Origin of the sequence: Microbacterium sp. PM5 (assembly GCF_003293595.1) — a bacterium.
GTDB lineage: Bacteria > Actinomycetota > Actinomycetes > Actinomycetales > Microbacteriaceae > Microbacterium.
Map to the genome: position 1 here is coordinate 563,670 of NZ_CP022162.1, position 87,967 is coordinate 651,636.

Consider the following 87,967-nt stretch of genomic DNA (forward strand, 5'->3'; position numbering starts at 1 on the left):
GCGGCGCGCGGCGGGTGCTGGAGGTCGGCACGCTGGGGGGATACTCGACGATCTGGCTGGCCCGCGGCATCCCCGACGACGGTCGGGTGGTGACGATCGAGGCCGAAGCCCGCCACGCGGAGGTGGCCCGTGCCAGCGTCGACCGCGCCGGCGTGGGGGAGCGCGTCGACATCCGCATCGGACGGGGCGCAGACGTGCTGCCGACCCTCGCCTCCGAGGCGCCCTTCGATCTCGTCTTCATCGACGCCGACAAGGAGTCCAACACGCTCTACCTCGATTGGGCGGCGCGGCTGGGACGACCCGGCACGGTGATCGTCGTCGACAACGTCGTCCGCAGCGGTCGGGTCGCGGATGCCGAGGATTCCAATCCGCAGGTGCGCGGCGTGCGCGCGGGGTTGGAGATGCTGCGGGACGACCCCCGGTTCACGGCGACCGCGTTGCAGACCCTGGACGCGAAGGGGTGGGACGGCATCGCGATCGCGCTGGTCGTTTGATCCGGTTCGGGGCATGTGGGTCCATCGCCCAGGTCACTAGACTCGAACACGGAGCAGGAGCACACCCGTGACGCTCCGAGATTCACCCTTCACAAGCAAGGAGTCCCCTGTGGCACTGATCGAGGCTGTAGGCGCACGCGAGATCCTGGATTCGCGTGGCAACCCGACCGTCGAGGTGGAGGTGCTGCTCGACGACGGGATCGTCCAGCGCGCGGCCGTCCCCTCCGGCGCGTCCACCGGCGCTTTCGAGGCGTACGAGCTGCGTGACGGCGACAAGAGCCGTTACGGCGGCAAGGGCGTCCTGAAGGCCGTCGCCGCCGTCATCGACGAGCTCGGTCCGGCCATCGAGGGCGTCGAGGCGAGCGAGCAGCGCGTCATCGACGAGATCCTCATCGCCACCGACGGCACGGAGAACAAGTCGCGCACGGGCGCCAACGCCATCCTCGGCGTCTCGCTCGCGGTGGCCAAGGCGGCGGCCGACAGCGCCGACCTGCCGCTGTTCCGCTACCTCGGCGGACCGAACGCGCACGTGCTGCCCGTCCCGCTGTTCAACGTCATCAACGGCGGCGAGCACGCCGACAACGGCATCGACTTCCAGGAGTACTTCCTCGCGCCGATCGGCGCCGAGACCTACGGCGAGTCGCTGCGTTGGGGCACCGAGGTCTACCACGTCCTCAAGGGCGAGCTGAAGGCGGCGGGCTACAACACCGGCCTCGGCGACGAGGGTGGCTTCGCCCCCGACCTTCCCAGCAACCGCGAGGGTCTCGACTTCCTCATCAAGGCGATCGAGAAGGCCGGGTTCACCCCCGGTACGGACGTCGCCGTCGGCCTGGATGTCGCCGCCACCGAGTTCTACAAGGACGGCGTCTACACGGTCGAGGGCAAGGCCTGGTCGGCCGAGAAGCTCACCGACTACTTCGCCGACCTCGTCGCCAACTACCCGGTCGTCACGATCGAGGATGCGCTCGCCGAGGACGACTGGGAGGCCTGGAAGCACCTTACCGATGCCATCGGCTCGAAGGTCCAGCTCGTCGGTGACGACCTGTTCGTGACGAACCCGGTTCGTCTGCAGAAGGGCATCGACCTGGGCGTCGCGAACGCTCTGCTCGTGAAGGTCAACCAGATCGGCACGCTGTCCGAGACCCTCGACGCGATCTCGCTGGCGACCCAGAACGGCTACCGCTCGATGCTGTCGCACCGTTCCGGCGAGACCGAGGACACGACCATCGCCGACCTCGCCGTCGCCGTCAACGCGGGCCAGATCAAGACGGGCGCCCCCGCCCGCAGCGAGCGCGTCGCGAAGTACAACCAGCTGCTGCGCATCGAAGAGGAGCTCGGCGACGCCGCGGTCTTCGCCGGTCGCGGCGCCTTCCCGCGCTTCAAGGGCTGACGCCGCTGGAGATTCGCTGAGCGATTCGGGGCGCCTCCCGTCGCACGTCCGCGTGCCACGTAGGCTGGTCCCATGACGAGAGAGGGAGCCGAGCGCACTGCGCCGGCTCCCTCTTCCGCGTCCCGCCCGTCGCGCGCGAGCCGGGGCGCCGGCCGCGTCGACGTGAGGGCGTGGGCCGGCGGCATCCGCTTTTCCGCGTTCACCGTGATCATGCTGGGGCTCGTGGTACTCGCCGTCTTCACATTGGTGCCCACGGTCGGCACCTACCTCGGCCAGCGCCAGCAGATCGCGGCTTTGGCGCACTCCGTCCAGGTGAGCGAAGCAGATGTCGCGACACTGCAGCAGCAGAAGGATCGGTGGAACGACCCTGCCTACGTGAGCTCCCAGGCGCGGGAACGGCTGTATTACGTGCGCCCCGGCGAGGTCGTCTATCTCGTCGACAACGACCTTCCGGCAACGGCGATGCCCCCGTCGCAGGCGGCCGTCAGCGCGCAGGTACAGGAGACCCGCACCGATTGGATGGCGCAGCTCGTGCGCTCGGTGGCCGGCGCCGGGCTCGCCCAGACGGCGGCGGTGCCGCCGGTCGCGCCCACTCGCTGATCAGCAGTCGGTCAGCCCGCCCCGGTACCCTTGACGGGTGCCGCATCCCGCTCTCAGCCCCGCCTCCGCCGCCGACCTCGAGGTCATGCGGGTCCAGTTGGGACGTCCGATGCGTGGCGTCGTCGGCATCGCCGCGCGTTGCGTGTGCGGCAACCCGACGGTGGTCGCCACAGAACCGCGGCTCCCCGACGGCACGCCGTTTCCGACGTTCTACTACCTGACCCACCCCGGCGCGACGGCCGCGATGTCGGCGCTGGAAGCGAACCAGGTGATGCCCGAGTTGGCCGCCCTGCTCGCCGACGACGAGGACATCGCCGCCGCCTATCTCGCGGCGCACGAGGCGTACCTATCCGACCGGGCGGTGTACGGCGACGTGCCGGAGATCGCGGGCATCTCCGCGGGCGGGATGCCGACACGCGTCAAGTGTCTGCATGCCCTCGCGGGGCACGCGCTGGCCGCCGGAACCGGGGTGAACCCCATCGGCGACCTCGCGCTCGCGCGCGCCGACTGGTCGCCCGAGCGCTGCACCTGCGCCGATCCGCGGAGCGCGGTGTGAGCGCTCGCCGTCGGCGTCTCGTCGCCGTCGTCACCGCCGTCATGATCGGCCTGGGCGGGCAGGCGGCGGCGGGTGCGGCGAGCATTCCCGCGGTCGCCGTCGCCGCGGGCGACCCTGCCTCGGCGGCCGTCGCCGCTGGCGGCCCTGCCCCGGCGGCTCTCGCCGGGCCGTCGGCCCTCGCCGCGACGGCACCTCCTCCGGGAACGGGCGATCCCGCCCGCGCGGCGGAGTACTGGCTCGACGAGTACGGCATCCGGCAGGCGTGGCAGACCACCCGCGGCAAGGGGGTGACGATCGCTGTCATCGACACCGGCATCGGCCGATCCCCGGTCGAGTTCTCCGGTGCGGTCGTCGGGGGAGCGGACTTCTCCGGAGCCGGGTCGTCGGACGGGCGCACCCCGGTCGGGGCTGTCGATGCCAACCACGGCAGCTGGGTGGCCTCGTTGGCGGCCGCCCGCGGAACCGGTGCCGACACTGGGATGATCGGCGTCGCCCCCGAGGCGAATCTGCTCTCGCTGTCGATCGGATTCGGCGCGGCATCCTCGGTGCCGTTCGTGCAGCAGGTCGCCGATGCGATGAAGTGGGCCGTCGATCACGGCGCCGACATCATCAACCTCTCGTTCACGACGAATACCCTGACCTGGGACCCGTCGTGGGACGATGCCTTCCAATACGCGTTCGACCACGACGTCGTGGTCGTGGTGGCCGCCGGAAACAAGGGCAGCGGTACCGAAGAGGTGGGCGCGCCGGCGACCATCCCCGGGGTGCTGACCGTCGGCGGTGTCAACCGTGCCGGCACTGCCAGCGAACAGGCCTCGACGCAGGGCATCACCATCGGCATTTCCGCGCCGAGCGAGCAGCTGCTCGGCGTCTCCGCCGACGGGCAGCTCGTCGTCTGGGACGGGACCAGCGGGGCCGCGCCCATCGTGGCCGGCATCGCGGCGCTCGTGCGTTCGGCTCACCCCGACCTGGATGCCGACAACGTCATCAACCGCATCATCAAGACGGCGCGGCCCGCCGCCGCGGCGACCAAGGTGCCCGACGAGAAGTACGGCTACGGGCTCATCGATGCGAACGCGGCGGTGAGCGTGTCGGTCGCAAGCGTCAACAGCAACCCGATGGGAAGTCTGTCCGACTGGATCCGGCTATACCGGCGCGCCGACGCCGGTCCCCAGCCCACCCCGACCTCCTCGCCCGTCACCATCGAACAGCTGCCGGCGGCCGAGACGCTGGATCGACGTTCCCCGCTGCTGCCGAGCGTCGACACCCTCCTCTACGGCACCGTGCCGCTCGTGGGGGTCACCCTGACGGCTATACTGGTCGCGCTCGGTGTCACTGCTGCTGCCCGGCGCATCAGATCGGAGCGCGCACCTCGTACTCCGAGCCGTTGATTCAAGGAGTGCTTCCACCTGTGACTCACACAGAGACCAGCACGGCCACGCGTGCCGTGCCCAAGATCCTCATCGTCGGTGGCGGTTACGCCGGCTTCTACACGGCGTGGAAGCTCGAGAAGCACCTGCGCAAGGGTGAGGCCGAGGTCACGATCGTCGACCCGCTGCCGTACATGACGTACCAGCCCTTCCTGCCCGAGGTTGCGGCCGGTGAGATCGAAGCTCGTCACGTCATCGTGGGCCTGCGTCGGCACCTGAAGAAGACGCGTGTCGTCACCGCCAAGGTCACCGGCATCGACCACGCCACCCGCACGGCCACCATCACGCCGGCCGAGGGCGACGCGTGGCAGGAGAGCTACGACCAGATCGTGGTCACCGCCGGTGCTGTCTCGCGCACCTTCCCGATCCCCGGCATCGCCGAGAACGCGATCGGCCTGAAGACCATCGAAGAGGCCGTCGCCGTCCGCGACCGCATCCTCACCAACTTCGACCGTGCGGCGAACCTTCCCGCCGGTCCCGAGCGCGACCGCCTTCTGACCGTGGTCGTCGTCGGCGGTGGCTTCGCGGGCATCGAGGTGTTCGCGGAGACCCGCGCTCTCGCCTCTTCGCTGCTGAAGGACTACCCGCAGCTCCGCTTCGAGGACACGCACTTCCACCTCGTCGAGGCCATGGGACGCATCATGCCCGAGGTGTCGCTGAAGACGAGCGAGTGGGTGCTCAAGGACCTCGCCAAGCGGGGCGCCAACGTGCACCTCGACACGCAGGTCACCGGCGCCGTGGACGGCAACGTCGAGCTCTCGACCGGCGAGGTCATCCCGACCGATCTCATCATCTGGACCGCCGGCGTCATGGCCAACCCCACCGTCGTGCGCGGCAGCGACCTGCCCGTGGAAGAGCGTGGACGCATCCGCACCCGTGCAGACCTGCGCGTCGGCACGGCGGACGAGGTCGTCGAGGGCGCGTGGGCGGCCGGTGACGTATCCGCCGTCCCGGACCTCACGGGCAAGGGCGTCGGCGGCTATTGCGTCCCCAACGCGCAGCACGCCGTCCGTCAGGCCAAGCTGCTCGCGAAGAACCTGGTGGCCGTCCTCCGCGACGAGCTGCCCCGCGAGTACATCCATCACAACCTCGGTGCCGTCGCCGGCCTGGGACTGTACAACGGTGTCTTCCAGTCGCGAAACATTGCGCTCAAGGGCTTCATCGCGTGGTGCGCGCACCGCGGCTACCACGGCCTGGCGATGCCCTCGTGGGAGCGCAAGTGGCGCGTGATCGGCGACTGGTGGCACAACTTCTGGCTCCGCCGCGACAACGTGTCGCTGCAGACCGTCCAGAACCCGCGCTACGTGTTCGAGGAGTTCGCCTCCCGCCCGCGTCCGGCGGCCCCGGCCGCCGCGGCGCCCGCGCCGGCGATCGACCCGAAGTCCGTCGTCGCTGAGAAGACCGATTCGACCGAGGCCAAGGTCGAGGAGAAGGCCACGGCCGCGAGCTGAACAGGGCTGCAAGTCTGACGACACGAGACCCCCACACCGCCGCGGCGGTGTGGGGGTCTCGTGTCTCCGGCGTCGCTACCCTGGTAGCGGGCCCCCGTAGCCCAATGGCAGAGGCAGGCGACTTAAAATCGCTTCAGTGTGGGTTCGAGTCCCACCGGGGGTACGCAGAGCCCTTGCAATCACTGGCATCAGGCCCCCATCGACTTCGGTCGGTGGGGGCCTTCTCGCTATTTACTCGCTGTTTTGCCGAACGCATCGAGCGCTGAAGTCGCATCGGGACCGGCGTGCGCGGGCTGGATGTAGTGCTTCCGCGTGACCATCTCGGACGCGTGGCCCAGCTGGTCGCGTGCGGCTTCGACGCCGAGCTCGTCGCGCAGCAGCGTGGCCACGGCCTTGCGCAACGCTCGAGGGGTGACCTCGGCGTAGGCGGTGCCGGCGAGGGCGTCGCGCCAGTTGCGGCGGAGGTTGTGCGGCCAGCGCAGGGTGCCGGTCGCCGAGGGGAACACCCACTCGCAGTACGACTCAATGCGCCGACGCAGCAGCACGTCGAGCGCGTACTGGGGGAGCTTGAGCTCACGGCGCGACGTCTCCGTCTTCGGATGCTCTTGGCGGAAGATCTTCCCGTCGGCGGCGATCGCGACCGTGCCGGTGATGGTGACGGTGGCGGGGGTGCTGTCGAGGTCGACGTCGTCCCAGCGCAGCGCGAGAACCTCCGCCGTGCGGGCGCCGGTGGACGTGTAGAGCGAGAAGATGTCTCCGAGGTCCGCTGCCCTCTTCGCGCCGCGCTTGTCGGGTGTGGCGTCGTACGCGCGCATGAGCGCCTGCATCTCGAGCACGGCTGTGACGTCGGGAGCGACGATCGGCTTCTTCGCCTGCACGATACGTCCCGCGTCACGCACGGGGTTCGATCGGATGGCTCCGTGGCGGACGGCGATCGCGAACGTGTGCTGCAGGACGGTGCGCGCGGTCTTCGCGGTGCCTGGTCCGTGGTTCGCGGTGACAGCCTTGAGGAACCGGTCGACGCGCGGAACGGTTGCCTCGCTCAAGCGGACGCCGCCGAAGCCGTCGGCGACGATGGTGTCGATCACGGCCTTGTATCGCCGGAGCGATCCGATGGCGAGAGTCTGCGTCTCGGGTTCGTCGAGCCACTTCTGCGCTGCCTGCTTGATCGTGGAGTCTCCGGTGAGGTCTTCCCCGGCGGGAGCCAGGCGATCGCGGATCGCGCGCTTCAGGTTGCGCTCCGCCTCGGCAGGCGTCACGCCCTGCCGCTGCATCTTCCTGGTGACGCCATCGGAGTCGCGGAAGTAGGCGACGGCCGTGGGCTTCCCCCCGACGCTCGTGCGGCGGATCTTGCCCCATGTTTCGAGGTCGAGTGGTGGACGCGCCATCATGCGACCTGTTCTCTGTGGGCCCACTGCCCTGCGCCTTCGCGAGGCTTCACGTAGACGGTGTCACCGATGCGGAGGAGAACCCTTTGGTAGGCCTCCACAATGCTGCGGACGACTCCGAGCTCATGCGCTACCGCCCCCGGGTGACCGTTGTAGATGAACTCAGCTCGCCTGTACGCGTCAAGATCGATGAGGCGTAGCGCCGCCCATTCGTCCGCGCGGCGCTCCTGTTTGGCATTGACGGGTCCAAACATACTCGGCTCATCACCAAAGACTGCGTGCGCGCACTCGTGCGCGAGGACAGATAGGTGCAGCCGTTCGGTCATCCCCGGGCGCAGGCGGATGAGTCGGCGTTGATGGATGTACTCGCCGTCCCGATCGCGTTTCAGGGCCGTGCACTCGACGCTGACGCCGATCTCTTCCAGCATCTCGAGCAGCGTTGCTTCAGGGTGCATCGGAGTCCTCTCCGCTGTCGGCATCTCGTGGACGTGCGGCAGCGGGAACATCCTTGCGGGCACGTCTGACACGGCGGCGTGGTTCCAGCGGAGTCACTGGCGCGACGTCCTGCTCGATGAGTGTGCCAACGGACGCCTCACGAAGGATGAGCTCAGCGTCGCACCGGAGGGCGCGCGCGATGTTCTCAATGTCGTTGAGGTCGAATGGACGATCACCACGCATGCGCGTGTGGAACGTGTTCGCGGGGATTCCGCTGCCCTCAATCAGCGCTGCTTTCGTCATGCCGAGTTCTTGGCGACGCGCATCGATGATCTCGTTGACACGCCGTGCAAAAGAGAGCGCCGGCCCCGTCGGTTTCTGTCCCATGCAGGAGAGAGTACCGATTTGGGGTAGGAAATAACAACTTTCTCCCGAAATGGGTTGCTGAACGCTACCCAAATAGGTAGTGTCTCCGCCATGACAGGAGCAACTACCGGATTGAGTAGCAGGGTCAGCCGCGCTGTTCGCGCTGAACTCGCTCGCCGCGGCAAGAGCGGGATGGACCTGATTCCCATCCTTGAGCTCGGGCGCAATGCCATCTACGACCGGCTGAACGGCAAGACAGCGCTGGACGCCAGGGAGCTCGAGAAGATCCTCGTCTTTCTCGGGATCAGCATCGACACGCTCCTCGCTTCCGCGGCGCTCGATACGCCCGAGGCGGTGGCGTCATGACCGCTCAGGTGGCCGTCGAGCGTCGTGGTCCGGTGCTGACGACGGATCGGGCAGCGGAGTACATCGGTGTCTCCACGTCGACGCTGTACACGTTCGTGTCGCTCGACGCTCGCCGGCCAGAAGGGGCGCCCCGGCGGGGTCCGAAGGCGTTCAAGCAGGGCAAGAAGAACGTGTTCTACCCGGTCGATCTGGATGCGTGGCTCGCTGAGCACGTCACTGATCCGGAGGCGCAGTCGTGATCGCCGTGGTGCTGGTTATGGCCGGTCTGGTGCTGCTCGGGGTGGATGCGGTGGATCTGTCGTTCTGCGGACTGTCGATCGTCGCGGTGCTGCTGATGGGTCTGGGCCTGTGGGTGGGTGGCGCGTTCGACCGTGCGACGTGGGTCGGTGATGAGGCGACGAACGCGTATTGCGCGCGGGTGGATCAGGAACTTGACCGTGCTGAACGGGTGCGGGTGGAAGCGATGAGGGAAGGACAGGACTGATGACAGTGACGGCGGCGGAGGCACGCCCTGTGATCACGCTCGAGGTGGCGCGGCATGTGCTCGCGTTCCTCGGGGACAAGAACTACGGCCTGGATGGTGGGTTCTTTTTCAACCAGCTGATGCGGCTGATCGATGCCGGTGATGCGGTGAATCGGGAGAAGCTGCGGAACGAGTTCCCGGTGGAGGTTCATGCGCTGTTGTCGGCGCGTCGGCTGGGTGTGGAGTTCCTGCGGGCGATCGTGAAGGCCGATCTGGATGCGCGTGAGCGTGGCCTGGACTTCGGTGCGGCGGTGGCGTCATGAGCGCGGCCAGCTGCCGTCACTGGATCGGTACTGACGCGAACGGTCACGTCTGTGGTGCGCCGGTGGAGGCGCTGAACCTGTGCGTGAAGCACTACGAGCTTGCCAAGGCGAAGATGCGGCGGGAGATCGATTCCCGGCAGGAGCGTCATGACCGGGTTGAGGCGGCGTGGCGTGAGCGGAACGCTCGGAAGGCGCCAGCGTGGCGTGCTCAGTTGGAGCAGGCGGAGCGGGAGTACGCGCGCCGTACACAGTCGGTCGTCGCGGATCGTGCGGCGGTGGGCGGGGCGATGCATCCGTCGATCGTGCGTGCGCAGCGCTCGGTGTTGGCGGATTCGAACGTGGCTCGTGTGGTCGAGCTGGAACGGATCATCGGTCGGTTGAAGGGTGACTTGGCGCGCCTGAAGGGCGGTGCGTCATGAGCGAGTTCATCGCATCCAATGGCGTCCCCGTCATCCCGGATCGTCACGGCGGCTACCAGTTCGTTCGTGAGCCATTCCAGTTTGGCAATCTCACCGGCATCACCGCTGATGCGGCGGAAGCACTTCGTCAGTTCTTCCAGAAGGAGGAGGACGACCGCCTCGGACGGTGGCGCTGGCCAGCAAATCCCGACTACGTCGTCTACGCGCTCGGTGCCGAGCGGGACGGGTGGCGCGTCGTCAACGAAGCCACCGGTAACCACCACTTCTACGCGTTCCGCACTCACGCGATGGTTGGCAGCAGCCAGTATGCGGCTGCCGCCCGCGCGTTCTTCGGTGCTCACCCGGAGCCGAAGCCGTGGCATTCCGCTAAGCCCGGTGAGGGCTGGCTCCTGACGATCGATGGTGAAGAGCGGGTCGCTGTGCGTGGTGCCGTCGAGGATTTCGTTCACGAGAAGGGCGTCACGCCGTGGAGTAGCCCGACGATCACTTCTGGTCGTCGCATCTGGCCGGAGGTGGCGTCGTGAGCGCCCGTACGGAGGCCGTGGCGCAAGTTGAGGCGCCGTTCCCGCCCTTCCCCGCTCGTCGGGCTGTGAGCGGTCCTGTGGTGGCTGTGGTGCGTGTGCCGGCTGCTGACCGTGTCGTGCGTGCTGTGGCGTCGGTGACGGGTGTGAGCACGCTCGCGCTGGCTGTCCTCGGATGGGTGGTGGTGTCGTGGCCGCTCTGATCGTGTGCTCGCGTCGTGGTGAGGCTGTGGTTCGTGTTGAGACGCAGGAGGAAGCGGAACGGTATCAGCGGATCTTGAAGGGTGAGATCCGTCCCGCTGATGGCGGTGAGCAGTCATGACCCGGTTCATCGGCATCGACTATTCGACGACCTCGTGCGGTATCGCGATCGTCGAAGCGGGGCACTGGCAGACGTTCACGGTGAAGTCGAAGCCCACCAGCGGGGGACTGTCCGCGTACTACGCGCGGATTCAGGACCTCGGGTACGACATCGTCGCGACCCTCGACCTGCGCCTCGGCGACGTGATCGGGATTGAGGGTCTCGCGTTCGCCGGCCGCGGCTCGTCGGTCGACCGTCTGCATTACGCGTGGCATCGGACCGTCGAGTTCCTGACGAAGGTGAACCACGCGGAGCCGCTGGTCGTCACGACGAACCAGGTGAAGCAGCTCGCGACGGGGAAGGGCAACGCGGACAAGGATGCCGTGCTGCTCGCGACGGAGCGTCGTCTGCCGCAGGCGGACGTGAACGGAAATGACGAGGCCGATGCGGTGTGGATCGCGGTCGGCGCATCGATTCTCGCCGGCACGCCGGTGATTGACCTGCCCGCGGCGCACATGCCGAAGGCGTTCACGAAAGGACTCTCATGACTTCCACGATTCATGGTGCACGCGCTGACCTCGAGGCCCGTGCCGGCGCCTCCGATCAGGACCGTGCCCGGTGGCTCGCCGAACGGCGTACGGGTGTCACCGCGACGGAGGTTAGGGACCTCGCTCTGGGGAAGCTGCGCGCGCAGGATCTCATCGATCTGAAGCTCGGGCGGAAGGTCGACGACTTCACCGGCAACGCGTACACGAAGTGGGGCAAAGAGCGTGAGGTGATCATCGCCGCGGACCTGCGTGGTGTGGGGATCGAGCCGGAGACTCGCGTGTTCCACCACGCGGAGAACTCGCGTCACCTCGCGTCCCCGGACGGGGTGGGTGTCGGGTTCGACGATGAGCTGCTCGTCTCCGAGATCAAGACGTGCGGACACGCGCTGCCGATCGGGTCTGTGGAGCTGGACGAGAAGGGGTACCTGCTGCAGGTGCAGTGGGTGATGCACGTCACCGGTGCGGTGCGGTGCCTCCTAGTCGTCGAGGAACGCATCAGCGTTGCTGGCGGGTTCGTGCCGGGGCCGCGTGCGGCGGACTGGGTTGACCGTGACGAGCAGGTCATTGCGGGGCTGGTGGAGCTCGCTGACGGGTTCCTCGCGGAGCTGGATGCGCAGCGTGAGAACGGTGCTCCGGTGATCGATGAGGTGGTCGACACGCACGCCGTGAACTACCTGCGGGGGCTCGCGGCGGAGAAGGAGGGGCGTGCGTTGAAGGAGTCGGCGTACGCGGCTCTGATCGCTGCAGGGGTGTCGCAGGAGTCCCCGCTGGCGCGGGTGACGTTCACGCCGGGAACGCCCGGCGGTGAGTTCGACGACGTGGTGATCGATCTGGATGCAGCGGCTGCGGCTCACCCGAAGGAGACGGCGGCGCTCGAGCGTGCGAAGGCGCGAGTCGTGAAGTTGCAGGCGGAGTGGGATGCCCTCGCTTCGGAGCACAAGAAGACGGTGAAGGCGGTCGCGAGTGGTTCGAAGCCGAGGGTGACGGTCACGGCCGGGAAGGGGATGAAGAAGTGAGCACTGCGTTGGCGCTCCCGACCACGGGGGATCAGAACCAGTGGACGCCGCAGGAGGCTGCTCTCGTCGAGGCAGCTGGGCTGGTCTCGGGGCCGGCGAACAACAAGCGGCTTGCGCCGCGGCCGGTGGTGGAGGCGTTCCTCGCTCACTGCCATCGGACCGGTCTGGATCCCATCGCACGTCAGATCTACGCGATCGAGCGTGGCGGCAAGTGGGGCATTCAGATGTCGATCGACGGGGCCCGGTTGGTCGCGGAACGGTCGGGGGAGTACGAGGGTCAGACGCCTGTTCAGTGGACCGCGGACGGTGTGACGTGGGTGGACGTGTGGCTCGATGAGACGAAGCCTCCTGCGGCTGCTCGGGTCGGTGTGTATCGGCGGTCGTTCCGTGAACCGTTGATCGCGGTCGCGACGTTCAAGGCGTACAGCGCGGGTGGGCAGATGTGGTCGAAGATGCCTGCGTTGATGTTGGGGAAGTGTGCGGAGGCGCTCGCGCTTCGGAAGGCGTTCCCGCAAGACCTGTCGGGCTTGTACACGTCCGAGGAGATGGATCAGGCATCCGCGCCCGCCCAGGCGGGGAACGCGCCGCAGGCAGACGCACACGGTCGCTCAGAGCAGGTTGCGGAGGTGCGGGCGCCACGGAAGGACTGGTTGGCGCTCGCGAACGCTGCGCGGTCTCGTGCGGAGTTGCGGCCCGTGTTCCAGGAGGCGTCCGCGGCGGGTGATCTTGACGTGCAGATCGCTGATGGTCGCACGTTCAAGCAGTACCTGTGGGATCTGCGGGCGACGCTGCCGGAGGAGACGCCCGTTGAGGATGTCGTCGATGCGGTGATCGTCGACGAGCCGGTCACGGAGTGGCCGACAGCGACGATCCCGAACGGTGACCCGTCATGAACGTGCACGTGCCGCTGGTTCGGGATGAGCACGGCGCGATTCTCGGGATCGATTACCGCCGGTCGGACCTGTCGCCGATCACCGCGCCGGGGACGCTCGCGGTGGAGTCGGTGATGCCTGGCGACACGATCCGCGTGGGGCGTGCTGAGGAGGTTGTCCTGTCGAAGGCGGGGCATGTCGGGTCGATGGGTGTCCGGTGCCGCACTGGGGCGGGTGTGGTCGTGGAGCACGAGTACGTGTCGGGCACGTACCTCGAGGTGACCGCGGTCGGTGCGTTCGACCCGGAGGAGCCGACACCATGAGCCCGCTCGAGCGTTTCCTCGCCCGCCTCGGCATCGCCCCGTTCAACCCGAGCAACGAGCTCCATGCCCTCCTGTGGGATGCGCTCAAGGACGCCGGCCATGAACCGCAGATGGAGAAGCTCATCATCACTCGCGGTGTCCTGGCGAGGGCTCACCAGGATGCGGCGGCCGCGGTCGGGGTGGCTCGGTCGAAGTACGAGACGACGCTCAAGGAGCGGAAGCGTGCCGAGATCGAGGCTGGCCGTTCCGTGTCGGCGGCGACGGTGATCGCGGATGCGGATGCGCAACCTCACCGGAACCAGATGCATGAGGCGGAAGCACTGTGGCGGGGGTTGAAGGAGCACCTGCGGACGGTGGACAAGGACATCGATAAGACCCGGTCGGATGTGGTGGATGCGCGTCAGATGCGATCGGTCGAGACATACGGGGGAGGAGCGTGATGAACGCCAAGCAGAATACCGGTCGCCTGCTCACGCTGAACACGGGCAACGACGGCACCCTCACCTACGAACAGTTCCTGGCGGAGAAGGTGGCGTTCGACCGATCGTTCGGCTTCGACGTCCGCGACGAGTGGCTGTCGCCGATCATGCGGCCCGGTCACGAGCTGTTCAAGCCGCACCAGGCCGACATCGTGAAGTGGGCCGTGAATGGCGGGCGCCGTGCGATCTTCGCCCGCTATGGGCTCGGCAAGTCGGTCATGCAGCTGGAAGCACTCCGCCTGATCGTGGAGCACGGTCCGGCGCTCGGCGGCCCGCGCGACGCGTTCGGCCGCGAGGTGCGCCGCGCGCTGATCGTCGCGCCTCTCGGTGTCCGCTTCGACATCATCCGCGACGCCCGCAACCTCATCGACCGGGAGGTCCGGTTCGTGCGCCGCACCGAGGAGATCGACCCAACGTGGTCGGGCACCTACGTGACCAACTACGAGTCGATCCGTGACCGGAAGCTCGACGTCGACCTGTTCATCGCGACCTCGCTCGACGAGGCGGCCGTGCTGCGCTCGTTCGGCTCCGACACCTACCAGACCTTCCTTCCCCTGTTCGCCGACGTGCCGTACCGGTTCGTCGCGACCGCCACGCCCGCCCCGAACCGTCACAAGGAGCTGATCCACTACGCCGGGTTCCTCGGCATCATGGACACCGGCCAGGCCCTGACCCGGTTCTTCAAGCGGGACCCCTCGAAGGCCGGCAACCTCCGCATCCATCCGCATAAGGTCCGCGAGTTCATGCTGTGGCTGAACACGTGGGCGTGCTTCATCCAACGACCCTCCGACCTCGGCCACGACGACGCCGGCTACGATCTGCCGCCGCTTGAGGTGCTGTGGGAGGAGGTCGAGGTCGGGCTGCTGTCCGATCAGGTCGAGAAGGACGGGCAGGGCGTCCTCGTCCGGTCGGGCGCGAAGTCCGCGGTCGAGTCGTCACGGGAGAAGCGGCACACGCAGGATGCGCGCATCGACCGCGCCATGACCATCGTCGCCAAGCACCACGACTGGAACTGGGAGCCCGCGGTGTACGGTCCCGTCCCGCAGATCATTCTCTGGTGCGACCTGAACGACGAGCAGGACGCGCTCGAGCGTGAGCTCGCCGACCGCGGCCTGTCGTTCTCGTCCATCCGTGGCGCGCAGTCCGACGCCGAGGTCGAGGAGCAGCTGCGCCGCTGGCTCGACGGCGAGACGTACGCGCTCATCGGGAAGCCCATGATGCTCGGCCGCGGCCTGAACCTGCAGCAGTGCTCCACGGCCGTGTTCGTCGGCGTCACCCACAAGTACGAGCAGACCGTCCAGGCCATCCACCGCATTCACCGGTTCGGACAGCTCAACGCCTGCCGCGTGCACCTGATCTACGGGGAGACCGAGAGCGACGTCCGAGACAACCTGCTCACGAAGTGGCAAGAGGACGACGCCCTCACCGACACGATGTCGCACATCCTCCGCGAGTTCGGGCTCGACGCTACGGCGATCTCCGCCGCCCTCACCCGTGCGATGGGCGTGGACCGCGAGGAACACTTCGGCCGGGACTGGAGCATCGTCCTCAACGACGCCGTCGCCGAATGGCGCGACCACGTCGACGCGGAGTCGATGGGCCTGATCGTCACGTCGATCCCGTTCTCGGGCAAGTACGAGTACTCCGCCAACTACGCCGACTTCGGCCACGTCGACGACAACGCCCAGTTTTGGTGGCAGATGGACTACCTCACGCCCAGCCTGTACCGGGCGCTCATGCCGGGCCGGATCCTCGCCGTGCACGTGAAGGACTTCCCCGTTCCCGGGTCGCGCACTGGCGCCGGCGTCTACACGTTCGACACCCTCCACGCTGAGGCGATCGCGCACTACATCGGCCACGGGTTCGACTACTTCGGGATGATCACGGTCACCACCGACGTCGTCCGCGAGAACAACCAGACCTACCGGCTGTCGTTCTCGGAGATGCTGAAGGACCACTCGAAGATGGGCGTCGGCGCACCGGAGTACGTGCTGATCTTCCACAAGCCGCAGACCGACCGCTCCCGCGGCTACGCCGACCTCCCGGTGCAGAAGCAGAAGACGGCCTACTCGGTCGGGCAGTGGCAGATCGACGCGGCCGGCGAGTGGCGCACGGGCGGCGACCGCCTCCTGTCCGGCGACGAGCTCGCCGCGCTCGACGTCGGCACCCGCTCGAAGCTGTTCACCGCACAGTCCGAGCGCACCGTGTACGACTACGACGCGCACGTCGCCCTCGCCGACCGTCTCGCCGCCCGCAACGCCCTCCCCGGCACGTTCGCCTCCCTCGTGCCCGGCTCGTGGCGGGACGACGTGTGGACCGACGTGCTCCGCATCGACACCCTCAACAGCGAGCAGCGCCGCCGCGAGGTGGAGGCGCACATCTGCCCGTTCCCTCTCGACATCCCCCGCCGCCTGATCGGCATGTACTCCAACCCTGGCGAGCTGGTCGGTGACCCGTTCTCAGGGCTCGGCTCCACGGTCCTCGAAGCGGTCCGTCAGGGCCGGAAGGGGTTCGGGACGGAGCTGAACCCGGTTAGCGTGGCCGACTCGGTCGTCTACCTCACCCGCCACGATCACGAGGCGAACGCTCCCACCTTGTTCGATCTGCTCGATCTGGAGGCGGATGCAGCATGAGCGCCGAGTTCACGCCGAAGCAAGTCCGGCACCTGTTCTTCGACCGGGAGGAGCAGCGGTGCTTCTTCTGCCGGCGGTTGTTGTCGTTCGCCCTCCGAGGATCCGTTCTCGCGGGCGGATGGTCGCTGCATCACCGGAAGGGCCGCGGCATGGGTGGTACGCGGGAGCGGATGACCTGCGCGCACGGTCTGATTCTCTGCGGCACTGGGACAACCGGATGCCATGGGTGGGTCACCGAGCATCCGAAGGAAGCGTTCGAGTACGGCCTCTGCGTGCCGAAGAACGCGACGACGGCTGAGTACCAGCCCCAAAACGTCAGGGTCCGTGATCGTGCGGGCTCTTGGTTCCTGCTGACCGAGAACGGTCGAGCAGTCGAAGTGGAAGGACCGAACCGATGAGCAGGGCCGAGGGATTCGCGGCGGTTCCGAACTGGATGATTCGGGATCGTTCTGTGCCGCGGAACGCGATCCTCGTCTACGCGTCGCTGTCGTCGCGAGCGGGGATGGGAGCGATCTTCCCTTCGCAGGCGACGATCGCTGAAGAGGCTGGGCTGAGCGAGCGCACAGTGCGGACCATGCTCGGGAAGCTTGAGCAGATCGGTGTGATCGAACGCCGATCCCGTCGTGGTTCGGAGGGACGTTCGAACAGCAAGACGGACGGGTACACGCTGCACCCGAACGGCATCGTCGAGGAACCGGCAAATATTGCCGGTCGGTCTGAGCGACCGGCAAATGGAGGCCGAGCGACCGGCAACCAGCAGCAACTCACACTCCTTATAGAGGTAGATAGAGAAGAGGTAGATAAAGACTCTGTCGCCTTCGACGATTTCTGGTCGATCTGGCCTCGGAAGGATGCGAAGAAAGCAGCATCAGCCGCCTGGGACCGAGCCGTGAAGCGCGCCGACGCGCAGACAATCCTCGATGCTGCCAACGCGTACGTAGCTTCCCCGAACAGACCGGAGAAGCAGTACGTCCCGCACGCGGCGACGTGGCTGAACGGTGACCGGTGGGATGACCCGCTGCCCGAACGCACCGGAAAGCTCTCGACACTCGACCTCGGTCGTGCCGCTGACGCGTTGCTGACTGATCGCTCCGGGATGCGAGCGCTGTCATGATTGCCCGTGAAGCGAACATCCTGCTGTTGAAGATCAACGCGCGGGACAAGTTCCCCCGGTGGACAACACCCGAGGATCTCGCGTTCGCTGCACGCGAGTGGGCCGAAGACCTCACCGATGTGACGCTGGACGATGCGCTCGTCGCGATGCGTGAGCACTACGCCACCTCGAGCGAACGGATGACGATCGCCGATGTGATCGCCGGCTGCCCGATCCGTGACTCCTCATGGGCGGGGAACGTCACCGAGCTGCGTCTCGCCCGCGACACCCACACGCTCCCGCCTGGGGGTGATGACGTTGCCTGACGCTGAACGGTACGTGCTCGGCGCGATCATGCTGTCCCGGACCGCTCTGGATGAGGTGTCGGAGATCCTCACACCGGGTGACATGTCGGTGCCGGCGCACGAGACGATCTACACCGCGATCCGTGCCCTGCACGATGCGGACCACCCGACCGATGTTGTCGCGGTGACGGATGAGCTGCTGCGGCAGGGGGCGCTCGTCGGGAACCTGGACGCCGCGTTCCTCCACACCCTCACAAGCGATGTCCCGACCGCGGCGAACGCGGCGTACTACGCGCACATGGTGAAGTCCGCGTCGAAGCGGCGGAAGGTCCGTGAGGCGATCAGCCGCGCTGCGGCCGCCGCGGATGATGACACGGTCACTGCGGATGATGCGCTCGAGATCGCCCGCGCCGCGTTCGATGAGGTCGATGCGGACACGTCCCGCGGTGTGGAAGCGATCGGCGACTGGTACCTGGACTTCCTCGGCAGCCTGGGGGAGAAGCCGTCGTACACGCCGACGCCCTGGTATGACCTGAATCAGCTGATCTACGGGTTCCGCGACGGTGGCATGTACGTCGTCGCCGCGGACACCGGCAACGGGAAGACGATCGTCGCGTTGCAGATCGCCCGCGCGCTCGCCGCGGAACGGCCGGTGCTGTACGTGTCGCTCGAGATGGGGCGGGATGAGATCGCGGCCCGGTTGGCGGCGCAGACGGGGCAGGTGTTCCTCGGGTCGATCAACCGTCACCAGCTCGCGGATTCGGATTGGCGGGCGTTGAACGCGCACCGGCAGGAGATTGAGCGTCTCCCGTTGTCGATCGTCACGTCGGATGAGGTTTCGACGATCCCGCAGATCAAAGCGAAGGTCCGTGCGACCGCCAGAAGGTATCGGCGGAACCCGGTGGTCGTCGTCGACTACCTGCAGCTGCTGACGTCGCACACGCAGGTGGAGAACCGGCAGCAGGAGGTCGCGGGGTTCTCCCGATCGTTGAAGCTCGCCGCTCAGCAGTGGTCGGTGCCCGTGATCGCTCTGTCGCAGTTGCGGCGTGGTCAGGCGGGGCAGAAGAAGCAGGAACCGACCTTGCATGACCTTCGCGAGTCGGGGCAGATCGCGAACGATGCGGACGTGGTGCTGCTGCTGCATCGGAAGCCGGTGAAGGCGGCGGCGGATGAGTTGAAGGTCATCGTCGGGAAGAACCGTCAGGGGCAGACGGGGGAAGCGTCCCTCGTCTTCCAGGGGCAGTTCGCGCGGGTGCTGTCGAAGTACCAGGCGAACGAGCAGATCAACTTCGAACAGAGGAGCAAGGGATGAGCATCAAGACCATCGTGGGACGTCTCGGGAACGCACCGGAGGTTCGTGCGACGCAGTCGGGGAAGACCGTCGTGTCGTTCTCGGTCGCGGAGACGAAGCGGAAGTTCGACCGGAACACGAACGAGTGGGCCGACGACTTCACGATCTGGCATGACATCGAGTCGTGGCAGAACACCGACGCGATCGCCGCCCTCACCAAGGGGGATCAGGTCATCGTCGTCGGTGAGGAGCGGGACGCATCGTACGAGCACCGTGAGACCGGGAAGACGGTCCGCCGCATCGTCGTCCGCGCGCAGTCGGTCGGTGTCGTCGTGCGGGACGGGAAGCCGCAGGGCGGACAGCAGTCGGCGGGTGCGTGGGCGCCGGCGACGCAGCAGACGGACGCATGGGCCGCTCAGGACGGGGAGCAGTTCTGATGGCCGGGGGGAGGCGTCGTACGCAGGTGGATGCGATCGACGATCTGACGGCAGTGATCCGGCTGCACACGGAGCTGCAGGCGCTCGCACTGCCGGCGGCCGTCCTCAGGCACGACGCGAAGGCGTACACGAACCCCGCCACGCAGGCGGCGGTGGATGAGAAGAACGAGCGGCGTGCTGTGGTGCGCGCCGCCCTCGGATGGGAGCACTGATGAGCAAGAAACCGCTGATGACCCACCTCGAGGCACATAACTGGTGGGCGACCCTCGCCTCCATGTGGGGATGCCTCTGGTTCGGGGTTCTCATGGCCATAGCCGTGCCCGGCCCGAAGGCTCCGGGGTTCCTCGCTTCAGCTCCGGTGGTGGTCAGTTCTGTCACGGGAGCGTTCTTCCTGGTGTGGCTTCTCCGCATCAGCTACCTGGCCGGTCGACGTCAGGGAGGGGACGAATCGTGATCCTGCAGGAGCAGAAGACGGTCGATATCGCTGAGGCGGATTGGACTGATGACGGGATGGTGGAACTGCTCACGTTCCCGACCCCGGAGGGGCACCGGACGCACATGACTCCTGGGACGGCGCGTGCGCTCGCACAACAGCTTGAAAAGGCTGCGACGGATGCTGAGATGGCCGCGGGGGATGCGGGCGTCCAGCGACGCGACAGGGCCGTACAGCACGGGTTCGACCAGGAGCCCCGATCATGAGCGGCATCGTCAAGGGTGAGATCGTCATCGCGACCGCCACGGACTACGGCACTGGGGTGCGAGCGGACTACCGCGGCCGGACAGTGCACGAGTGGGTGAGGGAGGGCGAGGAGCTCGAGGTCACCGCGACGGGGCACAAGTTGTTTCTCAACGTCCGGCGCGCGGGTGGCTCCGGTCCAGTGTTCCGGTGGCGCCGTGAGCACGTGAAGCAAGTCCGTCAGGTCGGAGTCGCACCGGAAGGAGCGATCCTGCCCGACGATCCGCGGCTCATGTGGCTGTGGGAAGACGCCTCGCGTCTCGCTGACCGGTTCGGGTTCTGCAAGGAGTTCGACCGTCTCGCCGAAGCGCTCGGCGCTCCCGGCCGCGAGCGTGAGTTCCGGATCCCCATGATCGATGAGGACGGCATCCGCATCACCGCGACGGTCACCGCGCGTAGCCGGCGCCTTGCAACGCAGAAGATCCGTGACCGGATCACGTCGTCGACGCCACTCGCGATCGGGGGAGCAGACCGATGAGCGCGCTTCTGGCTCCGGCTGAGCAGCAGGAGGTCACCCGTTTCGGCCTGTTCGACGAGGAGATCATCGCCTGGCTCGACGAGAACACTGACGCGCAGGGGTGCCTTCCGAGCGGCAACCACGACGGGCGTCTGAAGCCGTGCTCGGGCTGGGCTGAGCCTGGCGCGCATCACCTCATCCTCGCGAAGCCCCGTGCGCTCGACGAGCCGATCCCGTATCGGGGTGCTCTCGGGTTGCGTCGTCTCGATGAGGCGACCATCGCACGCATCCAGGAGGCGATCGCATGAGCATCCCTCTGAACGCGATCGACCCGGAAGCCACGTCGCTGCGTGAACGGCGCCTGTACGAGCATCACCTGGATCTGCTGGCTCCGGTGATGGATGCGATTGTCACCTCCACGGTCCCGAGCATCGCCGCATCCCGTACCGACAAGGTGTACGTCACTGGCGGTGGGTACGCGGACAACATGCGAGCCCTCGACGCGCTCATGGTGTTCGAGGGTCGCATCGTCGGCGGTGAAGTCTCGACGAACGCGACCCACCTGTGGGGGATGGTCGTCGAGTACGTCACCGCCGTCGCCGAATGGATCAACCATCCCCACCCCGACCTGAACCCGAAACCGAACCCGGACCCTCTCACCGCCCGCAGCATCGCCCTCATGACCGCAGGGTGGCTCAGCGACCGGTACGAGCAGATCAGCCGGGTTCACGAGCTCGACGAGTACCGCGATCTGCTGTTCACCGAGATCCGGCACATGCAAGGCCGGTACGGGGTCCACGCGAACCCGCGACGCCCCCGCGCCCGCTGTGCCACCTGCGGAGCCCTCGCTGTGGTCGTCACATGGGTGGATAACCCGAACGGTGGTCCGAAGCCCGTCAAAGCCGGGAGATGCAGGTCATGTGGTGAGACCTACACCGAGACAGTCCAGGCCGTCCAGCAACCCCACACGGCCGCTCACACGGTCCTATCCCACGAGTGCGACCTACTCAACCACACCGAGTGCACGTCGATGCATTGCGAATGCCCCTGCGGGCACCCACCGAAGGAGGAACCCGAAATGACCCAGACACCCGACCACATGAACGGCAGGAGCGAACGATGAGCGAGTACGTCTGCCCGGGATGCCGGGCCAACGACATGGCCGACGAGTGCTGGCACACGCCCCGCATGTGGTCGCTTGCTGAGGCACTGGCGGACGGTCTGCCCGGTGGCCCCGCGACGTGGGGAACGCCCGTCTATCGGGCGTGGGCGTTCATCGACGACGCCGAGGGGCTCGACGGCGACGTAGGCGAGCCGCCCTACCAGGTCGTCAGCTTCCATCCCGAGAAGCCGGAGCCGTACATGACCATCGGTCTGATCAATGGCCGCTACCTCTGGGCGATGCCCAACGACGAGGGAGACGTGACCGCCGAGCTGATCGGCGACTGCGGCGATCGCGTGACGATCCGATCGGGAGGACGGGAGTCATGACGCTCGAGTACGTCCGCCGCTACTACGGCGTCCCCGCGATTCGTGGCCGACGGGTGACCTACATGGGTCGCCCCGGACGCATCACGAGCGCGGACCACCGCATCCGCGTGCGCTTCGACGGCGATGAGTTCTCCTCGATCATCCACCCGACCGAAGAAGGGCTGGTCTACCTCGGAGCGTTCGGTCAGGCGCTTTGGCCCGAGACGGCCGAATGGGTGACAGCACCCGACGGTGAGGAGTTCCGCGTCGGTCAGTGCCAGGGGCACGCAGCCTGCCCGGTCGAGCGGAATGAGCACGGATGCTACGCGGATGACGGGACCAACTGCGACCATCCCGACGAGCATCCACGACCGGGTGATCCGTCATGAGCGACCACGAGCACGAGGAAGTCGGCGACGGCTCGATGCACCCGTTCGAGGATCAGAGCCGAACCTGTCGTATCTGCTGGCAGGTCTACTTCCCGAAGCCACAACCGGCCGGACGGGGGTCTGACGATGCCTGAGGCGATGCCGCGTCAACTTATCCGCCCGGTGAAGGTGCAGCCGTGTGCTATGACAACTCCGCACCTCGAGCACAGGACATGGAACTGGCCGGAGGAGTGGTGCCTCGGTATCGAGCCACTCACGGTCCACAACGAACAGGAGCAGCGATGAGCAACATCGATCTCATCTCCGCGCCCATCGGAGGGCAGTACACCTATACATCTGCGATCGAGGATGCGCTGCGGGCAGAGCTGGTTGCGGTCCGCAATGAGCGTTCCCGATGCGAGCAGGAAGCGATCAACCTGCGCCGACTACTGAACGCCGTGCTTGCGACCAAGGGAACCGATGGTGTCATCACGTTGAGTGACGAGCAGTGGGTCGGTGCGGACCTTAGCGCTGTCATTCGCACCGAGTACGACGCCCGGTACGGGGGCCGTACATCCATCTGGGCAGAGTCGGGTGATCCGTCATGAGCGGCTTTGTCATGAGCACCTGTCGAGGGTGTGCCGGCACAGGCCATGTGAGCCCGCGCTATGCGTTCGCTGGCATCTGCACGCGTTGCGGGGGCTCCGGCAACGAGCCCGCACCGAAGACCGAGAACCACACGAACGGGAGCAGATGATGCCCGAAACACCTGACATCAAGATCACAATCGATCAAGACGCACTGCGCGAGCAGGTCGCGGAACCGATCCGAACCGTGATGCGCGAGGCCGCGATGCAGCTCCGATTGGCGGCGGACGATCTGGATGGTGGCGCTTGGTGGCGCGAGCATCAGGCACTCGTGGACGCCGAGATCGCGAAGGCGCGCGCCGAGGGCCGCGCTGAGTCGGGTGATCCGTCGTGACCGGGCTTCAAGCGGCCCTGCTTACCGAGTTCTGCCACTGCTGCGCATCCGGCTGTGACTGCGGCTGCGTGCTGGACTGCCGCCTCGTTAGCCACCGTCGCGCCGCAGGCATCTCCGACGACCAGAAACCGGAAGGGCGGGAGTCATGACGCCGCACACGCAGACGATCTTACCGAATGGCAGGAGTGAACGATGACGCACGACGACGCGACCCTGACCAAGCTGCTCCGCCAAGGGTGGCGCGGCGGCACGGCGACTGACCTCATGCGCGAGGCAGCCGATCGAATCGAGCGCCTGTCGGGCCAACGTGGGTCAAGCGGTGCCGAGCAGCCGTTCTATAGCGTGCGAGCGTTCCTGCTCCAACAGGGACTCTTTGCCGGTCGTGACCATCACGACCGTGTGCAGCGGTGCGGAGAGTTCGCGAGGGAACTACTTGCGGCGATGATTCCGCCGCAACCAACCGAACCGTGGGAGTGAAGCATGAGCGACGAGGAATTGGCGGAGAAGGTGGGCCGAGCGCTCTATGCCGAGCGCCCGCTCGAACTCGATCAGGAAGGCGGCGACGACTGGGACATCCTGCCCGACGAGTGGCGTTTCGAGTGGGTCGACGCGGGCCGGGTGGCCGTTGCCGCCGTGAAGAAAGCGGGTCGCCTCACGCGCCCTCGCGTGCGCGCCCAGCAACCGGGAGGTTCGGAGTGAGCACGCGCGTCAAGACCGATGAGGAGCGCGACGAGGAAGTGGTCGAGCGTGTTGCCGCAGCGATGTGGTGGCAGGAGTTCGGCTACGACCGGGGTATCACGTGGGAGCAGCGTGTGCGGCTGGAGCTTGACCATCGCCGCGACCCGTCGTGGTCGGGGCCGGTAGCTCGGTACCGCCGCCTCGCCCACGCAGCGCTGTCGGCTATCGGTTCGGGCGAACGGGAGTCGTCGTGACTCGTCGAGCTCTCTCATCCCTGACCCGCACGGACATCGGCGCCCACCTGACCGTCACCATCCACGGCACCCCTGTCGAGGGCACTCTCCGAGCGGTCACGCACGGGATCTTCAACGACCCTCACCAGGCCCGGTACAACGTGCCCCTCGTCGGTATCACCCTGTACCAGCCGGGTGCGCATGCGACGTATTGGGCGTCACCCGACACCACCGCAGAACTCACCCACGACTGAGGACCCATGATCGACCCATTCTTCGAGGACGAGACCGAGTGGCTCACCTACCGTGAAGCGGCCAAGAAGATCGGCCGCACGAAACGGTGCATCGAGTACTGGCGCGCCCGAGGAATGGTGATGGATTGGGCGATACGCGACGGTCAACGGGTCCGCGTAGTACAACTCGGGGTGCTCCGCGCATGGTGGCGTGAGCGAATGAAGAACGACCCGACACAGCCCTACCGCATCCGCAGGGAGATCGCGCGGCAGGAAGCCGCACAGCACCGCTCAGAACAATTTCTGGAATCAGGTTGACACCCGACCGTTTTCGGACCCTACATTCAATCTCGGAACAGTCCGTCAAGGACACAGAAGCCCCGCCCACGCGCAGCGGGGCTTCTCCCGTTCCTGGCCGGTCGGCAACATCACGCTCCTCATCCCGTGGTGATCGTGCGGACCGGCCCCACCTTCTCCCGGCACGCCGCCTGACACGCGACGCACTGTCGGTGAACGCGGCAGCACTGCCGCACCTGACCCTCGGAACAGAACTCGAGGGAGCGAGCCGGGGCGGCCCTGAGCGGGCCTCCACGCCGGGACCGCCCCCGCTCGCACAGGGAGCACCACGATGAGCACACCACCCGTCGACGTCGTCGACCGTGACCGAACCCGAGTTGTCGAGGTCGCAGCGGACCGGTGCGATGCGAAAGGGTGCGGCGCGCAAGCGTTCGTGTACGCCACCTACCCGACCGGCTCACTCGCCTACTGCGGGCACCACGGGACCGCGTACCTTCCCCGCCTGTACGAGACCGCTGTGACGGTCATCGATCAACGGTTCCTGATCGGCTCATGATCCCCCACGGGTGGCGTCTGATCGCCTGCCTGATCGGCATACACGCGTGGACACGCGTCCTCGGTGTGACGACGTACGCGCAGGCTTGCAGGCATTGCGGCTGGCCCCGCACACGATAGGAGCACACCGATGCGACACCTCACCGCGGCGAAGATCGACGGCGGCTATCACTACGCCAGCCTCAGCAAGCGCGGCGGCTACCCGCTCGGGTACTGCGCCACTCACGCACCTCATGCGACTGCGGAGGAAGCGCGTGAGTGCTACGGCCGTTGGCTCCGCGACCACGTCCGTGAAGCAGGCACGACGTCGTGGACGAACTGCATGCAGCCGGAGTGCACCGCTCCCGCTCGCCGACGCTTCGAGATCGAAGGCGAGGGATACAACCTCGCTGTCTTCTGCGACGACCACGCGACCATCGAGAACGCGATCACGTGTATGCACCTCGAAGGCCCCGCCGGAGACTCCTGGGAGTCGTGATGTCGACCGCAGCTCGCAAGGCGCGTAAGCGCGCCGGCATCCCGTTCACCAAACCCGCCAAGACCCCCACCTACACGTGGGCCGACCGCGTCGAGCATCGCGGCCTCGGGTTCACGTCTCGTGCGGAGATCCTCGCCGGCATCATCATCCGAGGCGCAGCATGACCTGCCCTGTCTGCGACGCCCGTCACCTGTCGGCATCTGCTGCGATCTGGCGATGAACGACACCCCCGACGACGATCCGAACGTCATCCTCTCCATCGACTGACGGAGGCACCCCGTGAGCAACCGCAGCATCCGTGACGGGAAAGGGAAAGCCGCGTACAAGCGGAAACGGAAAGCTCTCCTCCGCCGCGTGATCGAGGAAGGCCTCGTCTGCCACATCTGCGGCGGACCCATCGACACCACCCTCGACCGCCGAGACCCGATGTCGTTCACCGCCGACCACGTCACACCCCTCGCCCTCGGCGGCCACCTGGTCTGCAACGAACTCCGCCCCGCCCACATGCGCTGCAACGCCCGCCGCGGGGACAACACCGACACCGAGATCTGGGAGGCATCATGACCGCCACCATCGGCACACTCACCACCCGCGTGCTCATCGCCCACGGCGACGCCAAGCCCATCGAGGTCGGCACCGTCACGACCGAAGTGCACGCACTCAGCGACGGAACCGGCATCACGCTCAGCACCCGCCGCTACCGCCGAGACCTCGCCACCGCGTTCCTCCGCATGGCATGGCACACGTGGAAGACACGCGCATGAGCCTCACGACCACAACCCGCCACCGACGCACAGACCCCGCATGCCGCGAACACCGCGAACCCCGCACATGGTGGCAAAGACGCCTACACGACCGCGCACGCGGCCAGTCCTGCGACGCCTGCCACCCCACACGCCGACTCCCCGCCAAGCTCATCATCCACGATGAGTACCAGCACAACCCTCTGCTCTGCCAGTGGCTGCACCCCAAGACCAACGTGCGGATCAACTGCGAAGACATGCCCACAGAACTCCGCCCACCCAAAAATCCATGAAGCCCCAGACCATGGCCACCTCCCGCGCGGCGTGTCCCCTTTTCTCCCTGTCGCGTTTCGTTTCGCGTCGCGTTTCCCGTTAGGGGGTGTCGGATGCCGCGTGCTGCCGCTGCTCATGGGACGTACCGGGCGTATCTGCGATGCCGGAAGAGTCCGGGTGGTGCGTGTGCGGTGTGTGTGGCGGCGAAGGTGCAGCGGAGCGCGAGGGTGTCGACGTCGGCTGATGCTCGTATGGCGAAGCAGGCGCCGGCGGAGGTGGTGGTTCCTGAGGAGCCGGTGGCGGATGCTCCGGTGACGGCTGAGGGGCACGTGTCGCGTGTCGAGGTGCTGAAGGAGATGCTGCAGGAGTCGCGGGAGTTGGTGAAGGCGCTGAAGCGGACGGATCCACAACGCGCGTACCTGCAGATGCGTGAGCAGCGGGAGATCCTGCGGGAACTCGCCGAGTTGCAGGGTAACGGTCAGGTGAAGGGGGTCACTCTTGCCGACCAACTCGCCGACGCTCGAGCTCGTAGGCTCGCAGCGTCCCAGGCTTCATAGGCTGCCGGATCGGGCGGGTTCTCTGGGTGATGAGGCTCTCGACCTCTGGTACCTGGCGGGGAAGCAGAGCGACCCGTGGCAGGCGTTGTCTCTCGACTCGATCTTCTCGGTCGATGCGTTCGGACGGTGGGTGTGCACGGAGCATGGTGAGCTCGTCGCTCGGCAGAACGGAAAGGGCGACATTCTGTCGCCGGTCGATCTCGCGCATCTGTACTTGTGGCCGAAGCCGGATGGTGAACCGAAGACGATCGTCCACACGGCTCACCAGTTCAAGACGGCGCGTGAGGCTTTCCTGAAGCTGCGACGCGTGATCACCGGATCCGCGGCGCTGATGGGGGAGATCACCCGGATCTCCACGGCGCACGGCGAGGAAGGTTTCGAACTCGCGAACGGGAACCGGCTTCTGTACCTCGCAAGGTCCGCGAACTCGGGCGTCGGGTTCACAGTTGACGTGCTGGTGTGTGACGAGGCGCAGCAGATGTCGCAGGCCGCTCTCGACGCACTGCTGCCGACGATGTCGGCGGTAGAGAACACGCAGATCATCTTCACTGGGACCGTCCCCGACGAGCTCAACGATGCCGAGGTGTGGGAGGGCGTGCGCGATCGCGGCCGGACTGGAAACGACCCGCGCACGGGGTGGATCGAGTTCAGCCCGGAAGGGTCCGATGACCCGGACAAGGCGGAGCGGATCGATATCCGTGATGAGCGGAATTGGATCGCTTCGAATCCCGGCCTTGGGTACCGACCGGGGCTGACGAGGGAGACCATCGAGGACGAGATCTCGCGTCTGTCCGCCGACTCCGTCAGGCGGCTTCGCCTATCGGTGTGGCCGAACCGACGCCCCGTAGAGGCGGCCAAACTGTCCGAACTCGACCTCGAGGTGTGGAAGCGACATGCTCGCGACGACGCCGGCGTGACCGGTGATGGCGTGGTGCTGTCGCTCGCGCTGGGTCGGGGCGGCGGGTACGCGACGATCGGCGCCGCGGTGCGGGTCGACTCGGAGAACATCGCGGTCGAGCACATTCACACCGAGCGCGGCACGTTGTGGGTCGCGCCGATGCTGAAGGAGTTGAAGGCGCAGCACGGGAACGCGCTCGTTGTCCTCGACTCGAAGAACGCGGCCGCGGTGATCGCTTCGCTGGATCAGGCGAAGGTGAAGTACCTCGCGATGAACCTCGACGAGATCGCCGCCGCGCACACCCTGTTCATCGAGCACGTGAACGCCGGCCTGGTGCCGCACCGTGATCAGCCTGAGGTGACGAAGTCGTTGGAGCTCGCGACGACCCGCAACATCGGCCGTGCCGGGTTGACGTGGGAGCAGTCGGACCCGACGAAGCCTGTGTCTATGGCGCAGGCGGTCACGTGGGCTCTGTGGGGCGTCTTGAAGTCCGAGGCCAGCCCGAAACGTCAACCGGCTCCATTGCCGCCCTCACCGTCCGTTGTGCGGCACTCCGACACGGGGCGGCGTGAGGCAGATTTGCGCACCGTGCGCTTCTAGACCGAGGAGGTCCGCCGTTGCCCGAGATCGGATATCAGGCGGACCCCGGCCTTGTTGGGTGGGCGTCGCTGCTGTCGTGGATGACGGAGCGGAACCCTGATCTGCAGTGGCCGCAGTCGGTTGAGGTGTTCGACCGGATGCGTCGTGAGGATCCGCAGGTGAAGTCGGTGCTCCGTGCCGTGACCCTCCCGATCCTCCGCACCGACTGGGTGATCGACGGGTCTGGGTGTCGTGAAGAGGTCACGAACCACATCGCCGATGATCTCGGGTTGCCGGTGAAGGGTCAGCCGTTCGTCGCCCCGTTGCGGACGAAGGGCCGGTTCTCGTTCAAGGAGTTCCTGCGGCTCGCGTCGCTTGAGCTGGTGTACGGGCACTCGTTCTTCGAGCAGGTGTATGAGATCGACGCGAATGGGCTCGCGCACATCGGGAAGCTCGCGTGGCGGCCGCCACGGACGATCTCTGAGATCGATGTGGCATCCGATGGTGGGCTCGTCGCGATCAAGCAGCAGGCGTTGAAGGACGGCAAGGCTGTCGTGATCCCGGTGGATCGTCTCGTCGCGTTCGTGAACGAGCGTGAGGGCGCGAACTGGTTCGGGGAGTCGCTGCTTCGCGCGGCGTACAAGATGTTCATCCTCAAGGATCGGGTGCTGCGCATCCAGGCGCTGACCGCGGAACGCAACGGTCTGGGTCTGCCGGTGTACAAGGCGCCGCCGCTGCCGGAGAACGCGGTCGACTGGACATTCGATCAGGCGACCAAGTGGCTCGACGATCAGATCGAGGCGGGCAAGAAGCTCGCCACCGAAGCGCGCGCTGGTGATGCAGCCGGCGTCGGACTACCGAACGGTGCCGACTTCTCCTTCATGGGCGTCACCGGGAAACTCCCCGACACGGATGCGCTGATCCGGTACTACGACGAGCAGATCGCCGCAGGCGCGCTCCTGCACTTCCTCAGCCTCGGCGGCGATAACGCGACCGGTTCGTACGCGCTGGGGGAGACGTTCGCGACGTTCTTCACCGACTCGCTCAACGCCGTCGCACAGCACCTCGCCGAGGTGATCCAGCAGCACGTCATCGAAGACCTCGTCGACGCGAACTGGGGACCGTCCGAGCCGGCGCCGCGGATCATCCCCGCGGTGATCGGTGAGACGCAGCCGATCACCGCTGACGCGCTGAAGGCGCTCGTCGACGCGAAGGTCATCTTCCCCGATGCGGCGCTCGAGGCGTGGACGCGCGCGAAGTACGGCATGCCGGTGAAGGATCCGGCGACATCCACCGCTCAACCGACACAGGGAGCTGCAGCATGACCACCGTTCGACCGATGCACCCCTCGGTGCAGGCCCGGCAGGAGCCGGAGAAGGACCGTGCTGCGCGCCGGTACTGGGGCGACATGGAACCTCCGACCTCGAAGGCGGAGTTCTTCTCCGCCGTGACCACGCCCATGGCAGCAGCGGGTGATGCGACCGTCGCGACGATCCGCATGTACGGTCCGATCGACTCGTGCGGCGGATGGTGGGGGATCTCCACCGAGGACGTCGCGCACGTGATCGATTCGCTGCCGGCGACGGTGGAGCAGATCGTCCTCCGCATCAACTCACCCGGCGGCGAGGTGTGGGAGGCGATGGCGATCCTCAACATGCTCGCCGCCCACCGCGCCCGCGTCATCGCTGTCGTCGACGGTCTCGCCGCGTCGGCCGCATCGTTCATCGCCGCGGGCTGTGAGGAGACGGTCATGTCTCCCGGCAGTCAGATGATGATCCACTCGCCGTCTGCGATCGAGTGGGGCAACGCCGACGACATGCGGAAGATGGCCGACTTCCTCGACACCCTGCAGGCGTCGATGATCGAGGTCTACACCGACAAGGCTGGCGAGAAGGACTGGGCGTCGCTGCTCGCCGAAGAGACGTGGATGACCGCCGCGGACACCGTCGCGATGGGTCTCGCTGATCGTGTCGAGGTGGTTCCCGATGCGGGACCTGCGATGACGGTCGGTGACGACACCGAACCGGATCTGCTGCTCGTCGAACCGTCCGACGCTGCCGCCGCCGAACTGGCGCGCACTCACGCTGCCGCTGCGCGTGCGACGGCACCCAAGCCCCCGAGCTCGTCCGAGCCGGGTATCCCCATCCGAAAGGAGAACGTCGTGACGAACGACGCACCCCAGGCTGGTGTTCAGGAGCGGCTCGGCACGACCGAGACCGACACCCCGGAGGTCGCCGCGGCGGCTCCCGAGGTGACTCCGACCGCCACCGCACCCACCGCTGGCCTCCCGGAGGGCATCGTCGCGATCGACGCGAACGTGCTCGCCGAGCTGCGCAGCAACGCTGCCCGCGGCGCCGAGGCTCGCGCGGAGCAGGACCGGTCGCGCCGCGACGGCATCATCGCGACCGCGCTGCAGGAGGGCCGCATCAGCGCGTCCTCGCGTGAGCACTTCCGGGCGCTGCTCGAGAAGGACGAGGAGGGCACCACCGCGGTGCTCGCCACGCTCGCGAAGAACACCGTCCCCGTCGAGGAGCTCGGCCACCAGGCCGTCGCGTCCGACGACGCCTACCCCGCGCACTGGGCGCGCTGAGAGGAGCCACCATCATGGCAAACGAGTGCATCCCGGCGTACGAGCCGGGAACCCACCTGACCGCGATCGTCGGCTCCGGCGGCGTCACGGGCAAGACCTTCGTCGACATCTCCGCGGCCCTGTCGGTGACGGCGGGTACGCCGGCGACGGTGGTCACGGCGACCGCGGCGGGACTGTCCGTCGGTGTCGCGGCGCGTGACGCTGCTGTGGGTGCGAAGGTCCTCGTCGTCCGGGCCAAGGGTGCTGTGGTGCCCGTGACCGCCGGTGGGAACATCGCGGTCGGCGCGGAGGTCGAGATCGGTTCGAACGGGCGTGCCGTCACGCTCAACTCTGGCAAGGCCCGTGGCCGTGCCTGGTCGGCCGGAACGTCCGGTAACGACGTCTTCATCGAGCTCTACTGAGAGAGGAGAGCACAACCATGGCACAGAACGCTGCGGCGTACCCGCTCGCGGGCCCCACGGTCTCGGGCTCCACCATCACGGTGGAGACGATGCTGAACCAGCCGACTCGCATCACGCGGTACCTGTCGGACATCACGCTCCGCAACTACATCAGCCCCCTGTTCTTCTCGAGCCCGGGTGGCGTTTCGGGTGGTGCGGTCATCTACGACCAGCTCACCCTGAACGACCTGTTCCCGACTCGGGACGTGCAGGAGGTCGCACCGGGTGGCGAGTTCCCGCTCGTCACGTCGGACAACGCGAACCCCAACGTCGCGGCGGTCGAGAAGCACGGTGGCAAGTTCTTCGTCACCGACGAGGCTCGTGACCGCAACGACGGTGGTGTGATCCAGCGTGAGGGCCGCAAGCTCATCAACGCGATGATCCGTCGTCAGGATGCGCGTGCGATCGCGATCGTCGACGCGGCGATCGCGGGCATCGGTTCGCAGACTGTCGTCGGCCTGAACTGGAACAACACCGTCACCGGTGGTTCCAGTCAGTCGAACGCGTCGGCATGGCCGGCTGCGGACTTCGCGAAGGTGCAGCTGCTCGCCGATCAGCAGGAGCTGGGCGTCGAGATCAACACGTGGGTGCTGAACCCGGCGCAGTACGCGCAGCTGCGGCTCGTGTACGGCTCCGACTTCGAGGCTGTCGCCGCGTCGTATGGTCTCGCCTTCCAGGCGTCGAACCGTGTCGCGGCCGGCACGGCGTACGCCCTCGAGGCGGGTCAGCCCGGTGAGCAGCGGTTCGAGAAGCCGCTGTCGACCGAGACGTGGCGTGAGCCGGAGCACCAGCGCACGTGGGTGCAGACCGACGCGCGCTTCGTCCAGTACGTCACGAACCCGTACTCGGTGTTCAAGGTGACGGGTCTGGCCGGCTGATGGCCAAGCGGACGATCCGGGCGGGCATCGTGACCTACCGGGCGGCCGATGGCCGTGAGGGCGTGTTCGGGTTCCTCGGCGACGAGGTCGACGTCCACAAGGACGACCTCGAGCGGTTCGACCGTCTCAACCCGGCGGAGCCGGAGAAGAACGACGTGGAAGACGCTTCGGCGTCGGCCTGACGAGAGGGGGCGGTGGGGTTGGCTATCACACCGGATGTCATCGGCGCGGACGAGGATCTCGCCCGTGAGGTGCTGGCGGAGGCTCGTTCCATCGCCCCCTGCATCTTTACTCTCGACGAAACGTCGGAGGAGCGGAAGACGGCTGTGTCGATCCTGAAACGGATCTACGCGGACGTCGAGGATCGCGGTTCACGGATGGTGAAGTCTGAACGCATCGGCTCCGCCGGTGTCGATTACGCCGATGTGGTGTCCGCGTTCGATGGGTCGCGTACGCGTGCTCTGCGGTCGCTGTGCGCGTCTACGGTAGCGTCTGGACTTCCGGTGGGGTCGTTCCCGTTGGAGCGGCCCATCAGTCGCCTGTGGCCGGACCGGGGCTGCTGATGCACCGGATGCGTTTCCCCCACGGGCGTACCGTGTGGCGACTGCGGGGCGGTCCGGTGTGGGACGAGTACAGCGAGACGTACAAGCCGGAGGACTGGGAGCACCCCATCCTGCGCGCGCTCCCGAAGTCGTTCATCGCGCAGACATCGACCGCCCTGTTGGCGACGGCGACGCGTGATCAAGCATCCGAAGCGAAGTCGCTGTTCTGCGACGGTGCCCTGGATGTGCAGAAGAGTGACCGGATCTTCGACGGCACCTTCACCCCACCCCTGCCCGAGACGGCGACGGTGATCCCTGCGGGGACGGTGTTCGTCGGGGCGACGTACCAGATCGATGGCATCCCGCCGGCCGCGGACACCAACCCGTTCACGGCGTTCACGCCGCCGCGGGAGATCCCGCTGACGCGTTACGTCGGCTGACGCTACGATCACGGTCATGACGATCGATCGACCGAGCGCGACGCCTCCGGGCTGGTACCCGAACAGGAACGGTGTCATGCAGTGGTGGGACGGCACAGCGTGGGGGCCACTCGCCCCAGCCGCCGCACCGATCATCATCCACACGCGCCCGATGAAGGATGCGGGCATCGGGTACCTGCTGCTCATTCTTCTCGGCGGCTTCGCCGCACATCGCTTCTACCTCGGCCGACCCGGAAGCGCAGTGGCCATGCTTCTACTCTGGTGGGGCGGTTGGGCGCTAACCGTCATCGGGGTCGGCATCTTCATGCTCCTCGCCGTCGTCGTTTGGTGGATCGTCGATCTCTTCCTCATCCCCACGATGGTCAACGAGCACAACGCGCACCCGTAGCGTCGGCGGCGGGCGCCCGACTAGGTCGGAGGTCCGCGATGCCCATTGATTTCAACGAGAGCTTCTTCGACCAGCTCGGACGCTCCCAGGGTGTGATCGACCTCGTCGATGCGTCCACAGCAGAGATCGCTGCCACCGCGCGGGAGACGGCACCCGAGGACAGCGGGGAGTACAAGAACGGCATCAGCACCGCGGGGAAGTTCCAAAAGCGGTACGTCGGCCTGGTCGTCGCCTCTGACCCAAAGTCGATGATCATCGAATCGAAGACGGGGAACCTTGCGCGCGCGCTCCGCAAGAACGCGAAGGGGCGCCGCCGTGCCTGACCCGATCCTCATCCACGATGACCTCGAGCTCTACCTCATTCGCCGTTTCCGCGAGCTGCTGTCCAGCCGACTCGAGCCGGTGTGCTCGGACGTGAAGGTGGACAGGGTCGAACCGTCCGGTGAGTCATCATCCTGGCCAGCGCGCGCCCTCATCGTCCGCGACGACGGGACGACGGATCTCGAGCTTCACACAGGCGAGGCTTCAGTCGGGTTCACCGTTCTTGCCGGGACGAAGAAGAGCCCGAAGGAAGCGAAGGATCTCGCCGCGATCGTCCGCGCGCTGATCGACGAACTGCCGTCGGCTGACCCTTCGAATCCGGTCGCGGCCGTGACCAGCCGGTTCGGGCCTGTGATGGTCGCGGAGAACCAAGACCGTGCACGCGTGTACATCACTGCGACCCTCCGCGTCGTCGCGCGCGCTCACTGAGCCACCCACAGGGCCTTCGCCCGACCACCCAACACTGCGCCCCGACCGGGGCGTTCTTCATTGAAAGGACAACCCATGACTGTCGACAGCTCTGGGAACGACATCGAAGCGGTCGGCGTCCCGGTCTCTGGCCGCATCGCGTTCGCTCCGTTCGGCACTCCGCTCCTGACGCCCTCGCAGGGCAACCAGGGCGACATCACGTCCCTGATGGGACTGTTCACCCCGATCGGTCTGCTGAAGACCGATGGGGGCCCTCAGTTCGCGTGGGCCGCTTCGGGCGACCCGATCGAGTTCTGGCAGGAGGGCTACTCGATCCCGAGTGGACTCGCGGACGTCACCCTGGGCATCACCGCCGCTGAGGCGCTCCGAGCGGCGGTGCGGGCGATCATCTCCGGCATGACTCCCGACGCCAACAACATGACCGTCATCGATGGAGGCGGCCACGCGACCCGCTGGGTCGTGTACTCCGAGGAGATCTTCAAGAACGGTGCCGTGCGCCGCCGCCAGGCACCCAACGTGCAGCTCGCATCCTCGACCGAGGATCGCAGCGAGCGCGGCGGGGTCATGGGCAACGCCCTCTCGTTCAAGATCAACCGCGACATCGGCATCGGGGGGCACTTCCGCGAGTGGGTCATCATGTCTCCCGCCTCCGGCGCGAAGACCGGATGGAACGTCACTCTCAACGGTTCGCCGACCGGGGGATCGTTCGCGCTCTCCGTCAACGGCGCGTGGACCGCTCCCATCGCGTACAACGCCAACGCCGCGGCGGTCGCTGCTGCGATCAACGCCCTCGCGGGCGTCACGGGTATCAGCGGAGTGACGGCTTCGGGTACCTCGCCGATCGCGCTGACGTTCCCGTCCGCGGTGCAGTTCGCCGCGAACGGCTCGGGCCTGACGGGCGGAACCTCGCCGTCGGTGACGGTCGCGTAACGACTGGCGGGTGGCGGCGATCGTGGGTGACGCCGCCACCCGCCTCTTTCACTTCACCCACACCACCCACGGAAGGACACCCACATGGCTGAGAAGCCGATGCCCGAGAAGGGCAAGTACGACGTCATCGATGACGTGTTCCGGTACACGTCCAAGAAGGGCGTGAAGTTCGTCATCGATCTCGACATGCCCGCTGAGGTCATGGAGGTCGCAACCGGCGGCGAGGAGAAGACCGAGGAGGAGCAGTTCGCGGCTGTCGCGGAGTGGCTCGGCGCCGATGTTCAGGAAGCGTACAAGGGTCTCGGCGGGCTGGAACGAGCACGCTTCATGCGCACCTTCTTCACCGAGTTCGCGAAGGCGGCGCAACTTCCGCTGGGGGAATCCCTGAGCTCCTCCGTTTCGTAGAGGAGCACCGCTCAGCACTCACATGGGACTTCAAGCGCTACCTCGGCGTCAGGTTGTCCCGTCTCGGCGTGGACTTCACCTACGGTGAGGCGCGCACATGGATCGAGGAGCTCGGACGAGAAACAGGGTCTCACCTGGTCGCCGAGATGTCCGGATTCGTGCGTGCGGCGACGCACGCAGAAATCGCGACCGTCCTGCAAGCGGAAGCCACGCTCAACCGCTACCGCAACACGAAGGCAGTTCCGGAGCCGATCGAACTCCCGCTGCCCTGGCGTCGTCACGACAACAACGAGGATCTGACTCCGCAGATGCGGGCGGACCTCGAGCTGCGACTGAATGCGGTGTCCGCGTTCCCTGACTGAGCGGAGGATCCGGATGGCCGGTGATGGTCCTCAGGTTGGTCAGGGAACGGTCGCGATCGTCCCCACGTTCGTCGGGTTCCGGTCGGCGACGAACAAGGAGATGGACGCCGCGGCCCAGACCGGCAGCGCCGGCTTCAAGCGCGCGTTCGCTCGGACCGGGCAGGATTCTGGGAAGCAGGTCGGCGCGGGCTTCAAGGCCGCGTTCGACCAGCAGTCGACCGGGTTCTCCGATAAGGCAGTGCGTGACCTTCAGGCCAGCGTCACGAAGGCCACCCGGACGCTCTCGGCGGCACGTCTGAAGGAGCAGGACCTCGCGGGCAACGTGCGTGTCGCCGAGGCGCAGCTCGCGGAGGCCCGAGCGAAGTACGCGGCTGATTCCTCTCAGGTCGTGCGAGCTCAGGAACGGCTCGAAGCTGCCGCGCGCAAGCTCGGCGTAGCGCAGGACACGACACAGGCCTCGACCGAGGACCTGCGCGCCGCGCAGAAGCGCCTCGCGGATGCGGCCGATAGTGCAGGCGATCAGCTTGCACAGGCGGGGCGTCGAGGCGGCGAAGGATTCAAGTCCGGCTTCCTCGGAGGACTCTCGGGCCTGAAGGCTGGTGTCGTCGGCGTGATCGCCGCGATCGGGCTCGGGCAGATCATCGAATCCGCTGTTAGCGGTGCACGCGATCTCGTGGTCGGTTCGATCGAGATCGCGTCTGACCTGAACGAATCCATCAACGCCGTTCAGGTCGCCTACGGCGACGCATCGTCGGCGGTGCTGAAGCTCGGCGACAACAGCGCGAAGACGTTCGGCCTCAGCAAGAGGGAGCTGAACTCCTACGCGACACAGTTCTCGGCGTTCGTTCAGACCATCGCGGGGCCTGGAGGCAACGCGGCGTACACGCTCAACGAGCTCATCGGTCGCGCGTCTGATTTCGCTTCCGTGTTCAACCTGCAGGTTTCGGATGCGCTCAGCGTCTTCCAGTCGGGGCTCGCGGGTGAGGCAGAGCCGCTCCGCAAGTTCGGTATCGACCTGTCGGATGCCGCAGTCACCGCCTACGCGATGTCGTCAGGTCTCGTGCAGACGTCCGTGGATACTCGCAAGGTCGAGCTCGCTCAGAACGCGCTGAACCGGGCGACGCAGGACTACACGGACACCGTGGCGAACTACGGTGAGTCGTCGACGGAGGCGCAGAAGGCGGCGGACGCGCAGACGCGCGCCCAGCTCGCTCTCGAGGCTGCGATGGCCGGCTCGAACGTGCAGCTCACCGAGGCGCAGAAGCAGCAGGCCCGCTACGGGCTGCTGCTGAAGCAGACGCAAAAGGTGTCGGACGACTTCGCGAACACCTCAGATCAACTCGCGAACAAGAACCGCATCAACGCGGCGACGTGGGATGACATTCAGGCGAAGATCGGGACAGCGTTCCTGCCAGTGGCCCAATCGCTGGCGACGATCGTCGGTGATGATCTGCTGCCGGTGATCGCTGATCTCGCGGAGAAGCAGGGGCCGGCCCTGGCGACCGCGTTCAAGGATGCGCTGCCAGCGTTCCTGCAGATGGCGAAGGATATCCTTCCGCAGCTTCCGGGACTGTTCACGTCGGTGGCGGACTCGCTGCCCGCGATCATTCAGCTCGCGCAGATCCTTGTACCGCTGATCCTGGGACTGGTGCAGAACACCACCGGCGCCACGGCGGCCGTGGGTGCGTTCTTCGACCTCATCACGGGGAACAAGAGCATCGACGAGATCTCGGCGCAGATGGCGGGCCTCACGGGTCCGATCGGTGATGTGATGCGGGGTGCCGAACTGCTCGGAGCTCAGTGGGGTGCGTCGATCGGCAGCATGGTGGCGCAGGGGCAGGTTCTGTCTGCTCAGATCGGTGCTCGCATCGGCGAAGTCGTCGGGTTCGTGCAATCGCTGCCGGACCGTGCGGCTGCGGCGCTGTCGGGTGCCGGGGACCGGCTCGTGTCGTCGGGGCGTGCGATGATCCAAGGCTTCATCGATGGCATCAACGACATGCTCGGCCCGGCCGGCGATGCGGTCAACGGGGTGCTCTCCTGGGTGGCTGGGTTCTTCCCCCATTCACCGGCGAAGCGCGGTGTGTTCGCTGGCTCGGGGTGGGGGAAGGTCGAGAAGTCGGGCACCGCTCTCCTGTCGCAGTTCACATCTGGCTTCTCGTCCTCGACGATCGATGCGACGCGAGTATCGGGAGCTCTGGGGTCGGTTCTGCCGATCGCTGCACAGGGCGTGTCGGTGACAGCACCTTCGACCGTAGTGATCGTGGATGCCGATGGTCAGTTGATCGGGCGTATGCGTACTGAGGCTGCGGGTGCGGTGACTGATGCGCAGTACCGGGGTGCTGTGAAGGCGTCCGGGGGGAGGGTGACCGCGTGATCGTGACACTCACTCCCCGGACGGATTTCTTCCCGGTCCCGCGTGTGGAGATCACCCTTGAGCCGCTCGTGATCTACGACGGTGGGTCTGCGGGGTCGACCGGGCCGGGTTCCCTGTCCGGCGGCTCCGCGGGCTCCACAGGGCCACTCGTGAGCGGTGGGGACGCTTCCACCACCCCGATCGACCTTCCGGACGGTACGGACGCGGTGACGCTGTGGTGGCGCTCACAAGGCCGCACAGACCGGGTGCGAGGCGCGATCAGCCGGTTCTTCACCGGCGCGGGCGGGTTCCTCGACCTCGAGACCGGGTTCGATGTCCCGACCACGTACGAACTGGAGTGCTTCGCGGACGGTGTCAGCGTGGGCCGGGTGTCGCTCGGAACGGTGACTCTCCCATGGGTGGGCGACCCGAACGGTGTGGTCCTGCAGCAGCCTCTCGACCCGTCTCTGAACGCGACGGTGTTCAACATGGCTGGATCGTGGCCGTCGATGACGTTCACCGCCGATGGTGATGCTGTCCGCACGGAAGGGCAGATTCAACCGACGCTGATCGGTGCTGGTCCGCGGCAGAGCGCATCCGATGTTGCACTCGACTTCGGTGTCTCATCCGATGCGGACGCGGCCCGTGTCCTCGCGACGCTGGGCACTCAGACGCAACCGCAGGTGCCGGTGTGGCTGATCCGCGCGCATCAAGGGTTCCTCCCACGGCGTGCGTTCATGCTCGTTTCGTCTCTGACGCAGGTCGACGTGAACCATCGTGCAGGCGGCGAATGGTCCCGGTTCCAGGCAACGGGGCTCGAGGTTGCCCCGCCCGCGCCGGCGTTGGTGAAGCCGTCGCTGCGGTATTCGGATCTGGCTGCTGTGTTCGGGACGTACACGGCGATCGGTGCGGCGTTGCCGCGGTATTCGGAGTGGTCGACGGCGTGGGAGTACGCGGGAGCTGCTGGGGGGTCCTGATGCGTTCAGTGTCGTCGACGGTCCGGCAGCTTGTTCAGGATGGTGTCCCGCAGGTCACGTGGGTCGCGGATCTGATGTACAACCAGGATCGGCGTATCCCGGGCCTCATGATCGAGCGGCCTGACCTGTCGTGGGATGCGGGGCAGTTCGTCGCCGGGGCCGGCAAGGTGCAGATCGTGTGGGCCGACGATCACGGCCGGTCGATGATCCCGCAACGCCTCGGCGACGTGTTCAGCCCGTTCGGCGCGGAACTGCAGATCGATGTGATCCTCGGTGCCGGCGTGTTCTCGGAGCGTGTCCCGGTGGGCCGGTTCGTGATCGAAGCGGTCACCGACGCGCAGGGCCGGACGCTCCCGTTCGACGGACGCATGGTGACGGTCGGGGAGACGTTCGGCCTGAACCTGAAGGATCCGCTGCTGCGGGTCACGCGGGATGGGTTCCCGTTCCCGACGGCCGCCGGCTCATCGTCGGTGTGGCAGGAGATCCAGTCGGTGTCGGGGATGCCGGTGATCCGTAACCTTCCCGATCAGACCCTCCCGGCCGGGACGGTGCACGAGGGTGACTCATCCGATGTGCTCTCCAAGCTGTTCGATCTGCTCGAGGCGTGGCCGCAGGTCGACGCGTCCGGGCTGCTGACGGCGCGTCCGAAAGCGTGGCCAGCACCGGTGGATCAGATCGGTGCGGTCGTGTCCGCCCCGGTGAGCATGGACTCGTCGAAGACGTACAACCGGGTCGTCGTCGAGGGGAAAGCCGCCGACAACACGCCCCTGTACGGGTACGCGGAGGTCACGGACGGGTTCCTACGAGTCGCGAACACGGACGGCACACCGTCACCGTACGGGCGGTCCCTGTACCGGCAGTCGGGTGGTTTCCTCGACACGCAGTCCGCGGTGAACGCCGCCGCCCGCACCCTCCTGGACCGCGTGTCCCGCCTGCGGGGCGTGACCAGGGAGATCGAGGAACGATTCAACCCTCTCGTCGAGCTCGGCGACGTCCGCACGTTCGAGGACGGCGCGGTCCGGGTAGCCGCGATCCGACATGCGGGCGGGGTGACGACGACGACGGTGGAGGTGCCCGATGCCGGATGACATCGATGCGATCCTTGAGCAGCTCGCGAAGCTGACGAGCTTCAACCGCAGGATCGGGGTGTTCGTCGGCGGGGACCGGGATTTCGCCACCGTCGACATGGGCGGCCAACGGTTCCCTGTCCGGTGGGCTGGTGTCACCCCGTCGATCGGTGACGCCGTCTGGGTCGACTCGATCAAGAACGGTGTGGACACGAACCTGATCCTCACTGCGGTCGCTGGTCCACGGCCAGGGTTCGGTACTGTCGCGACGGTCACGGGCGATCTCGTCAACGTGACCACCGACTACGGCGACTTCATGGCAATGCCGTTCGTGGACGGTGCTGCGTTGTCCTCGGGGGACACGGTCGGGCTCTCATGGCCGGGACCGTGGTGCACGAAGCTGTCAACCTCGCCGGATGAGCCTGATGTGCCGCCGAACCCGGGCGGTGGCGGTGGCGGTGTGCAGTCGGCGATCTTCCGCGCGATCGACGCGGGCACCACGCACGACTACCGGGCTGACTGGTGGCAGGCGGAAGTGTGGGCCGCGGACAACAACGTCGGCGCGTGGTTCTTCGGTACGCCGATCCGCGACACGATCCCCGCGGCCGCGACCTACGACAGCCTGCAGATCTACATCAACCGCACCCAGCGGTACGGCGACGCACCGTACTGGGCATTGCACGGCCTGTCGGGGAAGTCCGGCATCCCCTCGTTCACCGGCCTCGGCGGGTGGCATCCCGACGGTGACGGGTGGCAGACGCCGCCGTTCGCTGCGGCGATGTTCGCTGCGCTGAAGGCCGGCGGATCGGCCCTCGGCTTCGGCCTGGTGCATGGCGGGTTCAACAAGTTCGCTTCGCTGACCGCTGACGGGATGTCCGGCGCGGTCAAGATCACCTGGAGGTAGCCCGATGGGGTACACGCTCGACGACACCGGCAAGCCGACCCTGAACGATGATGCGACGAACCCGGGACCCGCGGGGGACTTTCAGGCGATCGTCGACTACGCGCAGAAGATCGGTGGTCTGCTGAAGCTGACGGCCGCTGAGCGGACGAGTCTGGCGCCGGGGGACGTGGAGACCGGCTGGCTGATCTCGGAGACGGACACGGGCCGCCTGTACCTGGTGACGGACTCCGCACCGCAGGGTGTCGCTGTGGGGTCACTGCCGACGGCGGTGGGCACATCCGTCGCCCCGACCGCGGGTGCGGGGTTCACGCTCGGCTCGAACACCCTGTTCAAGCGGGCGGGGTTCCTGCTCGGCGCGATCGACTTCTCGAAGTCCACGGGGACGCTCAGCCACTCCGACGTGCTGATGACGCTGCCCGTGGGCTCACGGCCGGAGTTCGAGTGCGTCGTGCAGGCGACGATGGGCCCCTCACCGTCGCAGATCGTCCCCCTGTCGGTGACGCCGGCGGGTGTCGTCTCGGCGCTGGTGCCCCCGTCGGGCCGCACGGGCGGGACCGTGAAGTTCAACATGCCGATCCCGATGTGAGGTGACTGATGAGCGCACCGCAGAACGTCCTCGACTTCTACGCCGAACGGTACTGGTCGCTGCCGTTCGGAGCCCAGGGAGACGCGTACACGATCGTGCCCGGCCGGCACATCGGCATGGACATCCTCGCCGGGAACGGGGAGGACATCCCCACCCTGTGGCCGGGGCGGGTGGCCGCGCTCGTCCTCACGGGCACGATGGCGTGGGTTGTCGTGGTGCTCGGCACGGACGGCAACTACTACTTCTACTGCCACATCGCCAACGACCACCTCCCCACGGTGGGGTCCGAGCTCGCGCAGGGTGAGCGCGTGGGGCGGGCAGCGAACGGCCCCAAGACGCTCCCCGCGATCTCGCCCGACTTCCCCGGGAGCGCGTGGACGGGTCGTCACCTGCACCTGGTGGTCACGACGAACCCGACTGCGGCGTACTCGTTCGTGCCCGGCTATCGGACGCTCGACGCGTTCACCGACCCGGCCATCATCATCCGCTCCGTCCTGGCGGGGACGTCGGCGGACACATCCCGCCCCTTCACGCCGCAGATACAGCCCGAACCGGAGCCGACAGGAGTCCTCCCCATGCCGAACATCAGCATCATCTACAACCTCGACGCGCCCGGGCAGAAGCAGCAGGTCGCGATCGGCCCTCGAGGCCGCGTTGCCCTGAACGGGCAGACCGCTGACCTCCTGAACCGGTGGATGCGGTGGCAGATCGCCGGTGGTGACGTGTCGAAGGCTGGTGGCATGTCGGTCGCGGAGATGGATCTGCTGATCAGCGGCGTCCTGTCGAAGATCTCGTGATGGACCGGCATCCCGTGGAAACCGCTCGCCGGCGACGCATCGAAGCGGCCATCCGCATCATCGACCTCACCGTGTACGCAGCGGTGCTGGCGGGAGGCGTGTACGCCCTCGTGAGCACGCCGGCGACGATCGTTGACGAGCTGCAGGGGTTCGAGTGGCTCATCGGCCTGTGGGCGTCTCTGCTGCTCGCCGGGGGCGGCGTCGGGTTCGTGGGGCGTCTGAGCCGGTACTGGTTCGTTGAGGTGCCGGCGACGGTGGCAGCGTTCTTCGGCATCTTCATCTACTTCGTCGTGCTCGGACGGTACGCGTTCTCCTCGGTCACTGCCGCCGTCGCCGCAGCTCTCGTGCTCGTCGCGATGTGCACGATGGCACGCCGGTGGGCGGAGTTGCAGATCTTCGCAACCGACCCTGATGCTCACGACTTCCGACACCGGGTGGCCGATGCGCTCCGGAGGCGAACGACGAACTTCGTCAACCGTCACCGATAGGAGCGCGCATGGCTGACATGAACTGGATCGCGACGCTCGTCGGGGTGCTGTTCGCCGGCGGGATCGGCGCGACGATCCGGGAGATCGTCGGCGTGATCACCCTCGCCCGCAAGGGCGTATCCGGCAAGGAACAGAAGCGCCGTGACGACATCGTTGCGCAGCGTGACTACGCGCTCGCGCAGATGCGTGAAGCGCAGAAGGAAGCCGACCTCCACGAGGCACGCGCGGACGCCGAAGCACGCGCCCGACGCCAGTGGCAGGAGCAGGTCGCGAAGATGCGTCGCCTCGCGATCGAAGCGGGCACCGATCCGGGCCCGTGGCCCGACATCGACGACACCACAGATCCCATCCGCAAGAAGGAGCAGCCATGACCACCCCGACCGAGATCACCCCGAACGTCGTCGTCTCGAACCCGAACACGCGCCGACGCATCGGTGTCGCCCTGTACCTCATCAGCCTCCTCGCCGGTGTCGGAGCGCTGCTCTTCGCGTTCTTCCCCGAGCTCGCGTTCGGCACCGACATCCCGACGCGTGCGGTCGGGTTCGTCAACGGTGTCGTGTCGCTGCTGTCGGGCGGGTTCGGCTTGATCGTGACGACGCCGAACGTCCCGCGCGACACCAGCGGTCTGCTGCGTCGTGATCTGAAGGGGGACTGATGACCGTCGCGCAGATCACCGCCCGGAAGGACACGTCCGCGAACTGGGCTGCTGCGAACCCGATCCTCGCTGCGGGTGAGTTCGGGTTCGACACGACCGTGAAGCGGCTGAAGGTCGGCGACGGTGTGTCCTCGTGGGCTGCGTTGGGCTGGTCGACGATGGCCGCCGATGAGGTCGCATCTGTCCTCGCCGCGTCGGCTTCGATCAACGCGGGCATCGACACGACCGATGGTGCGTTCGCGACCGTCCTCGCAGACCCGGAATCTGCGTCCTCGGGTGTACTAGGCGCCACATTCGTTCCGCAGGACGCGAAGGTCTATCAGGCGCAGAAGCACGGCGTCCTGCCTGGCTCGTCTCTCTTCCGAGGGGCGCTAAACGGACTCATCGCGATGGTCAGTGCGGCCGGCGGCGGCGAGATCGATCTCGGTAGCGGCGACTTCCAGATGGACATGTCGTCGCTGATCGCGAAATCCGGCGTGCATCTGCACGGTCGGGGTGCCCTGACCACCATCCACCTCACGCGCAACATCACAGGTACGCCCGGGCTGGTGCAGATCGGCGCAGGCGTGGACGGCTTCACACTGAGCAAGGTCAAGCTCGTGGGTCACCGTGACCTCTACCAGGCCGACCAGAACTGCGGTGTCTGGGGTGTCCCGGGCGGCGGCTACAGCAACATCTTGATCGAGGATGTCTGGGTCGACGGATTCGACTACATGGGCATCGGTCTCATCGGCGACGTGAACCGCTTGAACGTCACCAAGAACGTCACCGTGAGGAACTGTCGCACCACCAACACGGGTGGGCACGGCATTCTCATCCAGGGTGGGGTCGACGTCGCGAGTGTCCGCGGGTGCCTCGTGGAGAAGCACGGCCAACGCCGAGCCGACTGTCCCGGGATCACCAACGGGCGGCACTCCTACGGCGTATCGATGGTCGGAAACACGATCGACAGCACGGGCGCTGTAGGCACCTCGGCGCATGCGATGAGCCTGGATACCGTCTTCGGTCGTGCCATCGTGTCGAACAACATCGTGCACGACTCACCCGGTTACGGCATCGAGATCGGTTCCACCGAGGACGCAATCGTCATCGGAAACGTGGTCACCGATTGCCGGCACGGCATCGTGGTGAACGGTGACGGTGGACAGTCCCACTACCACTGCCACTCGATCACGATCACGGGAAACACGGTCTCACGCTGCACCGTCAACGGGATCTACGTGTACATGGGCAACCCCATCAGTGAACAGGCGACACCACCCTGGCAGTACCGTCGCGCAGGGTTCGGCTACGGCACGACGACGATCGGCACGCGTGCGACAGCCGGCGGCCGCATCTACAAGCTCACCGCCACCGTGTCACCGTTCACCACCGCATCCGGTGTTCCCACGGGATGGGGTGAAACCAGCACTGGCGACACCATCACCGATGGGAACGTGACGTGGACGGACGTCGGACATCTGCACTCTGACATCGTCATCGCCAGCAACATGGTGACGATGTGCGGGGGCGTTGGAATCCACGCGACCTACGCTGTCGCTCTCCGCATCGAAGGAAACTCGGTCACGTCCTGCGCTCAGTCGGGTCTCTACGTCGAGGGCACCTGCAACCTGTACTGGATCGGCCCCAACACCCTGCACGGCAACAACACGAACCTCGAGTCGAATCACGCGAACCTTCGCATCATCGCTCCCGCGGCGTCCAGCCGGGCAGTCAGGCTCGCAGCGACTCTCTGGGCGTTGTTTGCGAGTCTGTCGAACGACGACATCTTCATCAGTGAGCCAGCGTCTGGTGTGCGCATCGATGGGCGTCTGCTGCCGAACTCACCGAACCCGAGCGTCGCGTTCGGAGATAGGTTCGTCACCGCGAACACCACTGCGACGTCGGTGGCGACGATGGTCGACGCGAACGCGAACGCGAGCGAGATGCGCGAAGTGAAGGTGGTTGTTCGGGACGCGAACACGACGTTCGTGCACTCCGCATCTGGCACGAACACGCTGCGCATGGCTGGTGGTTCGAGTTACGCAGCTCCTCTGGGAACGGTGCTCGTGTTCGCTTTCATCTCGTCGCAGTGGTACGAAGTGGCCCGGTACGCCGGAGCCGCATGATCAGAGCCCCCGGGTCGGCGTTCGCGTCGGTCCGGGGGCTCTTTCGCGTTCGATCAGGTGTTCGGGCTTGCGATGCCGATGATCTCTCCGATGGCAGGACCGAGGTGCTCTGAGTACTCCTGGGTGAGGTGGGCTGTGTCAGCCCGCATGATGATGCCGGCGGCCTCAACGGGGCATTGCTCTCCGGAGCAGAAGAGGTCATCGGTGTTCACGTACTTCACCTTTTCTCCGAAGCTCTGGCCGAGGCTCGCGAGAGCCTGGGAGACCGCGGCGTGACGTTGCTCAATCCCGCCCATGCAGTCGGATGGGCGACCAGCGCTGGTGTAGCAATTCTCAATCGCTTGAGTAGGTGGTGGCGCTCCGAGGGCGACGACGCTCCCAACGCTGTCACTGACCTTCTGAAGCGAAGTGATGTACCCGTCTCGGATACTGGTCGCGTCTCCTCCTGAGGCGAGTCGTTCGATCGTGGTTGATGCCTGCGCGGTGATGAGCAAGTCGGGTGCGAGGTCACGGATGGTGTTGATGGCGAACTCGCGATACGTGTCGCACTCGGGGTAGGGCGCGCCGCCCGCACCGGTCACTTCCACGTCGCTGACGGGGCACTCGCGCGCTGTCAGGAGATGGATCGACCAGCCTCCGGAGGCGACAGCCGTCTGCAGCGCCGGGGTCCACGAGATCCCGACTGAGTCTCCCCAGAGCACGATCTTCTTTGGTGCGTTTGGATCTCCGTAAACGCACTGTGCGGCTTTCGTGGCGGGATCGTCGGATGTGTTTCTCTCAAAGGTCAGGCATCCGTCTGATACCCACGGTGCGACCTTTGATCCGGGGCCGATTTGTTCGATCGATGGAGTCAGCTTTGGCCAGGATGTCAACGCGGTCGCTTCGGCCACCTCACGCTCGACGGACTGTCTTGCATTCAGTTGTGTGGCAGACGGTGAAGGACCGAAACTGTCGGTCGCGGCGATGTATGGGGCGGGGCGGGCAGGGGCGAGAGTTGGTGCGAGTGCGAGTGCGACGAGAGTGAACGTCGCTATGCCGAGACCAATGAGCGCTCCGCTGCGCGCTTGGGGAGCAAACTCGTGACGCCAATCGCGCCAAGCGCGTCTGCCGCCGTTGTCGCTCCATAGCGGCGATTTCCAGATCGGCTTCTCGATGGCGTGGTACGCAGCCGCCGCAAGGCCGAAGCCCGCGATCGCGATGCCGAAGTTGACGACTATTCCAGCATCTGGGAACAGCGCTTTCCCGAAGACGATTACCGGGAAGTGCCAGAGGTAGAGGCTGTAGGAGATGTCTCCGACGTAGACCGCGATCGGGTTGGTGATCGGCCAGATGAAGCGCGCTTCGGTGCCGATTCCTGATGCGATGACCAGGGCAGTCGACAACGTCGGCAGGAGTGCCCATGGCGCTGGCCACACGGTGGTCGGAGTGATCACGAAGCAAGACGCGACCATCCCGGCGATGCCTACGTAAGCGAAGACGGTTCTGACTGCGCCATGGATCCGCATGAATAGCGGGGCGATGATCGCCAGGAGCGCACCGAGGCCAAGCTCCCATCCTCGTGTCAGCGTCGAGAAGTAGGCCGCGGTCGGAGAAGAGACGGATTGGAGAATGGCCCAATAGAACGATGCTGCTGACACTGCTGTGATTGTTGTGCCCGCCACGATGCGCGTTACGCGGTCTGTTTGGCGGGCGCCGCGAGCGAAAATCACTAGGAGTCCGAGCAGGAGCCAGGGCCATACGAAGTAGAACTGTTCCTCGACGGAGAGAGACCAGTAGTGCTGCAGGGGAGAGACAGCGCCACCTTGCTGGAAGTAGTCCGTCCCGACCGCAGCGAACCGCCAGTTGGACACGAAGAAGAACGCCGCGACCGAGTCCCAAAGCACCGATGCTGCGCGCTGCGCGGTGAAGACGAGGAAAGCGACAATGACGGTGACGGCGAGCACCAGAGTGGCCGCCGGCATGATGCGCTTCACGCGCCTCGCGTAGAAGCCCCCTGCCGATATGTGCCCGCTCCGCGTGTACTCCCTGAGCAGTGTTCCCGTGATCACGAAGCCAGAGATCACAAAGAACATGTCAACGCCAACGAAGCCGCCAGACGGCCATCCGAGCATATGGTCGAGAAATACGACCAGCACCGCGATCGCGCGGAGACCCTGAATGTCGCGCCGGAATGTCGGGGACTTGGAAGATGTCTTGCGGTGTCCGACCCGCGGGTATGTGGCTAGCCCAGACGTCATAGAGGTTCCTCGTCTCAGACCTTGGGGGGAGTGGGGTCCTCGCAAAGCGTAGCGAACCGCCGGTTACGGGCATGTCACGAGTGTCACCGCTGCTCCATCCATAGAACAGCCCCCGGCTGGCCCTCACGGGTCGGCCGGGGGCTGTTCTGCTTTTCATCAGTACAGACGTTCCGCACGGTCGAGTTCGATCAACGCGTCCATGCTCTGACGAGCCGTATATGCGTCGTCGGGTGCATCGCAGATTATCTGCCAGCGTCGACGAGCTGCATTAAGACGAATCGTATTCATGGGCTTCTTCCCTCCTTCCCCCACCAGGGTGGGTGAGGAAGCTACCAGGTGTTCAGTACGCTCGCACGCTGAGCAGTCGCCACCCATCGGGCACGAGAGCTTCGACCTGGCCCATGGTGTCGGCTTCGATCTCCCGGACACCGTCGCGGCGCTCCATCGTCCCGGTGGCCTTGATGAGCGTGGAGCCCTTCACCATAGAGACGGGTGCGGCGGTGAGCTCCCACCCAGCGGGGACCTGCGCGGTGAGTTTGGCGTGGACGTCGGCGAGGGAGTCGCCTTCGACGGTGATGGTGCGGGTCTCCACGGGTCGGATGAGGCCGGTCAGCATGCTCACCAGCCTACGGTCGCACCATCGGCGCACCGTGCGAGCCGGCGTCGCGTCGCGCGCGACCGTCGCCGACCCAGTCGAGCGCGCCAGGGATCTCGAGGAGTGCCTTGCAGAGCGTGCGGGTGTGGTCGTCACCGTAGAAACCGACCCACGATCCGGCGACGCGGGCGAGGATGTCGGTACGGGCGCCGGCGACACGGTGCAGCTCGTCGACGACAGCCGTAGCATCCGTGGCGTATCGGTGCCGGCCGCAGATTGCGGAGAGCAGCACGTCGAGAGCGGTGTCGGGGTCGAGGCCTGAGCGGGACATGCGGGGAGCGTAGATCCGGCCGCGGACATCAACCGCCGCGGATGCCGGGTAGCTGGTCCGCGCCGGCCGGCCTGTCAGCCCACGGCGACGGGTCCACGTGGCCGCACCCGCGACACACGTACTCGGACCATCCACGGTGCATCACTGTTCCGCACTCGGGGCAGCGCGGCTCGGCGAGGTAGTCCTCCATGGGCGGGAGCGTACTCGTCGTGTCGGAGGGCAGGCGCAGACTATCCCCATGCCCACACCGACAACCGCGCAGCTGCTCGACTTCGCAGCCGCTCATCCCGACATCCGGGGTGAGGTTGAGGGGATGATCCGCCGAGAGCTCGGCATCACGGCAGCGCGATACTGCCAGCTGTTGATGCGCGCGGCGACGTCGATCGAGGGGCAGGCGTACGACCCGATCACCGCTCACCGGGAGATCCGGCGGATTGACGTGCTCCGCTAGTATCCGAGCATGAGTGATGAGGTCGCTGCTGATCTGAGCGCAGGGGATGGGAAGTCCGTTCCGCTGCTGTCCTTCGTGTCCCACATCGATGGGAAGAACGCGCGTGTGAGCGTGTGGCCGGATCGGGTGGAGTGGGATCGGAAGGGTCTCCTGTCGACGGGGGCGAAGGCGGGGATGGCTGTGATGACTGCGGGCATGTCGTATCTGGCGACGGGTGTGACGCGGAAGCAGTCGACTGAGGTGATCCCGGTGAAGTCGATCATGTCGGTCACGACGAAGCGTGGGTTGGGGTTGCAGACGAAGGTCCATGTGATCACGTCGGGCAACACGATCGAGATGCGCATCGCTCACAAGGAGGCGGAGCAGGTCCGTGAGGTGCTGATGCAGCTCGCTTCGGGTACTCACCCGTCGCAGACGTATTCGGTCGCTGTGGAGTCTCCTGCGGCCGCTCCGACCCCTACCCCGGCGGTGCCTGACTTGGCTGCGCAGTTGCAGCAGCTTGCTTCTCTGCGTGATGCGGGGATTCTGACGGAGGATGAGTTCGCGGCGAAGAAGGCCGACATCCTGTCCCGTTTCTGATCCGCTGTTTACTCTCCGTTTTGACTGGTTTCCTGAGGTTTGCACTGCTCTGGCGAGTGTCTACTTCTCGGGGTAATGGAACGTAGAGTAAACCCCGCCCCGTATCGCTTCAGTGTGGGTTCGAGTCCCACCGGGGGTACGCGGACACTCGGCCGAGGAGCGCGACGTGTTTCCAGCGCGGTGCTGTGAGAGATGTCTCCACTTCAGATCTACCCGCCGCACCGACTGATCTTGCAATGCCGTCTGCGTGAAAGGACATGACGATGCGCCGAAGGTTTGAGCTCGACTCATTGCGAGGGATGGCCGCGCTATCCGTCCTTCTATATCACGCACTCGCTCTCAACTCCGATCAACTCACCGCGGCGATCCAGTTGCGCCCGGTGGACGGCGTGTTGCCACAACTTTTGGCGTACTCTCCATTGCATCTGTTCTGGCTCGGCGGCGAGTCCGTGTGGCTCTTCTTCGTCCTTTCAGGGTTCGTGCTGACTCGGTTGGCGCAGACCACTCTCTTCTCCTGGCAGTCTTACTATCCGAGCCGGGTCTTGCGTCTGTATTTACCGGTTGCCGCCGCGATCGTGCTCGCATGGTTGACGTACACGTATCCGCACGTTCTCACACCGACCATGGATCAGCTTCTGCCGACCAGCTATCCTCCTCCGCTCGTGCTTCAAGACCTTCTCCTCGTCGGTGGCACATCCACGTCACTCGGAGTCCTTTGGTCGTTGCAATGGGAGGTCATCTTCTCGTTGGCTTTGCCTCTATATCTGCTCGTGGGTCGTCGCTGGCCCGTGCTTAGTCTCGTGTCGGGACTGATCCTGTGTGTTCTGGGTTGGAAGCTGAACGTGGCTTCAGCTTCGTATTTGCCTATGTTCCTTATCGGCGTGGTGCTGGCGACACACTGGAATCGTGTTGTCAAACATGTCGAACCGGCGTTCGCGAAAAGGTTTGGGGGAGCCATCTTCGGCGCTGCCGCCTTGGTGGTCGGTTGCGCAGGAATGCTGGCGTACTACCTCCTTGGTCCGAGCCTCGGCGAGTGGAGTCGAGCGGTCACCGTTCCCATCACGCTCGCTGCTATCACTCTCCTCATCGTCGTCGTGCAGATGTGGTCCCCACTTTCGCGTGTTCTGTCGATGCCCCCGTTCCGTTTTCTCGGCAGAGCGTCGTATAGCCTGTACCTCGTTCACATGCCTATCGTCGTTCTGTTTCTCTTCGTGCTTAAACCGGGTGTACTCTCCGCGGCTGCCGGGGTTCTCGTCTCATTGCTCGTGGCCGTGGTGTTCTACTATGTCGTGGAGCGCCCGGCGCACCGCTTCGCGCAAAGGACGCGCAAGCAGCTGACTGAAGCGACGTTGCCTCAAGAGTCAGCAGCACGATGACGTCACCGATGCGGTCCGAGGATCATCGGCGATGACACCGCGTGTCACGAGATGGATTTCTTGAGGCGCGAAGAATCCCGATCCCGATGATTATTGCCCTGCTGGATCTGTCCCGAGCCGCTGTGGTCGGAGCCAGCGGCACGCTGGCCGAACGCTCGGCTGCCGTTTCGGTGGTGTCGGGACCTGTTGCCGCCGTCGACCTCGACGCGCTCCGGTCGCCCGCAACGAACCTCGTGGTCCGCACCCCGGAATCACGCGGTCGATTCCCCGGAATCACGCGGACGCTATATATACGCGCAATCGCTTCAGTGTGGGTTCGAGTCCCACCGGCGGTACTGCCGGCGGGAGGTGTCAGCCCACGACACCGCTCGGGTCTGCGACGAAGCGGCCGATGAGTTCGTACGCTTCCCGCGCCTCGCGGGTCCAGTAGGCGCCCGGATAGACGTGGAAGCCGTCCTCAGCGATCACGGCGCGCGCAGAGGTGCCGGCGGCGCGGGCCTTCTCGACGAACGCCACCGCATCGTCGTGGAAGACGTCGCGCGCGCCCTGGAAGACGAGGAGGGGTGCCAGGCCAGCCAAGGAATCGTCGATCGGGCTGATCTGGGGATCGTGGAGATCCCGCGTTCCCGACCATGCCTCCGCGGCCGCGCGCAGACCCGCGCAGCGCAGCGTGGGGTCTCGGCGCTCGCGCTGCCATGCGCCCGGCGTGCGCATCGTGGGATCCACCCACGGCGACAGCAGAATCAGGCCGTCCAGGGGGCGCCGGTCGCCGTCGCGGACTCGGAGGGCGAGCGTCGCGGCGACATTGCCGCCGGCGGAGTCTCCTGCGACGAAGAGAGAAGTGGTGCTGGGGCGTCCGGCGACGTCGTCGTAGACAGCGTCGATGAACGCCTGCGCATCATCGACCGTGTGCTCCGGCGTCAGCGGGTAGGGGGCGATGGTGATGGCGGCTTGCGTGGCCGTCATGATCCGCTGGATGATCCACCAGTGCTGGCTGACCAGAGGGTTCACGAACCCGCCGCCCGGCAGATAGATCAACTCGCGCCCGGCGACGTGGTCGCGCGGCTGCCAGCGCAGAACCGTCGACCCGCCGATCGCGCCTTCGGTCAGGCGTCCGAAGGCACCGGCATCCTTGGGCACGGGCGCGAACGTGCGATGCGGATCGACCCGGGACAGATACTCCGCACTCGAGAGGTCTCGGCGCGTGGCGCCGGCGGTGAGCCACAGTGCACCCACGGTCAGCTTCATCAGCAAGGTCACGCATCGAGAATATCGATGAGTTCCACTGCCGATGACACCGCGTGTCATCTAGGCTGGTGCCCTCACGAGCGAAGGAGCCCGAACCGATGAGCCTGGACCTCCTGAGCCTTCGCCCCCATCGCGGCCGGGACTGGGATGATCCGGCCGCGTTCTGGACGGCACGATCGACCGCCGTCTCGGCGGTGTCCGGACCCGTCGCCTCGATCGACCTCGATGCGCTTCGGTTCAACGCGATGGATCTCGTGGTGCGCTCCGCGGGCGTGCCGATTCGCGTGGCCAGCAAGTCGATCCGCGTGCGAGAGGTGTTGGACGCCACCCTCGCGATCCCGGGCTACCGCGGCATCCTCGCATTCACGCTTCCCGAGGCGATCTGGCTCGCGCGCGATCATGACGACATCGTGCTCGGCTATCCCAGCGTCGACCGCGCCGCGCTGCAGCGCCTCGTCCACGACGACGATCTCGCGCGTCGCATCACGCTCATGGTCGACGACCCCGCCCAGCTGGATGCGGTGGATGCCGTCGCCGCTCCCGCCTCTCGCGCACGCATCCGAGTCGCGATCGATGCGGATGCGTCGTGGCGGGCACCCGTGCTGGGTCACATCGGCGTGCGACGCTCGCCCGTGCACGAACCGACGGAAGTCCTGCGGCTCGCGCGCTCGATCCTCGCTCGCCCCGGATTCGATCTGGTCGGGCTGATGATGTACGAGGCGCAGATCGCCGGCCAGCCGGACCACACCGGCTCCGGCGACGGCGTCATCCGCTGGATGCAGCACCGGTCACGCGAAGAGCTCGTCGCGCGCCGCGGGGCGATCGTGGCGGGGCTGCGTGAGATCACGGAGTTGGAGTTCGTCAACGGCGGCGGGACCGGCTCCCTCGAGTTCACGGCGGCCGATCCGGCCGTGACCGAGACCACAGCCGGCAGCGGGCTGCTCGCCGGTCACCTCTTCGACGGCTACCGCGCCTTCGCGCCGGCGCCGGCCGCGGCCTTCGCCCTCGAGGTCGTCCGCAAGCCGCTGGACGACATCGCCGTCGTGCTGGGCGGGGGATGGATCGCGTCGGGACCGCCGGTCGCCTCCCGCCAGCCACGCCCGGTGTGGCCGTCCGGGCTGAAGACCCTCGGGCGGGAGGGCGCAGGGGAGGTGCAGACACCCCTGCAGGGTGAGTCGGCGCGCCGGCTTCGCGTCGGGGACCGCGTATGGTTCCGCCACGCGAAGAGCGGCGAGCTGGCCGAGCGGGTGGATCGCTACCACCTCACACTCGGCGAGAACCTCGTCGGCGAGGCCGCCACGTACCGCGGCGAAGGGAAGAGCTTCCTGTGACACGACCCGGCGGCACATGGCAGAACTGGGCGCGTACCGAGAGTGTGCGCCCGCAGCTGGTCGAGTACCCCACGACGATCGAGGCGGTGCGCCGTTCCGTTCGCGCCGCCGGCGCTCGCGGGCGCGCACTCAAGGCCGTGGGAGCGGGACACAGCTTCACGGGAATCGCGGCGGCTCCGGGAACCCTGCTGGATCTGAGCGACCTCAGCGGTGTCGTCGCCGTCGATCGCGAGCGGGGGCGTGTGCGGCTCCTGGCCGGTACCCGACTGCATCGCATTCCGACGCTTCTGGCTCCTCACGGCCTCGCCATGGCCAACCTCGGCGACATCGACCGTCAGTCCATCGCCGGCGCCCTGTCGACGGGCACGCATGGCACCGGGCTCGGCTTCGGGGGCCTGGCGACCCAGGTCGTGGCCGCGACCCTCGTCACGGCCGATGGCGAGCTGCTGACCGTAGACGAGGAGAACGAGCCCGAACTCCTGCCCGCCGTCGCACTCGGTCTCGGGGCCCTCGGCATCCTCGTCGATGTGACGCTGCAATGCGTGCCCGCGTTCGTGTTGGACGCGCAGGAGCAGCCCGAGAGACTGGATCTCGTCGTGGGCGCGCTCGATGCTCGCGTCCGCGATGTCGACCACTTCGAGTTCTACTGGTTTCCGCACACCGATGTCGCCTTGACCAAGACGAACACTCGGATGCCGGGCGACGCGCCCACGGCGCCGCTGTCGCCGCTGTCGCGGATCGTCGACGAGCGGATCGTGGGCAACGGCGTGCACCAACTGGTGTGCAGCGCCGGGCGGGTCGCTCCGCCGCTGGTGCCGGCGATCAACAGGTTGTCAGCCCGAGTGTGGGGCGACCGGCGTTTCTCCGACGCGTCGCACCGCGTCTTCACCACGGAGCGCAGCGTGCGCTTCCGCGAGATGGAGTACGCCGTGCCGCTGGACGAGCTCGCCGTGGCGTTCCAAGAGGTGCGCGAGCTGGTCGAACAGTCAGGATGGCGAATCGAGTTTCCGATCGAGGTCCGGGTGGCGCCCGCCGACGATCGGTGGCTCTCCACCGCGTTCGCGCGCGACAGCGGATACATCGCGGTGCACCGGTACTGGCGCGCGGACCACCGTGCCTATTTCGCCGCCGTCGAGGAGATCATGCGGGTCCACGGCGGCCGGCCGCACTGGGGAAAGCTGCACACGCTCGACGCAGAGGCGCTTCGCGGGCGCTACCCGCGATTCGACGACTTCCTGGCGCTGCGTGACCGCCTCGATCCGACGCGCATGTTCCGAAACGACTATCTGGACCGCGTGCTCGGCACGTGAGGGCTCGCCGCGCACACTCCCAGATGGGGAACCGCTGGGAGTGCTCCCAGGGGCGGACGACGAGTGCGCTCGCGCCGATAGGATGAGCCTCAGTCGATGGGAGTCGTATGGAATGGCTGATCCCGGTCCTGATCGTCGTCGCTCTGGTGGTGATCGCCGGAATCTATCTCTGGGCGACGTACAACTCGTTGGTCGCACTCGGTGTGCGCGTCGACGAGGCGTGGAGCGATATCACGGTGCAGTTGAAACGGCGCGCTGATCTGCTGCCCAACCTCATCGAGACGGTCAAGGGCTATGCGGCGCACGAGAAGGCGGTCTTCGAGAACGTCACCCGTGCCCGTGCGGAGACCCTCACTGCCGGCTCGCCCGCCGAAGCCGGCGTGGCGGAGGGACACATGCAGCAGGCGCTGAAGTCGCTGTTCGCTGTCGCCGAGGCCTATCCGCAGTTGCAGGCGAGCCAGAACTTCCTCCAGCTGCAGCAGTCGATCGTCGACACCGAGGACAAGATCCAGGCGTCCCGTCGCTTCTACAACGGCGGCGTGCGTGAGCTGAACACGAAGATCAAGGTGTTCCCGAACAACATGTTCGCGCGCAACCTCGGCTTCCACGAGCGGGAGTTCTTCGAGGTCGTCGACGGCGCCGCCATCGCCGAACCGCCGCGCATCCAGTTCTGATCGGCCGCGCGGCATGTACTCCGCGATCGCCCGCAACAAACGCAACACCTGGCTGATCCTGGCCGGCTTCATCGTGGTGCTGGGCCTCATCGGGCTGGCGGCGGGGTGGCTCGCGGGTAACAACTGGTGGATCTCGGCTTTCGTCCTCGTCGGTGCGGCCGGCTACGCGACCGTGCAGTATTTCGTCGCCGATCGCGAGGCCCTCGCCCTCTCGGGTGCTCAGGAGGTGACGCGCGAGGAGGCTCCGCGCTATTACCGGATCGTCGAGAACCTGTGTCTGACGACGGGCACCCCCATGCCGCGGCTCTATGTCGTCGAGGATGCCGCGCCTAACGCCTTCGCGACCGGACGCACGCCAGAGCGCGCGGCGATCACGGTGACGACGGGCCTGTTCGAGCTCATGACGGATCGTGAACTCGAGGGGGTGCTCGGGCATGAGCTCGGGCACATCCGCAACTACGACATCCGCGTCACGCTCGTGGTGTTCGGTCTCGTGGTCGCCGTGGGGCTCGTGGCGGACATCCTCTTGCGGATGGCTTTCTTCGGGGGCGGCCGGCGCGGCGGAAACAGCCAGTCCCAGCTCTTCTTCCTCATCTTCGGCCTGGTCGCCGCGATCGTGGCGCCCCTGCTGGCCGCGGTCGTCCAGGCGGCCATCTCGCGCCAGCGCGAGTACCTCGCCGATGCGACCAGTGCTCTCACCACCCGCGACCCCGACGGCCTGGCGTCTGCTCTTGCCAAGCTGGGGGAGTACGGCCGACCGCTCGCCAAGGCGAACACGTCGATGGCTCACCTCTGGATCAGCGACCCGCTTCGACCCGGTGCGATGGAGCGCCTGTTCGCCACGCATCCACCGATCCCGGATCGCATCGCCCGCCTGCAGGAAATGGGCGGACGGTTCTGAGTTCTAGACTGGCGGGATGAGCGGCACCGACGACAGACACGGCGCCGCGCCGCGCGGGTCGTTCCTCGACACTCTGCGCGAGCGCACGGTCGCCTCCGACATCGACCGCGGGCTTCCTCGGGGCCTCAGAGTCGCGACGGCGTATGCGTGGCGGTTCGTGGTCATCGCCATCGCGGCCGGCATCCTGATCTGGCTCGTCATCCAGCTGAAGCTCCTGGTGATCCCGCTCATGGTGGCGATCCTCGTCACCGCGCTGCTGTGGCCGGCCTTCACCTGGATGCTGGCGCGCGGGGTGCCGCGATGGCTCGCGATCGTCCTGGCCGTGCTCGGCACGGTTGCGGTGATCGGAGGGCTGCTGTGGCTGGCGATCTGGCAGATCACCCGTGAGTGGTCGAGCGTGCAGGTGCGCACCACGGAAGCGATCGGCCAGTTCCGTCAATACCTCATCGACGGGCCGCTCCACCTCACGGCGAAGCAGATCGACGATCTGCTGGTGCAGGCGGGCGGCTACCTGCAGCAGCAGGCGGAGGTGCTCTGGTCGGGGGCTCTGGCGGTCGGTTCCACCGTCGGCCACGTCGCCACCGGGGCGGTGCTGGCTCTGTTCATCCTGCTGTGCACCCTCGCCGACGGCGGTGGCATCTGGAGCTGGGTCGTGCGCCTGTTCCCGCGACGCGCGCGCAGCGAGGTCGACGGTGCCGGCCGCGCCGGCTGGCGCACCGTCGTCACGTATGCGCGCACGCAGTTGCTCGTTGCGACGATCGACGCCACCGGCATCGCGCTCGGCGCCTTCCTCCTCGGTGTTCCGCTCGCCATCCCGATCGGCGTGCTCGTGTTCCTCGGCGCGTTCGTGCCTTTCGTCGGCGCCATCGTCACCGGTGCGCTGGCGGTGTTCCTCGCCCTCGTCTACAACGGGCCCTGGATCGCGCTGTGGATGCTGGTGGTCGTCCTGGGCGTCCAACAGCTCGAGGGACACGTGCTGCAGCCGCTGCTGATGGGCTCGGCCGTCAAGGTCCACCCGCTGGCCGTCGTGCTCGTCGTCGCCGGCGGTGCCATGATCGCCGGCATCCCCGGTGCACTCTTCGCCGTCCCGCTGGCGGCGTTCATCAACGTCGTCGCCGTCTACCTCGGACGCCGCGCGAACGATCCCCTGGCCCCACCCGATCGGGCCGATCTCATCTGGAGCACCGTTCCCCGCAGTAGGAAGAAGCCCGCGTGACCCTCCCGACCCTGGCGGAGTTCGAGGACGCCGCCGCCGTCCTGCGCGACGTCATCGTGAAGACGCCGTTCGATGTCTCCGACCACCTCACGGAGGTGCTCGGGGCGCCCGTCTCCCTCAAGCTCGAGAACCTGCAGCGCACCGGCTCGTTCAAGATCCGCGGGGCCACGTACCGTCTGTCCCGTCTCAGCGCGCAGGAGCGCGCGCGCGGTGTGGTCGCCGCTTCTGCCGGCAACCACGCCCAGGGCGTCGCCTCGGCCGCGCAGAAGCTCGGCATCCCCGCCACGATCTTCATGCCGCTGGGTGTTCCGGTGCCCAAGCTGCTCGCGACCCGGGGCTACGGTGCCGAGGTCGTGCTGGAGGGGGCGACCGTCGAAACGCCCCTGCGGCTGGCGGCGGAGTTCGCTGAACGGACCGGCGCCGTCATGATCCACCCCTACGATCACCCCGACATCATCATCGGCCAGGGCACGCTGGGGCTGGAGCTGTGGGACGGCGTGCCCGACCTCGAGACCGTCGTCGTCGGCATCGGCGGCGGCGGGCTGCTCGCGGGCGTCGCCGCCGCCGTGAAGGCGCGGGCTGCCCTCGAGGGAAGACGCGTCCGCATCATCGGGGTACAGGCCGAGAATTCCGCCGCGTACCCGTCCTCGCTCGCCGCCGGCGTTCCGCTGACGGTCGCGACGACGCCGACCATCGCCGACGGCATCGCGGTCGCGCGTCCCGGAGATGCACCCTTCGAGGTGATCAGCGAGCTCGTCGACGCGGTCGTCACCGTGAGCGATGACGACATCGCCAGGGCCCTCCTGGTGCTGCTGGAGCGCGCGAAGCAGGTCGTCGAGCCCGCTGGCGCCGTGGGCGTGGCCGCCATTCTCGCGGGAAAGATCACCGCGAGCGGTCCCACTGCCGTCATCCTCTCCGGGGGCAACATCGACCCGTTGCTGCTGCAACGCGTCGTGGCGCACGGACTGGCGGCATCCGGTCGCTACATGACCCTGCAGATCCCGCTACCGGACCGGCCGGGCCAGCTGGCGCGCGTGTCCGAGCTGCTCGCCATCGCCGGGGCGAACGTCATCGAAGCGCTCCATACGCGCCACGGGCAGGGTCTGCAGATCAGCGAGGTGATCCTGCAGCTCAGCGTGGAGACCCGCGGGGAGGATCACCGAGCGCACGTCATCGCTGTTCTGGAGGAGGCGGGCTTCCGTCCCCGCGTCGCGCAGGACTGACGCGCGCGCTACTGACCGTTGTAGGTTTCGACCTTGACGATCTCGACCGAGATCTCGCGACCGTTCGGCGCGGTGTACGAGGTCTTCTCACCCTCGGCCAGGCCCAGGATCGCCGCACCCAGCGGCGAGGCCTCGCTGTAGACGTCGAGCTCGGAGCCGGCCGCGATCTCACGGCTGCCGAGCAAGAAGACCTCTTCGCCGCCGGCGACGATCGCGGTGACGACGGTTCCGCCCTTGACGGTGCCGTCGGACTCGGGCGCCTCGCCCACCACGGCGTCCTTCAGCAGCGCCTGCAGGGTGCGGATACGCGCCTCCTGCTTGCCCTGCTCGTCCTTGGCGGCGTGGTAACCGCCGTTTTCCTTGAGGTCACCCTCCTCACGAGCGGCCTCGATGCGCTTGGCGATCTCCTCGCGACCCGTCGTCGACAGGTGCTCGAGTTCGGCGGCGAGCCGGTCGTAGGCGTCCTGGGTGAGGAAGGTCTCCGTGTTCTCGGCCACGTCGTCTCCTTGTCGATGGGAATCGGTCGATATGGGTGTGCGGCCCCCGCCGTCGGCACTATGCCAAACGCCCCGGCAGCTGCCAGGGCGCATGTGTCGGATCAGCCTACGGGATCCAGCACGAGGGGACCAAACCGGTCGTCGCTGCGGCGGTCGTCGCGACACGCTCGCTGAACGTGCGGCTGTGAGCGTCGTCGGCCGGGTAGGAGACGACCTTCCATCCGACGATGCCGTGATCCTCGTCCTGAGCCTCCACCACACAACTGACCGCGCTGCCGCGCGCCAGCGTGAGCTGGAAATCGACCGTCACGCTGTGCGGCGCGTCGCTGAGATCGAACCCGGTGACGTCGATGTCGACGGACTGCGCGGCCTGTGTGTAGGTGTTCCACCCGAAGTAGCCGATGAGAGCGAGTACGACCAGACCGCCGACGATCCACGCCGAGCGGCGACGACCTGCGCTCCGGACGCGGCCGTAGCGGTCGTCGAGCTCCTGCTGCGTGCGCATCGCGGTCATGACACTTCCCGAGGTTCTAGGCTGGACTTCCAGGCTAGGCGCTCCGCGCGGAACAGAGGAACGATGCACGCACTGACGATCGCGCTCATCGGAATCGCCGACCCGGCGATTCCGACTCCCACCATGACGGTCAACCCTGACGCCGTCACTCCGGGATTCGTGGGCTTCGTCGGCATCGCGGTCGTCGCGGTGGCTGTGATCTTCCTTCTCATCGACATGCTGCGGCGCATCCGTCGTGCCGGCTACCGCGCAGAGATCGCGGAGGAACTCGACGCGAAGACGGCAGCGGATGCCGAGGCCCGCGCCGACGCTCAGGCGGCGGCGGCCGTCGAGGCGAGCGACACCGACGACCAGGACATCGACCCCGCCTCACGCTGACGCCGGTGCGCCGTGGGTCCGACCGGTACGCGCCGGCTCAGCCCGCCGCGCCCAGAGAGGGCACGAGCGGGTGCAGCGCGATCAGCAGACACGCCGTCCAATGGCAGAGGAAAGCCAGCACGGTGCACACGTGGAAGATCTCGTGGAACCCGAAGTGGCCCGGCCACGGGTTCGGCCTCTTCAGCGCGTAGACGATCGCTCCGCCGGTGTACAGCAACCCGCCGACGATGACGAGGACCATCATTGCGAGGTTCGCCTGCAGCAGGTCGACGATGTACATCACCGCTGCCCACCCCAGCAGAAGGTAGAGCGCCACGTAGAGCCACCGCGGGGCGTTGATCCAGAAGACGCGGAACAGGATGCCGAGGATCGCGCCCGACCAGACCAGCACGAGCAGGAGGGTGCCCTTGTCGGGCGTCAGCGCCAGCACGGCGATCGGCGTGTAGGTGCCCGCGATCAGCAGCAGGATGTTGGCGTGGTCGATGCGCTTGAGCACCGCCTTGGTCGTCGGCCCCCAGTTGAACCGGTGATACAGCGCGGAGTTGCCGAACAGGAGGAGCGAGGTCACCATGAAGACGACCGCGGCCCACTTCGCGGCCGCACCCTGGGCGAAGACGATGAGCAGGACCCCGGCGGCCACGGCGACCGGGAACGTTCCGGCGTGGATCCAGCCGCGCCACGTGGGCTTCAGGTCGACCTGTGCACGGACGGAGCCAGCTTCGAGAAGCGGGAGCTGGGGCATGTCGGCGCCCTCGGCGGATGCGTGTCGGGTCACGGCACCGAGCCTACGCGCAGCCTCATGCCGTCTTCCGCACATATCCTGTGTGCGGTCGGGGCCGGGGCTCGCGCGGTAGCGTAGGAACGTGACACCCACCGGTTCGGGCGAGGGGCGTGGATTCCTCTATCGCCTCTACAGTTCGCGCCTGCGTCGCGAGTTGACCCCCGACACGGTTCCCCACCACGTCGCGATGATGATCGACGGCAATCGTCGCTGGGCGCGTCAGGCCGGCTTCACGACGGTCGCGCACGGACACCGTGCCGGAGCCGCGAAGATGCACGAGTTCCTGCGCTGGTGCGACGATCTCGGCATCCGTGTGGTGTCGCTCTACCTGCTGTCCACCGACAACCTCACCAAGCGCGACTCGCAGGAGCTCGCCGATCTCATCGAGATCATCGCCGAGCTCGCCGACGAGCTCTCGCTCGAGCCCGGCTGGCGCGTGCAGCACGTGGGTCGAGCGGAGATGCTGCCACCGGACCTGGCCCGCGTGTTACGGACGGCGGAGCAGCGGACGGCCGGAAACACGGGCCTGCACGTGAACCTCGCGGTCGGCTACGGCGGACGAAGCGAGATCGTCGACGCCGTTCGCAGCATCATCGCGCAGCACGACGAGCGCGGCGGCTCGCTCGAAGAGCTCGCCGCCAGCCTCACCCCGGAGCAGATCGGCGAGCACTTGTACACCGGAGGGCAAGCGGATCCCGACCTGGTGATCCGTACCTCGGGCGAACAGCGTCTCAGCGACTTCCTGCTCTGGCAGTCGGCGCATTCCGAGTTCTACTTCGTGGAGGCGCTCGGGCCGGATCTGCGCGAGGTCGACTTCCTCCGTGCCATCCGCGACTACGCCACGCGTGATCGCCGGTACGGCAGCTGACCGGAGCGGTCCGACCCGTAACGACGCGGCGTGGGACAATGGAGGACGTGAACGACCTGCAGCCCTACCTCGATACCTTCGACAGCGCAGCGGGGTATCTGGACTGGGCGGCGTTCGGGCCGCTCTCACCTGCCGTGCGAGCCGAGACCCTGGCCGATGCCGAGCTCCTCGGCAGCGGTCGACGCTCCGGAATCGATCTGGTCTCCGAGAGATCCGACGAGGCGCGCGGCCTGGTCGCACAGGTTCTGGGATGTTCCGTCGACGAGGTCGTGTTGCAGCCGTCGACGACCCACGGATTGCAGCACGCGATGCAGGGTCTTCGGGGCGTGCTCGTCGTGTCGGCTCAGGAGTTTCCCGCCCTGCGGGTGACGGCGCGCCGCGCTCAGGATGCTCGCGGCGTGCTCTCGGTTCGCGAGATCGACCCCTCCGGCGGGATCGTCACGGCGGATGCCGTGGCGGAGGCGCTCGATGACGAGGTGACGGCGGTCGCCGTCAGCCTGGTCGATTTCCGCACGGGAGCTGTCGCCGACCTGGCGGCGATCCGCGACCGGATCGGTGATCGGCTGCTCATCGTCGATTCCGTTCAGGGTTTCGCCGTCGTCGACGCCGACTGGGATGCCGCCGATGTGGTGTGCGGCAACGGGTACAAATGGCTTCGGGCCGGCCGGGGCACCGGCTTCGCGCGGTTCTCCGATCGGGCACGCGAGCACATCGAACCCGTACTCTCGGGGATCTCCGGTATGCAGGGTGACGCGAGCAGCGTCGGGGTTCCCGCGCCGTTGCCGACGGCCGCCGCCTATCAGGTCGCCCCGGCCGACCACCTCGCCGCCGGTCGCCTGGCGGCGGCGCTGCGCGAGGTGCTCGACGCGGGCATCCCGGACGTCGCCGCCGAACTGCGCTCGCGCGCACGGGCCGTGATGGATCTCGCAGATCGCTATGGGATTCCTGTCGTGACCCCGCGCGACCGGCACGCCGGCATCGTGGCCTTGCAGCCGGCCCCTCACGAGGCGGCGCCGCTGGCCGCCGCTCTCGCCAATCACGGCGTCACCGTCACTGCCCGCGGCGCCACGATCCGGGTCGCGCCCCACGTCGGAACGGGTGCGGACAGTTTCGTTCTGCTCGGCGACGCCTTCGCCGAGCTCGCCGCCGCGCGTGCCATCGTCGAGCCCGGTCCCGCCGCCATCGCACTGCCGGAGCCCGGTTCTTCCGACGATCTTCCGGTCTCTCTCGAGGTCACCGCGGCCCCCACGCAGGCTCTCGAGGCCTCGTCCGCCGACGACATCACACGTTAACGTCCCCGACACCGATCGGCGGCGTGTCGCGGATGGCGCGAGCGCATCGCGCGCCGTACGGTCATCACATCGGGCAAGGCGCCCGGTCGGGTCGGCCTCCACACGACTCGTGGCCACGGTCGACTCGAAACTGCCGGGTGCTCCACCCGGGGCGGGAGTGAGTTGTGACCACACGGGCTTCACTGCAGCAACGCCGGATCGATGAGAGTGTCGAGGAGGTCGTGGACACCGATCTGCGCACCTACGTCCTCGACACTTCTGTGCTCCTCAGCGATCCGCGCGCGTTCTTCCGGTTCGCGGAGCATTCCGTCGTCGTCCCCGTGGTGGTGATCACCGAGCTCGAAGGCAAGCGGCACGACCCGGAGATCGGCTACTTCGCCCGGCAGGCTCTGCGTCACCTCGACGAACTGCGTGTCGAGCACGGGCGCCTGGACTTTGCCGTCCCCGTCGGGGACGGAGGAACGCTGCGCGTCGAGCTGACCAACACGGATCCCTCCGTTCTGCCCGCCGGCATGCGGCTCGGCGACAACGACACGCGCATCCTCTCCGTCGCCATGCACCTCGCTTCCGATGGCCAGCGAGTCACGGTCGTCTCGAAGGACCTCCCCATGCGCGTCAAGGCGGCCTCTCTCGGCATCCACGCCGAGGAGTATCTCGCGGAGCAGGCCGTCGACAGCGGGTGGACGGGCATCGCCGACATCGCGATCTCCGGTGACGACATGAGCGACCTCTACGAGGCGGAGGTCGCGACCAGCGAGGAGGTGCACGGCCTCCCGGTGAACACGGGTCTCGTGATCCACTCCGAGCGCGGGTCGGCTCTCGGCCGCGTCACCGGAGACGGCGCGTTCCGCCTCGTCCGCGGCGACCGCGACGTGTTCGGACTCCACGGCCGCAGCGCTGAGCAGCGCATCGCGATCGACCTGCTGCTGGATCCCGAGGTCGGGATCGTGTCCCTCGGTGGGCGCGCCGGAACCGGCAAGTCGGCGCTCGCTCTCTGCGCGGGACTGGACGCTGTCCTCGAGCGTCAGCAGCAGAAGAAGATCATCGTCTTCCGCCCGCTGTTCGCTGTCGGGGGCCAGGAGCTGGGCTACCTGCCGGGCGATCAGTCCGAGAAGATGAATCCGTGGGGGCAGGCGGTCTTCGACACCCTCGGATCCGTGGTCTCCGGAAACGTCCTCGAGGAAGTCGTCGCGCGCGGGATGCTCGAGGTGCTCCCGCTGACCCACATCCGCGGGCGCTCCCTCCACGACGCCTTCGTGATCGTCGATGAGGCTCAGTCCCTCGAGCGCAACGTGCTGCTGACGGTGCTCAGCCGGATCGGGCAGAACTCGCGCGTCGTCCTCACCCACGACGTCGGCCAGCGCGACAACCTCCGTGTCGGCCGCCACGACGGCATCGCCTCGGTGATCGAAACGCTGAAGGGCCACAGCCTCTTCGGTCACGTGACGCTCATGCGCTCCGAGCGTTCGGCGATCGCCGCGCTGGTCACCGACCTGCTGGAGCAGGGCGAGCTGAGCTGACGCTCCCCGTTCGCACCGCGCCGTCCGCGGCGAGGCCTACTCCCAGCGATAGCCCTCGCCGCGGACGGTAGCGATGTGGTCGGCGCCGAGCTTCGCTCGCAGGTACCGCACGTAGACGTCCACGACGTTCGAACCCGGATCGAAGTCGAGGCCCCAGATACGGCTGAGCAGCGTCTCACGCGTGAGGACCTCGCCGGCGTGACGCAGGAACTGTTCGGCGAGTGCGAACTCGCGGGCGGAGAGGTCGACGTCGTGACCGGCTACGGAGCAGCGGCGCGCCAGCAGGTCGAGCGTCACATCTCCGCGGGAGAGCACCATCGTGATGGCTCCCGTGCGCTCCCGAAGACGCGAGCGCACGCGCGCCATGAGCTCCGCGAGCGAGAAGGGCTTCGGAACGTAGTCGCTGGCGCCGGCATCCAGCCCGTCCACGGCGTCGCGGGCCGAACTACGAGCGGTCAGCATGATCACCGGGAGCGACTGCCCGTCGCCGCGCAGACGCCGCAGAACCTCGAAACCGTCCATGCCGGGAAGGCCGACGTCGAGGATCACGAGATCGATGTCACCGCGCGAGGCACGTTCGAGACCGGCCGCGCCGTCCTCGCAGGCGGTCGTCTCGTACCCTTCGGCGGACAGGGCGCGCGAGACCATCGAGACGATGTGCGGCTCGTCGTCGACGATGAGGATGCGGGTCATCCGGAGGCCTCCCGTTGTTGGACGACATCCCCCGCGCGCACCGGCGTGGGCAGCGTCGCCTGCGTACCGATGGGGATCTCGATGGTGAAAGTGGCACCGCCACCCGGAGTGTCGGCCACGGTGCAGTGACCGCCGTGCGCCTTGGCGATCGCGTCGACGATGGCGAGGCCCAGGCCCGATCCGCCGACCGACCGCTTGCCGGTGCCCCGGTCGAAGCGACGGAAGATACGGTGGCGCACCGCGGGCGCGATTCCCGCGCCGTGATCGCGTACCCACAGCTGAGCACCGGAGGGATGCACGGCGCTGCCGATCTCGATCGCCGAGCCGGCGGGGGTGTACTTCGCCGCGTTGTCGGCCAACTGCAGCCACGCCTGCAGGAGGCGATCACGATCGCCGTGGATGATCCCTGCTGCGCGTTGCTCGACCCCCCAGTCGTGGTCCGCGATGACGGCGACCAGCTCCGCGACGCGTCGGGTCAGCGCGTCCAGATCGACATCTCCCATCGTGAAGCTGTCGCTTTCGACGGCGGCCAGCAGGTCGATGTCGCCGATCAGGCGCGTCATGCGATCGAGTTCGGCGATGCCGAGCGCACGCGTCGCCGCGACGTCGGAGGGGTCGGCGGCATCCATGAGCTCCAGGTGTCCGCGCACGATCGTGATCGGCGTCTTCAACTCGTGTCGCACGTCGTCCAGGAGCCGGCGCTGGGCGTCGAAGAGAGCATCGGGGCTCTCGAGGCCGTCAGGCAGCTCTGGCGTGTGGCGTCTCTCGTCCAGCAGCAGCCAGCCCACCAGTGCCGTCACCGCGAGCGTCAGAGCCGCTGCAGCGGCGAAGACGACGACCGAGACCCAGGTGGTCGGCGCGCCGGTCGCGGCGTGGACCGAGAGCAGCGCGAGGGCCGTCAGTCCGAATCCCGCCGCGACCACGGCCAGGACGACGCCGAGCCCGCGTGCGCGCCTTGCCGCACGGGGAGGGCGGACGGCGCGATTCACCCTCTGATTATGAACCCGACAGGGGGAGCAGGCGATCAGCCGGGGTGCGTCATCGACAGAAGGTCGAGCTTCGTGTCGAGTTGCTCCTCGGTCAGCTCTCCTCTTTCGACGTAGCCGAGGTCGATCACAGCCTCGCGCACCGTGATGCCCTTGGCGACGGCGTGCTTGGCGATCTTCGCCGCCGCTTCGTAGCCGATGAGCTTGTTGAGCGGGGTCACGATCGACGGCGACATCCCGGCGAAGGCGGCGGCGCGCTCGAGGTTCGCTTCCAGACCGTCGACCGTCTTGTCGGCCAGCACGCGCATCGCGTTCGACAGCAGGCGGATCGACTCCAGCAGGGCCGTGCCCATGACCGGGATCGCGACGTTCAGCTCGAACGAGCCGGATGCGCCCGCCCAGGCCACCGTCGCGTCGTTGCCGATCACGCGCGCGCACACCATGAGGGTCGCCTCGGGGACGACCGGGTTCACCTTTCCGGGCATGATCGAGGACCCGGGCTGCAGGTCGGGGATGTGCAACTCGCCGAGGCCGGTGTTGGGGCCCGATCCCATCCATCGCAGGTCGTTGTTGATCTTCGTCAGCGAGACCGCGATCGTGCGCAGGGCGCCGGATGCCTCGACCAGGCCGTCGCGGTTGGCCTGCGCCTCGAAGTGGTCGTGCGCTTCGGTGATGGGAAGTTCGGTCTCCTCGGCCAGGAGCGCGATGACCTTCTGCGGGAAGCCGAGTGGTGTGTTGATGCCGGTGCCGACGGCCGTGCCGCCCAACGGCACCTCGCCCACGCGGGGAAGCACGGCACGCACCCGCTCGATGCCGAGGCGGATCTGGCGCGCATACCCCCCGAACTCCTGTCCGAGGGTCACCGGAGTCGCGTCCATGAGGTGCGTGCGGCCCGACTTCACGGCGTCCTTCCACAGGAGCGCCTTCGCCTCCAGGGCGACAGCGAGGTGGTCGAGGGCGGGGATGAGGTCATCGATGAGCGCCTGTGTGACGGCGATGTGGACGGAGGTCGGGAAGACATCGTTGGACGACTGCGATGCATTGACGTGATCGTTCGGATGAACCGGCGCGCCGAGCTTCTGAGTGGCGAGCGAGGCGAGTACCTCGTTCATGTTCATGTTCGACGAGGTGCCCGATCCCGTCTGGTATGTGTCCACGGGGAAGTGGGCGTCGTATCGACCGGTGATGACGTCGTCGGCGGCAGCCGCGATCGCATCGGCGATCGCGCCATCAAGGGTTCCGAGTTCCTTGTTGGCCAGCGCCGCGGCCTTCTTGATGCGCGCAAGCGCGGCGATCTGCGTCGACTCCAGCCCGGTGCCCGAGATCGGAAAATTCTCCACGGCGCGCTGGGTCTGTGCGGCGTACAGAGCGTCCTTCGGCACGCGCACCTCGCCCATCGTGTCGTGTTCGATGCGGTACTCGGTGGTCTCGGTCATTGCGGTCACGTCCTCGTTTCCTGTGCGTCTTCGGTTGTGGTGTCGGGCGGGTGCCCGGCTCAGGCCGTCTGGAGGCCTACGGCGACGTGCGGCACCGCCGTGCCCTCGCTCAGCCGGTAGTTCGCGCCCACGATGCCCAGTCGGCCCTCGGCGACCGCGTCGGCGATGAGCCGCGAGGAGGCGAGCAGATCGTCGACCGTGTTCTTGAGGTGTTCCCGTCCCACGTCCTCGGCGTCCAGCTCACGAGGATCGACCTCGCCGCCGGCATCGCGGAGCACGGTGCGTGCCGCCGGCACGATGCGCGCGATCAGGCGCCAGATGTGCGGGGGGAGTTCGGGCGAGCCGAGCGCGGTGGAGTCGATCGCGGCGCGCACGGCACCGCACGCGTCGTGTGCGAGCACGATGATGAGCGAGACGTCCAGCGCCGCGACGGCATACTCCAGGCTGGCCACCGCGGAGTCCGAGGCGACCTGGCCGGCGTTACGGACGACGAACAGGTCGCCGAGGCCCTGATCGAAGATGATCTCCGCCGCCAGGCGTGAATCCGCACAGCCGAACAGCGCGGCCCGTGGGGTCTGAGCGGCGGCGAGCTCGTTGCGCCGCTCGACGTCTTGTCGCGGATGGCGCGGCTCACCTGCGACGAAACGGGCGTTGCCCTCGAGCATCTCCTCCCAGACGAGCGAAGGGGTGGGGCGGACGGTTGCGTTCATCTCTTCTCCTCGCGCATGGTCAGAATCTGATCGGTGACGCCGGACGCCGCGACGGCGGCCGTTGCGGCGTCGGTCGCCCCGTAGATCAGCACCGTGTCGGAGCCGGCCGTCGTCGAGATGGCGTACGAGACCGTGTCGGTGCGGGCGGCGGCAGGGATCGTGTACTCGTCCCAGGCGATCCCGTCGATGGTGACGCTGCCGGAGGGCGCGAACCCGCCCAGCACCTTCGTCGCCCATCCGGCGTCGGCGTCGACGCCCTGTGCCACGCGCACGTAGCCGCTCGGCGGTGCATACACGACGCGCCACATCGAGCCCTCCAGTCGCGCCGAGTTGGCGCGCCAGTTCTCGGGGACGACGGGAACCAGCAGGGGGTGTCCGATGGCTTCCGACGCGCTCTGCGCTGCCGCGGCCACGTCCGCTTCCTCAGGGTCGGGCAGTGAACCGCGCGGCACCCCGAAGTAGACGACGGCGACGACGGCCATGATGACCAGGAGAGCTGCCACCAGGTTGCGGAAGGTCTTGCTCTGGCGGTACGCCCGCGAGGCGGCCGCCTTGCGATCGGCGGTCTCCGCGGGCGTCTCGGGTCGGCCGAGCTCCGCGACGATGCGAGGACCCGATGCCATTACGACTCCGCGTCCGCGGGACGGGCGGCATCGAGAAGCCGCTTCGCGCCGAGCAGCCACTCCTCGCAGCGCGCGGCGAGAGCTTCACCGCGGGTCCACAGGGCGAGCGACTGCTCCAGAGTCGGCGCGCCCTGCTCGAGTTCGGCTACAACGCGCACGAGCTCGTCCCGGGCCTGCTCGAATGAGAGATCGGCGACGTCGGTGGCCGTGTCGCTGGTCATGGCGTCCATTCTAGGCCGCCCCGCCGGCGTCTTCTGCGAGCGGACCCGCCGAGCGCGCGGTGAACGAGCCCTCGGCGACGGTGACCGTCACGGAGGTGCCCACGGGAACCTGACGAGCGTCGCGGACGATGACCCCGGCATCCAGATGGGCGATGGCATAGCCGCGTTCGAGTGTCGCGCCGGGGGAGAGGGCGCGCAGCGACGCGCGCAGCTGCGCCGTCGTGCGTTCCGCGGCATCCATCCGTCGGTGCACGATGTCGCGGCCGCGCGAGACGAGGGTCCAGAGCTCGTGGGCGCGGGGCGTGAGCAGAGACTCGGGCGTCCGCAGCACAGGACGCGAGCGCAGCTGCTCGAGCTGGGCGATGTCGTGACCGACCCTTTGCGTGAGGCGCGTGCGCGCGCGCGAGCGCAGCTGGTTCACGAGCGCCCGTTGCTCCGAGACGTCGGGGACGACGCGCTTGGCGGCATCCGTCGGTGTCGACGCCCGTACGTCCGCGACGTCGTCGAGTAGCGGATGGTCGTTCTCGTGGCCGATGGCGGAGACGACCGGCGTGGATGCCGCGGCCACCGCACGCACCAGGCGTTCATCGCTGAAGCCGAGCAGGGTCTGCGGATCGCCGCCGCCGCGGGCGATGATGATGACGTCGACGTTCGGGTCGGCATCGAGCGCCGTGAGCGCGGCGATCGTCTCGGGAACGCAGCGCTCGCCCTGGACCGCGGCATGGATCGTGCGGAAGCGGACCCCCGGCCAGCGCAGTTCGGCGTTGCGGTGCACATCCTTCTCCGCGTCGCTGCGCTCACCGGTGACGAGGCCGACGAGCTGGGGAAGGAACGGAAGGCGCTTCTTGCGGGCAGGGTCGAACAGTCCCTCTGCACGCAACTGGGCGCGCAGCTTCTCGAGCCGCTCGAGCTGATCGCCGAGGCCCGTATGGCGCATCGCGGAGACGGTGAAGGTGAAGTCTCCGGTCTTCACGAAGAAGTCGCTCTTCACGCACGCCACCACGAGGTCGCCGACCTTGAGGTCATCGGGCAGGCGCTGAAGGGTCGAAGACCACAGACGGAACGAGAGCATCGCGTCACCGTTCGCGTCCTTCAGGCGCCCGAAGACGTGTCCGCCGCGGAGGTTCCACGCGGTGATCTCACCTTCGACCCAGACGGACCCCCAGGTCGAGACGAACCCGCGGATGGTCTCGTTCAACCGTGACACCGACGTCGGAGCATCGGCGCGTGAGTCGCGCGGAGCGACCGCATCGGGAGGAGGGACGTGCCCGGGGGCGGACGCGAACGATGCCATCGATGCCTCTCCGCCGCGCGCATGCGGCCCTCACTCAGCCCGCTCTCCCTAGAATCAAGGGGTGAGCAGCACAGCCATCCGTCTTCCGACGCCCCACATTCCAGGCCCGCGCGGACGGCTTCAGGATAACCCGGTCCCCGGACACAAGCGGGTCCTCCTCGCGTCACCGCGAGGGTACTGCGCCGGCGTCGATCGCGCCGTGATCGCCGTCGAGAAGGCGCTGGAGCGCTACGGTGCACCCGTGTACGTGCGCAAGCAGATCGTGCACAACATCCACGTCGTCACCGAGCTCGAGGCGAAGGGAGCCGTGTTCGTCGAGGAGGTCGATGAAGTGCCCGAAGGTGCCCACGTCGTCTTCAGCGCGCACGGTGTGTCGCCGGCCGTCGTGAACGCGGCCTCCGAGCGGGGCCTCCAGGCGATCGATGCCACTTGTCCTCTCGTGACCAAGGTGCACCGCGAGGCGGTGCGCTTCGCCCGCGACGACTTCGAGATCCTCCTCATCGGCCACGACGGCCACGAAGAGGTCGAGGGGACGGCCGGAGAGGCCCCGGACCACGTCACCGTCGTCAACTCGCCCGAGGAAGCCGATCGGGTCGTCGTGAAAGATCCGGCGAAGGTCGTCTGGCTGTCGCAGACGACGCTCTCGGTCGATGAGACCATGGAGACGGTTCGCCGTCTGCGCGAACGTTTTCCCGAGCTTCAGGATCCGCCGTCTGACGACATCTGCTACGCGACGCAGAACCGCCAGGTTGCCATCAAGAAGGTCGCCAAGGACGCCGACCTCGTCATCGTCGTCGGCTCGGCGAACTCCTCCAACTCCGTGCGCCTGGTCGAGGTGGCGCTGGAATACGGCGCGAAAGCGGCCTACCGCGTCGACTACGCCCACGAGATCCAGCAGGAATGGCTCGACGGCGTCGAGACCGTCGGGGTCACCAGCGGAGCCTCCGTGCCCGAGGTGCTCGTGCAGGAAGTCCTCGCCGACCTCGCCGGCGCCGGCTACGCCGACGTCGAGCAGGTGCGCACGGCCGAGGAGGATCTGATGTTCTCGCTTCCCAAGGAGCTCCGCCAGGATGCGAGCGGGCGCCGGGACGACCGTGCACTGGGTGGGCGGTCGCGCGGATGAGCGACCCGACCGGATCGTCCACACACGCGCAGACGCCGCGTCCGCGTCCGCAGTACGGCGAGTATGCGAGCCCCGAGGAGCAGCGGGCGCGGATCCAGCAGCCCGAGCCGGCCTCCGTCTCGCCCCACCCCGCGCTGCCGCACACGGCACCCAGCCGAGTCCACCCGCCCACCGCTCCGGCGACGACCGCCGCCGCGCGCCCGACGCGCACCGCGGACCGCATCATCACCTTCGCCCTGCTCGTGTACGGTCTCGTGACCGTCGTCAGTGCGGTGCCGCAGCTGTGGGACTTCTCCGGCTTCGCGCAGACGTGGATGCAGGTCGGGGGTATCGACGCGACGTTCACGAACACCGCGCAGGGCGAGCTGTGGGGTCGCATCGGAGCCTTCGTCTTCATCGGCGGGTGGATGCTCACCGCGTTGCTGTCGTGGGTGTCGCTGCGTGCGCGTCGCCTGTCGTGGTGGATTCCCCTCGTCGGGGCGATCGTGACCTTCATCCTCGCCACGGTGTGCTTGACGGTGCCGCTGCTCGGCGACCCTGCGATCGTCACCCACTTCGCCCGATGAGCGACACGGGGCGCCTTCTCGCCGTCTGCGTCGTACGGGCGCTGCGCCCTGACGCCGGATCACTCGGTGTGACAGCGATCGATAAGGCCGCGGTCGACGGGGCGGTGCGCCTCGGACGCTACGGCGCGTATGCCGATGTGCAGGCGAATCGGAAGCACCATGGTGGCCTGGACAAGGCTCTGTATGCGTACGCGCAGGAGGACGCCGAGTTCTGGGAGACGCAGCTGCGGGCGCCTCTCCCGCCCGGATGGTTCGGCGAGAACCTCCGTGTCGAGGGGCTCGACGTCAATCGTGCCCGTATCGGCGAGCAGTGGCGGATCGGGGAGACGGCCGTCGTCGAGGTGACGATGCCGCGGACACCGTGCCAGACCTTCGCCCGCTGGGTGCGCACCGTCGACCGGTCGGCGGAACGCGGCTGGGTGCGGCGGTTGTCGGCAGAACGGCGGCTCGGTCCGTACCTGCGCGTCGTGCGTACGGGCTCCGTCCGCGCGGGCGATCCCATCCGGGTGATCCACGTGCCCGACGGTGCTCCGGGACTGCTCGACGCGTACGTCGACCCTGCCTGATCGCAGCGACCGCACCCGCCTTCAGCGCGGCGCGGCACCGCACATCGCGGCACCGGATACCGACGAGAAACGCCCCCGGAGACGTGAGCTCCGGGGGCGTTCTCGATGCGGATCAGAGGCTGATCGAATGCCCTGCCGAGCCGAGCTGCTGTGTCGCCTCGACGACGCGAGCGGCCATGGCCGTCTCGGCCACCTTGCCCCAGGCGCGCGGGTCGTAGGCCTTCTTGTTGCCCACCTCGCCGTCGACCTTCAACACGCCGTCGTAGTTGCTGAACATGAAGCCGGCGACCGAACGCGTGAAGGCGTACTGCGTGTCGGTGTCGATGTTCATCTTGACGACACCGTTGGCCACGGCGGTCGCGATCTCCTCCGGCGTCGAGCCGCTGCCACCGTGGAAGACCAGGTCGAGGGGCTTCGCGTCGGTGCCGAAGCGCTCCGCGATGCCCGCCTGGATCTCACCGAGCAGCTCGGGGCGCAGCTTCACGTTGCCGGGCTTGTAGACGCCGTGCACATTGCCGAACGTCAGAGCGGCGATATAGCGGCCGTTCTCGCCGAGGCCGAGCGCCTCGACGAATCGAGACACATCGGCGGTGGTCGTGTAGAGCGCCTCGTTGGAGCCCTCGTGCTTGACGCCGTCCTCTTCGCCGCCGACCACGCCGATCTCGACCTCGAGAATCGCGTTGATGTTCTTCATGCGAGGCAGCAACTCCTTCGCGATGGCGATGTTCTCGTCGAGCGCAACAGCCGACCCGTCCCACATGTGCGACTGGAAGATGGGGTTGCGACCGGCGCGGACCTCCTCCTCGGATGCCGCGATCAGCGGGAGCACGAAGTCCTCGAGGGCGGGCTTGGGGCAGTGGTCGGTGTGCAGAGCCACCGTGATCGGGTAGTTCTTGGCGACCTCGGTCGCGAACTTCGCGAACGCCAGCGCGCCGGTGGCGCGACCCTTCACGGTGTGGCCCGCGAAATAGTCGGCTCCGCCGGTGGTCACCTGGATGATGCCGTCGGATCCGGCTTCGGTCAGACCCTGCAGGATCGCGTTGATCGACTGCGAGCTGGCGGCGTTGATCGCGGGGAACGCGTAGCCACCGGCCTTCGCGCGGTCCAGCATCTCGGCGTATTGCTCAGGGGTGGCGACAGGCATTTCTGCTCCTCAGTTCTGCGGGGATTCCTGGCACAGCCTATCGAAGCACCAGCGACGTCGGTGAGGCCCCCGCCGGGCAAAAGCGCCGGGTCGAGCTTGCCGCAGTGATAAGAAGTGCGGTTCCTTCCTCAGGCATTGGCTGAAAACACCGCATCCGCGCGGTGCGGCCGCCTAGGCTGACGTCATGGTGAGCCTGACCGCGGACATGAGCCCTTTGCACCCCGACCGGAACCTGGCGATGGAGTTGGTGCGCGCGACGGAGGCGGCGGCCATTCGCTCCGTACCGTTCATCGGACGGGGCCAGAAGGAGAAGGCCGACGGTGCGGCCGTCGACGCCATGCGGGCGTTTCTCACCACGGTGAACTTCGACGGAGTCATCGTCATCGGCGAGGGCGAGAAGGACAACGCTCCCATGCTCTTCAACGGTGAACACGTGGGAACGGGTCGCGGGCCCCAGTGCGACGTCGCCGTCGATCCGATCGACGGAACCTCGCTGACCGCCGAAGGACGCAACAACGCGCTTTCGGTTCTCGCGGTCTCCGATCGCGGCTCCATGCTCGACGCGTCGAGTGTGTTCTACATGGACAAGATCGTCACCGGTCCGGCCGGCGTCGGTGTCGTGGACATCCGCCTGCCCGTCGGCGAGAACATCCGTCTTCTGGCGAAGGCACTGGGCAAGCCCGTCGACGAGCTCGTGGTCTCGGTGCTGAACCGTCCCCGCCACGCCCGACTGATCGAGGAGATCCGCGACGCCGGCGCCGGAACGCGGCTGATGAGCGACGGTGACGTCGCCGGTGGGATCAACGCGGCACGGCACAACGCCCGTACCGACATGTGCATCGGCATCGGAGGCAGCCCCGAAGGCGTCGCGACCACGTGCGCGATCAAGGCGCTCGGAGGCCACATCCAAGGACGTCTCTGGCCGCGCGACGACGACGAGAAGCAGCGCGGGATCGATGCAGGTCTGAAAGTCGACGGCTACGTGTACGAGGCCGACGAACTGGTCACCGGCCGCAACACCATCTTCGTGGCCACGGGCGTCACGAACGGTGAACTGGTTGCCGGTGTTCGGCGTGACGGCGACTTCGTCTATACGGAGAGCGTCGTGCTGCGGGGGGCGTCGGGCACGTTGCGGCGTATTTCGTCGGAGCACCTCACGTCGAAGTGGCTCTGAGCGCGGACTGTAGCATCGGCGCGGCGCGCGCGGTATGGGGGACGTGAGAGCCTCCCCTCTGGCAGAATGGACAGCGGTGTCACCGGCGACACAGACGTTTCCACGCAGTCCGGGGGTCACATGTCCGCAGCATCCAGCAGTCCCAGAACGGGTCAGGTGAGCGTCACCGTCGACCCCGCACGTCGACCCGACGTGCTCTTGCGTCGCCGGATGCCGGAGGGTCACCAGGTCAGTGCCTGGTGGATGATCGGCGCATTCGTCGCGGTCTCCGTTTCCGTCGTCGCACTCCTCAACCTGTTCCCGGCCTGAGCGCTCCTCGACTCACAGCCGGTCCCGGACAGAGCCGAGGTCGGCGGAGATGCCCGGTTCGGGATCATCGGCACCGGCTGCGCTCGGGATCATTTCCGGGGCGAGCATCTTGCGGGGCGCCTTCTCGATGGATGCGGGCGCCGTCGCGGCATCCAGCTTCGTCTCGTCGATCCCGGGGAACTTCCGCGCCGTCACGAGCACACGCGACTCGAGGGATCCGGTGAAGCGGTTGTAGCTGTCGACCGTGCGCTCGATGGCCCGACGGAGATCCTCGGCGTGTCCGGCGAGTCCGCCCAGCCGCTGGTACAGTTCGGTGCCCAGCTCGAACAGGCGGCGGGCCTCCGTGGACACCTCCTGCTGGGTCCAGGTGTAGGCCACCGTCTTCAGAACGGCCCAGAGGTTCACCGGTGACGCGAGTGCCACGCGCTGACGGAAGGCGTGATCGAGCAAGGTGGGATCCTCTTCGAGCGCGGTCGACAGGAGCGCCTCGTTCGGCAGGAAGCACACGACGAACTCGGGGCTCGCGTCCAGTCCCGACCAATACGACTTCTTCGCGAGGGCATCGACATGCGCGCGGACGGCTCGGACATGACGTTGGAGCAGCGCTGCGCGCCGGACGGCCTCCTCGCCGGTCGCCGTGATCGCGATCGCCGACGCCTCGAGGTAGGCATCCAACGGCACCTTCGCGTCGACGGCCAGTGACATGCCGCCGGGGAGGCGAACGATCATGTCGGGTCTGCCGTCGCCGGCGTGGGAGGTCACCGACGCCTGCAGATCGAAATCCACATAGCGGGTGAGGCCCGCCGATTCGACCACGCGCCGCAACTGCGTCTCGCCCCAGACGCCGCGTGTGGCGTTCGAACGCAGCGCGCCCGCCAGGGACTCGGTGGTCGCTCGCAGCGCCTCATCGCTCGCGCGCGCGGCGCGCAGCTGCTCGGCGAGCGAACCGTACTGATTCTGGCGGTCGCGCTCGAGCTCGGTCACCTTCTGCTGCATCAGCTGGAGGGACTCCTGCACCGGCGCGAGCGCGCGAAGGACGAGCTGGTCACGTCGTTCACGCTCCTGCTGAGCGCTGAGATCGGCGCGGGCCTGGGCTCCGAGGTCGCGGGTGATCGTGCGCTCATGTTCCAGCTGCGCGCCCAGCGCGCGAGCCGACGTCTCCGCCGCCGCCAGGCGTGCCGACAGGTCTGCGGTCTCGCGTGCCGTGCGCTCCGCGGCGCGCGAGACCCCGGTGATCCAGCCGCCGGCGGTGCCGACGACCAGGCACAGCGCTCCGACGACGATGAGGGTGAAGGCGTCCATGCCTCCAGGGTGGCGCACGCCACCGACATCCGTGGGCGCCGCGCGGTGCGGTGCGCGGCCGTTCAGCCGACCGCCGGGGCGACGGGCGCGAGCCGGTCGCTGCCGGCGAGCCGCGGGACGCGCACACCGAGCAGCATGGCGAGTTCGACGACGTCGTGCGCACCGGCGCGCGCCGCGGCGTCGATCATGATGTGCGCGCAGGCGAGCGCATCGGACGCGGCGTCGTGGTGGGCGAAGTCGAGGAATCCCGCGGCAGCGGCGACCGACGGCAGTCGATACGACGAGAGGTCGTAGGTCTTGCGGGCGACCTGGAGACTGCACAGGTAGCGATACGACGGGCACGCGGCATCCGTCGCCTCGCACGCGCGCCGCAGGACGCTCATGTCGAATCCGGCGTTGTGGGCCACGACGACGTCGTCGCCCACGAACCGGTCGAGGGCCGAGAGCTGGTCGATCCACGTCGGAGCATCCACGACGTCCTCCGGGCGGATGCCGTGGATGCCGATGTTCAGCTCGAAGAAGCGGTCGTGACCGGCCGGGGGCTTGATGAGCCAGCCCGCCGTCTCCACGACACGACCATCGCGCACGCGAGTGAGACCGACCGCGCACGCCGAGGCGCTCGACGAGTTCGCGGTTTCGAAGTCGATCGCGGTGAAGTCGAGGGCCACCACTCAACTGTGCGCGTCGAGGCCACCCGGCATCGGCAGGCGCGCCGGGGGAGCGCGTTGCGGACCCCGGCGCACGGCGGGGAGCGAACCTGCTGCGTTCGCTCCCCGCCGGCCGTCGTGCCCGGGTCAGTAGCGCATGACGATCCGACCGTCGATCTGGCCCCTCTCCATCCGCTCGAAGATGTCGTTGACGTCCTCGAGGCTCTCCACGTGCACGGTGGGGTGGATCTGACCGCGGGCATAGAAGTCGAGCGCTTCGATCATGTCCTGGCGCGTGCCGACGATCGATCCGCGGATCGTGATCGCGCGCAGGACGATGTCGAAGATGTCGGCGTCGAAGGTCCCGGGCGGCAGGCCGTTGAAGACGATGGTGGCTCCCCGCCGCACGACGCTGAGCGCCTGGTCGAAGGCCCGGGGATGCACCGCGGTGACCAGGACACCGTGCGTTCCGCCCGTGTGCTCTTGGATCGCGATGCCGGGATCCGCGTCCCTGGCGTTGACCGTCACTTCCGCACCGTGGCGACGAGCCAGTTCCAGCTTGGCGTCGTCGACATCGACGGCGGCCACACGCATGCCCATGGCCCGCGCGTACTGCACCGCGATGTGGCCGAGTCCGCCGATGCCGGAGATCGTCACCCACTCGCCCGGTCGCACGCCGGTCATCTTCAGCCCCTTGTACACGGTGACCCCGGCGCAGAGGATCGGAGCGACCTCGACCGGGTCGGCTCCGTCGGGAATCCGCGCGGCGTACTTCTCGTCGACGAGCATGAACTCGCCGAAGCTGCCGTCGACCGAGTAGCCGCCGTTCTGCTGAGCAGGGCACAGCGTCTCCCACCCGGTGCGGCAGTACTCGCACGTTCCGCAGGCGGACCACAGCCAGGCGTTGCCGACCTTCTGGCCGACGGTGAGTGTCGTGACGCCGGCCCCGAGGGCGACGACCTCGCCGTAGCCTTCGTGGCCGGGGATCAGATCGCCCTTCGGTGCGACCGGCCAGTCGCCGCGCGCGGCGTGGAGGTCGGTGTGGCAGACGCCGCTGGTGATCACGCGCACGAGCGCCTGGCCGGGCCCGGGCCGTGGCACGGGGACCTCGGAGACGGTCAGTGGCTCGCCGGGCGCGGTGACCACCGCGGCGCGCATCGTCGTGGCGATCGCGTCGGTCGCCGCGGCAGCAGGGGTGTCGGTCAGAGTCGTCATTGACATCACTTCCTCTCGGCGGAGCCGTTCCGCCCGATGCCTCGACGGTAGGAACGTCGAGGTTGCAAGAGGTTGCGGGCGTAGGGTCGGCTCATGGCGACGCGTGACGAGATGGCTGCGAGCTTCGGCTCGGCGGCCAAGGAGTACGAGGCGGGCCGGCCGACCTACCCGGCGGCGGCCGTGAGGTGGTTGCTGGCTCCGATCGGCCCGCGCCCGCGGGTCGCAGACGTCGGGGCGGGTACCGGCAAGCTCACCGCCGCGCTGGTCGATGCCGGTGCCGACGTGATCGCGGTGGAGCCGGATGCCGCGATGCTGGCCACCCTGCGCGAGACCCTTCCTGCCGTGGAGACGCTGATCGGCTCGGCGGAGCGCATGAACCTTCCGGACGAGAGCGTCGATGCCGTCGCCTTCGGTCAGGCGTGGCACTGGGTCGACGTGGCCGCGGCATCCGTCGAGGTCGGACGCGTCCTGAAGCCGGGCGGCGTCCTCGGTCTGGTCTGGAACATCCGCGACGAGACCACGCCGTGGGTTGCCCGCCTCGGCGCCATCATGAAGGGCAGCCACGCCGAAGAGCTGCTCGCCGGTGCGGGGCCGACCGTCACCGCGCCCTTCGGGACGCTCGAGCGGAGGACCTGGCGGTGGTCGCGACGGCTGACCCGGTCAGAACTCGCGGCGATGGTGCGATCGCGCAGCTATGTCATCACGGCGGCATCGGGCGAGCGGGACCGCATCCTCGCGGAGGTCGACGAGCTCTTCGCCGCATCGTGTCACCCGGTCGAGGACGGCGTCGACGTCGTCGAGCTGCCGTACCGCACAGAGGTGTTCCGCAGCATCCGCGGATGAGCGCGCGAAGGCCGCTCCCAGGGGCGGATGCCGCGCCGAGACGTCAGGCCGCGTAGAGGACGGCGCCGCCGTCGACCGTGACGCGGACCTCATCGCCGAGAGCCGGGATCGGTGTGCCGATGGCACGCAACGGCACGGCGACGGTCGTGCCGTCGGCGCAGGCGAGGGTCGCGGTGGCCGTCGCACCCACGAGCGCGATGGCGGTCACGCGGGCGGGCGCCGCCTCGGCATCCGTCGTCAGCCTGAGCTGTGTCGGGCGCACCATGGCGACGCTCGTCGAGGCGCCGCCGGAGAAGTCGGCATCGATGGCGAGCGTGCCGATGGGACACCGGAATCCGCCGGCCGCGGTCTTCTCGCCCGCCAACAGGACGATGTCACCGAGCAGACGCGCCACGGCTGCCGACACCGGGCGTGCGAAAACGTCGGCGCACGGGCCGGCCTGCTGCAGCCGTCCGCCGTCGAGCACCGCGACGGCCTGCCCGAAGGCGAGAGCCTCTTCGGGATCGTGGGTCACCAGCACGCTGGTCACCTGCGCCCGCGTCAGCGCTTCGACGACCTGTGCGCGCACCTGCGTGCGCAACTCGGTGTCGAGCGCACTGAAAGGCTCGTCGAGCAGCAGGACGCGCGGGTGCGGCGCGAGGGCTCGAGCGAGAGAGACGCGCTGCTGCTGACCTCCGGAGATCTCGTGGGGATAGCGCTCGAGCAGCTCCGGTTCGATACCCGCGAGCGTGGCGGCGGCCGCAACCGCGCCGGTGCGTTCGCCGCGCACGGAGCCTCGAAGCCCGAAGGCGATGTTCCGCCGTGCGGTGAGGTGAGGGAAGAGGGCGCCGTCCTGTGCGACGTAGCCGATCCGTCGCCGATGCGGCGCCAGATGGCGCGTGGCCGTGGCGGCGATCTCCTCACCCAGACGGATCTCGCCGCCTGTGATCCGTTCGAACCCGGCGATCGCACGCAGAAGCGTGGACTTGCCGCTTCCCGACGGACCCACGATCGCGAGCCGTTCGCCGTCGGCGACGGCCAGCTGCACGCCATCGAGCACGAGGTCCGCGCCGAGGCGCACGGCGGCATCCGTCACGGTCAACGAGGTCATCGATCGCTCCGTCGTCGGGCGTCGGCGAGGAGGAGAGCGACGCTCGGAACCGACAGCACGATGAGCATGATCGCATACGGCGCACCGGCGACGAAGTCGGCGTTCGAGGTCTCAGACCAGAACTGGGTGGCGAGGGTGCGGGTCCCGCTCGGGGCCAGCAGGAGGGTCGCCGTCAGCTCGTTCGCGCAGCCGAGCCCGACGAGGGCCAACGCCGCGCCGAATGACGATGCCATGAGCGGAGCCGTCACCTGGACCGTCGCCGCGAAGCGCGTCCGGCCGAGAGTCTGTGCCGCTTCCTCGAGGCGCGGAGGCACCTGCGCCAAACCGCTGCGAAGGCTCACCAGGGCGCGGGGGAGGAAAACGATGACGTAGGCCGCGATGACGGTTGCGGGGGTCTGATACAGCCCCGGCACGACGCGAAGGGTCACCGTGACCAGGGCGAGAGCGACGATGATCGTCGGGAGGCTGCTGGCCAGGTACATCGCGCCCTCGATGCTGCGGGCGAGTCGGCTGGGGTGTCGCACACTCAACCAGGCGCAGGGGAGGGCGACGACGGTCGCGGCGAGCGCTCCGGCTCCCGACAGCACGAGGGTCTGCGCGAGCGCAGGCAGAAGATGAATGCTCTGCCAGCCCTCCGGTCGCAGTGCCCATCGCAGCAGGCTCGCGCCCGGGATGCATACGGCGAGGATGAGGATGCCGCTGAGCGCGGCCATGACGGGGATCACTGCCCGTCCCAGCCGATGGGGGACGGCGGGGCGTGCGGCGCCGCGTCCGACCCTCGCGTACCGCAGTCGACCGCGTGCGCTCGCCTCGCCGACGAGCAGCACGAGACAGAGGGCCGCGAGGACGACGCCCAGCGCATTGGCTGCGGGGCCGGCGAAGCTGGACTGGAACTGACTGACGATCGCCGTGGTGAAGGTGTCGAAGCGCAGCAGCGCGAACGCGCCGTACTCGGCCAGCAGGTGAAGTGCGACCACGAGGGCGCCACCCAGGATCGCCACGCGCAGTTGGGGAAGGACGACTCGCCCGAAGGTGGCGAGCGGGCCCAGTCCGAGCGCACGCGCCGACTCTTCGAGCGACGGATCGAGGCGGCGGAGTGTCGCCAGCGCCGGAAGATAGACGAGCGGGTAGTAGGCGCCGACGGCGATCAGCAGTCCGCCGCCGAGTCCCTGCAGAGAGGGAACCGCGGAGATCCATCCGTATCCGCTGACGAAGGCGGGCATGGCCAGCGGGGAGGCCAGCGCGATCGCCCAGGCTTTTCGGCCGGGCAGTGTCGTGCGTTCCACGGTCCATGCCGCCCCGACCCCCACCACGACGCACAGCGGTACGGCGAGAACGAGCAGGCCCGCGGTGTTGGCGAGCAGTTCGCCCACCCGGGGGCGGAACACCTGAGCGCTCAGTTGCGACCACCCCTCGGAGACGGCCACCCAGACGACGAAGCCGACCGGAATGAGCAGCACCGCTGCCGCGATCAGGGCGAGCACCAGCAGCGGCACCGGCGCGGTGAACGCGCGGTGCCGCTGCGTGGGTCCGCTGACCCTGGAAGGGTCGGCGGTGGCGAGGCTCAGATGAGCCCCGCGGCGGTCATGAGGTCCGTGACCTTCTTGCTGTTCAGCGTCGACGGGTCGATCGCCGGCGGCTGCAGCGAACTCAGCGGGGGCAGGGCGGGGTTGGAGGCGACGTCGCTGCCGATCGCGTACTCGAAGCTTGTCCCGTCGCGAAGAATCTGCTGCCCGTCGGGGCCGGTGATGAAAGCGAGGAACTGCTGGGCGGCAGCCGCGTTCTTGCTGGAGGCCAGCACCCCTCCGCCCGACACGCTGACGAAGGCCCCCGGATCCTGGGCGCCGAAGTAGGCCAGCTTCGTGTTGGCGCTGTTCTCCTTCGTCTTGGCCTGATCGATGAACCAGTAGTAGTGGTAGATCACGCCGAGCGGAATCTCTCCGGCGTTGACGGCCTTCATCACGGTGCTGTTGCCCTTGTACGCGGACGCATTCTCCTTCATGGCGGCGAGCCACGCTGCCGTGGCGTCCTCGCCCTTCTCCTGCAGGATGGCCGAAACGATCGCCTGGAAGTCCGCTCCGGTGGGCGACGCGGCCCATCGTCCCTTCCACTCCGGCTTCTGCAGATCCATGATCGAGGTGGGCAGCTGGTCGGCGGCGATGAGTGCGGGGTTGTAGACCATCACGGTGGACCGTGCGGCGATGCCCGTCCAGTCGCCGCTCGCCGGACGGTACTGCGCGGGGACGGCGGCCAGGGTCGCGGCGTCGATGGGGGCGAGCAGCCCCGCGTTCTCGACCAGGGACATCGCGGGGGAGTTCTCGGTGAGGAAGACGTCCGCCGGTGAGGCGGCTCCCTCCTGAACGATCTGGTTGCCGAGCTCGGAGTCGCTGCCGTTTCGCAGAACCACGTCGATGCCGGTCTTCTTCGTGAAGGCGTCGGCCCACGCCTGCGTCAGTTCCTCGTGCTGCGCGTTGTAGACGGTGATCGAGGTACCGCTCAGGGAGGACGGATCCGCCGATGAGGAGGCGCCGGGGGCGGCGGAACCAGCGCAGGCGGAGAGACCGAGCGCAGCGATGGTGAGAACGGATGCCGCCGCGAGACGGCGAGGGACGGACACAGGCATGACAGCACTCTCTCTTTTGAAGATAGGTAACCCTTACTTTAGTCGCGCGTCAGGGATGGTGAGGAACCACACGGTCGCGGCGGGGACGGCCTGATCGCCCCCGTAGACTTGACGCCCGTGGCTCTTACCATCGGAATCGTGGGTCTTCCCAACGTCGGCAAGTCGACCCTGTTCAACGCGCTGACGAAGAACCAGGTGCTCGCGGCGAACTACCCGTTCGCGACGATCGAACCGAACGTCGGGGTCGTGAACCTCCCCGATCCGCGGTTGGGCACGCTCGCCAAGGTCTTCGGCAGTGAGCGCATCCTTCCCGCCGCGGTCTCGTTCGTCGACATCGCCGGCATCGTGCGCGGAGCGAGCGAGGGCGAGGGCCTCGGCAACAAGTTCCTGGCGAACATTCGCGAGGCCGATGCGATCGCTCAGGTCGTGCGCGGATTCGCCGATTCCGACGTCGTGCACGTCGACGGCAAGGTCGACCCGGCATCCGACATGGAGACGATCAACGCGGAGCTTCAGCTCGCCGACCTCGAGACGCTCGAGAAGGCGATCACGCGGTATGAGAAGGAAGTGCGGGGAAAGAAGCTCGACCCGGCCGTCCTCGATGCCGCCGTCGCCGCACGTGACGCGCTGCAGCGGGGAGTGCTGCTCTCGGCATCCGGGATCGACCTGGCTCCCATCAAGGAGCTGGGCCTTCTCACCGCGAAGCCCTTCATCTTCGTCTTCAACGTCGACGAGGCGGTGTTGACCGATGCCGCCCGCAAGGCCGAGCTGGCCGCGCTCGTCGCGCCGGCCACAGCGGTGTTCCTCGACGCGAAGATCGAGTCGGAGCTGATCGACCTCGATCCCGAGGAGGCGGCGGAGCTGCTCGCCTCGACCGGTCAGGACGAGTCCGGTCTCGATCAGCTCGCGCGCATCGGCTTCGACACGCTGGGTCTTCAGACGTACTTGACGGCGGGCCCGAAGGAAGCGCGGGCCTGGACCATCGGCAAGGGATGGAAGGCTCCGCAGGCCGCTGGCGTGATCCACACCGATTTCGAGAAGGGCTTCATCAAGGCCGAGGTGATCTCGTTCGACGACCTCGTCGCGCTCGGGTCGGTCGCCGAGGCGCGTGCGAAGGGCAAGGCGCGCCTGGAGGGCAAGGACTACGTCATGCAGGACGGCGACGTGGTGGAGTTCCGCTTCAACGTCTGACCCGGGACGTATCAACCGCGACGACACCGCCGCTGCCGGTCTGCCCCGAGGGATGCGAAGAAGCGTGCGTCACCCGGTTGACCTCAAAGCTCTACAGTGAGCGCATGAACTCCGCCGCACCGGCGCCCGATGTCGGTCAGCCGCGCGCGGGAGTGACCTGGGCGCTCCTCGGCGGGTCCTTCCCGAACCTCGTGCAGTGGTACAACCTGTACGCCTTCGCGGTGTTCGCGCCGTTCTTCCGGACGGAGTTCTTCGACCCCTCCGACGGCGGTTCGCTGATCTACGTCTACGCGATCTTCGCGCTCACGTTCGTCATGCGTCCGATCGGATCGTGGATCTTCGGGCGTATCGCCGGGCGCCGCGGCCTGCGATTCGCGCTCGTGTCGAGCGTGCTCCTCATGTCTGCCGGCTCCGCTGTCCTGGCGATCAGTCCGACGCAATCCCACGTCGGCGCCTGGTCCGCCGGCATTCTGCTGCTCGTCGGCGCGGTCCAGGGGATCGCGACCGGCGGTGAGTATGGAGCCTCGGCGGTGTACCTGGCCGACGTCGCGGCCCGCGGCCGTCGTGGCTTCTCATCGTCGTTCCAGACGGCGACGATCGTTGCGGGCCAGGTCCTTGCGCAGGCGACACTGCTCATCCTGCTCTCGGTCGTGGATCGCGCGCAGATTTCGGCGTGGGGGTGGCGGGTCGCGTTCGGGCTGGGTGCGCTCGCGGGAGTCATGACGTTGGTTCTCGCCCGACGGATGCCGAGCGAGCGAACGCGTCCTGCGGCGGCGGGGCTCGCGGATCTCTTTCGTGACGGCTGGCGACCGTTGTTGTGGGTCGTGCTGATGACGTCGGGTGGCACGGCGGCGTTCTACACGTTCACGGTGACGGTGCCGTCCGTGTCGCGTGAAGCGGCGTTCGCTGCCGGAGGGTCGGATGCCGAGCGCGCGAGCACGACGGCCATCCTCATCGCGATGATCGTCCTGATGCTGCTCCAGCCCGTGGGCGGCGCCATGAGCGACCGCATCGGGCGAAAGCCTCTGCTGGTGTTCTTCGGGGCCGCCGGCGTCGTCGTGATCGGACCCGCTGTCATGATCGCCCCCGGGCTCACGGCGCCGTCGACGCTGTTCGCAGTGCTGCTCGTCGTCTTCGTCGTGCTCACCGGATATCTCGCGACCAACACGATCGCCAAGGCCGAGGCGTTCCCACCGGCGTTGCGGGCTCTGGGCGTCGGGTTCGGTTATGCGGTGTCCAACTCGCTGTTCGGCGGAACGGCGCCGCTTCTGTACCACGCGACGGCCACGGTGCCGTGGCTCTTCTCGGCGTATGTGACCGTGCTGGTGGCGGTCACCCTGGCTGCGGCGCTCGTCATGCGAACCCGTGCTCCGAGCACGGAGGTCTAGGACTCGGAGCTACGCGGGTTCCGTCGTGCGGATGGCGCCGCAGGTCACACACGACCATGCGACGAGGAATCGCTCGTCGTCCAGAATCTCGAAGCCGAGGCGGTCGCCGCACAGAGGGCACCGTGGGCCTGCATCGGGGAGCATGCGCATGGAGTCAGTATCTCGCCGGAAGGAGGGAGGTGGTCAGGCGGCCTGGCAGCGCGACACGCCCGGGATGTGGGTGTGATTTGCCGGATGGTGGTGTGCCGCGTAAGTTATTACTTGTTCGCCCCACAGGGAAGAGCGAAGGGCCGGAAGGTCTCGCCCCCTCAAGCGGAGAACCGAATCCCATCCCAAACCTCTCGGTAGAGAGAACAGGACTTCTGGTCTAGGATGGGAATCCCCTCGCGAAGGACGTCGTCGGTCGCCACTGTGGATCTGAGATCCCGAAGCGCCGACTTGACAAGCTGCGCGAGAGGGATAAGATTGTAAAGTTGCCCTGCGGGCGAGGCTGGAAGGCTGAGCTGCGGGAGCGTCCGATCCTTGAGAACTCAACAGCGTGCACTTGTCAAATGCCAAATTACCTCGTCCCTGCCTTTGTGGTGGGGTGAGATTCCTTTGGATCAAAGTCCGGTATTTCGGTGCCGGCATTATGGATTGTCAGTGATGGCATCCTTTTTGGTCAGTTTCGAACTCGCTGCATTGTCGTTTTCCCGATGGTGTATGCATTTTTTCTTTTTGGAGAGTTTGATCCTGGCTCAGGATGAACGCTGGCGGCGTGCTTAACACATGCAAGTCGAACGGTGAAGCTCAGCTTGCTGGGTGG

General features: G+C 67.3%; 114 protein-coding genes and 1 tRNA gene (1 of these 115 running past the window's edge). 91 read left to right on the forward strand and 24 right to left on the reverse strand.

The window, feature by feature from the left end; all coding sequences use genetic code 11:
- The 7 genes from CEP17_RS02685 to CEP17_RS02715 form a co-directional block, all read left to right on the forward strand.
- A protein-coding gene (locus CEP17_RS02685; protein WP_112931161.1) for an O-methyltransferase crosses the window boundary here: on the forward strand, positions 1-494 show its 3' portion. 175 nt of this gene lie to the left of the window's left edge; 494 of the gene's 669 nt are visible here — the last part of the coding sequence; its start codon lies beyond the left edge, outside the window; the stop codon is at positions 492-494.
- A 109-nt stretch (positions 495-603) separates the two neighbouring features.
- On the forward strand, positions 604-1,884 hold the full coding sequence (gene eno / locus CEP17_RS02690) for a phosphopyruvate hydratase (protein ID WP_036318168.1): 1,281 nt from the start codon (positions 604-606) through the stop codon (positions 1,882-1,884).
- A 72-nt stretch (positions 1,885-1,956) separates the two neighbouring features.
- The gene (locus CEP17_RS02695; RefSeq protein WP_112931162.1) at positions 1,957-2,484 is read left to right on the forward strand and encodes a septum formation initiator family protein; all 528 of its coding nucleotides are present in this window, start codon (positions 1,957-1,959) and stop codon (positions 2,482-2,484) included.
- An 85-nt stretch (positions 2,485-2,569) separates the two neighbouring features.
- Positions 2,570-3,040: a DUF501 domain-containing protein gene (locus CEP17_RS02700; protein ID WP_112932849.1), complete on the forward strand. Its 471-nt coding sequence runs from the start codon at positions 2,570-2,572 to the stop codon at positions 3,038-3,040.
- Positions 3,037-4,431: a S8 family serine peptidase gene (locus CEP17_RS02705; protein WP_112931163.1), complete on the forward strand. Its 1,395-nt coding sequence runs from the start codon at positions 3,037-3,039 to the stop codon at positions 4,429-4,431. The genes CEP17_RS02700 and CEP17_RS02705 overlap by 4 nt, the downstream gene beginning before the upstream one ends.
- Positions 4,432-4,487: 56 nt before the next feature.
- The gene (locus CEP17_RS02710) at positions 4,488-5,921 is read left to right on the forward strand and encodes an FAD-dependent oxidoreductase (RefSeq protein WP_112932850.1); all 1,434 of its coding nucleotides are present in this window, start codon (positions 4,488-4,490) and stop codon (positions 5,919-5,921) included.
- 90 nt (positions 5,922-6,011) lie between these two features.
- Positions 6,012-6,084 (forward strand) — tRNA-Leu (locus tag CEP17_RS02715).
- Positions 6,085-6,148: 64 nt separating this feature from the next.
- Here the strand turns inward: CEP17_RS02715 and CEP17_RS02720 are convergent.
- The 3 genes from CEP17_RS02720 to CEP17_RS15065 are packed head-to-tail and all read right to left on the reverse strand — an operon-like array spanning position 6,149 to position 8,131.
- Entirely contained in the window at positions 6,149-7,309 is a 1,161-nt protein-coding gene (locus tag CEP17_RS02720; RefSeq protein ID WP_204359851.1) for a site-specific integrase, read from the reverse strand.
- Complete coding sequence (locus CEP17_RS02725; RefSeq protein ID WP_162722394.1) at positions 7,309-7,764, reverse strand: ImmA/IrrE family metallo-endopeptidase; 456 nt, start codon at positions 7,762-7,764, stop codon at positions 7,309-7,311. Before CEP17_RS02725 ends, CEP17_RS02720 begins: the two co-directional genes overlap by 1 nt.
- Positions 7,754-8,131 carry a helix-turn-helix transcriptional regulator gene (locus tag CEP17_RS15065; protein ID WP_162722395.1) on the reverse strand — a complete coding sequence of 126 codons (378 nt, stop codon included), beginning with the start codon at positions 8,129-8,131 and terminating at the stop codon, positions 7,754-7,756. The genes CEP17_RS02725 and CEP17_RS15065 overlap by 11 nt, the downstream gene beginning before the upstream one ends.
- A gap of 171 nt (positions 8,132-8,302) precedes the next feature.
- On the opposite strand from CEP17_RS15065, the gene CEP17_RS15070 reads away from it, so the two are divergent.
- The 63 genes from CEP17_RS15070 (at position 8,303) to CEP17_RS03025 (ending at position 46,696) form a co-directional block, all read left to right on the forward strand.
- On the forward strand, positions 8,303-8,476 hold the full coding sequence (locus tag CEP17_RS15070) for a hypothetical protein (protein ID WP_162722396.1): 174 nt from the start codon (positions 8,303-8,305) through the stop codon (positions 8,474-8,476).
- On the forward strand, positions 8,473-8,715 hold the full coding sequence (locus tag CEP17_RS02730; protein WP_112931166.1) for a helix-turn-helix domain-containing protein: 243 nt from the start codon (positions 8,473-8,475) through the stop codon (positions 8,713-8,715). The genes CEP17_RS15070 and CEP17_RS02730 overlap by 4 nt, the downstream gene beginning before the upstream one ends.
- Positions 8,712-8,960, forward strand: a complete 249-nt coding sequence (locus CEP17_RS02735) for a hypothetical protein (RefSeq protein WP_112931167.1) — start codon at positions 8,712-8,714, stop codon at positions 8,958-8,960. The genes CEP17_RS02730 and CEP17_RS02735 overlap by 4 nt, the downstream gene beginning before the upstream one ends.
- 29 nt (positions 8,961-8,989) lie before the next feature.
- Positions 8,990-9,262: a hypothetical protein gene (locus CEP17_RS02740; protein ID WP_112931168.1), complete on the forward strand. Its 273-nt coding sequence runs from the start codon at positions 8,990-8,992 to the stop codon at positions 9,260-9,262.
- Positions 9,259-9,681, forward strand: coding sequence for a hypothetical protein (locus CEP17_RS02745; RefSeq protein ID WP_162722397.1), 423 nt, complete (start codon positions 9,259-9,261; stop codon positions 9,679-9,681). Before CEP17_RS02740 ends, CEP17_RS02745 begins: the two co-directional genes overlap by 4 nt.
- A complete protein-coding gene (locus CEP17_RS02750; RefSeq protein WP_112931170.1) occupies positions 9,678-10,205 on the forward strand; it encodes a hypothetical protein in 528 nt (175 codons plus the stop codon). The genes CEP17_RS02745 and CEP17_RS02750 overlap by 4 nt, the downstream gene beginning before the upstream one ends.
- Positions 10,202-10,405: a hypothetical protein gene (locus tag CEP17_RS15170; RefSeq protein ID WP_204359852.1), complete on the forward strand. Its 204-nt coding sequence runs from the start codon at positions 10,202-10,204 to the stop codon at positions 10,403-10,405. Before CEP17_RS02750 ends, CEP17_RS15170 begins: the two co-directional genes overlap by 4 nt.
- A gap of 115 nt (positions 10,406-10,520) precedes the next feature.
- Positions 10,521-11,051, forward strand: coding sequence for a crossover junction endodeoxyribonuclease RuvC (locus CEP17_RS02755; protein ID WP_112931171.1), 531 nt, complete (start codon positions 10,521-10,523; stop codon positions 11,049-11,051).
- Positions 11,048-12,067, forward strand: coding sequence for a YqaJ viral recombinase family protein (locus CEP17_RS02760; protein ID WP_112931172.1), 1,020 nt, complete (start codon positions 11,048-11,050; stop codon positions 12,065-12,067). The genes CEP17_RS02755 and CEP17_RS02760 overlap by 4 nt, the downstream gene beginning before the upstream one ends.
- The gene (gene bet / locus CEP17_RS02765) at positions 12,064-12,960 is read left to right on the forward strand and encodes a phage recombination protein Bet (protein ID WP_204359853.1); all 897 of its coding nucleotides are present in this window, start codon (positions 12,064-12,066) and stop codon (positions 12,958-12,960) included. Before CEP17_RS02760 ends, bet begins: the two co-directional genes overlap by 4 nt.
- Positions 12,957-13,262: a hypothetical protein gene (locus tag CEP17_RS02770; protein ID WP_112931173.1), complete on the forward strand. Its 306-nt coding sequence runs from the start codon at positions 12,957-12,959 to the stop codon at positions 13,260-13,262. The genes bet and CEP17_RS02770 overlap by 4 nt, the downstream gene beginning before the upstream one ends.
- A complete protein-coding gene (locus CEP17_RS02775) occupies positions 13,259-13,702 on the forward strand; it encodes a hypothetical protein (protein WP_112931174.1) in 444 nt (147 codons plus the stop codon). The genes CEP17_RS02770 and CEP17_RS02775 overlap by 4 nt, the downstream gene beginning before the upstream one ends.
- A complete protein-coding gene (locus CEP17_RS02780; protein ID WP_112931175.1) occupies positions 13,702-16,374 on the forward strand; it encodes a DNA methyltransferase in 2,673 nt (890 codons plus the stop codon). The genes CEP17_RS02775 and CEP17_RS02780 overlap by 1 nt, the downstream gene beginning before the upstream one ends.
- Positions 16,371-16,772, forward strand: a complete 402-nt coding sequence (locus CEP17_RS02785; RefSeq protein ID WP_112931176.1) for a hypothetical protein — start codon at positions 16,371-16,373, stop codon at positions 16,770-16,772. Before CEP17_RS02780 ends, CEP17_RS02785 begins: the two co-directional genes overlap by 4 nt.
- A complete protein-coding gene (locus CEP17_RS02790; protein WP_112931177.1) occupies positions 16,769-17,488 on the forward strand; it encodes a helix-turn-helix domain-containing protein in 720 nt (239 codons plus the stop codon). Before CEP17_RS02785 ends, CEP17_RS02790 begins: the two co-directional genes overlap by 4 nt.
- A complete protein-coding gene (locus tag CEP17_RS02795) occupies positions 17,485-17,793 on the forward strand; it encodes a hypothetical protein (RefSeq protein WP_112931178.1) in 309 nt (102 codons plus the stop codon). The genes CEP17_RS02790 and CEP17_RS02795 overlap by 4 nt, the downstream gene beginning before the upstream one ends.
- Positions 17,780-19,084, forward strand: a complete 1,305-nt coding sequence (locus CEP17_RS02800) for a DnaB-like helicase C-terminal domain-containing protein (RefSeq protein WP_112931179.1) — start codon at positions 17,780-17,782, stop codon at positions 19,082-19,084. Before CEP17_RS02795 ends, CEP17_RS02800 begins: the two co-directional genes overlap by 14 nt.
- Positions 19,081-19,500: a single-stranded DNA-binding protein gene (locus CEP17_RS02805; protein ID WP_112931180.1), complete on the forward strand. Its 420-nt coding sequence runs from the start codon at positions 19,081-19,083 to the stop codon at positions 19,498-19,500. Before CEP17_RS02800 ends, CEP17_RS02805 begins: the two co-directional genes overlap by 4 nt.
- Positions 19,500-19,712 carry a hypothetical protein gene (locus tag CEP17_RS02810; RefSeq protein ID WP_162722398.1) on the forward strand — a complete coding sequence of 71 codons (213 nt, stop codon included), beginning with the start codon at positions 19,500-19,502 and terminating at the stop codon, positions 19,710-19,712. Before CEP17_RS02805 ends, CEP17_RS02810 begins: the two co-directional genes overlap by 1 nt.
- Entirely contained in the window at positions 19,712-19,954 is a 243-nt protein-coding gene (locus tag CEP17_RS02815; RefSeq protein ID WP_162722399.1) for a hypothetical protein, read from the forward strand. Before CEP17_RS02810 ends, CEP17_RS02815 begins: the two co-directional genes overlap by 1 nt.
- On the forward strand, positions 19,951-20,199 hold the full coding sequence (locus CEP17_RS02820) for a hypothetical protein (RefSeq protein ID WP_112931183.1): 249 nt from the start codon (positions 19,951-19,953) through the stop codon (positions 20,197-20,199). The genes CEP17_RS02815 and CEP17_RS02820 overlap by 4 nt, the downstream gene beginning before the upstream one ends.
- Positions 20,196-20,714: a hypothetical protein gene (locus tag CEP17_RS02825; protein ID WP_112931184.1), complete on the forward strand. Its 519-nt coding sequence runs from the start codon at positions 20,196-20,198 to the stop codon at positions 20,712-20,714. The genes CEP17_RS02820 and CEP17_RS02825 overlap by 4 nt, the downstream gene beginning before the upstream one ends.
- Complete coding sequence (locus CEP17_RS02830; protein WP_112931185.1) at positions 20,711-21,001, forward strand: hypothetical protein; 291 nt, start codon at positions 20,711-20,713, stop codon at positions 20,999-21,001. The genes CEP17_RS02825 and CEP17_RS02830 overlap by 4 nt, the downstream gene beginning before the upstream one ends.
- On the forward strand, positions 20,998-21,816 hold the full coding sequence (locus CEP17_RS02835; protein ID WP_112931186.1) for a hypothetical protein: 819 nt from the start codon (positions 20,998-21,000) through the stop codon (positions 21,814-21,816). Before CEP17_RS02830 ends, CEP17_RS02835 begins: the two co-directional genes overlap by 4 nt.
- Positions 21,813-22,184, forward strand: a complete 372-nt coding sequence (locus tag CEP17_RS02840) for a hypothetical protein (RefSeq protein ID WP_112931187.1) — start codon at positions 21,813-21,815, stop codon at positions 22,182-22,184. The genes CEP17_RS02835 and CEP17_RS02840 overlap by 4 nt, the downstream gene beginning before the upstream one ends.
- Positions 22,181-22,552 carry a hypothetical protein gene (locus CEP17_RS02845; RefSeq protein ID WP_112931188.1) on the forward strand — a complete coding sequence of 124 codons (372 nt, stop codon included), beginning with the start codon at positions 22,181-22,183 and terminating at the stop codon, positions 22,550-22,552. Before CEP17_RS02840 ends, CEP17_RS02845 begins: the two co-directional genes overlap by 4 nt.
- Before the next feature lie 281 nt (positions 22,553-22,833).
- Positions 22,834-23,139, forward strand: a complete 306-nt coding sequence (locus tag CEP17_RS02850; protein WP_112931189.1) for a hypothetical protein — start codon at positions 22,834-22,836, stop codon at positions 23,137-23,139.
- 148 nt (positions 23,140-23,287) lie between these two features.
- The gene (locus CEP17_RS02855) at positions 23,288-23,512 is read left to right on the forward strand and encodes a hypothetical protein (protein ID WP_204359854.1); all 225 of its coding nucleotides are present in this window, start codon (positions 23,288-23,290) and stop codon (positions 23,510-23,512) included.
- 192 nt (positions 23,513-23,704) lie between these two features.
- Complete coding sequence (locus tag CEP17_RS02860; protein ID WP_112931191.1) at positions 23,705-23,989, forward strand: hypothetical protein; 285 nt, start codon at positions 23,705-23,707, stop codon at positions 23,987-23,989.
- Between the two features lie 3 nt (positions 23,990-23,992).
- Complete coding sequence (locus CEP17_RS02865; protein ID WP_112931192.1) at positions 23,993-24,211, forward strand: hypothetical protein; 219 nt, start codon at positions 23,993-23,995, stop codon at positions 24,209-24,211.
- The gene (locus CEP17_RS02870) at positions 24,208-24,444 is read left to right on the forward strand and encodes a hypothetical protein (RefSeq protein WP_112931193.1); all 237 of its coding nucleotides are present in this window, start codon (positions 24,208-24,210) and stop codon (positions 24,442-24,444) included. Before CEP17_RS02865 ends, CEP17_RS02870 begins: the two co-directional genes overlap by 4 nt.
- A complete protein-coding gene (locus CEP17_RS02875) occupies positions 24,441-24,677 on the forward strand; it encodes a hypothetical protein (RefSeq protein ID WP_112931194.1) in 237 nt (78 codons plus the stop codon). Before CEP17_RS02870 ends, CEP17_RS02875 begins: the two co-directional genes overlap by 4 nt.
- Positions 24,678-24,683: 6 nt before the next feature.
- Positions 24,684-24,974, forward strand: a complete 291-nt coding sequence (locus CEP17_RS02880; RefSeq protein ID WP_112931195.1) for a hypothetical protein — start codon at positions 24,684-24,686, stop codon at positions 24,972-24,974.
- A 310-nt stretch (positions 24,975-25,284) separates the two neighbouring features.
- Positions 25,285-25,509: a hypothetical protein gene (locus tag CEP17_RS02885; protein WP_112931196.1), complete on the forward strand. Its 225-nt coding sequence runs from the start codon at positions 25,285-25,287 to the stop codon at positions 25,507-25,509.
- A 129-nt stretch (positions 25,510-25,638) separates the two neighbouring features.
- Positions 25,639-25,986 carry a hypothetical protein gene (locus CEP17_RS02890; RefSeq protein WP_112931197.1) on the forward strand — a complete coding sequence of 116 codons (348 nt, stop codon included), beginning with the start codon at positions 25,639-25,641 and terminating at the stop codon, positions 25,984-25,986.
- Positions 25,986-26,150 carry a hypothetical protein gene (locus CEP17_RS15075; RefSeq protein WP_162722400.1) on the forward strand — a complete coding sequence of 55 codons (165 nt, stop codon included), beginning with the start codon at positions 25,986-25,988 and terminating at the stop codon, positions 26,148-26,150. The genes CEP17_RS02890 and CEP17_RS15075 overlap by 1 nt, the downstream gene beginning before the upstream one ends.
- Positions 26,151-26,340: 190 nt before the next feature.
- Positions 26,341-26,550, forward strand: coding sequence for an HNH endonuclease (locus tag CEP17_RS02895; protein WP_112931198.1), 210 nt, complete (start codon positions 26,341-26,343; stop codon positions 26,548-26,550).
- Complete coding sequence (locus tag CEP17_RS02900) at positions 26,547-26,750, forward strand: hypothetical protein (RefSeq protein WP_112931199.1); 204 nt, start codon at positions 26,547-26,549, stop codon at positions 26,748-26,750. Before CEP17_RS02895 ends, CEP17_RS02900 begins: the two co-directional genes overlap by 4 nt.
- Positions 26,751-27,253: 503 nt before the next feature.
- The gene (locus CEP17_RS02905; RefSeq protein WP_112931200.1) at positions 27,254-27,559 is read left to right on the forward strand and encodes a hypothetical protein; all 306 of its coding nucleotides are present in this window, start codon (positions 27,254-27,256) and stop codon (positions 27,557-27,559) included.
- On the forward strand, positions 27,501-29,057 hold the full coding sequence (locus CEP17_RS02910) for a hypothetical protein (protein WP_162722401.1): 1,557 nt from the start codon (positions 27,501-27,503) through the stop codon (positions 29,055-29,057). The genes CEP17_RS02905 and CEP17_RS02910 overlap by 59 nt, the downstream gene beginning before the upstream one ends.
- A gap of 17 nt (positions 29,058-29,074) precedes the next feature.
- The gene (locus CEP17_RS02915; protein ID WP_112931202.1) at positions 29,075-30,361 is read left to right on the forward strand and encodes a hypothetical protein; all 1,287 of its coding nucleotides are present in this window, start codon (positions 29,075-29,077) and stop codon (positions 30,359-30,361) included.
- Positions 30,358-31,626 carry a head maturation protease, ClpP-related gene (locus CEP17_RS02920; RefSeq protein ID WP_112931203.1) on the forward strand — a complete coding sequence of 423 codons (1,269 nt, stop codon included), beginning with the start codon at positions 30,358-30,360 and terminating at the stop codon, positions 31,624-31,626. Before CEP17_RS02915 ends, CEP17_RS02920 begins: the two co-directional genes overlap by 4 nt.
- Before the next feature lie 14 nt (positions 31,627-31,640).
- Positions 31,641-32,027: a capsid cement protein gene (locus tag CEP17_RS02925; RefSeq protein ID WP_112931204.1), complete on the forward strand. Its 387-nt coding sequence runs from the start codon at positions 31,641-31,643 to the stop codon at positions 32,025-32,027.
- Positions 32,028-32,044: 17 nt separating this feature from the next.
- Positions 32,045-32,944: a major capsid protein gene (locus tag CEP17_RS02930; RefSeq protein ID WP_112931205.1), complete on the forward strand. Its 900-nt coding sequence runs from the start codon at positions 32,045-32,047 to the stop codon at positions 32,942-32,944.
- Positions 32,944-33,126 carry a hypothetical protein gene (locus CEP17_RS02935; RefSeq protein WP_112931206.1) on the forward strand — a complete coding sequence of 61 codons (183 nt, stop codon included), beginning with the start codon at positions 32,944-32,946 and terminating at the stop codon, positions 33,124-33,126. Before CEP17_RS02930 ends, CEP17_RS02935 begins: the two co-directional genes overlap by 1 nt.
- Positions 33,127-33,144: 18 nt before the next feature.
- A complete protein-coding gene (locus tag CEP17_RS02940; protein WP_162722402.1) occupies positions 33,145-33,507 on the forward strand; it encodes a hypothetical protein in 363 nt (120 codons plus the stop codon).
- Between the two features lie 8 nt (positions 33,508-33,515).
- On the forward strand, positions 33,516-33,926 hold the full coding sequence (locus tag CEP17_RS02945; RefSeq protein ID WP_162722403.1) for a hypothetical protein: 411 nt from the start codon (positions 33,516-33,518) through the stop codon (positions 33,924-33,926).
- A 16-nt stretch (positions 33,927-33,942) separates the two neighbouring features.
- Positions 33,943-34,314 carry a TM2 domain-containing protein gene (locus CEP17_RS15175; RefSeq protein WP_204359855.1) on the forward strand — a complete coding sequence of 124 codons (372 nt, stop codon included), beginning with the start codon at positions 33,943-33,945 and terminating at the stop codon, positions 34,312-34,314.
- 38 nt (positions 34,315-34,352) lie between these two features.
- Positions 34,353-34,637: an HK97 gp10 family phage protein gene (locus tag CEP17_RS02955; RefSeq protein ID WP_112931209.1), complete on the forward strand. Its 285-nt coding sequence runs from the start codon at positions 34,353-34,355 to the stop codon at positions 34,635-34,637.
- Positions 34,630-35,064: a hypothetical protein gene (locus CEP17_RS02960; protein WP_112931210.1), complete on the forward strand. Its 435-nt coding sequence runs from the start codon at positions 34,630-34,632 to the stop codon at positions 35,062-35,064. The genes CEP17_RS02955 and CEP17_RS02960 overlap by 8 nt, the downstream gene beginning before the upstream one ends.
- 75 nt (positions 35,065-35,139) lie before the next feature.
- Positions 35,140-35,994, forward strand: a complete 855-nt coding sequence (locus CEP17_RS02965; protein WP_112931211.1) for a hypothetical protein — start codon at positions 35,140-35,142, stop codon at positions 35,992-35,994.
- An 84-nt stretch (positions 35,995-36,078) separates the two neighbouring features.
- The gene (locus CEP17_RS02970; RefSeq protein ID WP_112931212.1) at positions 36,079-36,399 is read left to right on the forward strand and encodes a hypothetical protein; all 321 of its coding nucleotides are present in this window, start codon (positions 36,079-36,081) and stop codon (positions 36,397-36,399) included.
- 68 nt (positions 36,400-36,467) lie between these two features.
- The gene (locus tag CEP17_RS02975) at positions 36,468-36,761 is read left to right on the forward strand and encodes a hypothetical protein (RefSeq protein WP_112931213.1); all 294 of its coding nucleotides are present in this window, start codon (positions 36,468-36,470) and stop codon (positions 36,759-36,761) included.
- Between the two features lie 13 nt (positions 36,762-36,774).
- Positions 36,775-39,135: a hypothetical protein gene (locus CEP17_RS02980; RefSeq protein ID WP_112931214.1), complete on the forward strand. Its 2,361-nt coding sequence runs from the start codon at positions 36,775-36,777 to the stop codon at positions 39,133-39,135.
- Positions 39,132-40,091, forward strand: coding sequence for a hypothetical protein (locus CEP17_RS02985; protein WP_112931215.1), 960 nt, complete (start codon positions 39,132-39,134; stop codon positions 40,089-40,091). Before CEP17_RS02980 ends, CEP17_RS02985 begins: the two co-directional genes overlap by 4 nt.
- Before the next feature lie 107 nt (positions 40,092-40,198).
- Positions 40,199-41,179 (forward strand): hypothetical protein, encoded by a 981-nt coding sequence (locus CEP17_RS02990; RefSeq protein ID WP_162722404.1) that lies wholly within the window; start codon positions 40,199-40,201, stop codon positions 41,177-41,179.
- Complete coding sequence (locus tag CEP17_RS02995; RefSeq protein ID WP_112931217.1) at positions 41,169-42,062, forward strand: hypothetical protein; 894 nt, start codon at positions 41,169-41,171, stop codon at positions 42,060-42,062. The genes CEP17_RS02990 and CEP17_RS02995 overlap by 11 nt, the downstream gene beginning before the upstream one ends.
- A gap of 4 nt (positions 42,063-42,066) precedes the next feature.
- Positions 42,067-42,648 carry a hypothetical protein gene (locus tag CEP17_RS03000; RefSeq protein WP_112931218.1) on the forward strand — a complete coding sequence of 194 codons (582 nt, stop codon included), beginning with the start codon at positions 42,067-42,069 and terminating at the stop codon, positions 42,646-42,648.
- 8 nt (positions 42,649-42,656) lie between these two features.
- Positions 42,657-43,445: a M23 family metallopeptidase gene (locus tag CEP17_RS03005; protein WP_112931219.1), complete on the forward strand. Its 789-nt coding sequence runs from the start codon at positions 42,657-42,659 to the stop codon at positions 43,443-43,445.
- Complete coding sequence (locus CEP17_RS03010) at positions 43,445-43,933, forward strand: hypothetical protein (RefSeq protein WP_112931220.1); 489 nt, start codon at positions 43,445-43,447, stop codon at positions 43,931-43,933. Before CEP17_RS03005 ends, CEP17_RS03010 begins: the two co-directional genes overlap by 1 nt.
- An 8-nt stretch (positions 43,934-43,941) precedes the next feature.
- Complete coding sequence (locus tag CEP17_RS03015) at positions 43,942-44,304, forward strand: hypothetical protein (RefSeq protein ID WP_112931221.1); 363 nt, start codon at positions 43,942-43,944, stop codon at positions 44,302-44,304.
- Positions 44,301-44,588, forward strand: coding sequence for a hypothetical protein (locus CEP17_RS03020; protein WP_112931222.1), 288 nt, complete (start codon positions 44,301-44,303; stop codon positions 44,586-44,588). The genes CEP17_RS03015 and CEP17_RS03020 overlap by 4 nt, the downstream gene beginning before the upstream one ends.
- Positions 44,588-46,696, forward strand: a complete 2,109-nt coding sequence (locus tag CEP17_RS03025; protein ID WP_112931223.1) for a right-handed parallel beta-helix repeat-containing protein — start codon at positions 44,588-44,590, stop codon at positions 46,694-46,696. Before CEP17_RS03020 ends, CEP17_RS03025 begins: the two co-directional genes overlap by 1 nt.
- 53 nt (positions 46,697-46,749) lie before the next feature.
- Here the strand turns inward: CEP17_RS03025 and CEP17_RS03030 are convergent, their stop codons facing one another.
- The 3 genes from CEP17_RS03030 to CEP17_RS03040 form a co-directional block, all read right to left on the reverse strand.
- Positions 46,750-48,933 carry an acyltransferase family protein gene (locus CEP17_RS03030; protein ID WP_112931224.1) on the reverse strand — a complete coding sequence of 728 codons (2,184 nt, stop codon included), beginning with the start codon at positions 48,931-48,933 and terminating at the stop codon, positions 46,750-46,752.
- A 340-nt stretch (positions 48,934-49,273) separates the two neighbouring features.
- Positions 49,274-49,549 (reverse strand): hypothetical protein, encoded by a 276-nt coding sequence (locus CEP17_RS03035; RefSeq protein WP_112931225.1) that lies wholly within the window; start codon positions 49,547-49,549, stop codon positions 49,274-49,276.
- 10 nt (positions 49,550-49,559) lie between these two features.
- Positions 49,560-49,859, reverse strand: coding sequence for a hypothetical protein (locus CEP17_RS03040; protein ID WP_112931226.1), 300 nt, complete (start codon positions 49,857-49,859; stop codon positions 49,560-49,562).
- Positions 49,860-50,097: 238 nt separating this feature from the next.
- Here CEP17_RS03040 and CEP17_RS03045 point away from each other — a divergent pair, with 238 nt between their 5' ends.
- The 3 genes from CEP17_RS03045 (at position 50,098) to CEP17_RS03055 (ending at position 52,265) form a co-directional block, all read left to right on the forward strand.
- Positions 50,098-50,310: a DUF3263 domain-containing protein gene (locus CEP17_RS03045; protein WP_112931227.1), complete on the forward strand. Its 213-nt coding sequence runs from the start codon at positions 50,098-50,100 to the stop codon at positions 50,308-50,310.
- Positions 50,311-50,319: 9 nt separating this feature from the next.
- Complete coding sequence (locus tag CEP17_RS15210; RefSeq protein ID WP_239498570.1) at positions 50,320-50,889, forward strand: SHOCT domain-containing protein; 570 nt, start codon at positions 50,320-50,322, stop codon at positions 50,887-50,889.
- A 257-nt stretch (positions 50,890-51,146) separates the two neighbouring features.
- Positions 51,147-52,265: an acyltransferase gene (locus tag CEP17_RS03055; RefSeq protein WP_112931228.1), complete on the forward strand. Its 1,119-nt coding sequence runs from the start codon at positions 51,147-51,149 to the stop codon at positions 52,263-52,265.
- Positions 52,266-52,616: 351 nt separating this feature from the next.
- Here the strand turns inward: CEP17_RS03055 and CEP17_RS03060 are convergent, their stop codons facing one another.
- Positions 52,617-53,525, reverse strand: a complete 909-nt coding sequence (locus CEP17_RS03060) for an alpha/beta hydrolase (protein WP_162722405.1) — start codon at positions 53,523-53,525, stop codon at positions 52,617-52,619.
- 86 nt (positions 53,526-53,611) lie between these two features.
- Between CEP17_RS03060 and CEP17_RS03065 the strand changes: the two genes are divergently transcribed.
- The 6 genes from CEP17_RS03065 to ilvA all read left to right on the forward strand — a co-directional run bounded on the left by CEP17_RS03065 (position 53,612) and on the right by ilvA (position 60,168).
- Positions 53,612-54,844 (forward strand): alanine racemase, encoded by a 1,233-nt coding sequence (locus tag CEP17_RS03065; RefSeq protein ID WP_112931230.1) that lies wholly within the window; start codon positions 53,612-53,614, stop codon positions 54,842-54,844.
- Positions 54,841-56,154, forward strand: a complete 1,314-nt coding sequence (locus CEP17_RS03070) for a D-arabinono-1,4-lactone oxidase (protein WP_112931231.1) — start codon at positions 54,841-54,843, stop codon at positions 56,152-56,154. Before CEP17_RS03065 ends, CEP17_RS03070 begins: the two co-directional genes overlap by 4 nt.
- A gap of 107 nt (positions 56,155-56,261) precedes the next feature.
- Positions 56,262-56,828, forward strand: a complete 567-nt coding sequence (locus CEP17_RS03075; protein ID WP_005052555.1) for a LemA family protein — start codon at positions 56,262-56,264, stop codon at positions 56,826-56,828.
- Between the two features lie 13 nt (positions 56,829-56,841).
- Positions 56,842-57,729, forward strand: a complete 888-nt coding sequence (locus CEP17_RS03080; protein ID WP_112931232.1) for a M48 family metalloprotease — start codon at positions 56,842-56,844, stop codon at positions 57,727-57,729.
- Between the two features lie 16 nt (positions 57,730-57,745).
- On the forward strand, positions 57,746-58,945 hold the full coding sequence (locus CEP17_RS03085) for an AI-2E family transporter (RefSeq protein WP_112931233.1): 1,200 nt from the start codon (positions 57,746-57,748) through the stop codon (positions 58,943-58,945).
- Positions 58,942-60,168 (forward strand): threonine ammonia-lyase, encoded by a 1,227-nt coding sequence (ilvA, locus tag CEP17_RS03090; RefSeq protein ID WP_112931234.1) that lies wholly within the window; start codon positions 58,942-58,944, stop codon positions 60,166-60,168. Before CEP17_RS03085 ends, ilvA begins: the two co-directional genes overlap by 4 nt.
- Before the next feature lie 8 nt (positions 60,169-60,176).
- Here the strand turns inward: ilvA and greA are convergent, their stop codons facing one another.
- Both greA and CEP17_RS03100 read right to left on the reverse strand, forming a co-directional pair.
- On the reverse strand, positions 60,177-60,665 hold the full coding sequence (greA, locus tag CEP17_RS03095; protein ID WP_005052563.1) for a transcription elongation factor GreA: 489 nt from the start codon (positions 60,663-60,665) through the stop codon (positions 60,177-60,179).
- A 106-nt stretch (positions 60,666-60,771) separates the two neighbouring features.
- A complete protein-coding gene (locus CEP17_RS03100) occupies positions 60,772-61,179 on the reverse strand; it encodes a DUF4307 domain-containing protein (RefSeq protein ID WP_036318413.1) in 408 nt (135 codons plus the stop codon).
- Positions 61,180-61,242: 63 nt separating this feature from the next.
- On the opposite strand from CEP17_RS03100, the gene CEP17_RS03105 reads away from it, so the two are divergent.
- A complete protein-coding gene (locus CEP17_RS03105; RefSeq protein ID WP_112931235.1) occupies positions 61,243-61,557 on the forward strand; it encodes a hypothetical protein in 315 nt (104 codons plus the stop codon).
- A gap of 37 nt (positions 61,558-61,594) precedes the next feature.
- Here the strand turns inward: CEP17_RS03105 and CEP17_RS03110 are convergent, their stop codons facing one another.
- Positions 61,595-62,299, reverse strand: coding sequence for a hemolysin III family protein (locus CEP17_RS03110; protein WP_036318415.1), 705 nt, complete (start codon positions 62,297-62,299; stop codon positions 61,595-61,597).
- A gap of 121 nt (positions 62,300-62,420) precedes the next feature.
- On the opposite strand from CEP17_RS03110, the gene CEP17_RS03115 reads away from it, so the two are divergent.
- From CEP17_RS03115 to CEP17_RS03125, 3 genes are all read left to right on the forward strand, one after another.
- Complete coding sequence (locus CEP17_RS03115) at positions 62,421-63,206, forward strand: isoprenyl transferase (protein WP_112931236.1); 786 nt, start codon at positions 62,421-62,423, stop codon at positions 63,204-63,206.
- Positions 63,207-63,244: 38 nt separating this feature from the next.
- Entirely contained in the window at positions 63,245-64,498 is a 1,254-nt protein-coding gene (locus tag CEP17_RS03120; RefSeq protein ID WP_112931237.1) for an aminotransferase class V-fold PLP-dependent enzyme, read from the forward strand.
- 182 nt (positions 64,499-64,680) lie between these two features.
- Positions 64,681-66,018: a PhoH family protein gene (locus CEP17_RS03125; protein ID WP_239498617.1), complete on the forward strand. Its 1,338-nt coding sequence runs from the start codon at positions 64,681-64,683 to the stop codon at positions 66,016-66,018.
- Between the two features lie 36 nt (positions 66,019-66,054).
- Here CEP17_RS03125 and CEP17_RS03130 read toward each other — a convergent pair whose 3' ends face one another.
- Genes CEP17_RS03130 through xseA form a run of 7 tightly spaced genes read right to left on the reverse strand, consistent with a single transcriptional unit; the run spans position 66,055 to position 71,981 of the window.
- A complete protein-coding gene (locus tag CEP17_RS03130; RefSeq protein WP_112931238.1) occupies positions 66,055-66,711 on the reverse strand; it encodes a response regulator transcription factor in 657 nt (218 codons plus the stop codon).
- The gene (locus tag CEP17_RS03135) at positions 66,708-67,700 is read right to left on the reverse strand and encodes a HAMP domain-containing sensor histidine kinase (protein ID WP_239498571.1); all 993 of its coding nucleotides are present in this window, start codon (positions 67,698-67,700) and stop codon (positions 66,708-66,710) included. Before CEP17_RS03135 ends, CEP17_RS03130 begins: the two co-directional genes overlap by 4 nt.
- A gap of 35 nt (positions 67,701-67,735) precedes the next feature.
- Positions 67,736-69,133, reverse strand: coding sequence for a class II fumarate hydratase (locus tag CEP17_RS03140; protein ID WP_039412314.1), 1,398 nt, complete (start codon positions 69,131-69,133; stop codon positions 67,736-67,738).
- Between the two features lie 59 nt (positions 69,134-69,192).
- Complete coding sequence (locus tag CEP17_RS03145; RefSeq protein WP_112931240.1) at positions 69,193-69,843, reverse strand: carbonic anhydrase; 651 nt, start codon at positions 69,841-69,843, stop codon at positions 69,193-69,195.
- On the reverse strand, positions 69,840-70,466 hold the full coding sequence (locus CEP17_RS03150; RefSeq protein ID WP_112931241.1) for a DUF4245 family protein: 627 nt from the start codon (positions 70,464-70,466) through the stop codon (positions 69,840-69,842). The genes CEP17_RS03145 and CEP17_RS03150 overlap by 4 nt, the downstream gene beginning before the upstream one ends.
- Positions 70,466-70,696 carry an exodeoxyribonuclease VII small subunit gene (locus tag CEP17_RS03155; RefSeq protein ID WP_083867978.1) on the reverse strand — a complete coding sequence of 77 codons (231 nt, stop codon included), beginning with the start codon at positions 70,694-70,696 and terminating at the stop codon, positions 70,466-70,468. Before CEP17_RS03155 ends, CEP17_RS03150 begins: the two co-directional genes overlap by 1 nt.
- Position 70,697: 1 nt before the next feature.
- On the reverse strand, positions 70,698-71,981 hold the full coding sequence (xseA, locus tag CEP17_RS03160) for an exodeoxyribonuclease VII large subunit (RefSeq protein WP_112931242.1): 1,284 nt from the start codon (positions 71,979-71,981) through the stop codon (positions 70,698-70,700).
- Between the two features lie 97 nt (positions 71,982-72,078).
- Here xseA and CEP17_RS03165 point away from each other — a divergent pair, with 97 nt between their 5' ends.
- From CEP17_RS03165 to CEP17_RS03175, 3 genes are read left to right on the forward strand one after another with little or no spacing between them, the layout of a single operon-like run.
- On the forward strand, positions 72,079-73,104 hold the full coding sequence (locus CEP17_RS03165; protein WP_051039537.1) for a 4-hydroxy-3-methylbut-2-enyl diphosphate reductase: 1,026 nt from the start codon (positions 72,079-72,081) through the stop codon (positions 73,102-73,104).
- The gene (locus CEP17_RS03170) at positions 73,101-73,670 is read left to right on the forward strand and encodes a DUF6264 family protein (RefSeq protein ID WP_112931243.1); all 570 of its coding nucleotides are present in this window, start codon (positions 73,101-73,103) and stop codon (positions 73,668-73,670) included. Before CEP17_RS03165 ends, CEP17_RS03170 begins: the two co-directional genes overlap by 4 nt.
- Positions 73,667-74,236: an MOSC domain-containing protein gene (locus tag CEP17_RS03175; RefSeq protein ID WP_112931244.1), complete on the forward strand. Its 570-nt coding sequence runs from the start codon at positions 73,667-73,669 to the stop codon at positions 74,234-74,236. The genes CEP17_RS03170 and CEP17_RS03175 overlap by 4 nt, the downstream gene beginning before the upstream one ends.
- Positions 74,237-74,348: 112 nt before the next feature.
- Here the strand turns inward: CEP17_RS03175 and fbaA are convergent, their stop codons facing one another.
- A complete protein-coding gene (fbaA, locus tag CEP17_RS03180; protein ID WP_039412325.1) occupies positions 74,349-75,380 on the reverse strand; it encodes a class II fructose-bisphosphate aldolase in 1,032 nt (343 codons plus the stop codon).
- 184 nt (positions 75,381-75,564) lie between these two features.
- Between fbaA and glpX the strand changes: the two genes are divergently transcribed.
- Together glpX and CEP17_RS15215 are read left to right on the forward strand one after the other, a co-directional pair.
- Positions 75,565-76,554: a class II fructose-bisphosphatase gene (glpX, locus tag CEP17_RS03185; protein ID WP_112931245.1), complete on the forward strand. Its 990-nt coding sequence runs from the start codon at positions 75,565-75,567 to the stop codon at positions 76,552-76,554.
- 156 nt (positions 76,555-76,710) lie between these two features.
- Positions 76,711-76,863, forward strand: a complete 153-nt coding sequence (locus CEP17_RS15215) for a hypothetical protein (RefSeq protein ID WP_231560220.1) — start codon at positions 76,711-76,713, stop codon at positions 76,861-76,863.
- Between the two features lie 12 nt (positions 76,864-76,875).
- Here CEP17_RS15215 and CEP17_RS03195 read toward each other — a convergent pair whose 3' ends face one another.
- The 3 genes from CEP17_RS03195 to adhP form a co-directional block, all read right to left on the reverse strand.
- On the reverse strand, positions 76,876-78,165 hold the full coding sequence (locus tag CEP17_RS03195) for a DNA recombination protein RmuC (RefSeq protein ID WP_112931246.1): 1,290 nt from the start codon (positions 78,163-78,165) through the stop codon (positions 76,876-76,878).
- A gap of 62 nt (positions 78,166-78,227) precedes the next feature.
- Positions 78,228-78,833 carry a 3'-5' exonuclease gene (locus CEP17_RS03200; RefSeq protein ID WP_112932854.1) on the reverse strand — a complete coding sequence of 202 codons (606 nt, stop codon included), beginning with the start codon at positions 78,831-78,833 and terminating at the stop codon, positions 78,228-78,230.
- 126 nt (positions 78,834-78,959) lie between these two features.
- Positions 78,960-80,027, reverse strand: coding sequence for an alcohol dehydrogenase AdhP (gene adhP, locus CEP17_RS03205; RefSeq protein WP_112931247.1), 1,068 nt, complete (start codon positions 80,025-80,027; stop codon positions 78,960-78,962).
- Positions 80,028-80,120: 93 nt separating this feature from the next.
- On the opposite strand from adhP, the gene CEP17_RS03210 reads away from it, so the two are divergent.
- Entirely contained in the window at positions 80,121-80,870 is a 750-nt protein-coding gene (locus CEP17_RS03210) for a class I SAM-dependent methyltransferase (protein WP_112931248.1), read from the forward strand.
- 43 nt (positions 80,871-80,913) lie between these two features.
- Here the strand turns inward: CEP17_RS03210 and CEP17_RS03215 are convergent, their stop codons facing one another.
- From CEP17_RS03215 to CEP17_RS03225, 3 genes are all read right to left on the reverse strand, one after another.
- A complete protein-coding gene (locus tag CEP17_RS03215) occupies positions 80,914-81,960 on the reverse strand; it encodes an ABC transporter ATP-binding protein (protein ID WP_112931249.1) in 1,047 nt (348 codons plus the stop codon).
- A complete protein-coding gene (locus tag CEP17_RS03220; protein WP_112931250.1) occupies positions 81,957-83,456 on the reverse strand; it encodes an iron ABC transporter permease in 1,500 nt (499 codons plus the stop codon). Before CEP17_RS03220 ends, CEP17_RS03215 begins: the two co-directional genes overlap by 4 nt.
- A gap of 68 nt (positions 83,457-83,524) precedes the next feature.
- Complete coding sequence (locus tag CEP17_RS03225) at positions 83,525-84,583, reverse strand: iron ABC transporter substrate-binding protein (RefSeq protein WP_112931251.1); 1,059 nt, start codon at positions 84,581-84,583, stop codon at positions 83,525-83,527.
- Between the two features lie 117 nt (positions 84,584-84,700).
- On the opposite strand from CEP17_RS03225, the gene ychF reads away from it, so the two are divergent.
- Entirely contained in the window at positions 84,701-85,774 is a 1,074-nt protein-coding gene (gene ychF / locus CEP17_RS03230) for a redox-regulated ATPase YchF (RefSeq protein WP_112931252.1), read from the forward strand.
- Between the two features lie 104 nt (positions 85,775-85,878).
- A complete protein-coding gene (locus CEP17_RS03235) occupies positions 85,879-87,162 on the forward strand; it encodes an MFS transporter (protein WP_112931253.1) in 1,284 nt (427 codons plus the stop codon).
- Positions 87,163-87,967 lie beyond the last annotated feature (805 nt).

Coding starts and splice junctions, on each gene's coding strand:
- CEP17_RS02970 (WP_112931212.1), top strand. CDS start 36,079: ATGGCTGAGAAGCCGATGCCCGAGAAGGGCAAGTACGACGTCATCGAT.
- CEP17_RS03065 (WP_112931230.1), top strand. CDS start 53,612: ATGAGCCTGGACCTCCTGAGCCTTCGCCCCCATCGCGGCCGGGACTGG.
- CEP17_RS02805 (WP_112931180.1), top strand. CDS start 19,081: ATGAGCATCAAGACCATCGTGGGACGTCTCGGGAACGCACCGGAGGTT.
- CEP17_RS15070 (WP_162722396.1), top strand. CDS start 8,303: ATGGACCTGATTCCCATCCTTGAGCTCGGGCGCAATGCCATCTACGAC.
- CEP17_RS03130 (WP_112931238.1), bottom strand. CDS start 66,711: ATGACCCGCATCCTCATCGTCGACGACGAGCCGCACATCGTCTCGATG.
- CEP17_RS02815 (WP_162722399.1), top strand. CDS start 19,712: ATGAGCAAGAAACCGCTGATGACCCACCTCGAGGCACATAACTGGTGG.
- CEP17_RS02990 (WP_162722404.1), top strand. CDS start 40,199: ATGATCGAGCGGCCTGACCTGTCGTGGGATGCGGGGCAGTTCGTCGCC.
- CEP17_RS15175 (WP_204359855.1), top strand. CDS start 33,943: ATGACGATCGATCGACCGAGCGCGACGCCTCCGGGCTGGTACCCGAAC.
- CEP17_RS02980 (WP_112931214.1), top strand. CDS start 36,775: ATGGCCGGTGATGGTCCTCAGGTTGGTCAGGGAACGGTCGCGATCGTC.
- CEP17_RS02890 (WP_112931197.1), top strand. CDS start 25,639: ATGCGACACCTCACCGCGGCGAAGATCGACGGCGGCTATCACTACGCC.
- CEP17_RS03175 (WP_112931244.1), top strand. CDS start 73,667: ATGAGCGACACGGGGCGCCTTCTCGCCGTCTGCGTCGTACGGGCGCTG.
- CEP17_RS03040 (WP_112931226.1), bottom strand. CDS start 49,859: ATGTCCCGCTCAGGCCTCGACCCCGACACCGCTCTCGACGTGCTGCTC.
- CEP17_RS03085 (WP_112931233.1), top strand. CDS start 57,746: ATGAGCGGCACCGACGACAGACACGGCGCCGCGCCGCGCGGGTCGTTC.
- CEP17_RS02790 (WP_112931177.1), top strand. CDS start 16,769: ATGAGCAGGGCCGAGGGATTCGCGGCGGTTCCGAACTGGATGATTCGG.
- CEP17_RS03080 (WP_112931232.1), top strand. CDS start 56,842: ATGTACTCCGCGATCGCCCGCAACAAACGCAACACCTGGCTGATCCTG.
- CEP17_RS03035 (WP_112931225.1), bottom strand. CDS start 49,549: ATGCTGACCGGCCTCATCCGACCCGTGGAGACCCGCACCATCACCGTC.
- CEP17_RS03170 (WP_112931243.1), top strand. CDS start 73,101: ATGAGCGACCCGACCGGATCGTCCACACACGCGCAGACGCCGCGTCCG.
- CEP17_RS15065 (WP_162722395.1), bottom strand. CDS start 8,131: ATGGGACAGAAACCGACGGGGCCGGCGCTCTCTTTTGCACGGCGTGTC.
- CEP17_RS02855 (WP_204359854.1), top strand. CDS start 23,288: ATGCCCGAAACACCTGACATCAAGATCACAATCGATCAAGACGCACTG.
- CEP17_RS02965 (WP_112931211.1), top strand. CDS start 35,140: ATGACTGTCGACAGCTCTGGGAACGACATCGAAGCGGTCGGCGTCCCG.
- CEP17_RS02770 (WP_112931173.1), top strand. CDS start 12,957: ATGAACGTGCACGTGCCGCTGGTTCGGGATGAGCACGGCGCGATTCTC.
- CEP17_RS02920 (WP_112931203.1), top strand. CDS start 30,358: ATGACCACCGTTCGACCGATGCACCCCTCGGTGCAGGCCCGGCAGGAG.
- CEP17_RS03005 (WP_112931219.1), top strand. CDS start 42,657: ATGAGCGCACCGCAGAACGTCCTCGACTTCTACGCCGAACGGTACTGG.
- CEP17_RS03210 (WP_112931248.1), top strand. CDS start 80,121: ATGGCGACGCGTGACGAGATGGCTGCGAGCTTCGGCTCGGCGGCCAAG.
- CEP17_RS03055 (WP_112931228.1), top strand. CDS start 51,147: ATGACGATGCGCCGAAGGTTTGAGCTCGACTCATTGCGAGGGATGGCC.
- CEP17_RS02905 (WP_112931200.1), top strand. CDS start 27,254: ATGGCGAAGCAGGCGCCGGCGGAGGTGGTGGTTCCTGAGGAGCCGGTG.
- fbaA (WP_039412325.1), bottom strand. CDS start 75,380: ATGCCTGTCGCCACCCCTGAGCAATACGCCGAGATGCTGGACCGCGCG.
- CEP17_RS03150 (WP_112931241.1), bottom strand. CDS start 70,466: ATGGCATCGGGTCCTCGCATCGTCGCGGAGCTCGGCCGACCCGAGACG.
- CEP17_RS02945 (WP_162722403.1), top strand. CDS start 33,516: ATGCGTTTCCCCCACGGGCGTACCGTGTGGCGACTGCGGGGCGGTCCG.
- CEP17_RS02845 (WP_112931188.1), top strand. CDS start 22,181: ATGACGCTCGAGTACGTCCGCCGCTACTACGGCGTCCCCGCGATTCGT.
- CEP17_RS02935 (WP_112931206.1), top strand. CDS start 32,944: ATGGCCAAGCGGACGATCCGGGCGGGCATCGTGACCTACCGGGCGGCC.
- xseA (WP_112931242.1), bottom strand. CDS start 71,981: ATGGCATCGTTCGCGTCCGCCCCCGGGCACGTCCCTCCTCCCGATGCG.
- CEP17_RS02825 (WP_112931184.1), top strand. CDS start 20,196: ATGAGCGGCATCGTCAAGGGTGAGATCGTCATCGCGACCGCCACGGAC.
- CEP17_RS02830 (WP_112931185.1), top strand. CDS start 20,711: ATGAGCGCGCTTCTGGCTCCGGCTGAGCAGCAGGAGGTCACCCGTTTC.
- CEP17_RS02745 (WP_162722397.1), top strand. CDS start 9,259: ATGAGCGCGGCCAGCTGCCGTCACTGGATCGGTACTGACGCGAACGGT.
- CEP17_RS03145 (WP_112931240.1), bottom strand. CDS start 69,843: ATGAACGCAACCGTCCGCCCCACCCCTTCGCTCGTCTGGGAGGAGATG.
- CEP17_RS03215 (WP_112931249.1), bottom strand. CDS start 81,960: ATGACCTCGTTGACCGTGACGGATGCCGCCGTGCGCCTCGGCGCGGAC.
- CEP17_RS03000 (WP_112931218.1), top strand. CDS start 42,067: ATGGGGTACACGCTCGACGACACCGGCAAGCCGACCCTGAACGATGAT.
- CEP17_RS03120 (WP_112931237.1), top strand. CDS start 63,245: ATGGAGGACGTGAACGACCTGCAGCCCTACCTCGATACCTTCGACAGC.
- CEP17_RS03140 (WP_039412314.1), bottom strand. CDS start 69,133: ATGACCGAGACCACCGAGTACCGCATCGAACACGACACGATGGGCGAG.
- CEP17_RS02850 (WP_112931189.1), top strand. CDS start 22,834: ATGAGCAACATCGATCTCATCTCCGCGCCCATCGGAGGGCAGTACACC.
- CEP17_RS03225 (WP_112931251.1), bottom strand. CDS start 84,583: ATGCCTGTGTCCGTCCCTCGCCGTCTCGCGGCGGCATCCGTTCTCACC.
- CEP17_RS03100 (WP_036318413.1), bottom strand. CDS start 61,179: ATGACCGCGATGCGCACGCAGCAGGAGCTCGACGACCGCTACGGCCGC.
- CEP17_RS15075 (WP_162722400.1), top strand. CDS start 25,986: ATGTCGACCGCAGCTCGCAAGGCGCGTAAGCGCGCCGGCATCCCGTTC.
- CEP17_RS02800 (WP_112931179.1), top strand. CDS start 17,780: ATGACGTTGCCTGACGCTGAACGGTACGTGCTCGGCGCGATCATGCTG.
- CEP17_RS03155 (WP_083867978.1), bottom strand. CDS start 70,696: ATGGACGCCATGACCAGCGACACGGCCACCGACGTCGCCGATCTCTCA.
- CEP17_RS02785 (WP_112931176.1), top strand. CDS start 16,371: ATGAGCGCCGAGTTCACGCCGAAGCAAGTCCGGCACCTGTTCTTCGAC.
- CEP17_RS03105 (WP_112931235.1), top strand. CDS start 61,243: ATGCACGCACTGACGATCGCGCTCATCGGAATCGCCGACCCGGCGATT.
- CEP17_RS02695 (WP_112931162.1), top strand. CDS start 1,957: ATGACGAGAGAGGGAGCCGAGCGCACTGCGCCGGCTCCCTCTTCCGCG.
- CEP17_RS02755 (WP_112931171.1), top strand. CDS start 10,521: ATGACCCGGTTCATCGGCATCGACTATTCGACGACCTCGTGCGGTATC.
- CEP17_RS03235 (WP_112931253.1), top strand. CDS start 85,879: ATGAACTCCGCCGCACCGGCGCCCGATGTCGGTCAGCCGCGCGCGGGA.
- CEP17_RS02750 (WP_112931170.1), top strand. CDS start 9,678: ATGAGCGAGTTCATCGCATCCAATGGCGTCCCCGTCATCCCGGATCGT.
- CEP17_RS02865 (WP_112931192.1), top strand. CDS start 23,993: ATGAGCGACGAGGAATTGGCGGAGAAGGTGGGCCGAGCGCTCTATGCC.
- adhP (WP_112931247.1), bottom strand. CDS start 80,027: ATGACGACTCTGACCGACACCCCTGCTGCCGCGGCGACCGACGCGATC.
- CEP17_RS02900 (WP_112931199.1), top strand. CDS start 26,547: ATGACCGCCACCATCGGCACACTCACCACCCGCGTGCTCATCGCCCAC.
- CEP17_RS02835 (WP_112931186.1), top strand. CDS start 20,998: ATGAGCATCCCTCTGAACGCGATCGACCCGGAAGCCACGTCGCTGCGT.
- CEP17_RS03075 (WP_005052555.1), top strand. CDS start 56,262: ATGGAATGGCTGATCCCGGTCCTGATCGTCGTCGCTCTGGTGGTGATC.
- CEP17_RS03025 (WP_112931223.1), top strand. CDS start 44,588: ATGACCGTCGCGCAGATCACCGCCCGGAAGGACACGTCCGCGAACTGG.
- CEP17_RS02760 (WP_112931172.1), top strand. CDS start 11,048: ATGACTTCCACGATTCATGGTGCACGCGCTGACCTCGAGGCCCGTGCC.
- CEP17_RS02720 (WP_204359851.1), bottom strand. CDS start 7,309: ATGGCGCGTCCACCACTCGACCTCGAAACATGGGGCAAGATCCGCCGC.
- CEP17_RS02780 (WP_112931175.1), top strand. CDS start 13,702: ATGAACGCCAAGCAGAATACCGGTCGCCTGCTCACGCTGAACACGGGC.
- CEP17_RS03015 (WP_112931221.1), top strand. CDS start 43,942: ATGGCTGACATGAACTGGATCGCGACGCTCGTCGGGGTGCTGTTCGCC.
- CEP17_RS02885 (WP_112931196.1), top strand. CDS start 25,285: ATGAGCACACCACCCGTCGACGTCGTCGACCGTGACCGAACCCGAGTT.
- CEP17_RS02925 (WP_112931204.1), top strand. CDS start 31,641: ATGGCAAACGAGTGCATCCCGGCGTACGAGCCGGGAACCCACCTGACC.
- CEP17_RS02930 (WP_112931205.1), top strand. CDS start 32,045: ATGGCACAGAACGCTGCGGCGTACCCGCTCGCGGGCCCCACGGTCTCG.
- CEP17_RS02840 (WP_112931187.1), top strand. CDS start 21,813: ATGAGCGAGTACGTCTGCCCGGGATGCCGGGCCAACGACATGGCCGAC.
- CEP17_RS02810 (WP_162722398.1), top strand. CDS start 19,500: ATGGCCGGGGGGAGGCGTCGTACGCAGGTGGATGCGATCGACGATCTG.
- CEP17_RS02860 (WP_112931191.1), top strand. CDS start 23,705: ATGACGCACGACGACGCGACCCTGACCAAGCTGCTCCGCCAAGGGTGG.
- CEP17_RS15210 (WP_239498570.1), top strand. CDS start 50,320: ATGAGTGATGAGGTCGCTGCTGATCTGAGCGCAGGGGATGGGAAGTCC.
- CEP17_RS02995 (WP_112931217.1), top strand. CDS start 41,169: ATGCCGGATGACATCGATGCGATCCTTGAGCAGCTCGCGAAGCTGACG.
- CEP17_RS02725 (WP_162722394.1), bottom strand. CDS start 7,764: ATGCACCCTGAAGCAACGCTGCTCGAGATGCTGGAAGAGATCGGCGTC.
- CEP17_RS02775 (WP_112931174.1), top strand. CDS start 13,259: ATGAGCCCGCTCGAGCGTTTCCTCGCCCGCCTCGGCATCGCCCCGTTC.
- CEP17_RS02880 (WP_112931195.1), top strand. CDS start 24,684: ATGATCGACCCATTCTTCGAGGACGAGACCGAGTGGCTCACCTACCGT.
- CEP17_RS03010 (WP_112931220.1), top strand. CDS start 43,445: ATGGACCGGCATCCCGTGGAAACCGCTCGCCGGCGACGCATCGAAGCG.
- glpX (WP_112931245.1), top strand. CDS start 75,565: ATGGTGAGCCTGACCGCGGACATGAGCCCTTTGCACCCCGACCGGAAC.
- CEP17_RS03110 (WP_036318415.1), bottom strand. CDS start 62,299: ATGCCCCAGCTCCCGCTTCTCGAAGCTGGCTCCGTCCGTGCACAGGTC.
- CEP17_RS03195 (WP_112931246.1), bottom strand. CDS start 78,165: ATGGACGCCTTCACCCTCATCGTCGTCGGAGCGCTGTGCCTGGTCGTC.
- CEP17_RS03030 (WP_112931224.1), bottom strand. CDS start 48,933: ATGACGTCTGGGCTAGCCACATACCCGCGGGTCGGACACCGCAAGACA.
- CEP17_RS02700 (WP_112932849.1), top strand. CDS start 2,570: ATGCGGGTCCAGTTGGGACGTCCGATGCGTGGCGTCGTCGGCATCGCC.
- CEP17_RS03020 (WP_112931222.1), top strand. CDS start 44,301: ATGACCACCCCGACCGAGATCACCCCGAACGTCGTCGTCTCGAACCCG.
- CEP17_RS03045 (WP_112931227.1), top strand. CDS start 50,098: ATGCCCACACCGACAACCGCGCAGCTGCTCGACTTCGCAGCCGCTCAT.
- CEP17_RS02955 (WP_112931209.1), top strand. CDS start 34,353: ATGCCCATTGATTTCAACGAGAGCTTCTTCGACCAGCTCGGACGCTCC.
- CEP17_RS02795 (WP_112931178.1), top strand. CDS start 17,485: ATGATTGCCCGTGAAGCGAACATCCTGCTGTTGAAGATCAACGCGCGG.
- CEP17_RS02730 (WP_112931166.1), top strand. CDS start 8,473: ATGACCGCTCAGGTGGCCGTCGAGCGTCGTGGTCCGGTGCTGACGACG.